This window comes from Myroides sp. LJL119 (genome assembly GCF_054871605.1).
Genome location: NZ_JBTXLO010000011.1, coordinates 1 through 104,087 on the forward strand (window position 1 = coordinate 1; position 104,087 = coordinate 104,087).

Annotated in this window: 80 protein-coding genes, 4 tRNA genes and 2 pseudogenes; 53 read left to right on the forward strand and 33 right to left on the reverse strand. The window is 32.7% G+C overall.

Translation table 11 applies throughout. The features are described 5' to 3' along the window. Positions 1–704, forward strand: a 704-nt coding sequence (locus ACYSNV_RS11105) for an IS3 family transposase (RefSeq protein ID WP_461762624.1), incomplete at its 5' end; no start/stop codon positions are given. A gap of 124 nt (positions 705–828) precedes the next feature. On the opposite strand, the gene ACYSNV_RS11110 is transcribed toward ACYSNV_RS11105, so the two are convergent. Further along, positions 829–1,113, reverse strand: coding sequence for a cupin domain-containing protein (locus tag ACYSNV_RS11110; protein WP_461762625.1), 285 nt, complete (start codon positions 1,111–1,113; stop codon positions 829–831). A 93-nt stretch (positions 1,114–1,206) separates the two neighbouring features. Beyond that, positions 1,207–1,542 (reverse strand): hypothetical protein, encoded by a 336-nt coding sequence (locus ACYSNV_RS11115; protein WP_461762626.1) that lies wholly within the window; start codon positions 1,540–1,542, stop codon positions 1,207–1,209. Positions 1,543–1,747: 205 nt separating this feature from the next. Here ACYSNV_RS11115 and ACYSNV_RS11120 point away from each other — a divergent pair, with 205 nt between their 5' ends. The 12 genes from ACYSNV_RS11120 to ACYSNV_RS11175 all read left to right on the forward strand — a co-directional run bounded on the left by ACYSNV_RS11120 (position 1,748) and on the right by ACYSNV_RS11175 (position 16,721). After that, positions 1,748–2,608 carry a helix-turn-helix domain-containing protein gene (locus ACYSNV_RS11120; protein ID WP_461762627.1) on the forward strand — a complete coding sequence of 287 codons (861 nt, stop codon included), beginning with the start codon at positions 1,748–1,750 and terminating at the stop codon, positions 2,606–2,608. Positions 2,609–2,687: 79 nt separating this feature from the next. Then, positions 2,688–4,034 carry an amidohydrolase gene (locus ACYSNV_RS11125; protein ID WP_461762628.1) on the forward strand — a complete coding sequence of 449 codons (1,347 nt, stop codon included), beginning with the start codon at positions 2,688–2,690 and terminating at the stop codon, positions 4,032–4,034. An 11-nt stretch (positions 4,035–4,045) separates the two neighbouring features. Next, complete coding sequence (locus ACYSNV_RS11130; protein WP_461762629.1) at positions 4,046–4,708, forward strand: ankyrin repeat domain-containing protein; 663 nt, start codon at positions 4,046–4,048, stop codon at positions 4,706–4,708. A gap of 1,245 nt (positions 4,709–5,953) precedes the next feature. Continuing rightward, on the forward strand, positions 5,954–6,298 hold the full coding sequence (locus ACYSNV_RS11135) for a hypothetical protein (protein ID WP_461762630.1): 345 nt from the start codon (positions 5,954–5,956) through the stop codon (positions 6,296–6,298). Then, positions 6,295–7,101, forward strand: coding sequence for a HEAT repeat domain-containing protein (locus tag ACYSNV_RS11140; RefSeq protein WP_461762631.1), 807 nt, complete (start codon positions 6,295–6,297; stop codon positions 7,099–7,101). Before ACYSNV_RS11135 ends, ACYSNV_RS11140 begins: the two co-directional genes overlap by 4 nt. Before the next feature lie 12 nt (positions 7,102–7,113). Continuing rightward, positions 7,114–8,550, forward strand: coding sequence for a glycosyltransferase family 2 protein (locus tag ACYSNV_RS11145; protein ID WP_461762632.1), 1,437 nt, complete (start codon positions 7,114–7,116; stop codon positions 8,548–8,550). A gap of 43 nt (positions 8,551–8,593) precedes the next feature. After that, positions 8,594–11,395, forward strand: a complete 2,802-nt coding sequence (locus ACYSNV_RS11150) for a tetratricopeptide repeat protein (protein ID WP_461762633.1) — start codon at positions 8,594–8,596, stop codon at positions 11,393–11,395. A gap of 37 nt (positions 11,396–11,432) precedes the next feature. Continuing rightward, complete coding sequence (locus tag ACYSNV_RS11155; protein ID WP_461762634.1) at positions 11,433–13,526, forward strand: DUF4838 domain-containing protein; 2,094 nt, start codon at positions 11,433–11,435, stop codon at positions 13,524–13,526. After that, on the forward strand, positions 13,526–14,032 hold the full coding sequence (locus ACYSNV_RS11160) for a DUF1573 domain-containing protein (RefSeq protein WP_461762635.1): 507 nt from the start codon (positions 13,526–13,528) through the stop codon (positions 14,030–14,032). The genes ACYSNV_RS11155 and ACYSNV_RS11160 overlap by 1 nt, the downstream gene beginning before the upstream one ends. Before the next feature lie 11 nt (positions 14,033–14,043). Continuing rightward, the gene (gene galE / locus ACYSNV_RS11165; RefSeq protein WP_461762636.1) at positions 14,044–15,069 is read left to right on the forward strand and encodes a UDP-glucose 4-epimerase GalE; all 1,026 of its coding nucleotides are present in this window, start codon (positions 14,044–14,046) and stop codon (positions 15,067–15,069) included. 204 nt (positions 15,070–15,273) lie between these two features. Then, entirely contained in the window at positions 15,274–15,903 is a 630-nt protein-coding gene (locus tag ACYSNV_RS11170) for a helix-turn-helix domain-containing protein (RefSeq protein WP_461762637.1), read from the forward strand. A 644-nt stretch (positions 15,904–16,547) separates the two neighbouring features. Beyond that, a complete protein-coding gene (locus ACYSNV_RS11175) occupies positions 16,548–16,721 on the forward strand; it encodes an IS3 family transposase (protein ID WP_461762638.1) in 174 nt (57 codons plus the stop codon). A gap of 359 nt (positions 16,722–17,080) precedes the next feature. Here the strand turns inward: ACYSNV_RS11175 and ACYSNV_RS11180 are convergent. Beyond that, positions 17,081–17,165, reverse strand: a tRNA-Ser gene (locus tag ACYSNV_RS11180). A gap of 545 nt (positions 17,166–17,710) precedes the next feature. On the opposite strand from ACYSNV_RS11180, the gene ACYSNV_RS11185 reads away from it, so the two are divergent. Next, positions 17,711–18,625, forward strand: a complete 915-nt coding sequence (locus ACYSNV_RS11185) for a DUF4822 domain-containing protein (protein WP_461762639.1) — start codon at positions 17,711–17,713, stop codon at positions 18,623–18,625. A 205-nt stretch (positions 18,626–18,830) separates the two neighbouring features. On the opposite strand, the gene ACYSNV_RS11190 is transcribed toward ACYSNV_RS11185, so the two are convergent. Then, on the reverse strand, positions 18,831–19,283 hold the full coding sequence (locus ACYSNV_RS11190) for a DUF420 domain-containing protein (protein ID WP_461762640.1): 453 nt from the start codon (positions 19,281–19,283) through the stop codon (positions 18,831–18,833). A gap of 196 nt (positions 19,284–19,479) precedes the next feature. Here ACYSNV_RS11190 and ACYSNV_RS11195 point away from each other — a divergent pair, with 196 nt between their 5' ends. Both ACYSNV_RS11195 and ACYSNV_RS11200 read left to right on the forward strand, forming a co-directional pair. Continuing rightward, entirely contained in the window at positions 19,480–20,526 is a 1,047-nt protein-coding gene (locus ACYSNV_RS11195; RefSeq protein ID WP_461762641.1) for a sensor histidine kinase, read from the forward strand. Beyond that, positions 20,523–21,239 carry a LytR/AlgR family response regulator transcription factor gene (locus ACYSNV_RS11200; protein WP_461762642.1) on the forward strand — a complete coding sequence of 239 codons (717 nt, stop codon included), beginning with the start codon at positions 20,523–20,525 and terminating at the stop codon, positions 21,237–21,239. Before ACYSNV_RS11195 ends, ACYSNV_RS11200 begins: the two co-directional genes overlap by 4 nt. A 454-nt stretch (positions 21,240–21,693) precedes the next feature. Here ACYSNV_RS11200 and ACYSNV_RS11205 read toward each other — a convergent pair whose 3' ends face one another. The 6 genes from ACYSNV_RS11205 to ACYSNV_RS11230 form a co-directional block, all read right to left on the reverse strand. Then, complete coding sequence (locus ACYSNV_RS11205) at positions 21,694–22,164, reverse strand: lipocalin family protein (protein WP_461762643.1); 471 nt, start codon at positions 22,162–22,164, stop codon at positions 21,694–21,696. Positions 22,165–22,665: 501 nt separating this feature from the next. Then, on the reverse strand, positions 22,666–23,325 hold the full coding sequence (locus ACYSNV_RS11210) for a CatA-like O-acetyltransferase (RefSeq protein ID WP_461762644.1): 660 nt from the start codon (positions 23,323–23,325) through the stop codon (positions 22,666–22,668). Positions 23,326–23,543: 218 nt separating this feature from the next. Beyond that, a complete protein-coding gene (locus tag ACYSNV_RS11215) occupies positions 23,544–24,161 on the reverse strand; it encodes an alpha/beta fold hydrolase (RefSeq protein WP_461762645.1) in 618 nt (205 codons plus the stop codon). Between the two features lie 516 nt (positions 24,162–24,677). Continuing rightward, positions 24,678–25,973, reverse strand: coding sequence for a Fic family protein (locus ACYSNV_RS11220; RefSeq protein WP_461762646.1), 1,296 nt, complete (start codon positions 25,971–25,973; stop codon positions 24,678–24,680). An 845-nt stretch (positions 25,974–26,818) separates the two neighbouring features. After that, positions 26,819–26,903 (reverse strand) — tRNA-Ser (locus tag ACYSNV_RS11225). Between the two features lie 419 nt (positions 26,904–27,322). After that, the gene (locus ACYSNV_RS11230) at positions 27,323–29,014 is read right to left on the reverse strand and encodes an alpha/beta hydrolase-fold protein (protein ID WP_461762647.1); all 1,692 of its coding nucleotides are present in this window, start codon (positions 29,012–29,014) and stop codon (positions 27,323–27,325) included. Positions 29,015–29,418: 404 nt separating this feature from the next. Between ACYSNV_RS11230 and ACYSNV_RS11235 the strand changes: the two genes are divergently transcribed. From ACYSNV_RS11235 to ACYSNV_RS11255, 5 genes are all read left to right on the forward strand, one after another. Next, positions 29,419–29,886 (forward strand): Crp/Fnr family transcriptional regulator, encoded by a 468-nt coding sequence (locus tag ACYSNV_RS11235; protein ID WP_461762648.1) that lies wholly within the window; start codon positions 29,419–29,421, stop codon positions 29,884–29,886. A 56-nt stretch (positions 29,887–29,942) separates the two neighbouring features. Then, positions 29,943–30,380, forward strand: coding sequence for a carboxymuconolactone decarboxylase family protein (locus ACYSNV_RS11240; protein WP_461762649.1), 438 nt, complete (start codon positions 29,943–29,945; stop codon positions 30,378–30,380). Positions 30,381–31,288: 908 nt separating this feature from the next. Then, positions 31,289–32,020 (forward strand): outer membrane beta-barrel protein, encoded by a 732-nt coding sequence (locus tag ACYSNV_RS11245; protein ID WP_461762650.1) that lies wholly within the window; start codon positions 31,289–31,291, stop codon positions 32,018–32,020. A gap of 14 nt (positions 32,021–32,034) precedes the next feature. Beyond that, a complete protein-coding gene (locus ACYSNV_RS11250) occupies positions 32,035–33,717 on the forward strand; it encodes a S41 family peptidase (RefSeq protein WP_461762651.1) in 1,683 nt (560 codons plus the stop codon). Positions 33,718–34,003: 286 nt separating this feature from the next. Then, positions 34,004–34,088, forward strand: a tRNA-Ser gene (locus ACYSNV_RS11255). Between the two features lie 678 nt (positions 34,089–34,766). Here the strand turns inward: ACYSNV_RS11255 and ACYSNV_RS11260 are convergent. Then, positions 34,767–34,970: a hypothetical protein gene (locus ACYSNV_RS11260; protein ID WP_461762652.1), complete on the reverse strand. Its 204-nt coding sequence runs from the start codon at positions 34,968–34,970 to the stop codon at positions 34,767–34,769. Positions 34,971–35,360: 390 nt separating this feature from the next. After that, positions 35,361–36,515, reverse strand: a complete 1,155-nt coding sequence (locus ACYSNV_RS11265) for a multidrug effflux MFS transporter (RefSeq protein WP_461762653.1) — start codon at positions 36,513–36,515, stop codon at positions 35,361–35,363. Positions 36,516–36,616: 101 nt separating this feature from the next. Between ACYSNV_RS11265 and ACYSNV_RS11270 the strand changes: the two genes are divergently transcribed. From ACYSNV_RS11270 to ACYSNV_RS11315, 10 genes and pseudogenes are all read left to right on the forward strand, one after another. Continuing rightward, positions 36,617–37,384, forward strand: coding sequence for an AraC family transcriptional regulator (locus ACYSNV_RS11270; protein ID WP_461762654.1), 768 nt, complete (start codon positions 36,617–36,619; stop codon positions 37,382–37,384). A 648-nt stretch (positions 37,385–38,032) separates the two neighbouring features. Further along, positions 38,033–40,486 carry an erythromycin esterase family protein gene (locus ACYSNV_RS11275; protein WP_461762655.1) on the forward strand — a complete coding sequence of 818 codons (2,454 nt, stop codon included), beginning with the start codon at positions 38,033–38,035 and terminating at the stop codon, positions 40,484–40,486. Between the two features lie 114 nt (positions 40,487–40,600). After that, positions 40,601–41,230 (forward strand): annotated as a pseudogene (locus tag ACYSNV_RS11280) (transposase); the annotation flags it as partial. 370 nt (positions 41,231–41,600) lie between these two features. Then, a complete protein-coding gene (locus ACYSNV_RS11285) occupies positions 41,601–41,882 on the forward strand; it encodes a helix-turn-helix transcriptional regulator (RefSeq protein WP_461762656.1) in 282 nt (93 codons plus the stop codon). Position 41,883: 1 nt separating this feature from the next. Next, complete coding sequence (locus tag ACYSNV_RS11290) at positions 41,884–42,216, forward strand: hypothetical protein (protein WP_461762657.1); 333 nt, start codon at positions 41,884–41,886, stop codon at positions 42,214–42,216. A gap of 26 nt (positions 42,217–42,242) precedes the next feature. Next, positions 42,243–42,962, forward strand: coding sequence for a hypothetical protein (locus ACYSNV_RS11295; protein ID WP_461762658.1), 720 nt, complete (start codon positions 42,243–42,245; stop codon positions 42,960–42,962). Positions 42,963–43,004: 42 nt separating this feature from the next. Beyond that, positions 43,005–43,760, forward strand: coding sequence for an RHS repeat-associated core domain-containing protein (locus tag ACYSNV_RS11300; RefSeq protein WP_461762659.1), 756 nt, complete (start codon positions 43,005–43,007; stop codon positions 43,758–43,760). Between the two features lie 19 nt (positions 43,761–43,779). Then, positions 43,780–44,181 carry a hypothetical protein gene (locus tag ACYSNV_RS11305; RefSeq protein WP_461762660.1) on the forward strand — a complete coding sequence of 134 codons (402 nt, stop codon included), beginning with the start codon at positions 43,780–43,782 and terminating at the stop codon, positions 44,179–44,181. Between the two features lie 408 nt (positions 44,182–44,589). Then, positions 44,590–44,805 (forward strand): transposase, encoded by a 216-nt coding sequence (locus ACYSNV_RS11310; RefSeq protein ID WP_461762661.1) that lies wholly within the window; start codon positions 44,590–44,592, stop codon positions 44,803–44,805. Next, a complete protein-coding gene (locus ACYSNV_RS11315) occupies positions 44,802–45,677 on the forward strand; it encodes an IS3 family transposase (RefSeq protein ID WP_461762662.1) in 876 nt (291 codons plus the stop codon). The genes ACYSNV_RS11310 and ACYSNV_RS11315 overlap by 4 nt, the downstream gene beginning before the upstream one ends. A gap of 377 nt (positions 45,678–46,054) precedes the next feature. Here ACYSNV_RS11315 and ACYSNV_RS11320 read toward each other — a convergent pair. Next, a tRNA-Ser gene (locus ACYSNV_RS11320) sits at positions 46,055–46,139 on the reverse strand. 324 nt (positions 46,140–46,463) lie between these two features. Between ACYSNV_RS11320 and ACYSNV_RS11325 the strand changes: the two genes are divergently transcribed. From ACYSNV_RS11325 to ACYSNV_RS11360, 8 genes are all read left to right on the forward strand, one after another. After that, the gene (locus ACYSNV_RS11325) at positions 46,464–46,961 is read left to right on the forward strand and encodes a GNAT family N-acetyltransferase (protein ID WP_461762663.1); all 498 of its coding nucleotides are present in this window, start codon (positions 46,464–46,466) and stop codon (positions 46,959–46,961) included. 45 nt (positions 46,962–47,006) lie between these two features. Continuing rightward, positions 47,007–47,165: a hypothetical protein gene (locus ACYSNV_RS11330; RefSeq protein WP_461762664.1), complete on the forward strand. Its 159-nt coding sequence runs from the start codon at positions 47,007–47,009 to the stop codon at positions 47,163–47,165. Positions 47,166–47,350: 185 nt separating this feature from the next. Further along, the gene (locus ACYSNV_RS11335; RefSeq protein ID WP_461762665.1) at positions 47,351–49,315 is read left to right on the forward strand and encodes an LTA synthase family protein; all 1,965 of its coding nucleotides are present in this window, start codon (positions 47,351–47,353) and stop codon (positions 49,313–49,315) included. Next, complete coding sequence (locus ACYSNV_RS11340; protein ID WP_461762666.1) at positions 49,305–49,631, forward strand: hypothetical protein; 327 nt, start codon at positions 49,305–49,307, stop codon at positions 49,629–49,631. The genes ACYSNV_RS11335 and ACYSNV_RS11340 overlap by 11 nt, the downstream gene beginning before the upstream one ends. Before the next feature lie 34 nt (positions 49,632–49,665). Continuing rightward, positions 49,666–50,349 (forward strand): response regulator transcription factor, encoded by a 684-nt coding sequence (locus ACYSNV_RS11345; protein ID WP_461762667.1) that lies wholly within the window; start codon positions 49,666–49,668, stop codon positions 50,347–50,349. Then, positions 50,342–51,745, forward strand: coding sequence for a sensor histidine kinase (locus ACYSNV_RS11350; protein WP_461762668.1), 1,404 nt, complete (start codon positions 50,342–50,344; stop codon positions 51,743–51,745). Before ACYSNV_RS11345 ends, ACYSNV_RS11350 begins: the two co-directional genes overlap by 8 nt. A gap of 349 nt (positions 51,746–52,094) precedes the next feature. Continuing rightward, positions 52,095–53,552 carry an MBL fold metallo-hydrolase gene (locus ACYSNV_RS11355; RefSeq protein ID WP_461762669.1) on the forward strand — a complete coding sequence of 486 codons (1,458 nt, stop codon included), beginning with the start codon at positions 52,095–52,097 and terminating at the stop codon, positions 53,550–53,552. A 297-nt stretch (positions 53,553–53,849) separates the two neighbouring features. Further along, positions 53,850–54,437 carry an HPP family protein gene (locus ACYSNV_RS11360; protein ID WP_461762703.1) on the forward strand — a complete coding sequence of 196 codons (588 nt, stop codon included), beginning with the start codon at positions 53,850–53,852 and terminating at the stop codon, positions 54,435–54,437. 90 nt (positions 54,438–54,527) lie between these two features. On the opposite strand, the gene ACYSNV_RS11365 is transcribed toward ACYSNV_RS11360, so the two are convergent. After that, positions 54,528–55,817 (reverse strand): chloride channel protein, encoded by a 1,290-nt coding sequence (locus ACYSNV_RS11365; RefSeq protein WP_461762670.1) that lies wholly within the window; start codon positions 55,815–55,817, stop codon positions 54,528–54,530. A gap of 367 nt (positions 55,818–56,184) precedes the next feature. Beyond that, entirely contained in the window at positions 56,185–56,850 is a 666-nt protein-coding gene (locus tag ACYSNV_RS11370) for an O-methyltransferase (protein WP_461762671.1), read from the reverse strand. A 284-nt stretch (positions 56,851–57,134) separates the two neighbouring features. On the opposite strand from ACYSNV_RS11370, the gene ACYSNV_RS11375 reads away from it, so the two are divergent. The 4 genes from ACYSNV_RS11375 to hmpA all read left to right on the forward strand — a co-directional run bounded on the left by ACYSNV_RS11375 (position 57,135) and on the right by hmpA (position 72,021). Further along, positions 57,135–58,088 carry a Dyp-type peroxidase gene (locus tag ACYSNV_RS11375; RefSeq protein WP_461762672.1) on the forward strand — a complete coding sequence of 318 codons (954 nt, stop codon included), beginning with the start codon at positions 57,135–57,137 and terminating at the stop codon, positions 58,086–58,088. A gap of 372 nt (positions 58,089–58,460) precedes the next feature. Continuing rightward, positions 58,461–69,515 carry an MBG domain-containing protein gene (locus ACYSNV_RS11380; protein WP_461762673.1) on the forward strand — a complete coding sequence of 3,685 codons (11,055 nt, stop codon included), beginning with the start codon at positions 58,461–58,463 and terminating at the stop codon, positions 69,513–69,515. 4 nt (positions 69,516–69,519) lie between these two features. Then, positions 69,520–70,560, forward strand: coding sequence for an outer membrane beta-barrel protein (locus ACYSNV_RS11385; RefSeq protein WP_461762674.1), 1,041 nt, complete (start codon positions 69,520–69,522; stop codon positions 70,558–70,560). Between the two features lie 258 nt (positions 70,561–70,818). Continuing rightward, complete coding sequence (hmpA, locus tag ACYSNV_RS11390; protein WP_461762675.1) at positions 70,819–72,021, forward strand: NO-inducible flavohemoprotein; 1,203 nt, start codon at positions 70,819–70,821, stop codon at positions 72,019–72,021. 826 nt (positions 72,022–72,847) lie between these two features. On the opposite strand, the gene ribB is transcribed toward hmpA, so the two are convergent. From ribB to nhaC, 9 genes are all read right to left on the reverse strand, one after another. Next, complete coding sequence (gene ribB / locus ACYSNV_RS11395) at positions 72,848–73,981, reverse strand: 3,4-dihydroxy-2-butanone-4-phosphate synthase (protein ID WP_461762676.1); 1,134 nt, start codon at positions 73,979–73,981, stop codon at positions 72,848–72,850. Between the two features lie 32 nt (positions 73,982–74,013). Further along, on the reverse strand, positions 74,014–75,498 hold the full coding sequence (locus ACYSNV_RS11400) for an LptF/LptG family permease (RefSeq protein WP_461762677.1): 1,485 nt from the start codon (positions 75,496–75,498) through the stop codon (positions 74,014–74,016). Between the two features lie 11 nt (positions 75,499–75,509). Further along, positions 75,510–76,160 (reverse strand): LolA family protein, encoded by a 651-nt coding sequence (locus ACYSNV_RS11405; protein ID WP_461762678.1) that lies wholly within the window; start codon positions 76,158–76,160, stop codon positions 75,510–75,512. A 10-nt stretch (positions 76,161–76,170) separates the two neighbouring features. Next, positions 76,171–78,756, reverse strand: a complete 2,586-nt coding sequence (locus tag ACYSNV_RS11410; protein ID WP_461762679.1) for an FtsK/SpoIIIE family DNA translocase — start codon at positions 78,754–78,756, stop codon at positions 76,171–76,173. A gap of 137 nt (positions 78,757–78,893) precedes the next feature. Next, positions 78,894–79,394 (reverse strand): thiol peroxidase, encoded by a 501-nt coding sequence (gene tpx, locus ACYSNV_RS11415; RefSeq protein ID WP_461762680.1) that lies wholly within the window; start codon positions 79,392–79,394, stop codon positions 78,894–78,896. Positions 79,395–79,593: 199 nt separating this feature from the next. Then, positions 79,594–79,851, reverse strand: coding sequence for a DUF6952 family protein (locus ACYSNV_RS11420; protein WP_461762681.1), 258 nt, complete (start codon positions 79,849–79,851; stop codon positions 79,594–79,596). Between the two features lie 15 nt (positions 79,852–79,866). Beyond that, on the reverse strand, positions 79,867–80,175 hold the full coding sequence (locus ACYSNV_RS11425) for a thioredoxin family protein (protein WP_461762682.1): 309 nt from the start codon (positions 80,173–80,175) through the stop codon (positions 79,867–79,869). A gap of 63 nt (positions 80,176–80,238) precedes the next feature. Continuing rightward, a complete protein-coding gene (locus tag ACYSNV_RS11430; RefSeq protein WP_461762683.1) occupies positions 80,239–80,877 on the reverse strand; it encodes a redoxin domain-containing protein in 639 nt (212 codons plus the stop codon). Between the two features lie 222 nt (positions 80,878–81,099). Then, on the reverse strand, positions 81,100–82,554 hold the full coding sequence (gene nhaC / locus ACYSNV_RS11435; protein ID WP_461762684.1) for a Na+/H+ antiporter NhaC: 1,455 nt from the start codon (positions 82,552–82,554) through the stop codon (positions 81,100–81,102). 394 nt (positions 82,555–82,948) lie between these two features. Here nhaC and ACYSNV_RS11440 point away from each other — a divergent pair, with 394 nt between their 5' ends. Next, positions 82,949–83,875: a bestrophin family protein gene (locus ACYSNV_RS11440; protein ID WP_461762685.1), complete on the forward strand. Its 927-nt coding sequence runs from the start codon at positions 82,949–82,951 to the stop codon at positions 83,873–83,875. Between the two features lie 129 nt (positions 83,876–84,004). On the opposite strand, the gene ACYSNV_RS11445 is transcribed toward ACYSNV_RS11440, so the two are convergent. Next, on the reverse strand, positions 84,005–84,895 hold the full coding sequence (locus ACYSNV_RS11445; protein WP_461762686.1) for a DMT family transporter: 891 nt from the start codon (positions 84,893–84,895) through the stop codon (positions 84,005–84,007). Positions 84,896–85,318: 423 nt separating this feature from the next. On the opposite strand from ACYSNV_RS11445, the gene ACYSNV_RS11450 reads away from it, so the two are divergent. After that, positions 85,319–86,215, forward strand: coding sequence for a LysR substrate-binding domain-containing protein (locus tag ACYSNV_RS11450; RefSeq protein ID WP_461762687.1), 897 nt, complete (start codon positions 85,319–85,321; stop codon positions 86,213–86,215). A gap of 112 nt (positions 86,216–86,327) precedes the next feature. Here the strand turns inward: ACYSNV_RS11450 and ACYSNV_RS11455 are convergent, their stop codons facing one another. Continuing rightward, on the reverse strand, positions 86,328–87,956 hold the full coding sequence (locus ACYSNV_RS11455) for an acyl-CoA carboxylase subunit beta (protein WP_461762688.1): 1,629 nt from the start codon (positions 87,954–87,956) through the stop codon (positions 86,328–86,330). Positions 87,957–88,130: 174 nt separating this feature from the next. Here ACYSNV_RS11455 and ACYSNV_RS11460 point away from each other — a divergent pair, with 174 nt between their 5' ends. Further along, positions 88,131–88,775, forward strand: a complete 645-nt coding sequence (locus ACYSNV_RS11460; protein ID WP_461762689.1) for a DUF47 domain-containing protein — start codon at positions 88,131–88,133, stop codon at positions 88,773–88,775. A 15-nt stretch (positions 88,776–88,790) separates the two neighbouring features. Next, positions 88,791–89,891, forward strand: a complete 1,101-nt coding sequence (locus ACYSNV_RS11465) for an inorganic phosphate transporter (RefSeq protein ID WP_461762690.1) — start codon at positions 88,791–88,793, stop codon at positions 89,889–89,891. Between the two features lie 409 nt (positions 89,892–90,300). On the opposite strand, the gene prfB is transcribed toward ACYSNV_RS11465, so the two are convergent. Next, positions 90,301–91,399 (reverse strand): peptide chain release factor 2 gene (gene prfB / locus ACYSNV_RS11470; protein WP_461762691.1). Its coding sequence is split into 2 segments (ribosomal slippage): positions 90,301–91,335 and positions 91,337–91,399, totalling 1,098 coding nucleotides; the frame shifts between segments, so codons are not numbered across the junction. Between the two features lie 48 nt (positions 91,400–91,447). On the opposite strand from prfB, the gene ACYSNV_RS11475 reads away from it, so the two are divergent. Beyond that, entirely contained in the window at positions 91,448–92,473 is a 1,026-nt protein-coding gene (locus ACYSNV_RS11475) for a threonine aldolase family protein (protein WP_461762692.1), read from the forward strand. A gap of 123 nt (positions 92,474–92,596) precedes the next feature. Further along, positions 92,597–92,941, forward strand: coding sequence for a DUF6787 family protein (locus ACYSNV_RS11480; RefSeq protein ID WP_461762693.1), 345 nt, complete (start codon positions 92,597–92,599; stop codon positions 92,939–92,941). 217 nt (positions 92,942–93,158) lie between these two features. Here ACYSNV_RS11480 and ACYSNV_RS11485 read toward each other — a convergent pair whose 3' ends face one another. From ACYSNV_RS11485 to dnaA, 3 genes are all read right to left on the reverse strand, one after another. After that, complete coding sequence (locus ACYSNV_RS11485) at positions 93,159–93,887, reverse strand: SAM-dependent methyltransferase (RefSeq protein ID WP_461762694.1); 729 nt, start codon at positions 93,885–93,887, stop codon at positions 93,159–93,161. Positions 93,888–93,977: 90 nt separating this feature from the next. Then, the gene (locus ACYSNV_RS11490) at positions 93,978–94,433 is read right to left on the reverse strand and encodes a low molecular weight protein-tyrosine-phosphatase (protein WP_461762695.1); all 456 of its coding nucleotides are present in this window, start codon (positions 94,431–94,433) and stop codon (positions 93,978–93,980) included. Further along, positions 94,433–95,872 (reverse strand): chromosomal replication initiator protein DnaA, encoded by a 1,440-nt coding sequence (dnaA, locus tag ACYSNV_RS11495; protein WP_461762696.1) that lies wholly within the window; start codon positions 95,870–95,872, stop codon positions 94,433–94,435. Before dnaA ends, ACYSNV_RS11490 begins: the two co-directional genes overlap by 1 nt. 186 nt (positions 95,873–96,058) lie before the next feature. Between dnaA and ACYSNV_RS11500 the strand changes: the two genes are divergently transcribed. Further along, positions 96,059–96,463 (forward strand): acyl-CoA thioesterase, encoded by a 405-nt coding sequence (locus ACYSNV_RS11500; RefSeq protein ID WP_461762697.1) that lies wholly within the window; start codon positions 96,059–96,061, stop codon positions 96,461–96,463. A 65-nt stretch (positions 96,464–96,528) separates the two neighbouring features. Beyond that, the gene (locus ACYSNV_RS11505) at positions 96,529–97,281 is read left to right on the forward strand and encodes a hypothetical protein (RefSeq protein WP_461762698.1); all 753 of its coding nucleotides are present in this window, start codon (positions 96,529–96,531) and stop codon (positions 97,279–97,281) included. A gap of 25 nt (positions 97,282–97,306) precedes the next feature. Here ACYSNV_RS11505 and ACYSNV_RS11510 read toward each other — a convergent pair whose 3' ends face one another. Both ACYSNV_RS11510 and ribD read right to left on the reverse strand, forming a co-directional pair. Next, complete coding sequence (locus ACYSNV_RS11510) at positions 97,307–97,948, reverse strand: IMPACT family protein (protein ID WP_461762699.1); 642 nt, start codon at positions 97,946–97,948, stop codon at positions 97,307–97,309. Further along, a complete protein-coding gene (gene ribD / locus ACYSNV_RS11515) occupies positions 97,941–99,017 on the reverse strand; it encodes a bifunctional diaminohydroxyphosphoribosylaminopyrimidine deaminase/5-amino-6-(5-phosphoribosylamino)uracil reductase RibD (RefSeq protein WP_461762700.1) in 1,077 nt (358 codons plus the stop codon). The genes ACYSNV_RS11510 and ribD overlap by 8 nt, the downstream gene beginning before the upstream one ends. 47 nt (positions 99,018–99,064) lie before the next feature. On the opposite strand from ribD, the gene prmC reads away from it, so the two are divergent. After that, on the forward strand, positions 99,065–99,910 hold the full coding sequence (prmC, locus tag ACYSNV_RS11520) for a peptide chain release factor N(5)-glutamine methyltransferase (RefSeq protein WP_461762701.1): 846 nt from the start codon (positions 99,065–99,067) through the stop codon (positions 99,908–99,910). A gap of 44 nt (positions 99,911–99,954) precedes the next feature. On the opposite strand, the gene ACYSNV_RS11525 is transcribed toward prmC, so the two are convergent. After that, on the reverse strand, positions 99,955–101,310 hold the full coding sequence (locus ACYSNV_RS11525; RefSeq protein WP_461762702.1) for a hypothetical protein: 1,356 nt from the start codon (positions 101,308–101,310) through the stop codon (positions 99,955–99,957). Between the two features lie 1,130 nt (positions 101,311–102,440). On the opposite strand from ACYSNV_RS11525, the pseudogene ACYSNV_RS11530 reads away from it, so the two are divergent. Further along, positions 102,441–104,087, forward strand: a pseudogene (locus ACYSNV_RS11530) (hypothetical protein); the annotation flags it as partial.

The following is a 104,087-nucleotide window of genomic DNA, read 5'->3' on the forward strand; positions in this document are numbered from 1 at the left end:
GAGGGTTATATGGATATAGAAGAGTTACTCTGCTTCTTAGAAAAGAACTCAAGACAGCTGTAAACTTTAAAACAGTCGCAAAACTAATGAAACAATTAGGCCATAAAAGCGTAATTAGAGTTAAGAAGTACAAGTCCTTTAAAGGAGATGTAGGTAAAGCAGCAGATAATATACTAAAGCGTGATTTTAAAGCAACTAGGCCTCATCAAAAATGGGCTACAGATGTTACAGAGTTTAATGTTAAGGGCAGTAAATTATACCTATCTCCAATAATAGACTTATTTAATGGAGAGATAATTAGTTATAATTTATCTACTTCTCCAAACTATAAGCAAACTCTAGATATGCTCAGTAAAGCCTTCAAAAGAAGAAGAAAAGACAAGGCTACTAACATAGAAACTATACTTCATTCGGATCAAGGATGGCAATATAGATTACAGAGGTACCAAGATAAATTAAAGAAGAATAATACTAAACAAAGTATGTCTAGAAAAGGAAACTGCCTAGATAATGCTATAATCGAAAATTTCTTTGGAGTATTGAAATCAGAACTATTTTATCTAAAGAAATACAACTCCATACTGGAGTTGACACAGGAAATAAAACAGTACATTAAATATTATAATAACGAGCGAATACGAATTAATTTAAATGGAATGAGCCCGGTAGAATACCGAGCTCATTATATTAAAAAGATTGCATAACTTCGTCCAACTTTTTGGGGTCAGTCCAAACCCACTTTGATCGGTATCATTAAATAAAAAAACCAGTTTAAAAACTGGTTTTTTTATTTAATGATTCATTAGTTATTAGTTTGTTTTTTTCAGATTACTTAATTAAAACGGCTTGTGAGTCCTGTAATGCCGTAACCCAGTGTTTAACTAAAGGTTCAATGTTTACAAAGTCTCCTGGTTTTAAAGTCAGCTTTAGGTCCTCTTGTTGATAAACAATTAAACCCTCTACGCATAATAATAGCGCTTTTACTGGTGTTGTATGTTCTTTTAAAAGAGCATCTTTTTTAAACTCTAAACTTATCGTAGTGGTATCTTGGGACTTGAAAAGTACCACAGCTGACACCCTGGTGTGAGGGGTGTGTAAATCTTTTAAATTCATAATAAAATAGCCTTTGGTTTTGTAAAGCCCATCCATACAATATGGTACTAAAGCTTTGGATTAATCTACATCTTACTTGGCTTAGTGCCATTTTTATTTGGTCCAGTCTACATCTGGATCTATTTCTAAAAGAGGGATTTGATCAATTATAACAGCGTTTTTTGGATCACTTGATACCCCATAACCATTTACAAAAACACCTTTCGAATCGTCCTTCGTGTTTTTAATAGCATAGAGAACCGAATCATCATCCGCATCATCTAAAGGAGCAAAACGATATACTTTTTCAATAACCAGATCTTGGATTCTAACGGGTTGATTATCATCTGTAAAGCTTTGGTTTTGCTTTAATAGATTGTAATCGTTTGTATAGCCTCTTTTTTTTAGAATCTCTAAAACCTGCCATAAACTTTTCTCTGTGGTAATCATAAATTATACTTTTTGGTTAATACTTAAATTTAAGCATTTTATTTGGTATGTGAAAAAAACCATTACATGTTTATTTTTAAGATTTCTTTTAACCAGTTATTATTAGGCGGTCAATAAGTTAAGTAGTCTTTTTTACAAGACAGGGTAAGAGATAATTTATACAAGTTGGCCAAAAAACAGTATCTTTAGCTAAACCCGTTTTCCTATGAACAGTAAAAATCTGCTAAATATTAACCAATCCCTACCAATCGATGGATTTCGAGTAAGGCAAGTTGCTGGAATAAAGGAAGTTGTTTTTCACTTAATTGACCGTGAAAATATTATTGAAACCGCTCATAGTCATGATTTCTTTGTGTTGATTTTATTTGAAAAAGGCAAGGGAACTCATCAAATTGATTCGGTAGATTATCCAATAGGAGATAAAGAGTTACACGTCTTGTTTCCCGAGCAAATGCACGCTTGGCATATAAATCATGGCACGATTGCTTATCAATTAATGATTCAAAGGGATTTTTTTGAACAATTCGCTCCGTATTTTAGATTCTCTTTTACCAACTATCAAAACAACCCTGTTATAAGACTTACTTTACAGAATTATAACCTTTTGCATTATGAATTACAAGCAATAGCTACCGAGCTACAAAAGCAAAATCCATTACCTGACCTTATCCGGGCTAGAGCTGGGGTTATCGCAGCTATTACAAGTTTACAGGCGCAAGAGAATTTTACAGAATTTAAAGTATATCAATCCAATTCTAGATTAGCTAAGTATAATATGCTAATTGATAAATATTACAAAGAACACAAAGCGGTGAGTTTTTTTGCGAAACAATTGGGTGTCTCGGCAAATTATTTAAACGTACTTTGTAAAAAACAGTTAAAAGTATCTGCCGGATGTCTTATTAATCAAAGAGTTATCACCCAGGCCAAACGCATGCTTTTATACTCGGATTTGGATATAAAACAAATTGCTTATGATTTGGGGTTTAGCGATCAAGCTTACTTTACCCGTATATTTAAAAACCAAACTTCAATGAGTCCTAGTGCATTTAGAAAAAATAAATAAATAGTGCAAATTTTGATATTTTTTGTAAAAACAGTTTTAATTATTTTTCCCGTGCTTTGTATTATAAAATTATAACTGTATGGAAAACTCAAATATATCACGTAAGGCTTTTATTCGTAACGCCGCTTTAGGTTTAACTTCTTTGTCTTTGTTGCCCTCGATGGCTGCAGCAAGTGATAGCCAAAAGGTGGTGGAGAATAAAAAGTCTACAAACAATAAAAAGATGGATAGCTATAAAATAAAAAATCTTCGATTAGAAACAGGCTTTCAATGGGAAGATCAACAAGTAGTGTCTACAAAATCGGATTTATTTACCATTGAAATAGATAATGGTGTAATTACTAAAATTATGCAAAACGATCCTTTGGCTAACGCAGTGGATGCAAAAGGGTATTTGGCCCTGCCAATGTTTTGTGATATGCATATTCACCTGGATAAGACTTTTTATGGGGAACCATGGAAAGGGGCTAGACCTAAGAAAGGTGGGGTAAAACAGATGATTGCTTTAGAGCAAGAGATTTTACCAAAAATGCTTGAAAATTCTACCTATAGAGCCCAAAAGCTTATTGAGTTGTTACAAAGTAAGGGAAGTGGTTTTGCAAGATCTCACGTGAATATAGAACCTACCAGTGAATTAAAATCTTTAGAGAATCTTGAAGTTGCCTTAAAACAAAAGCAAGATGGTTTTTTAAGTGAATTAGTAGCCTTTCCTCAACATGGATTGTTTTATACAAGTTCACTGCCTTACATGAAACAGGCTGCTCAAATGGGGGTGGATTACATTGGTGGGTTGGATCCAACTAGTATCGATGGAGCTTTGGAGCCTACCATGGATGCAACCATAGATTTAGCTTTGACCTATAATAAGGGAATAGATATACATTTACACGAGACTGGAGATTCTGGAGCCAAAACTTTTGAATATTTAATAAACAAGGTTAAAGAAAATCCAGAGCTAAAGGGTAAAACTTATGTAAGTCATGGTTTTGCTTTAGCATTTATGGATCCTGGGTATTTAAATGAGATAGCAACCGAGCTTGGTGATAATCAAATCGGGGTCATATCCACAATTCCTTTTACTGGATTTAAAATGCCAATTTTGGAATTAGCTAAAAAGAATGTAAAAGTTTACGCAGGGAATGACAGTATTATAGATCACTGGGATACCACCGGAACAGGTAGTGTGTTACAAAAAGCAAATCTAGCGGCTCAGCTTTATAGAAAAACCAATGAATTTGGTTTATCTCGTAGTTTAGCATTAGCCACCAAAGGAGTTCTTCCTTTAAATGATAATGGTGATATGCAGTGGCCTAAGGTTGGTGACTCAGCTGATTTAGTTTTAATAGACGCACTTTGTTCAAGTGAAGCAGTTAGTAGAATTAGTGATGTGGAGTCTTTGATTGTTCAGGGAAACATCGTTTATTAAAAAATTAGCTTATGAAAAATATCGTTTTAATACTTAGTTTATGCTTTAGCCTAGGCGCCTGTCAGGCTAATAATGAATCTGGAGATAACCCAAAGAATTGGAATATGATAGAATTGGTGCAAAATAATGACTTAGAAAAAGTCAAGCAAGCCTTAGAACAAGGACAAGATGTAAATCAAGTAAACAAACACGCAGAATCCTTATTGCTTTTGGCTACACAAAACAAGTCAAAACAAATGGCAGAATTACTTGTTAGCTTTTCTGCCGATGTAAATCAACAGGCCAAGAATTTAGATAGTCCGTTTTTACTTGCCGGAGCCACAGGTCAAACATCTTTGGTAGAGCTGTATTTGAAAAATGGAGCAGACTTTCAAGTTTTTAATCGTTATAATGGGACTGCATTAATACCTGCTTGTGAGAAAGGACATTTGCAAACTGTTATTGTACTGGCCAATACACCAGATTTCCCTATAAATCATGTAAATCGCCTTGGATGGACTGCTGTGATGGAAGCTGTTATTTTGGGAGATGGAACCAAGGTATACCAAGATATCTTAAAAGTCTTAAAAAAAGCAGGAGCAAATATGCATATTGCTGACTCTAAGGGAATAACCCCATTACAGCACGCTAAAAGACTTGGTTTTACCCAAATTGTACAAATATTAGAATCCTAATTCAAAAAAAATAACTTTCTGGTTTTTTATAATCGATTAAAAGACCTATTTTCTTTCGATAAAACAGATTTTTTACCCCTAAGGTAATTAGTCTGTTTTTTTGTTTTTAGTAGTGGGTTAAAGTAAAATACCCTTTATAATGGTCTTTAATCCCTTGAAAAGAAAATTGGGGAGATTCAAAAAAATAAGAAATGTAGCTTTAACTTTTTAAATACCACTAGATTAAAACAAGTGTTGCTTTTACTAATAAACAATACTTTGTTTTATACCGCGCAGCCATAAAAAAGTAAAAGCTTGTAGGGAAATATTTTTAAAAAAGACTGAAAAATCAAGGGAGTACTCTATTTTACAAAGCCTAAAAGTATGGATAGATCCCCTTTTTTCTAAATGTTTTTATGTATCGGTATGTTAGATAATGTATCAAAACCTTTTTTAAAAGCAAAAAAGGATTTTAAAACTCTAAGCACTTTAATCTTTTTTTTAAAGCCATCTACAAGGTGATTTTATAGGCAAAATGGTATAATTTTTAAGGAAGTATTTTTAAAAAACACCTATTTATTGTTTGGAACATATTGTTTTTTTAAAAAGCTTTTTAAAGGAAAATTGGGTAATTAAAGGTGTGTTTTACAAGTAATAATAAAAAATAATTAGCTGGATTTAATAGATTAAGGTGGTGTTTACTAGTTAATTATTACAATAAAGTGGGCCTAGGATTCATTAAAAAAGTTAAATTAAAATGGGGTCCTAATTTTAACGTAAAAATAAAGTTCTAAAAAAGTGACTTATTGTTAAAAAAAATTCTTATATTTAATAAATATTACCTATCTTTAGATAGTTTCATAAAAATAAATAATATGCTTTAATATATTATTTAATAGTAATATTTATTTCAATTACAAGGCTATTTTATTGAAAACTATGTAATTGGTGTGTTTTTTATCACATTTTTCTTATCCAGAAGCATTTTCTTGCTTACTGTGCTTTTTTAAGATTTTAAGAGGTTTCAAAAAAAATCAAATTCTAATGCTTTTACGACATAATTTGTTGCAAAAAATTAGAAAAAGCACTTTTTTTCATTTTTTCAACTTTTTTGTTTCATTGTAGTTAGTTGATTTTCAATTGTTTATTTTAAGTTTTCCAGTTTTGAAACAGTTTAAACAAAGGTGTTTTACTTAATAGGTAAAATGTTGCATTATTCTGTATCTAAAAACTTTCAATATTTGTGGTCTACTTAATTTTATGACAATGGACACCATCACTTATTATTTCTACTATTTAAGTTCTCACTTTTACGGCTATGCGCCAATTATACGAGTGACTGTAATTCTTATCATGTTAATGGGAATCCTGTATTTTATTTCTTGGTTAAAGATTTTTAGGGTTGCATATAAGTTAAGACAACAAGATGATCGAAGAACCAAGATTGAAAAACGATTTAAGGATCCTTTAAAAAAGATACTTTTTTCAGAAGATTATTTAGATGGAAAACAAATTGAGAAGGATCTAGGGTTGGATTCCAATAAAATGAAAAATTGGGAGAAAGCATATATAACCGAACTGATTGTGAAATTAGTAAATGAGAATAAATGAAATTAAATACACAAAACTATAAACAGGTACTTAAAGCCTTGCGTTTGCCTGAGTATTGGGAGGATCGCTTGTCTAATAAAAATGAGAAATCTAATGCTGAAACCCTACGCATATTAGACACCTTTGGGGAGAATGTTTCAGGAAGTGCAGTTTCACATAAATTAAGTACCAATCAAAAGACAGTTCGAAAGCATGCCAAGAGTGTGTTTATGAATTTTAATTCCAATAATGCCTATAAGTTTTTAGAAAATGATTTTGACTCTGACTTTAATCCTTTGGACGAGGTTAGAATACACACCGCTTTATGTAAAAGACAACAAACCGAGACTCTTCCTGGTTTAATTCGTTGGGTAGCTTTGGCTAAAAACGAAAGTTATAAAGCTTTTTTAATCAAGGAAATCGGCTTTTTTAAACAAACCGATAGTATTCCTCGTTTAATTGAATCTTATATAGAAACCGATAGCGTGGTTATAAAAAAGCAAATAGTCGAAACTCTTGGAGAATTAAAAGCCAGTGAGGCGGTTGATTTGTTAACCTCGGATTACCAATTCAGTGAGATGCAAGTGCAGTTTGCTATTATTAAAGCTCTTGGAGCAATTGGAAATAGTAAATGTTTACCCTTTTTAGAACAAATTTATCATACAACAAGTAATAAGGAAATTCTCATTAGTGTATTAACACAAATATATTTAACCGATCAAGTGGGAACCACTTATTTAAGAATTAAAAGTAAAACTCAAAGTGAGTTTGAAAAATCACTAGTGGCTTATGTTGAAATGAATACCACTAAAAAGATAAGCTAAGCTTACTGAAGTATGGACATTTTATTTACAATATATCAATATCTAATTTACTTTTACGCCTGTAGTGTAACGGTCATATATCTTGGTCTTGCAATAACGGGTTATTTTAATATCCAACGGCACAAGAGTCGATATACCACCAAAGAGGAGGTTAAATTAAAACAACACCCAGAGATTGCGCCAGCAATTTCGGTGGTTGCTCCAGCTTATAATGAAGAAGTAATTATTATTGAAAATGTAAACTCTTTACTGAGTTTAGATTATCCGAATTTTGAGGTAATTATTGTCAATGACGGAAGTAAAGATAAAACTTTGGAGCTTCTAATTGAAAATTTTGAATTAACAAAGATTCCTTTTCCCTATATCGAGAAGGTTAAATGTGAACAGGTTAATGCCGTTTATAGATCCACCAACGAATTATACAAACGATTAACAATAGTAGATAAAGTAAACGGAGGTACCAAAGCCGATGCAATGAATGCCGGTATAAATGTAGCTCAATACGATTACTTTATTAATACCGATGTAGATTGCATCTTAGCCTCGGATACTTTAAGTAAAGTTATTTTGCCTGTTTTAGACTCCAATACTCCTGTAATTGCCGTTGGCGCGGTTATGCGAATGGTAAATGGTTGTCAGGTAGAAAAAGGTAAAATGGTACAGGTGAACCCTCCTAAAAGTAGTATACCATTATTTCAAGAAACAGAATATTTACGATCTTATCTTCTAGCAAAGATGGGGTGGTCTTTCTTTAATTTAATTCCTAATGTTTCTGGTGGGTTTGGTCTTTTTGATCGCCGAATTGTAATTGAGGCGGCAGGATATGATTCGGATTCACATGCCGAGGATATGGATATGACTATTCGTATGATTTCATATATGAGACGACAAGGCAAAAAATATAAAATTGTACAAATACCAGAGACCTGTTGTTGGACCGAAGGACCTCCTAACTTAAAAGTTTTGGCAAGACAGCGTACCCGCTGGGGTAGAGGGTTGTTGCAGATTTTTATCGTACATCGTAGACTTTTATTTAATCAAAAGTATGGTAGGTTGGGAATGGTGGTTCTACCATATGCTTTATTCTTTGAGTTTCTAGCTCCTTTAATTGAGGCTGTGGGTATCGTATTTTTACTGGTTTTACTTTTTACCAATCAATTAAATTCTGACACTTTTTGGTTGATGTTGTTATTTGTTTACATGATTGGAGTTACCATGTCTTTGGTGACCATATCATTGGATTTATCGGTAAAAAAACAATATAAGAGCTACTGGGACTATATAAAGTTGGTACTTTTTTCTTCTTTAGAGGCTATGATTTACCATCCTTTAATTGTTGTATTTAGTATTAAGGGCTATTTCGAGTTTTTATTCAAGCGAAATTTTGCCTGGGGTAATATGACAAGACAAGGCTTCTCAAACGAGGCCAATACCTTAGAGACTAAATAAAATTGCGCTTTAAGGAAAAACGATTAAAAAGTTAGAAACAACAATGAGAAAACTTACAATATCCATAAAAACCCTATTATTAACCCTACCGATTTTTGTTTTCACACCAGAGCTATTGGCTCAAGAAAAACAACAGGTACACATAAACGACCAAGATCCGGTTACAAATGTTAATAGGATGTTTAACAATGGACAATGGGAGCAGGGTAAAGAAATTTTAGATAAACAAGTACAGAGTTCGCCCAATGATACCGATATAAGAATGTTACTTGGGAAATACTATTTTCATCATAAACAATATGATAAAGCTCGTTATGAGTTAGTTAAAGCATTAGATATTAAGAGCGATAATATAGATGCCAAACATATTTTAGTTAACCTAGAGATGCAGACAAAACGCTACTCTAGTGCTATTTGCTATGTGAATGAATTATTAGAAGTGTCTCCATATTTGGAGTCTCTTTGGCAGAAAAAAATAGACCTTTATGCCCTTCAAGGTAATCAAGTAGAGGTTAGAAGATTACAAAAGCGATTAGCCCAGATTTATCCAGAGAACCAGAAAATCCGAGATTCCTACTTATATAGTCTCGAGACTCAAATCATAGCAGATAAGAATGCTGGGAATCTGGATAAAGTCATGGAGCAAAGCTTAGAGTTAGTAAAACAAGATCCAAATCAATTGGATTATCTTCTACAAGCGGTAAATAACTTTATAAAAATTGGCGATTATTATTCGGCAATGAGTTATGTGGATCGCGGGCTTTTACAATTCGGATTGTCAGGGAGTTTAGTGGAGAAAAAAATAGCTCTTTTACAACAGCAAAAGCGCTATGAGGAGTTACTCTCGTTTTTAAAAGAAAACAAGTTAGAAGGACAGTATAGAGTATATCTTTTAGAGGCCGCTAGAAGTGCTAGGGCAAAAGAGCCTTTAGAACTATATGTAAAGGTACTTGAGACTAGTCCTGGCAATGCAGAGGCTTACGGCTTTGTTTTTGCCGAGTTACTCTCCAGGCATGAGTATGAACAGGCCCTTATTTATTTAAATAAGTTTAAAGCCGTTAATGGTAATTCCAAAGATTTATTGATTCAAGAAATGAATCTTTATAAGAAAATGGGGAATTTCTCCAGGGCCAATACTCTGGTAAAAGAACTTTTCTTGGCATATAATCAAGATGAAGAGTTGAAACAGGATTACTTGGAAATTATTCATCAAGAGGCCAAAGAATTTATGGAGCAAGAGCGGTACGTCGAGGCTATTGCTAGTTGGTATGAGTTAAGTCATTATGGGGATATGCAGCAAGATAGATTAGCTCAGCAAGGTATCTTTAAATCCTATTATAATCTAGGGGATTACAATAGTGCTTTAAATACCCTAACTAATTTAATGTTGTTTAACCCCAATGATACCGATTTGTTGTTAAAGCGCGCGGATATTTATCTAAAACAAGGTAATTATCCACGAGCGGTATCTTCTTTTGAATTAATCTTACAAGATACAGATAGTTTTGATCATCCAAGATTTCTGGGAGGTTACCAAGATATGTTAACTCAGATTATCAAGGATTTAAACCAGCAATATGAGTATCAAGAGGCTTTAAGGTATGCGCAAATGTGGTTAAAACAAGACCCGGTAAACAAACAAGCACTTATCTATGCAATAAATTTAGCCAATCAAACAGGGCAGCTAGACTTAGCAGATTCCTACCTAAGTGTAGCTAAGGCGAATTACCCAAATGAAGTGTTTTTTAAAGTTAAGTCAATTAATTTAGATAAAAAACAGGAATTAAATTTAGCCCAAAGTTACCAAGGTTTGATTAAGGATCTGCAAGAAAATCCATACCATAAAGACCTTTTAAATACTTTAGAGCAAATAGGACAGGACTATACATTAGATTTAGTCAAACAAAATCAAAATGATTTGGCTTTGCAAACCATCGACCAGGCCTTGTCTTTTTTTCCAACTAGTAGAACCCTTAATTATACAAAGGGAGTTGTTTTAGAAAAGCGCAAAGAGTATGATAAGGCTTATTACTATTTATCTTTTTATCAACCAGGAATCTTAGAGGCAAAAGATTTTAAGAGTCGCTTGGAAGAATTGGAGTATAAAAGTAAGCGAAATGAAATTGGAATTCAGTATTTAACCAGTCGTTATAACCAGGAGGTGGCTAAAACCACAGTGACAGAGGTTCAATACGTACGTTTTCAAGATAAAAATACCTATAGTGCTAAACTAGGTTACACGGCTCGTGAAACAGGTAAAGGACTTCAGGGTTTTGCACAATGGGATCGAATTTGGACAAAGCGTATCTCAACCAGTGCACATGTAGGGATAGGGGATGAGTTTTTTCCTCGTTTTATAATAGGAGGATCTGTTTATAGAGAATTTGACTTTTGGAATTCAACCCAGATAGAACTTGGGGTAGGATACCGCAAGTTTAATCAAACCCAGAATGTTCAAGCCTTGGATAAAGGAATGTTTAATATAGTAGGAGGAATTACAAAATATGCGGATAAATTTTCTTTGAATTTAAGATTTAATAACTATTTCTTGCAAAGTGATTATTCCTATAACTTGGCATTAAACGCCAATTATTATTTATCATCCTCTAAGCATTTCTTAACAGGGTTAGCCTCAATTGGAACCTCTCCAGATGCGGAGTATATTGACTACAGTATATATGATAGTTTTTCTGTTTTAAATACGAATTTGGGACTTGGTTATGGGTTCTTGATTTACAAGAACGTCTCTGGAAAAGCACTGGGGACTTGGTATAATTATAAAGTCGATGACCAGAATTTTAGAAATTTATTTAATTTTTATTTTAGCTTGAATGTTGCCTTTTAGATGTATTAAAATAATAATTCTTTTTTGGTGTGTTTCCATGATAGGTTGCCAGGCCAATAATACTCCGGGTTTAAAGGCGGATTATTACCTGGTTGATTTTAGTGAGAATCACAACAGCCAGGAGTTTGCTAATTACTTTTATTCTCATCTTACCAAGCGAATCAGTACATCGGGAGTTGTGTATTTTAAAGATCAACAACCCAAAGGGAATTTAAGTAATGTGTTGCGAATTTTTTGGCAGATCGATCCAAATTTACAAACCGATTATTGCGTTGAAAAGAAAAAGGACCAACTTTTTATTAATGTAAAAAATAAATCTATTGCCACTTGGATTACCTATTGCCTTATTGAGGCAATATCCCAAGAGGATAAAAGAATAGATGCATTTGATTTACCTGTTAATCAGGTTAATTTTTTCAAGGAGTGCTTGAAAATGGATTTCTCTTATCGTGAACCCTATTATTTATCTAATTTAATTGAAGATCAATCAGGGGTATTGGCAAACAACAACGTGGAGCTTGATTGGGCCATATGGGGACATAATTTAATAAAAGTATTATCAAGTTATAAACCCTTATCACAGGATAGTTTTGCCTTAGATTCTCAAGAAAGAAATCCCCAACAATTGTGTTTCTCATCCCAAGCACTTTTTCAGGATTTAACCCAGTATATTATCGATAATCATGGTGATGGTGAAAATAAACAAGGGGTTAATTTTATGATTACGCCTTTGGATAATGATATTGTTTGTCAGTGTCAGGTGTGCCTGGAGTTAGGAAATACAAAAAAAAGCGCGACAAGTGCGGTGGTTGACTTGTTAAGTAAATTAAGTAATCGTTTCGAAAATCATGCTTTTTATCTGGTTGCTTATCGCACAACTAAGGATATTGCACAACAGAATCTTCCAAAAAACACGGGTGTGTTTATCAGTACTATAGATTTAGAGAAAGGCATTGATTTAACACAGAACCTTGCAAAGAAAGCTACCAAAGATTTTGTAGACCAGATTCACAACTGGAATAAACGAACTAAAAATATTTACCTATGGGATTATAGTTGCAATTATGATGATTACATGAGTCCACTACCAGCATTAAGTAGTATACAAAAGCAACTGGAGTTCTTTAAGCAAATCGGAGTTACAGGTGTTTTTTTTAACGGCTCAGGATATGATTATTCTTTTTTACAGGACTTACATACCTATGTGATTAGCAACTTATTGAAAGATACTCAAAAAGATATCTATAAGCTAATAGAAGATTACTTGGGTAAATTCTACCCTGCATCTAAGGATGTTTTATTAAGCTATTATGTGGAACTAGAAAAAAACTTTGAGATTAAAAACACACCTTATGATATCTATGGATCTATGACAAGTAATTTAAACACGTATTTAGATACACAAAAGCTACTAAGGTTATACCAAGATTTAAAACAAGTTTACCCTCAAGCTAGTCTAGAGGAACAATCAAAACTTAATAAAGTTATTTCTGCTTTAAGTTTTTCTGCACTACAGATTGCTTATTTACAAAAGACAGATACAAATGGTTTTTTAAAACCTAATGCCTCTGGTTTTGTTATAAATCCACAAGTTTATACTTATTTAAAGGATTTGGAAAAAGCAAAGTCTTTTGACATACATAACTATAAAGAGCACAAGGGAGACTTAGGTGAATACTTAGAATTTTGGCAGGAGCTTTTAACGTGGGTTGAAAAGCCAAATTTACTTTTGGGTAGAAAATGGCTAGAAAATGATAGTGAATTTAATCTATTAAACAATGGTGTTATAGGTTATCAAAATGATTACCATATAGGTTGGGTTATAAATCACCAACCAAATATAGAACTAGGTGTGTTTACCGGGGATTTGCAAGGTATAAAAGATGTAGAATTTCGATTCTTAGTGGATCAAAAACACCATTTTGTGACTCCATCTATTATTGAGATCTGGGGGGATTATCAAATAATAGCGCAAATTTCCCTGGAAAACACCAAATCGGATTCTCAAATTATAACCGTAAGGGAATCCATTGATTTAACAAATATAGAACAATTGCGTTTTAAGATAGTTAATAAACTAGCAGCAAGAACAGCGGTTGTTATGGATGAAATACAATTAACGGATCAATAATGAAGGTATTAAAAAAAATTATACTACTAGTTGGGATTTTTGCCAGTTTATTGGTAGGATGTTCAAAATCAGAATTAAAACAAACCCAGCTTGAAGTAATAGATAACAATAGGCATTACTATCCCATTGAGCAAGGTAGGGAACTAGAACTGGTCTTTACCATTAAGAACCTGGGAGATACGGCCTTTAGACTCAAAGACCTTATTGTCTCTTGTGGGTGTATTATTCCTAGTAAGTCTAATATACAAACCATACCAGCTGGTCGAGAGGGTAAATTAACCCTTAGTTATGATAGTACTAAAAATATAGGATATGTCAAACATATTGTAAGTATTTATGGGAATTTAAAAGATCAAGAATTTGTGGATGTAGTTTTTGATCTAAATGTAGTTCCAGATGCTCATTATACAAAAGACTACGAACAATATTATCAGCAGAGGCTTGAGTCCTCTATGAAACACGCTGTGGATGGACCAGCGCATAGAAGTTATTATTTGGATCAATAAAACATTATAATATGAAAAAAATATTGGTAACAGGTGGACTTGGATTTATTGGTTCACATACGGTTGTTGAGCTTTTAAACAGCGACTTTAAGGTGGTGATAATAGATGATTTATCAAATTCTAGAATTCAAGTATTGGAAAATATCCAAAAGATAACTGGAAAAACAGTAGATTTTTATCCTTATGATCTAAAGGATCAGGAATTAACTTTGCGAGTTTTTCAAAGTCATCATTTTGATGGTGTAATACACTTTGCGGCTTATAAGTCTGTATCAGAGAGCGAAGCTTCTCCGATTGATTATTATGAGAACAATATTGGAAGTCTTGTTAGTGTTTTAAAAGCAATGCAAAAAACACAAGTTACAAATCTTATCTTTAGTTCCTCTTGTACGGTATACGGTCAAGCAGATATAATGCCTATAAATGAGCAAACTGCTTTAAAAAGATCCGAATCGTGTTATGGAAGAACCAAGCAAATGGGAGAGGATATAATAGCAGACTTTGTAAAAGCATATCATAAAAAAGCGACATTATTGCGTTATTTTAATCCAATTGGAGCTCATCCTTCTGGGTTAATCGGAGAGCTGCCAAATGGTATACCAAATAATTTGATTCCTTATGTGATGCAAACAGCTGCTGGGATTAGGGAGTATTTGAATATTTGGGGAGATGATTACCCAACCCAGGATGGAACAGCAATAAGAGACTATATTTATGTGGGAGATTTAGCCAAGGCACATCTTGCAGCTCTACAAAACTTACTTGATTCAAAACAGAACCAGGATTTAAAAATCTTTAATCTAGGAACAGGTAAAGGAACCTCTGTGTTAGAAATTGTAAAGTGTTTTGAAAAAGTAAATCAAATTCAAGTTCCATTTAGTATAGCCCCTAGAAGACAGGGAGACATCACAATTGCGTACGCTAATGTAGATAAAGCCGAGAGAGAACTTAATTGGAAGGCACAAACAAGCGTTGAGGAGTCTTTAAGAACAGCTTGGAAATGGCAATTAAACACCAGTAAGTTAGAGCTGGTTTAATAAATTAAAAAAGCAGAAAATTCTAAGGCGTTACCTATTTGTTTTTCAATAGCAATAGTTTTGAAAAATAATGCCTTAGGGTTTTGTTATGCCTTATAAATGTAATTATATTGGTCATAAAAAAAAATAAACGCCTATATAAGTAGAAATTGTACAGAATAAAAATAATGATTTGATGTAGATTGGAAAAAAGGATAATTAACTATGAGTGGTAAGTGTTTGATTTTTAGTTTAATAAAAGGTGTTAGGACCGGTGACGAGCAGATCTATTTAGCCTTAATTGCGGGAGCTTGTATTATCTTTATTTGTGTTTTTTTGGTATTCCTGTTTTATAAATCTGTGTTTATTTCAAATAGACCTTTGATAAATCAAGAAAACACCTATAAATCCAAAATGGATTCTTCTAAATTTTTAGCCCAAGATATTATTGATTTTGCCCAAAGTGATAAATTCTATATATCTGAGCAAAAGGAGGCTGAAATAAAAAGTAAACTAGAAGAATTTGAAAAGTCTTTAGACTTTTTACAGACCGATTTTTCATTAGCAGAACTTGCAAATAAGATAGGAGAGAATCGGCGGTATTTATCTCATGTAATTAATAAACATCAAGGTATGAGTTTTACTTCGTATATAAATGATTTACGCATAAATTATATTTTAGATTGTTTAAACACCCAGCCAAAATTTCGTGAGTACAAAATTAGTTATCTAGCAAAATGCTCTGGTTTTGCTTCTCATAGTCGTTTTACGATCAATTTTAAAAAAGTATCGGGTGAGTCTCCCTCGGAATATATTAGAAAACTAAAAGGTGATGCATCAAATAGTGCGAGCTAAATTGATCTACTTTTCTTAAGAATTATGTTTATTTATGCCAAGAGACTGTTTAACTATTTGTTTTAATACTTGTTCAAAATTACCATTGTTCCAATTATACCTGAAATACAATATGTATATTGCTTAAACAATAAATTAAGAGTTACTGTATAAGTTAAATGTTTTTGGTACCTCTATTGATTTTATGAAGCAGAGAATTGGAGTTCTTAACTTAGTTCGGAGAGTGAGTTAAACATAAAATATGTCTTTGAATTAGGAGTAGTACAAGTAAATGTTACGCTGCAAAAGTTTAAGCGTTACACAGTGGAGTTAGCTAAAAAAAGAAAAACAAATCAGAATTAGTCCTAAGAATTAGGTATTAGCTAAATGCTAGTATATAAATAGTGCTTTTAAGCAACAAAAGCCCCTTAAACGAGTTTCCCTATAAATGATAATGTCAAATTATCTCCTGGGCAAGAAAGAATTAGGGTATATGAAAACAACTTAGCAGATGGTAAGTTAAATCATGAAATATTTAAAAAAGCTCTACGCATTTTTTCCTATACCCACAAGTGATTTACACTTTTATCTTAAATCATGAAAGCGAATTCCCTACTCTTAAAAATACGCTAAGTATTACAGGAAGGTAGAAGTAGTTATAAGCCTTGAAGCGGTCTTCAAAGAGTAAGCAAAAGCAAGAAAAAGAAGAACTTAAGAAGACAATATCAGAGGTTTACTTTGAGTCTAAACAGCGTTATGGGAGTCCTAGAATAGCTGCAGAATTAAAAGCTAGAGGGGTTAAAGTATCGGATCCAACTGTGACTAAGTATATGAAGTAGTTAGGATTAAAGAGCAATTGGGCGAATAAATTTCGTATTAATATAGATTATAAATACAGTTATTTAGTAGCCAATAATCTCTTGGATCGACAATTTATACAAAATGCTCTAGCTAAAGCATGGGTGTCTGGTATTACCTAGATTGCCATTAAAGGTGGCTTTGTCTATCTAACTACGATCATAGATTTATAGGATAGTAAGGTAATAGGATGGAGTATTAAGGATATGAGCGAAGATAAAACTACTCTTACACAGGTTTTGAGATTAATCTCTAAAAAAGAAAAAACCTATAACTCATTGTAAGTTATAGGTTTTGTGCTTTTTTGATGACTTTTAAAAAGTTATCTTTTATAAATCAGCGGAGAAAGAGGGATTCGAACCCCCGGACCTGTGACAGTCAACGGTTTTCAAGACCGCCGCATTCGACCACTCTGCCATTTCTCCAGTGCATATATCTTTTTGGATATTGCTGTGGCAAAAGTAGTGTATTTTATCGTATTTACAAGGGGTTCAGGGAAAAAATATAAGAAAAAAATCTATCTTTTTTATAAGTCTTTTATTATGTGAGGATTAAAAATTAAAAAAAAACTATAATCTGTTACTTTTAATAATTCTAATGGCGTAGAGGTAGTTATTTAGTTGGATTTGTATTTGTTTTTAACGGCAGGTATTAGCGTAATGATTAGCTTTTTTGGATTATTAGGGTTTGCTAAAAACTACCCTTTTGCTTTAAGGTTTTTCATTCTAAGAGAATTTGATATTTAACAAAATTTATATCCTATTTCATTTTAATATAAGTTGCGTTTTAATTACTTTTTTTAATTGGAATTAATTTCTCTATCCATATAGAATATCCAAAATTTTATGGAATACAATATTTTGTTTTATTAATTTTTAATCATTATTATTGGTTATTTATTAGTGTTAGTGTAATTTATAGGTGATTATAGTTTATTTTTGATATATATACTAATTAAAAATTAAATAAAATGAAAAAGACGTTTTTAAAGCTATTTTTTGTATTAGGCGTTGTACTGACAAGTATGTTAATTACTTCTTGTACAAATGATCCGAATTTCAACGCTCCGGGTATGGATAAAACAGCATCGGAAATATTATCTAGCCATGTATGGATTACCACAAAAATTGTAGACAACAATGGTAATGATATTAGCCTTGATTCCCTTCCTGGGGCTATGTATGCAGGTTATGCTTATTATAAGGCAGACGGAACCTTTAGAATTATTGACTTTAACGATAACTCTAAGATCTTTGGATTATGGGAGATAAAGGATAATCCTATAAAAAGATATTTAGCAGTATATGATTCCAACAATGAGATTATATACAAAGATAGTGTGGATTTGTTGGAGTTAACCAATAATAAATTCACCTTTGAAATAGCCGATACTATAGATCCTTTAATTAAATACAATGTGGAGCACCAGCCTGTAACGGATCATCCTGAGCCTAAAACTGCGTCTGAAGTTCTAGCCGCAGTAGAATGGGAAACCACCAAAGTGTTAGATATAACCAATGGCATTGATTCGGCTAAAGAATTAGATAAGTCTGTGCCACCGGCTCTTAATCTTTCTGGTGATGCTTATTACCTTGATAATAATCCAGGAAAGTACTTTCCTAAAAATGATGAAGGAAAATACGCAAACGGAACCTTTTTAATAACCGAGCATGGCGATAATACCAAGGTTAAATATCAAGGAGATTGGTATGTTTCTTTAGATGGTAAACAAAGGACCTTATTGGGTAGAAATCAAGATGGGGCAATTGATTTTGAAAGTATAGTTTCTATCGTTGAATTGACTCAAGATGTGTTTACTTACGATATAAAAGTAGATGAGCTTTTATTAAGGGTGGAGCACAAACCAATAGAGAAAAAGGATTAATGAATAGTGTAATAAAAAAAAATCTACTTAGTTGTAAGTAGATTTTTTATTTGTAAATGTGATTTTAAGAAACAAAAAAATGCTTTAGTTAATCATTTAATTTGTTAATGGGTAGTAATTTAGTTTGTTTATTGCTATTTATTTTGGTGATTTATTTTTTTAGATAAGCCCTTAGGGGGTCTAGAGTTAGTAATTATAAAATTAACTATACTAAATTTAAGCTCATCGAATATACCATAACAGCGGTAATGGCTGTGTATAGAAGACCAAAGAAAATAAGTATTCCTATTTGCTTATGTGTTTTAGAAAATTTTCCTGGTAAAGTTTTTTTAAACTTTCTATTAGATACTATTATCAAATAGGTCCATAGTATGTAACTACCTACTGCCACAAGGATATGTGATATAAGTATTAAACTAAAAAAAGTCGTTCCGAAATACTTACCTGTAGAGGCTAGGCTACCAGAACCACCAGAGAAGCGTATTAAAATCTCTAAAGATAATACCCCTATAACACAGACAATAAAGATAATATTTTGTAATTTTCGATGTTTTGAATAATCTTTTTTCTTGGCTATTTGTTGCGCGTAATAAAGAGCAAATGGAGAGATTACTGTCAGTATTAAAACAGTGGTCATAATAAATAGGGAAAGGTTCATACGGATGTTTATTTTAAATTGTTATCTAAGGAAAAACTTAAGAAATAAATGTTATTTTTTTGATCAGGCAAATATGTATTAATTTTCGCCTGTTAGATTATCTATTCGATGAGTTTGGGCTAATACTCGATAAGTACTTGTATTAAAAAGATCAAAAAGGGTTTAGTTTGTAGTGTTTTTAAAGTGTAATAAAGAATTGAAAGTTTCTCAGAAAAATATTTGGTTAGAAATTATAGGGTGGTTGATTCTAGCCATCATACTTTTAGGGGTAATACCACTGTTGTATCCTGTTGACTTACCACTGTTTTACCACCTATATCATTTTATTCTTTTCTTTGTTTTACTTGCAGCCTATTACTTAAATACCTTAGTTATCATACCCAAAGTAGTAACAAATAAAATAAATATAACTTACTTGCTATCTTTAATAGGACTTTTTGTAGTAATTGTTATTATAATGAATACTATTGAAAATGTGTTAGAGGTTAGAAAGCTAGTTTATAATAGCATTTATCCTAATAGCCAGTATATAGCTAAGGATCATAAATCCTATATAAATTATTACCTGTTGCTTTTAACTGGTATTATCTTTGGAGTTGGTTATTTAAATCATCTTTATAAAAGATGGGATTTAGAAAAACAAAAAAATCAAAAGTTGCAAGACTCTAAAATCAAAGCAGAATTAGATAGTTTAAAGGCTCAGATACATCCTCATTTTTTCTTCAATTCCCTTAATACCATTTATGCTTTAACCTATATTGATGTTGCTCAATCCCAACAAGCTCTTGTTAGTTTATCAAAAATGATGCGTTATGTACTGAATAAAGAAAACACCCAGTATGTCACTCTTCAGGAGGAAACTTTGTTTATATCCAATTACTTAGAACTCATCAAGCATAGACTTTCCTTTAATGTGTCAACTAATTTTAGTTTAACAAGTGAAAACGGGAAGGTGAAAATTATTCCCATGGTTTTGTTGACCTTTGTAGAGAATTGCTTTAAACATGGTATAAGCAATGACAAGGAATGTTGTGTAAAGATAGCTACTTACTTTCAACAGGATTATTTTGTTTTACACACTCAAAATAACTGGTTTGCTGCCTTGCAAGACAACAAGTCAACAGGTATTGGAATTAACAATACTAAAAAGCGATTAGATATAGCTTACAAGGATGCTTATGAATTGAAAAACTGGACTGAAAACGATCAATATCACTGTGTTTTAAAAATTAAACTACTATGAAAATAAGTTGCATTGCAATTGATGATGAGCCCCTAGCATTACAAATGATTGAAAGAAAAGTCGCTCAAGTAGATTTTTTAGAGTTAAAAGGGACTTTTAATTCTGCAGCTAAGGCTCTAAAGTATTTATCAGAATCATTTGTAGATTGTATTTTTTTGGATATACATATGCCCGATTTCAATGGTGTTGAATTAGCTAAGTTAATTGAACAGTTTGCGGAAAAACCCAAAATCGTTTTTGTAACAGCTTATGCCTCTTTCTTGCAAGAGGAGTTACAAGACCCTAGCGTATTTTATTTATTAAAGCCCTACGGTTTACAGGACTTTAAAATTATCGCCAATAAACTAGCTGATATACATTTAACAAAGATAACCAAGGAGCAAGATTTACAGGATTCCTTTTTATTTGTCAAGATAAACTCTAAACAAATCAAGGTTTATTTTAGTGAAATTTTATTCTTACAAAGTATGGGAGATTATGTGAAGATTTTCACACAAAGGCAAGATGCTCCATTAGTGACTTTAATTACGCTAAAAAAAATAAAGTCTTATTTACCCAAACACACTTTTTTACAAATAAATCGATCTGAAATTATTCATCTACATAAAATAGATTCCTATGAAAAAACTAGTGTCTATATAGGCGATAAAAACTTGCGAATTACCAATACTTATAAAGAGGCTTATATGAAAATAAAAAGCTCTTTAATTTGATTTTAGTATTATGTAAATAGCTTATTTAAGTTGTAACAATAGGTTTATGTATTAGTTATTAGATATAGACTATTAGCCAGAGATTTATTAATACAAAGGTTTATTAAGACAAGAGTTTACTAAGACAAGAGTTTACTAAGCTAGAAATTTATTAAGACACAGGCTATCAGGTAGAAGACTTAAAAACATATTAGCTATTTTTTTAAGATGTAGTTGAGCCTGTTTTTAAGCAGAAAAAAAGGCGGATAAAAAAAGATTACACAAAAGACAGTTTATTACACAGGCTAAGATGTGTTTATATATGTTTTGCTTTTTTAGTATTTCATCTGTTTTTTACCTTAGGCGGATTTTTTAATTGCTTTTTTTAGAAACTAATTTTGCACCAACCAAGTAAAAAAAGGGTTATTTATTTTGTAAGTAGATAATTACTGTTGGATTTATAGTGGGAAAATTCTTATTTAACTCTCTTGCACCAAATTTTGACATATTTGATAAAGTTAGCATCATCATTTTTCTCATTGGGTAATTGGGTTAAAAAGACCAGCTCATCTTTAGATAAATCCGTTATAAGCATTTTTTCCTTTATACCTAGTTCATCTAAGGTTATTATGTTATTGTTTTCAAGGGTATAAGTTAAATCAATTATTTGCTCAAGGCAATTGCCGTTTTGGTCTTTACCTGTGTAATTAATGATTTGTATTTTATCTGAGGTGTAGATCCATGTAATAAAACCACATCCATATTGGTCTTTAGGATCTGTTTGTGTTAGGAATTTTAATTCTCTATCATAAATTTTAGCCGAGGAGAGTTCCCAGGTTCCTATTAAATTTTCTATTTTGTAATTTTTAATCTCTTCTTTTTCTTTACAACCATTTATCATGATGATTAATAAAGTGAATAGTAAAACAGATAATACCTTTTTCATAAATGTAATTTGAGGTAAATATAAAACTTTAACCAGATTCTAAGCCTTGTGGTTACTTATTATCTTTGAATTAATTATAAATACGTAAAAGGAATTTTCTCACCCAGATTCTTAAGATTTAAAACAAGATAGGATAGGGGGGATGGGGTTGGGTGAAAAGGAGTGCTGTTTTTTTGGTAGTAGCGCCTATGGTATTTACTTTAACTAGAAAACTTTTTTAATTGCATATTGTGTAAAAAAACAAAAGGTTGTATAGCAAGAAACCTTTAATTATCAGCTCTAACAAGGTATAAGTTCTACAATAATTAGATAGGGTCAGAACTGGCATTTGGCCATTTGAAGGCAAATAGATTTATTTTAGGAAAGATTTACTGCTTAGATATTGCTTAATTAAGTTACTTGTACAAGTAACTATTGGTTTATAGTGGACAAATATTAAAAACACAAAAACCTATTTTAGTTTATTATAAATCCGTAATTCTCTGGTATAAAAGTCGGCTTTTATTTCTTAATCCACTGATCGACATTTTGGGCTAAATCCTGTACTTCGTTTATCAGTTTACAGGTGTGATAACCATCAGCTACGGCATGATTTACAAACACGCAAAGGGGAAGGAAAACCCGGTCTTTTTTCTTGTAATATTTTCCAAATCTTATAATGGGATATAAAAAGGAATTTTCATGGTAAGTATCTTGACTAAAACTCTCAAAACTTAACCATGGAATTGCAGATATGGGACAGAAATTGTCAGGGCGATTTTCTTTGGCCTTGATTTTTCTAACATTTTTGTATTTTTCAATATCCTTGATTATCTCTTGATAAAATTCATTAAAACTAGGCTTGTATTCACTCCATATATCAGAAAAGGTTTTATCGTCTTGATGAAATATAGTATAGGAAGGATTTACGTAATTCCATGTCCCTAAAACTCCATCTTGATTAAAACTCATTCTAAACTCTTGGTTTTGATTTATAATTTTCATTATAACAAATAAAAAAGAAGGGTAAAACTTCAGGTTATTATTTTTTATCTGTGTATAGAGATCCGTTATATCTATATGGTGGGTTATATTGTATTTTGTTTTGATATTCTTAAAAAAATAATCAAAATAAGGTTTTCTTTTCCACTGATCTGTAACGGGAGTAAAGACTGGTTTCATTTAAAATAAGTCAATTAAGATTTATACAACTGGTATTTTGTTATTTTGATTTTAAAAGTGAAATAGTTCATTTTAAAAAGAGTGTTCACTTTTATACAAATCAGCAATTAGTAAGTTCTACCAGGTAAAGGTTTGTTGTGATTGCTAATTTAATAAAAATACCTATAGCATCTGCTCTGGGTTATTTCTGGAGCTAAAAAAAAAGAAGTATCTAAAAATTAGGCAACTTTAATAGCTGGCTTCATATAAGCGAAATAGGATTCTAATAAAATTAAACTTGGACATTTTATATTTTGTATTTTCTCTCTTAAGTCTGTGTTTGAAAAATCGCAATACATTTCAGCAAAAGTTTTTCTGTCGGATTTTACACTCCAATTTACAACTTTTTCTTGCATTGTAGTATCGGCTAAAATTTGGGGAATTGACAGTTTTTGCATTTGGTAAAATTGTTGGTCAGACATTGCAGTTATTTGATCAACAGCTGCAGAACAGTCATTATTCTGTTTTGATTCAAACGAAGGATTGGCTAATGCGAACAAACAAGGCAGTGCATCAACTACAATTATCTTATCAATCAAATCTGGGTAGTCAGAAGCAATTGCTAATGCCATAGCTCCCCCCATACTGTGTCCTACGATAATTGGTTTTTCAATTTTGTTATCCTTAATAAAGTCTGCAATAGAGATTACCCAATTTTCAAAACTTGAATTGATTTGTGGTTCAAAACCTGCAAAACCTGCCATTGTCAAAGAGTAGCAAGTGTATTTATTTTCAAATTTAGCAATAGTTTCATCCCAAACTTCTGCAGAACAAGCAAAACCAGGGATAAAAATCATTGCTTGTTTTTTTATAATGAAGGGTTTTACTTGAATAATTACCTAGTACAAATTACCCCTTACGTGTCGCAGTTTGAAGAAGTAGCGAAAAAGAAAGAAGTAAACTTTATAATTTACCCTAAATCACTATTTTGCAACTCTGGTGTTACATGCTTTAAAAGCGAACAACAATTAACCCAATTTGACAATTAGAATTTACGTTAAACTTCCAAGTCAACTTTTTTACCCGTTACATTTATTACTTGACAGATAGGTATAAAATCAAGTTATTCCAATCATACTTTAAAAACTTTCCGAATAAGGTGCTCAAGTGAACATCTCTATTTGTAAAGCATACAGAGTAACAGAAGCAACCCCTCTTTTTACGAAATAAGTACTGATATTTAATCAGATAAAGCATAAAAACCCAATTTTACACCAAAAAATGTAAAGTTGGGTATTTTATTCAGATATAACATATTTAAATAAGAAGCATATATTAGCTATGTCTAATAGAGTTTAATACCAAATTAAAATTTATTTGATAAACTCAGATATTGCTTTTCTATTTTGTAAAGTATATTTAAATGGTTTTGTTGATTTATCTTCAACCAATAAACCTAATTTAATAAGCTCACTTAAGTCTTTACTTGCTGTCTGCCTAACAACTTTATGCTTTTCTGCATAAGAACTTAAAGTTATATTATTTTTTTCCTTTAAGTATAAAAAACCTATCAAATCAGCTTGTCTTTTATTTAAACCTTTAGAAAGTAATTCATAAGAAATAAGGTTGGCCTTTTTTCTTTCTTCAAGCTTTTTGTCTCGATATTGAGTTAATTTTTCAAATGCAATACCTATATTTTTAATAGAATAGGTTATAAAATAATTTAAATCGTTTTGGTCATACTCTGTTTTTAAAAATGCTTTGTCATATTGAGATCTTGACTCTAAAATGACTCTTGATATAGAAATGTTTCTTACTAAGGAATAACCTTTTTTTAATAAATACCAATAAAATAAAGCTCTTGCTGTTCTACCATTTCCATCTTTAAATGGGTGTATAAAACCAATCATAAAATGTATTATAGAAGCTTTTATTATAGGATGAATGAAGCTTTTTTCATCATTAATAAATTCACATAATTCACCCATTAATACTTTAATTTCTTTCCAATGAGGAGGAATGTGCGCAATTTCGCCATCTACATGATCTGTGACATAAACTTCTCCATCTCTAAAGTCGCCTGAATATTTCTCTGCATCTGTATTGGCAGTCATGATTTTATGTAAATCAATTATAAGCTTAAAATCAATATTGTTATCTACAAATTCACTTATATATTCAATTGCTCTAAAATTATTGAATATCATTTGTTCTGATTCATTTCTTGGAATTCTTCCTGTCTTAAGCATTTCCCTTGCTACCTCAGTTGTTGTAGCAGCGCCTTCTATTTGAGAAGAAGCAATAGCTTCTTCTAGTAGTGAGTTTTTAAAAAATTCCATTCTATCAGATGCAAGAATAGGATTTTGTTGTAATCCACCCATTAACTTTAAATCAAAATCATATAAGTTTTTAGAAATATATTCTGATTGAAAATATCTGAAACTATAAGAGCCAAAAGTTATTTTTTGATATTTAGAAGTTCTGTAAGTTTTTAATAAAATCCAATTGTCAATCTGGGACTCAAAAGGTACGTCTTTTTTATACTTAATATCGTCCCAATAATAATATTTCTGGTCTGATTTAATGATAAAATCTTTGAATTCACCGCTCCAAATTCTTTGAAGATAGTCAATATTTAATTCATATTTTGGTGGTTTTTCAAGTTTCATTTTTAATCATTGTTAAATTGTCTTTTAAAGTTAACAATAATGTATGTCTGTTCCACAACTTTATTCCAGTTAAATATATAGATTAAACATGATAATTGGATTTTTTAGGGTTATATAATTAAACCGTAATCTTATCAAGTATCAACCATTTAGGCCTGTATGTTAGAAGCTGTCAATGTTATCCCATAGTTTTTTTTGTGAGAATTATTACAAGCTCAGTACTTTGATTACCTTCTAAAAGATTTTCAATAATTGTCTTTTTAAAATCAAGATTATCAATTAAGTGCTTATGTCTTATATCTAATATTTTAAATAAATCATCCCATTTGCATGCATAAATCTCCTCGTTTTTTATCGTTTCGACAAGGAGTTTTTTACTCTTATTTTTTGAGAGTCAAATTTGTCTTGAGTCCAATGGTTAACATTTTACCTACTAAAATTGTTTTGCATTTTCTTTGTTCACTATTGATATCAGGCTCTGAAATAATGAATCTAATAGATTGCTCAACTTGATCATATTGTTTCTTGCCAATTATAACTCAAGGAATTTTTAATTCAACCATACTATTCTCTTCTACACTTAATTTATCATTAAATTTTTTCGTTAGACTCTCTTATGAATTATTAAACAAAAAACAATTGCGAAAAGAAGACAATTGTATAATCAAGAAAAAATACTAATTTATAAAACAAACACTATCTTTTTTCTTCAAGAAGGTGTCCAATTTAGTTTTAAGACGTATACTAATTTACCAAAATAAACTCCATAAAAAAACCCAACTTTACATTTGTGGGTGTAAAATTGGGTGTTTATTCTTTAACTGATTAAGTATCAGTATTTATTGCGGAGAAAGAGGGATTCGAACCCCCGGACCTGTGACAGTCAACGGTTTTCAAGACCGCCGCATTCGACCACTCTGCCATTTCTCCAGTGCATATATCTTTTTGGATATTGCTGCGGCAAAAATAGTATAATTTATCTTAACCACAAGACTTTTAAAGGAGAATTTCTGTTTTTATTATTGCTTTTTATATAAATATCTTATAACCCGAGGGTTGTGATTTGCTTTTTTTTTTCAGGTTGCTATTTCTTTATTAATAATAACTTGTTTACACTTTATTTTTTTAATAAATCGTGATAGTAAATAACGTTTTATAAAAACAGTACAAAGTCTATTTTTAAAAAAGATTGCGTTACTTTTTTTGTATTTAACCTACCTCGTTAGTTTTTTTAAGATTACCTATAAAAATAAGGGAATCTATACTATTTGGTGGTGCCTTGGGTAATTGACAAGGGTAATTAAAGTAAAGTAAATCTACTTTGTTTTGTACAAAGAAATATCCAATACTTATTTTGGTTTACCTTGAATTAAGTTTATTGGAATTTGGTTTATCCAAACTTGTTGTGAGTCGTGGTTTAGTTTATAATTTTCTAGCATAAATTCCCTATTAAAATCTACTTTTTGGTGGTAATATAGCTTATTGTTAACATAGATTTTTAGTTGTTTTTTAAGATTTACCATTTCCGGGGAGATAAGAATAAAGAAGGACTCGATACCACTGGTTGTTATGTGAAATTCATTGTTATGGTATTTAGCTAATATCTTGCCGGATTTTCTTGGGAAGGCAAATGCGTTTATATCTGCATCTTGACTCACTAGGCTATCCTTGTCATTGTAAACCAACCATTTATTTATTTTAAAATTCAGTTGGTTATCCTCGGGTGCCTTTGGGTTTATAGTGTCAATTTTTATATGTGAAATCCAATCTATATTTCCATAGTCTTCCTGATCGAATTCCCAAGAAATATTTTCGGGAAAAGGATTTCTTTGTCGCGTATTTATATCATTAAATACAATTTCATAAGCCTGTTCAGATTCATCAAACTCGGGAAACCAATGCGGAAAACCATTGTAGCGGTATTCTTTGTAATTGGCTTGAATATCGGCCATTTTTTTTGTTAAGCTATCATTGGCATTTGGGGGGTAGTAATAGTCTTGGTCGGTAGAAAAATTAATAAATGAGCGGTTTTTAATATTCTCTAAAAAAGTTCCACCAGTAAAAACCTTTGGGTAGGTATTAAACCCATAGAAACCGGCAAAATCGGTCGGCTTTTTCATTAAATACGAAAATGAACCAGTTGCCCCGTTAGAGTGTCCAGAGATAAAGACTTTGTTATCATCAATATGAATAGCTTGTTTTATTTGTCTTAAGATCTGTGGAACCATAAAAAAGCCATCATCGGGAGACATCCAATTGTATTGTTTGTTTGCTCTTGGAAAGACTAAAATAACCTGATTTAAATCGGCATACTTGGTGTAGAATCTATTCCAGTGCTGCAAATTCCATTCACTGAGTTGATAGTCAGTTAAGGAGTTGCTTTTTACAGCTCCATGTAAAAAGAATAATAAAGGATATTTTTTTCGAGGATTATAATTTTTTGGTAAGTGTATAAAGTAAGAGGTTTTAGTAGAATCATTTATAGTAAATGTAATTGAATAATCTCTATGATTTTTAGCAATATAGGGATTGTGGTTTTTTAACTCAAAATATAATTGCTCTGGATTTTTTGTATTAAACTGATATTGCTTTGTTTGAAAGAATTCTTTTTGATTTTGATTTAGTTGATTATAAAAAGCTGTTTTATCTAATTCTGCTTTGTCTTTAAGTTGTTCCCATCTTGGATCTAATAGTAGATTTTGGTATTCCTTTTGGGAATATTTCCCAAGGATATAGCTCCAAGGTAAGGATTTGTTATTTTGATCCGTGTTTTGGGTTAAGGGTATAAGATAGCTAAAGGCCGTATCGTAATCCTTAAGCTGGGAAGCCAAAACAGAGGCTTTGTATAATCCAAGTTGATCAATACTATCGGGAAATAAACCAAATGCTTGTTGATAAAGTTCTAATGCTTTTTTGGTATCGTTTGAATCTTTTGCATTCCACATCGTTTCTAAAGCTAATTGGGTTAAGGTGGAATAATTTTCTTGCGCTTTATTGGTTATACTTAATAGAAGAAAAACCAAAAGTAAATAATTTTTCATAAGTGTTATTTTTGGCTAATCTATCAATAAGATTTCTCTGAAACTTGTATAAATGGAACATGTGATTTTTTTAAAAGGAGTTTTTAAAGAAAAAAAACAGACACTGTAGTAAGCTTTAAAAAAAGCATGTTTAATCCACAAGCTGTTTGCTCAACGGAATTAGGTACATAATAGGTAATAGGTAAAAAAACAGGTAATTAATAACGATAAATCTTCACAATGATTTATTTTTAATATTCTTATTTTGTATACAGCATTATTCAAGTAAATCTCACTATTAAATAAGCCTTTAAAATGAAAGAAAATCTTATAAATCACATGTTACTCTTTACAGATATAAACAATATGGATCACGATAAAATACTTTGTTATTTTTCACGAAAAGAATTTAAAAAAAAGAAATATTGTTCAGTGAGATTAATAAAAATATTAATCATTATTTTGTTGTCAAAGGCTGCCTGGGGTTATTTTTTATAGATAATAATGCAAGCCAACAAACCCTACAGTTTGCTATAGAGAATTGGTGGATAACTGATTATTCTAGTTTTACCAACCAATCCAATTCTGGTTTTTTCTTACAAGCCATTCAGGACACAGTGGTTTTAGAAATATCGTATAAAAACCAAGAGTTACTCTTAGAGGAGTTTCCAATTTTAGAGCGGTACTTTAGAGTGATTTATCAAAGAGCTTATGCAGCCTCACAGTTTAAGTTTAAATTTCAAAGCGAATTTTCCAAAGCGGAGTATTATCAACATTTTGCCTCGAATTTCCCTGATTTTATCAATAGAATACCCCAGTCTTATCTTGCTTCTTATTTGAATATGACACCGGAGTATTTTAGTAAAATTAAAAAAAGCCTTGACTTAAGATAGATTAAGTTTTTTGCCAATTAGGCTCTTTACTTTTGTGTGAAATTAATATATAAGTCATGCAAAAAAGAATCAATTTACAAGAATTAGAGCCACAAGCTTACAAATTAATGTTCGCTTTGGAAAACTATTTGCAAACCTCAAGTTTGTCAAAAACGCATTTAGAGTTAATTAAAATAAGAGCGTCTCAGATAAACGGCTGTGCCTTTTGTATCGATATGCATACCAAGACGGCTATTAAAAATGGAGAGTCAAATCAACGAATCTTTCTATTAAATGCTTGGAAAGAAACAAGTTTATTTACCCAAGAAGAAAGAGTTATTTTAGCCTTAACAGAGCAAATCACCTTAATCGGAGAAAGCGGTGTTGATGACCAAACCTATTTGCAAGCGGAGTCTTTATTTAATCCAAATTATATCGCTCAGATAATTATGGCCATTACCACCATCAATGCATGGAATAGAATTGCTATAAGCACCAATAAAACGATTTTATAAAAAAGCTCGATTGGTAATAGAATTTATAAAAAAGGAGAAATTATTTTTATTTCTCCTTTTTACATTTTACACATCTATTGAAAATGGATAGTTGTTAATTAAACTTGCATAAATATTTTGGATTTTAAAAAATGCTATTGCCAATTAGTAAACAGAAATATCACCTTTGAGAAATTAAAGAACCAAGGGTTAAAACCTATAGAACTAACAATGTAAGGCCTAGGGATGTTTGCGTGTTAGAGTAAATTTTAAAATCAAAATAGATTAAAAAAAAACTTCTCTATTTCTTGGAAAGTAACTACGGGGACTACAGGATTTTTTCGTAAAGGTTGTTATAAGACATGTGCAGATAATTATTTTAAAAAAAAACAAACGTATTTAGGTTTTGTAGAACTAGGAGTTACAAGAAAACCAAACTTACCATAAATGTAAGGGGGAGCTTGTTTTAATAAAAGTAAACCGCCTATTATCATAGGCTATCTATAACCTTATATACTAGTGTTTTTTTTTTGATGTATTTACTATACAAGCCAGCCAGTGGTAGGCTCGCTTGTTTTCTATTTTTATAGGATATTTTTAAGGGTAGGTCTTAACATAGCTGAATTAATATATTGCTTTTCTACAATTGGTGTTTTTTCTTTAGATGATTTATTTCATAGAAAAATAAGGCTTCGGCTGATCTACTATTAATTTATAAAAATGGTAATTTTTAGTTTAATTCACCTTTTTTTTATTAGTGATAAAAGAAATAAATTGTTTTGAAAAATACTAATAAAACCAAATAAAATACTAGATAATTAAGTTGTTTCAGTATAATATTTCGTATTGTTTTAAAATTGTTTGTTAAATTTATTTTAAAATTATGTTATTTTTTATTACTTTAGAAAAACCTAAATAATTAATATTTTATGATCTCAACAAAATTATATAGCATATCAGCTATTATCCTTTCGATGTTTAGTCTAAGTATCTACGGACAGACACAACAAACAAATAGTCGATTTAAAGTAGGGATCGACGCTGGTTATACCAATACTTCATTAAATGCAAATATTTCCAATCTAGTGGATTCCAAATATGAGTCACGAGGTGGGTTTGGAATTAATGTTGCGGCGGAGATGAACGTATATAGGAGTTTGTTTGTATCCACAGGAGTCTCTTACTTACAAAGAAATTATGAGTTTAAAAGAACGGGCTCCCGTGAGGGTTGGTACTCTAAGTACAATAATGACTTTATTGCAATTCCTTTGTTAGTCGGGGGATATTTAATAAATAATCCCCATACATCAGATGGGATTTGGGTTAAAGCTGCCGGAGGGATTTATGGTGAATACTGGGCTAAATCAAAGGTTAATGGCCAATATCCTGTTTTCCCAGAATTACAACCCGATGGGTCCTTTAATTATACTAAAGTTTCTGAAAAATACGATTTTAAGAAAAATGAAAATCAATACCATAGGGTATCTATGGGCTTACAAGGACAAATACAAGTTGGTTACTCAATTGATAAAATAGACCTTTACTTAGGTTATAATTATTTATATGGTTTGACAGATACTTATAAATATAAAAGTCCTGGAAATAAAAAGATAACCAGAGACACTCATATGGTTTCAATAGGAGCTGCGTATAAATTTTAATTAAATCAGACACGATGAAAAGAGTAAAAAATAAATTAGCTATAGTTAGCTTATCTATATTATCATTATCTTCTTTAACAGTTTTAAATTCTTGTTCACACGATGATGATATTACCATTACAGACCCAAGACGATTCACAGCAAATGATGTACAATCATACGAAGATTTATTTACCGTTTTTTGGAAAACAATGGATCAACAGTATAATTATTTTTATGAGCAAAAATTGCAAGGTGGCTTAGATTGGGATGCTGTATATAAAGAATATCAACCTAAGTTTGCAGCATTGAAAACCTATGGAAGAGCCAATGAACAAGACGGTCAAATTAATGAAGATTATTTAACTGCTGAGAAGTACTTCAAAGAGATTATAAACCCTTTTATTGATCGTCACTTTTACGTACAAATTCAGTTTCCTGCAACAAATAAAAATATTATTCGCACGGTTACTTTTTATGGAGGAATGCTTGATCAGCAAAGGCCAACAACCTATCCATTTGCCCAAAAATATGGGTATATGCAAGGTCGAGTTGACAGTAATGCTTTTAAATTAAATTCTCCAAGTTTAGATATTATTGCGGGAAATTTAACGGATAATCCAGAAATATATTATTTGACCTATAGCCAATTTGCCGTTACAAATAATTTAAAAATAACCCTTGCAGATAATTACTTGAATCCAGGGGCGGGGAACTCGTTTGTTCTAACACCAGAGATTCTAACTAATAACCAGGCATTAAAATCCATTGCGGATGATAATATGCGAAATGTAATTAGGGATATAACAATTAATATATTAAATCAGTATAATGAGTTTAACCAATCTGATGAATTTAAAGTCTTTTTAGAGGAATCTAAAAAATTTAGCGCCACAGAACTTGTCAGTGATAATTTAATGCTGGCAGCACAAAATCTTGCAATTGCATACAATGCATTACCAAGGTACAACACAACTGGTCCATATGGTCCTTATTATAATGAGCTAACCGCAGCTTATGTTAGTTACTTTATTGGACTTATGAATAATCATGTTAATTTTGGATATAATTTCCCACAATTAACAGCAGCTATAAACCAGGTATTAACCCGAGGAGAGTTTTATCAAAAATTCTTGAATCCACTTTCTCAAGGAGAGATTAAGAAAATTGTAATTGATTTGCGTTCCAATGGGGGAGGTGCTGTAGTTGATGCTCGTTTTATTTCAGATCGGTTCATTACCACAGAAACCACCTTTGCCTACCAAAGAACAAGAGAGGGTAACGGTAGATTTAATTACACTCCTTGGGTAGCGGCGCATACCAAACCACATGCTTTTGGAATTCCATCCAATATTCCGATTGCGATTTTAACCGATAAAGGAAGCGCTAGTATGTCAGAGATAACTACCCTGATGCTAAAATCACAAGGAAATCACGTGGTGAGTATTGGTGATTATAGCGCAGGAGCCACCGCTGGACTAGGAACAGTGGATGATTTTAATGGTGGAACTCGAGATGCAATTGCAGGAGGGAAACTTACCTTCTACATGCCTTTATTGGCCATGAAAGATGCAGATGGTGTTGTAGTGGAAGGAGTTGGTATTAAACCCGATATTTACGTAACCCCACCAACCCAAGAAGAACTATCTCAAATGAACTCTGTAGATTTTCAAGACCGAGTGTTAAATGAGGCTATTAATTATTTACAGTCTAAGTAAATAACAAAGAAAAGAGATGAGAAAATTTTTCATCTCTTTTCTTATATAGAGAATCTTTCTTTGGCCTTTTTTAACTTATCTTGAGATATGTAATGGCTAGTTTTTAATTTAAAATAAGCCTGATGCCAGTGGGTTAGTACATATATAATTGGCACATGAATTCTAACTTTCAAGTTTTTAATGACTTATATATAATTTTTATTTTTTTGTAATATTATTTTAAAAAATATTTGGCTTATCGAAAAATTATAATAAATTTGCACTCGCAATACAAAAGTAATGCACTGGAGAAATGGCAGAGTGGTCGAATGCGGCGGTCTTGAAAACCGTTGACTGTCACAGGTCCGGGGGTTCGAATCCCTCTTTCTCCGCTGATTTATAAAAGATAACTTTTTCAAAAGTCATCAAAAAAGCACAAAACCTATGATTCACAACGAGTTATAGGTTTTTTCTTTTTTAGAGATTAATCTCAAAACTTGTGGTTATGCAAATAAAGTATCGCTAAAAGATACCACGCGCCCTACTTTTTTTTCAAAGGAAGTTAAAGTTTCAGCGCCCAGTTGTTGCGTATCTAACTTATCTAGAAAAACATGTATAAACTAGATTTCATTATCTGTGGTAATAGTATCTTTTAAACTAGAAAATGTAATTTACTATCTGTCTAAACCATTGATTATAGATAGAAAAATGCACGTTATAAACGACCTTAAAAGTTAAGAATTATTAACTATATTTGAAACTGGATATCCTACCAAACCCGGAGTATTAGTTAAGCTACTTTTTTATAATGCCTTATTTGGTTATATTCCTCTATTGTATAACATCCAAGGTGAGTGTGTCGTCTTTTTTATTGTATCAAAGCTCAATATCTTCAAAGACCTGACTTTATGATCTATACTCTACTAATTAATAGACTTCCATAAATAATCTGATTTTTTAAGAAATTTAAAAAATCTTTCTGCTACTGCATTATCCCAACAATTTCCTTTTCTGCTTATACTTGTTGTTACACCAAGAGAATCTAAATAGTTAATAAGTTTCTTATTAACCTATTGAAAGCCTTGCTCAGAGTAACAAATTAATCCTTTGTCAAAGGGACTTTTATTAGCCATTTTAAAGGCTGTAAGAGTAATTTTATCTTCGCTCATATCCTTGTTAATACTCCATCCTACTGGTTTAAGATCCTGTAAATCTATGATTGTAGTTAGATAAACAAAGCTACCTTTAATGGCAATGTAGGTAATAGCAGACACCCATGCTTTAGAAGGAGCATTTTGTATAACAAGAGATTATTGGCTACTAAATAACTGTGTTTATAATCTATATTAATACGAAATTTATGCGCCAAATGTCTCTTTAATCCTAATTCTTTTTTATACTTAACCACTGTTGGTTGCGATATTTTAACTCCTTTATTTTTTAATTCTGCAGTTAATTAAGGACTCCCATAATAGTTAGTAAACAGGTGAGTATTGTCTTTTTTAAATAGGAGCATTTCAATGCTAACTTTCACTATTTTATTTTCTATAATAATTAAATTTTGAATTTGCATAAAAATGCGAATTTAGGTAATACTGGTAGCTTTTATTTTGTTGTATAAATTTCAATTTATTACACCCTCTTAAACAGTCAAATATTTTTATTTAAGTATATTTTTGGACTTTGCAGGAGGATGTCTTTTTATAAAATAGGGCAAGAATAATAGAAAGACTAGATAGTATAGTTAGTATTAAACCTAAGTTCTGAATCCATCCAGAAATAGTAAGTCCAATGCTAATTAAGATATAGTAGACTAGACCAAAGAATGCTGCTGCTGTGCCAGCATTATTGTTGTATTTAACCAAAGCCTCACTTAGTATATTAGGAATAGCGATGCTAAAGGCAATGACAACAAAAGCCACAGGTATTAAAAAATACAAACTATCTTGTAGTTGTAATGTTCCTAGAGCGCCAATACTTGCAATAAAGGAAGCTGCTAAGATTAAAAAAGTTGGTGAAATATTATTATGTACCAGTTTTTTGTTGATTATACCACCAATTAAGGAGCTTGCCGCTAATAAAACACCACTATATCCAAATTCAATGGAACTATATCCTAGTTTATCAAAAATAAAAGGAGCTAAGGCATAGTAACTAAACAACATTACATTAAATACAGCGATTAAAAACGCGCTTATCCAGATTAATGGATCACAAAGTAATTCTAGAAATAATTCTTTGAAAGTGGTTTTTATATTTGATTCTTTCTTTGTTTCTGGAAGGAATTTAAAGCAGGTAATTCCAAGGACAAAAGATAAACAGACAAGACAAGAAAAAACGCCAATAACTCCGTAATACTTGACAATAATCCCTCCCGTTACAAGACCAATAACCGGGCTGATTGAAAGAGCAATCCCTATGATAGAAAACATTTTTCCGAGTTGTTTTCTATCGTAGATATCCCTAAAGATAGTTTGGGTAACTACAGACCCCACAGCTATACCAAAGGCTGAGATTATTCTTGCAATGATAATTATATCGAAATTAGTGGCTACCAAAGCTAGTATTGATCCTAGGAAGTAGGTAAGTAAACCGTAAATCATAGCCTTACGTCTACCAATTTTATCGGCTGCAATACCCCAAAAAATTACCCCGAGTGCAAAGGCGGAAAAATAAACCGATATGGTTTGTGAGGCTTTTTGATGGGTTACATCAAAGCTTTGTGATATACTGGGTAATGCAGGGCTGTAAATAGTTTCAATAAACTGTGGGAACATTATCAGTATAATTAATAGCAATAGGTGTGGTTTGTTTTTCATTTCTGTTTATTTATGTGTTCTAATTTTTTTTTGCAAAAATAAATTTTAGCTTAGCTATCTTAATAATGGTATTAAGACATAAAATATCGAAATAAAGACAGATGGCATTTTTATCTAAAGAAAGTTATTTTAATCCCGATGAGATAGGAAAAGCGGTAATTGGTATTGCTTCAAACTTTACAAGTCACGATTCGGGATTACATCAACATGGTATGGCACAACTTTTATTTGCTCCAAGTGGATGTATGACCATTACTAGTGGTAATCAACAAAGCATCTTACCTCCAACAATGGCGGCTTGGATTCCACCTTGCTACCCACATCGAATAACGATGAAAAATGTGGTTGCTTACCGCTCTATTTATTTCCATGAATCAGTGTGTTTGGATGATTTGTCCCAATTTTCAATATTCCATGTAAATGGATTATTAAAGGAATTAATAGAAAGAATTTCTTTTTGGCCCTGGGATATGTCTGTGGATTTACAAAAGAACACATTATCCCTTTTTTGGGAAGAATTCTATAATGCTCCCAAACAAAACCTTACCCTATTGGTTCCTGAAGATCCAAGAATTAAGCATCATGTTGAGCTTTGGAATCAAGGCGAATCTAAGCCTAAGTTTTTAAAAGAATTTGCAAATGAAGTTGGTGCTAGTCAGAAAACCATAACGCGCATTTTTTTAAAACAAACAGGAATGTCTTATCAACAGTGGAGACAACAATGGCGTCTTCAAAAGTCAATAGAGCTGTTAGCACAAGGTAAAAATGTTTGTGAAACAGCGTATGATTTAGAATTTTCAAGTGATAGTGCTTTCATAGAATTTTTCAAAAAATACCAAAGAGAAACCCCACATAAGTATTTCAAATAAATATAGATTGGAGACCAGAGAGGGGGCAGGTATGTTATTTTATTAGTTTTTTGTAGTAGTGGGCTTTAATTTTTAAGAACAATAGGATTCTAGTATATTTTATTATTTGGGTGAAATTAGATCAATGATTCATCTGTTTAATTTACCCCGGAATATTTACCATAGTCTTTTTAAAGCAAATGTTAGATTAAAATAAATTTATCAATGATTTATTCTTTTGAGCATTTTACTTTTTGGAATTCTAACAGATCTTTAGAAGTAGATAGGATTCAGGTGTCTTTTATCACTAGTGCTTGGTGTGGTGCAAATCACTTTTATTCAACCCCAATAATACAAATATTACAATATTCTACTAAGAGAACTTTTCCAAAGATGGATACTTGGAACAAGTGTTTCTTTAAGCTTGAGATTAGTAATTGTAAATAAACAGTAAATTGCTTGTTTATGTGTTTTTTTAAAAACATTGATTTGAGTTATTCTACCTTAGAGATAGATTAACCAAATTTTACTTACCTACTTATATGTTATGTTTTTAAAGATCTGAAATGTATTTAACTCAGTTATTATGATAATGTTTAGTTAATTATTTTAAAATAAGAGAATTAGATTATTATATTGTCTTACTTAAATTATTAAAACAGATTTCATATGCGCGGTTTTTTTGGGATATTGCTTATTTTTTCTTTGTTTGAGTTTAGTGTACATGCCCAGGTAAATCAAGTGATTGCTTTGCAAAATGGAAATAGTACCACTTATGAAGATTTATCGTTTTTAAAACAGGATCTAAAGGATAAACAACTAGTTTTATTAGGTGAGTATACCCATATGTATGGTAGTATTTTTCAAAGTAAAGCGCGTTTGGTGGAATTCTTACATCAAGAATTAGGCTTTACTACCTTTGCCATAGAAGCTCCGATGTATGATATCTATAAATTAGGGCAAGGACCTTTAAATGAACAAGACTTTAAAAACAGTATTTATAGTGTTTGGTCTAGTAGTAAAGATTTTCAAAGGGTGGTGGATTATTTGGTAGATAACAATTTAAAGGTAATCGGATTTGATTCTCAGTTTTTATCTAGCGATCCGTTTTTAGAAGATTTCTTAAATTATTTAGATCAAAATCAAATACAGCTCAAAGTGGACCCAGATGATTTTGCTCTTGTTTTAGAAGGGGTCTTAGAGAATTTTAAGCTCGATCAAGACGATTTGTCTTTTAAAAGAGTAGAGAATCAAGTAAAACAAATAATCAAGTCCCTTGAAAATAAACCTTATAGTGAACAAAATTGGTATTGGATTCGGTTCTCTAAGAGTTTACTTTCCTTAATTCAAGATGCCTATGATTATGAATCCTATGAGGCTACAACGGATTTTGTAAATAGTCATTACAATAACAGAGATAAGCAAATGGCTGATAATTTATTGGAGTATGTTCAGAAAAATCCACAAGAAAAGATCATAGTTTGGGCAGATAATATCCATGTGATGTATGACACTTCTCAAAGTAGCAGACAAAACACCAGGGAGTTTAAATCGATGGGTAGTCATCTAAAAAATGCCTTAAAAGACAAAGTATACAGCATTGCTACTTTGCATGGAAATGATAGTATTTACGATAAGATGGAGAAAAGTTGGTTTGATACTCCTATTCAAGCTGGGTCTTTGGAAGATACACTTCTAAAATATGGTCCAGGTGAGTTTTATGTCTCTTCCCAAGGTGATTTTTTAAGCCAGCCAATGACTACTCGTTTATTAGATTTTGTTGCGTTTACCACGGAAAATTTATCCTCCTTACACGATGGTTATCTTTTTTTGAGTAACGCCAAACAAAGCAATCAAGAATCCTTTATATTATCTAGTAATACTGCGGATTCCTCTTTAAAGGATTCTTTAAAAACAAATAAGGAAAATCCGATGGTACAAAAAGGGCTAGATAAAGCAGCATTTCTAGCTAGTAAAGAACCATATCAAGCAACTATTATTGATAAAGCAACTAATGAACCATTACAATATGCTGTAATATCTGTCATTGGGCAGAATTTATACCAAGTTAGTGATCAGAATGGGAATTTTGAAATTCCATTTGAGGCACTCTCTAAGGAAAACCAAAAAATTCAAGTACAGCTTTTAGGTTATCATAGTTTAATAATGGATAACAATCAGTTAAGCAAGCAACTTTTTTTGGAGCCTAATTTTGACGAATTACCCGAGATAGTGGTTAGTATATCGTTAAGTCCTGCTCAGGTATTGAAAAAAGCCATTGATCAAAGAAAGAATAACAATCCTTTAACTGGACATAATTTCACTTCTTATAACAAGGCAATGAATCAGGTAGATAACTCTATGGTAGTGGATGTGGAGTTTATCAATAATGAATTTGCTTTTGGTTATGATTCTTATAATGGGGAAAGACAACAGGTCCAGGAATTTAAATGGAATTATGTAAGGCCAGAGGAAAAGGATAAATTTAAGGCTGTTTTAGATTTCTATATCCTTAGAATGAATGGACTGCGTTATTCTAATATTTTACATAAAAGAAAATACAAAAAGTTCAAGCTTGCTTTTGTAGAACAACAAGCATTAGAACAACAAGGGCTCTATGCGATTTCTTTTTCGGTGGATCGCAACAAATGGAATTATACCAACAAGGACTATCCTACTAAGTATTCGGGGATTATTTACATTAATAAGCAAGATTTTGCAGTGGTTAAACTCATCGAAAACTGGGAAACTACTCTTTCAAGCCAAGAGTGGGATAAGTATTTTAGATATTCCACTACCCAAAAACAAGTAGAGAAGACAGTAATTAAACAAGAGCAAATAAACACTTATAGTAAAATAGGACCTGATTCTTTGTACTACTGGGACTCTTATGGATTTAGATCTATCCAAAAACAATATATGGAAGATGGTACTTATACGGAAAATGTCTCTAGTATAGAGAGGTCTTTTTATGATTTAATAACAAAAGATGTTGTTGAGCTTCCTTTTGAATGGCCAGGGTTACGCCCTATTAAAAACACTGCGATAGATCGAGTTAACTATAACCCGGAATTTTGGGATGATTATCAAACAAAATCCGTGTTAGAAAATATATATCTATAAAAAGAATGTTTGTAGATAAACTAGCTCTTTAAATCCGGATTCCGCATTAGAAAAAACGTATATTTATTTTATTAGGTGTAATTCCTAACGCGTAGCGTTAGAAAAATTAAGCCTATGTATTTTGAGCTATCCTTTACCGGTAAAGAGATTATACCTTGGGGGAATGGTCTTTTTAAAGCAAATGTTAGATAAAATAGACTTTAAATCACAGATTGATTCTTGTGCGGGTCTTCCATATCAAAACTCAAACCATGTCCATGCCATGATATTGATGTTATTCTAGCGTCTTTTATAGCTAGTATTTGGTGTGGAGCCAATCACTTTTTACACACAAAAGTAACAAGGCATGATAAAGCACTTGGTAAAATATTTAACTAGCGAAACTCCCCTCTGGACAAGATGCTTATAAGAGATGTTTTTCGAAGTTTGATTCTAGCAGTAATATAGAAACAGTAAAACACTTGTTTAGTTGGTTTTTTAAAAACATTCATTTAAATTATTTCATCTTAGATATAGACTTTACTGTTATGACGCGTTACGAAGAACAACAAGGAACTAATAGAGGATATAATCCTTGTAAAAAGGGAACGCAAATCACATCATTCTATAATCGCATTTGTAAATGATATTAACATGATAGCTAACTTTTGGTTACATGGTGGGGATAGGAGTTCAATAAATAACTTTATTAGTTTTTTGGAAGATACTTTTTTTGTTTTTGGTGATATAAAAGTTGATTTAATACCCTATTTATTAAAAGAAAAAGTAATAAAATACCAAGATACATCACAATTAATAATCGTGGGTGATTCTACGGGAGCTAATTTTTCCTATCAATTAACAGCGATGAGAAATAAGAGAAAAGATGTATTAATTCTCATTAGTCCGTTGTTAGATATCGCTAAGGGATTTGCAGATTTTGAATTTCCAATTAAATTAAATTAAATTAAATTAAATTGCACAGAGAGGTATTACAAAAAGCAGGCAAAGTAAGTGCCGAAATAGCAAAAGCTAATGTAGAAACGGAAATTGAAAACAAGAATGTATTAATTATAACCAAAATGTCCGTTAATTCAGTCAAATTCAATACTTTTGTTTGAAATAACATACATTTATGAAAAAGCAAATTATTTTACCCCGATATAAAGATGCCTTATCACAAATGGGTGAACAAATTAAACTCGCTCGTAAACGTCGTAAATTAACGACCATACAAGTCGCAGAAAGAGCAGATATTGCTCGTTCTACTTTAAATTTAATAGAGAAAGGAGAACCAAGCGTGGCTATGGGAGCTTATTTTAATGTACTTCGTGTTTTAGGCTTACAAGATGATTTTTTAAAGTTAGCCGCAGACGACACCTTCGGACGAAAATTACAAGATTTAGAATTGTTATAAAATGGCAGTACAAAAAACAGATATTTACGTGTATGCAGATTGGCAAGGATTAGAAAGTCCAATGCTTATGGGTGTTTTATCAGCCCATCAAGCCAAGGGACGTAAAGCATTCAGCTTTTCGTATGATAAGCTATGGTTAAAATCTGGACATCACTATCAGTTAGATCCCGATTTACATTTATTTAATGGACCACAATTTGTCAACGAAAAAGAAAACTTTGATGTTTTTTTGGACAGTATGCCCGATACTTGGGGGCGTACACTGATTAAAAGGCGTGAGGCTCAGCTTGCTAAACTTGTAAATCTTCAGAACAAATTTGGACAAGCTCTTTAAATAATAAAAAGCAAGGCTATGGTTATGTGTATGATGGAGCAAATAGACTAGTCTTAGGCTCTTTTAAAGATCCTGAACTGAATTCGGCTTCTACAGCTAGTTTGCATGATGAGAGACTATCCTATGGCAAGAATGGGAATATTTTAAAACTAGATAGAAATGGAGTCTCTGTAGCTGGGGTAACAACACTGGTAGATAAACTTACTTATGGTTATGAATCTGGTAGCAATAAATTATCAACGGTAAGAGATGGCTCTGGGAATCAAGAAGGATGTAAACAAGTGAATACCGCAGGTGCAGATTACATCTATGATGACTTTGGTAATTTAACCAGTGATAAACATAAGAAAATAACTAAGATCACGTATAACCATTTAAATTTGCCTGTTGTTATTAATCTAGGAACAGATAAAATTGAATATCCTTACAATGCCTTAGGACAAAAAGTTCAGAAGAAAGTAACTGAAAAAGGTGTAGCTAGTTTAACGGATTACTTAGGAGAGTTTCAATATGTACAAGGTAAGCTTAGTTTTTTACCAACTGTAGTAGGATTTTTTAATGCTAAGAATAATTTATATGTATATCAATTTAAAGATCATCAAGGGAGTGTAAGATTATCTTATAGTGATAAGAATGGGAATAATAAAATTGAAACCAGTGAAATTATAGACGAAATAAACTATTATCCTTTTGGATTAGCTTATAAGGGGTATAATCAAAAGAATGGTGCTTTAATGTCAGATTAGAAGTATCAGTATAATGATAAAGAAAAGCAAGAGGAGTTAGGATTGAATTTCTATGATTACGGTGCTAGGAACTACAACCCTGCAATTGGAAGGTGGATGAGTGTGGATCCGCTAGCGGAACAGTTTCCAAATTGGAATCCATACCATTATGTGCATAACAATCCGATTAATCTGATTGATCCGACGGGGATGGCTGCGGATGGTTGGAGAGAAAATAAAGAAACAGGAGAGAAAACATTTAGTAAAGATTACACTAAAGCAAATACCCCTAAGGAGTTTAATTATGCTGATGAAATATTATCAGGTAGTGAAGGTAAGTATTATGATTCCTCAGGTGGTATAACAGATGTAGGAACCGTTTTGCCAGAAATTGAGATGACCAAAAAGTCATCGTTACATCCTTATTATAATGCTGTGCCTTCGGTGGAATATGGAGCTTATACTCCTGATGGATTTGGTTTTTCTATCGGAGCAAGTATAGTTTGGGATAAGTATCATAATTTTGATGTGTTTCTTTCTTATTCAGGAGCTGCAGGATTTAATGCAGGAGGTGTTACTAGTTATTTACCTTCATTTTCAGCAACTATGGATTTCTATGAAAATAATGATCCGAACATAAGTCTTTTTAAAGGAATACGTGGGACAACTTATGATTTTTCAGGAGGCTATGGAATGAATGTAGGATATTCAAGGCCAGTTGGAGGAATAGGTGTGCATAAGGCGAGTACTGGAATTGGAGGAGGGGTTCGTGCAGGGAAAGGACAAACAGTGTCTTTAAAAGAATTGATTTTTAAATAATTAAAGCTAATGTTTTATTATGAGGAGAGTGTATTTTATATTATTGATGAGTTTCGGGTTTACGGGATGTTTTTTAGAAAAGGAACATTGTGAAGAGATGACGGCTATTACTTTAGCAGAAAAGTATAACTTGATCTTAAATTCAAAACCTGAAAGTAGTTATAGAGATGGTGTGTTTTATTATGAATTACAAGGAAAAGATTTGGAGACCCAGAAAGACACTTTAATTAAAGTATACAATTATCGATGGCATGATATTTTTGAATATTATTGGACTAAAGGAGATACTTTAATAAAGCAACAGGAGTCTTTAATAGTTGAAATACACAAAAAGGATAGAATTTATTATATGGAATGGAATTGTAAACAACCATTAATTAATGGAGTTCCTTCGATAAATGTTACTCCTCCACCTCATTAGTCTGTGCTATAATTATATTTTATAAAAAGGAGTTATAAATATTATTAAAAACTAAATCGCGCGGACTTACTTCGTATGTTCGGCTAAAGCCTCGAGTGCAGTCCGTGAGCATAAAGTAATGAAAATGACAAAGCCCTGCGTTAGCGGGGCTTTGTCATTTTATAGTGTTGCAATATTTTTATTAAAGAAGTCTTTAAATTTCTTTTTAGTGAGCATTGTTTCAATCATGCTAAATATAATTGTTTTGTCTTTTTCGTCAAGTTCAGCATGGACTTGGTAACTTAGCCTGGACATCAAGTTAAGCATAAAGACTTATCTTTGAATTATGAAAAGAATTAGAAAGGCCTACGATGCTGCTTTTAAGCAGCAAGCCGTTGAACTAGCTAAGGAAGAATAAACAAATCAGAATTGGCTCGTGAACTTGGAATCAGACCCACATTATTGTATAAATGGTGTAAAGAAGCTCAAGAGTTAGGCGATGCTAGTTTTCCAGGTAATGGTAAACAAAAGCTGACTCCAGAACAAGAAAGGATAAAAGAGTTAGAAAAGAAGTTAGCGGCTGTTGAATTAGAACATGAAATATTAAAAAAAGCAATCGGCATTTTCTCAAAGACCGGCAAATGATTTACATGTTCCTATTTGATCATGAACATGAATTTCCGATTGGGATTATGTGTAAAGTTTTAGAGGTAAGTAGAAGTGGTTATTATCATTGGAAACGGTCTCCTGTTAATAAAAGAAAACAAGCCAAAGCAGATCTAAAACGTGTTATTACAGAAGTTTATCTAGAATTTAAACAGCGTTATGGCAGTCCTCGTCTTACAATAGAACTCAATGCCCGAGGTTATAAAATATCTAAACCAACTGTTGCTAAGTACATGAAAGAATTAGGATTACGTAGTAAAATAGCTCGACGATATAGAATAACCACAGACTCTGAACACAATTATTTAGTGGTTGATAATATTTTAGATAGACAATTTACACAAACTGAACCAGGGAAAGCCTGGGTGTCTGACATTACTTATATCGCTGTTAAAGAAGGGTTTATTTACCTAACTACAATAATAGATTTATACGATAGAAAGGTTATTGGATGGAGTTTGAGTAAAGATATGTCAACAGAAAATACCACCTTGGCTACCTTTAAAATGGCTAAAAAGAACAGAGTTTTTGAAGAAGGACTAATTTTTCATTCTGACCAAGGAGTACAATATGCAAATTACAAATTTGCAAACTATTTAGAGTCCTTTAATGTTGTTAGAAGCATGAGTAGGAAGGCTAATTGTTGGGATAATGCTGTAGCAGAAAGCTTCTTTAAATCCTTAAAAGTGGAGATGGTTTATGAGAATTTACAATTAAGTACAAAGCAAATGAAATCTAAAGTCTTTGAATATATCGAAATGTGGTATAATAAAAAACGAAGACACTCCTACTTAAACTACAAGACAATCAACGAATTTAATCAAATAATAAATATTAATAAAGCTGCTTAACTAATTGTCCAGATTTAGTTTGGATATCCAAAACACCTCTTAAATCACTTTTCTCTCTATTGGGTTTAAGAAAGAAATTAATTGATAACTGTTTTTCTAACATAATTCAACTGTTTTTAAATATTAATAAATGTCGAATTAAAACGTTCCAAAATCACAGTTTAAAACTCTCTGGCTCCATTTGGCGTAAGGGGGCGCTAAGTTTGAAGGTGCGCATCATTAAAATGTTTTTCTGTGCACCGAATCAAGTGTATTTTTGGGTGCACTTTTTAAAAAAATGAGATACCACTAAAAAAGAAAAAACCTATAACTCGTTGTGAATCATAGGTTTTGTGCTTTTTTACTAACTTTTTAAAAAGTTACTATTTATAATTTTGCGGAGAAAGAGGGATTCGAACCCCCGGACCTGTGACAGTCAACGGTTTTCAAGACCGCCGCATTCGACCACTCTGCCATTTCTCCAGTGCATTACTTTTGTATTGCGAGTGCAAATATACTAGAGGATATCCGGCTTTGCAAGGATTTTTTTAGTTTTTTTAATAGGAATTCTTAGTGCTCTTATTTTGTGTTACTTATAATTTGTAGTGCGTGAATTTATAGGATAGAAATACCATAATTTGCCTGAATTAATGTGTTTTTGCTTCTCAAGTGGTGTTTAAAGCCCCTATGTTTTGATCAAAAACAGTCTAGATTAGATAAAGGATATGATAATAATTAAATTATAGGTCTTAATTTTTTACTTAGAAAAAAAACATGTTACTTTTGTAGAGTTAAACGTTTTATTTGATGACCAACCAGACCCCTGTAAAAGTGTATTTACAGAAATTTACGCAAAAAGATTTTGATTTATTTTATAGTTTAGTTAAAGACCCCATGGTAATGAAATATATTACAGGTCACCCTTTAAGTATTTTTCAAGCCCAGGAAAAATTCAATAACATGCTAGGGCAAAATCAGTCTATGGCTACCACTATTGGGAATTTTAAAGTGTTTAACGGCAATAATGAATTTTTAGGGCATGTTAAATTAGTATGGTCGAATTTTGATTCAACTAAGCTAGAAATTGGATATGTATTAAAACAGGAATTCTGGAACAAGGGGTATGGTACAAGTATTTGTAAAGAGCTTCTAAGAATTGGGCAACAGGAATTTCCAGACACAAAGATTATCGCACTTATTGATCCAAATAACAAGGCATCTTATAATTTACTTAGTAAATTTGGTTTTACTACTTTGCAAACTAAAATAATTGATCAACAACTTACCCAAATATTGCAAAAATAAGTAGTATTGAATTACTTGTCACTTTACTTATAAAACATTTATACTATGTCAAGAAATACGGATGCTAACCGAAAAGCAGCTAGTTTAAAGATTGCTAAAGACAAGCAAAAAAAGCAACAAGAAAAGAAAAATCGCCAACAAGCCCTTAAAGCAATCTTACAAAAGGCCAATCAAACAAAGAGTGAAAACAACCCAGATCAATAGTAAATTATCTAGTCTTGAAAGATAAATAACACTTGGATTTTCTAAATACATACTTACCTTGTTTTTTAATGGTTTATGATTTTAAAAAGGATGCTTTTTTTAAAACTTAAGATTGGCTTAAGATTCATCTAAGGGCTAGAAAAAACAAGATTTAGACCATACTTTTGAAGAAAAAAAAACAAAGTATGTGCAGCTCTTTATTTAAAAGTCGATACAGTGTAATCTTGTTTGTCTATTTAGTCTTTTTAACTCTTAGTTTTTTATTAAGATTGGGATTGGTCCTTGATGTGGGCTCTGAGTTAGATCAAGGGATAATCCAGCTACTATCTGTTTTTTTGTTTGGCTTGTTTTATGACATGGCCATTGTGAGTTGTTTTGTTTTACCAATGGGTATTTTGTTAAGTATAATACCTCAGAGAATTCAAGGATCGGTATTTGACAAAGTAATTGTATACGGATTTACTACCCTGTATTTTATTATATTTTACTTTAGCTTTTTCTCTGAAATAACTTTTTGGCAAGAGTTTAAAAGCAGATTTAACTTCATCGCGGTTGATTATTTGATTTACACCTACGAGGTTATTAAAAATATCCAAGAATCTTACCCATTACAGATATTAATCCCAGGGGTATTATTATTGAGTTTAATAACGGTTTTTGTGGGAATCAAATTCAAATTCTATCACAATACCTTTACTAGTAAAACCACATTTAAACTAAAGGCAATTAGTGTGGGATTAAATATTTTATTGGCATTGGGTTTAATTTATTTTTTAGATAACAATACCAGTAGCCTTTGGCAGAACCGTTATAATAATGAAATTTCTAAATCTGGAATATTTTCTTTTTTTTCGGCCTTTAGAAACAATCATTTATTGTATCAAGATCACTATAAAACCATAGATATTGATTCAGCTTTTTCAATGGTTCAAAAGCAATTAAAAGATTCAAAAACCCTGTACGATATCCAGCATGTAAATCCCATTTTTCGAACAATTAAGTCTGGTAATGCTAATTTACCCGAACAAAAACCAAATGTCATTTTTGTTTTAATGGAAAGTATGAGTGCTAGTTTTTTACAACAAGAATATAAAGGAGAACCTATAACAAAGAATTTAAATCAATTGGCCCAAAACTCAGTATGGTTTAAAAACATGTTTGCCAGTGGCACACGTACTGTAAGGGGGATGGAAGCAGTTGTTTTATCCATTGTACCCACCCCGGGACATAGTATTGTTAAAAGAGTAAACAATCAAGGCCTATATAGTGTATCTAGCGTGTTTAAAGAAAAAGGATATCACAATATGTTTTTCTATGGAGGTGATGGCTATTTTGATAATATGAATTCTTTTTTTGGTGGAAACGGATTTGATATATACGATAGAGGTAGAGGAAGCGTTTTAAGTGATAAGATACCGGCAAATCGCTATAATATACAAGATGATGAGGTAACCTTTGAGAATGCTTGGGGGATATGTGATCAGGATATTTACAATAAAGTAATTTCTGTATTTGATCAAAAAGCAAATCAAAATCAGCCACTATTTGCCTTTGTAATGACTACCTCAAACCACAGACCCTATACTTATCCCGATTCACAAATAGATATTGAGTCAGGTCAAGGAAGACAAGGGGCTGTGAAGTATGCGGATTACGCTATTGGAGAGTTTTTACAAAAAGCAAAACAAAAGCCTTGGTTTGATCAAACCGTGTTTGTATTTATAGCTGATCATTGCGCTAGTAGTGCAGGTGGAAGTGTGATTGATGTGGATAATTATCATATTCCTGCATTTATCTATAATGCCCCTATGGTTGATAAGATGATCGTGGATAAAGAAACAGCACAGATAGATATTTTTCCAACTCTTTTTAGTATTTTTAATTGGAATTATCGCTCTGGGTTTTATGGGAAGGATATTTTAGATCCGCAATATGAATCCCGAAGCTTTTTAGCAACCTATATCCAATTGGGAATGAAAAAGGATAAAGATGTGATGGTTTTGTCGGATCAAAATAAAGTTAATCAATACCTTTGGAAAGACGGTAACTTGATTTTAAAAGATAAACAAGAAGATTTTCAAAAAGAAATAATTTCAAATTATCAAACAGCGGATTATCTATATTTAAACGGATTATTAAATGAAAGATAGTATTGTATTTGTAATAGACGGTAAACAAAGTAAGAATCGTATTCGTAATCTAGAGGCAAAAATATGTTGTTATCTAGGGCAAAGCCAAATTCCTTGGTTTATTTATATAACTAAAACCGATATGGATGTGGTAGGTTTGGCTAATGATTTTTTGCAAAAAGGTCCAAGAACTGTTGTAGTTAGTGGCTCGGAGAATTTAGCCAAGCAAATTCAACAGATTTTGTGTAGATCAGCCATTGGTTTACAGATTTTGCCAATGACCAAAAACACTTTGATTTTACAAAAGCTCTCTCCAGGGTTTTTAAAAAGTATTTAATTAAGCAAGCCAAGTAATATTAAATTCTATTTTCATGGTACAGGTAAATATTTTAATTGTAGAGGATGAGGTTGGTATTGCCAACTTCTTACAACAAGGTCTGCAAGAGGAAGGTTACCAGGTTTATCACTCTATAGAGGCCCAGGGCGCAATGGAATTAATAAAAAGTAAACAATTCCATGTGATACTATTAGATAGAATGTTAATAGGGGCAAGTGGCTTAGAGTTATGTAAATCTATTCGGGGTTCAAATACAAGCAATAAAGATACCCCTATTATATTTCTTACCGCAAAAGATACCCTAGAGGATACCCTAGAGGGTTTATCGGCAGGGGCAAACGATTATATTAAAAAGCCCTTTGCCTTTAGTGAGCTCTTGGCTCGTATCCAAGTTCAGCTAAGAACTTTTCATGGTCAAGAATTTATCGAAAATGGAGATATAAGAATTTATCCAAAAACCTATCAGGTTTATAAAAATAAGCAACTAATAGATTTAACACTAAAAGAATATCATTTACTGTATTATTTGTTTGTCAATAAAAACAAGGTTTGTTCACGAAAGCAAATAATACAAGATATTTGGGATATTCACTTTGATTATGATTCGAGTGTTATAGAGGTGTTTGTCAATGGTTTAAGAAAAAAATTACACTTAGAAAAAAGTGATCCAAGGCTTTGCACTGTCAGAGGTGTTGGTTATATGTCAAAAGATGTTTAAAAAATTATCATTAAAAAATAGAATAGCTTTGCTATATGCTTTGGTATTCTCTGGAGTTTTGTTGTTTATTTTTACCTGTATTTTCTATGTAGTTCAAGCCGGGATTAATCGAACCATGTATAAAATATTGGAAGAAGAGGTAGTGCATATGAGCAACTTTATAGACCAACAAGATAAATTCACTTATTATGTTCACCCCAGGGAATGGGAGGAGATAGAACATACCGACGTGGCTTTAAATCCAGTTTTTATAACCATCTATGATTCCAATTTTAAATTAGTAGAAAACTCACCTAATATGGTGCAAAATCGACTAGTATGGGATAGAAAGCAAAAACCAATGACCCCGTATTTATCACAAATCAATTCCATTGAGATTTTAAATATGCAGAGTGTTTTATATCACAAGGGAAAAGTAGTGGGATATATGGTTGTTGGGGCCTCAACAAAACATAACCAACTGGCTATGGAATACTTGAAAAGTGCTTTAGTGGTATTGTTTCCTTTTTCGGTTATTTTTATTTTTATTGTAGCACGATTAATAGCCTCGACATCTACCAAACCCGTTTCAAGTATTATATCCACAACCAAGCAGATATCTAAAGATAATTTATCCTTGCGTGTACCTTTACCTGAAAATCAAGATGAGTTATACCAGTTGTGTATTAGTATAAATTCTTTAGTAGACCGGTTAGAGGGACAAATCCTGCAAGCCAAGCAATTCTCAAGTGATGCCTCTCATGAACTTCGCACTCCTTTGGCTGTTATTAAAGGTAGTTTGGAAATTTTGATGCGAAAACCCAGAAGTATTCAAGAGTATCAGACTAAAATACAGTATGTACTAAATCAAACCCAGCGTTTGGAGCGTTTAGTGGAGCAGTTTTTATTGATAAGTCGCGTTGAGAATAACTCCTTAGAACTTCAAAGTAGTAGTTTTGAATTAAAACACGAGATATTAAAGGCAAAGGAAAGGTTTCAGGTTTTCTTAGATGAAAAAAATATTCAGGTGGATATAAAGAATATAAGCCAAGAACATATCTGTAATTACCAGGATTTATTTGCTATAATTTTGGATAATCTTTTTTCAAATGCCATTAAATATTCAAAAAACGACTCATTAATTAGTATTGAACTACTATACAAAGGACCTTTGATGTTACTTTGTTTTAGTGATTCTGGAATAGGAATGAGCCCCGAACAACTCAAATGGGCACAACAACGATTTTATAGAGCACATAAAGAGAATTGGGTTGCCGATAGTTCAGGAAGCGGATTGGGACTTCATATTGTAACTCAACTGGCAATCATGTGTGGATTTAAACTAGAAATATACAGTCAAAAACAAGTAGGTACCCAAATTTACCTGCAATTAGAACCTGGAAATAAATCCAGTTAACTATTCTGGTGGCCATTGTAAATCCCTACATTAATTGGAGTGATTCTGTGATTGTAAATTACAATGGGTTAAATAAGATAGTAGATAAAGACAAAAAAGTATTTGTGAAACTTTTTATTTTTTTATTAGTTAGCTTATTAGTTTATAGATAAAAATACAGCAAGGTAACTCTATGAGTAAAATTCTTAGTTTGCCTTTATTTAATTTGAGAATCATCCAAAAATTGTCTTTTTAGATGATTCTTCTTTTTTATTAATCCCTATTTTTTATAATAATACCTTATTGTATCCTATGTTACAATACAGATTTGATTTAATAGTTAGTTTTAGCGAAATTTTAAAATGTAATTATGAGAGTTAAAACCGCATTGCTATGTTTTTTTTTATTATGTAATAGCCTAGGATTTGTATTTGGTCAAAATATGATTTTTCAACGAGTATATGATTCTAGCTTATCTCAGGCTAGTTATATTATAGCAAATGATCAAAATAAAGCAATAGTCATTGACCCAAAACGCGATATAGATACTTATTTAGATTTTGCAAAACAACACCAATTAGATATTGTATATGTGAGTGAAACACATATTCATGCTGATTTTTTAAGTGGATCCAGAGAATTGGCAAAAGCCAGTAATGCCGAGTTGTTGCTCTCTGATGCAGGTCCCTTGCCTTGGAAGTATGATTTTTCACATACCCCTTTAAATCATAACGATGTGATTGACTTTGGGAATCTACAAATTAAAGTAATTCATACCCCGGGACACACACCAGAGAGTATTACCTTTTTAATTAGCGATTTGACAAACCCTCAAGAGCCTATTAAGGCTATAACAGGAGATTTTATATTTGTTTCAGATTTAGGAAGACCAGATTTATTACAAGAAGCAGTAGGTGTTGCCGGGGAGAGTCAAAAAGGTGCTTTGGATTTATTTGAATCTTTGACAGAGTTTAGTAAACTACCTGAGGATACCCAAATATGGCCAGGCCACGGTGCAGGTTCCTTTTGTGGTAAAAGTTTAAGTAATATTGCTCAATCTACTTTAAAGATCGAAAAAAAAACCAGTAAGCCTTTTGCTTTATTAAACGACAAACAGGCCTTTGTTGGGTATATTCTGCAGGATCAACCAGCCATACCGGCGTACTTTAAACACATGAAACAATTAAACAAACAAGAAAGAGCTTTGTTAATCCAAATACCTAAAATACCAAGGCTAAGTATGCAGGAGTTTAAACAAGCAGCCAGTGAAAATCTATTAATTATTGATACAAGGAGTTGGCCAGTGGTTGCTAAGGGATATTTTCCAGGTAGTATTCATGTGGGTAATTCCGATTCCTTTTCCACTTTTATCGGGTCTTTGGTGGATTATGGTCCTCAGATTGTATTAATCACTGATTCAGATCAGATCCAGGATATTACCAGAAAACTAATGCGAATAGGTATGGATAATATTTATGGATACTTTAGTGATATACAAGCATTGCAAGAGCTGGAAAAAATGGAAATTATTCACCCAGAAAAAGTGCAAGATTACCAAGGACTACAAAACGTACAGCTAATAGATGTGCGAAGTAAACAAGAATATGAAAGTGGTCATATTAAAGGTTTTCAAAACATTTCTTTAAACAACCTACAAAAAGAAAAAGATAAAATCGACCCAAATAAAACAATAGTGATTCACTGTCAAAGCGGGACCCGATCAGCTATTGCTTATACTTTGTTAAAGAAAATGGGCTTTAAAGATGTGGTGAATTTCAGCCAGGGGATCCAAGGATATACAAGTAAAGGATTACCTTTAGTAAAGTAATTTATTTAATTGGAATTAAACCAAGTTTAAAAAAAGCATAAGCCCACAAAGAAAACTTAAAATTATAAGATAATCTTACTTTGGACAATAAGTTTATGGTCCATATGTATTTTTAACAAGTAAAAAATCGATTCGACATTATTTGAAACTAAAATTGGTATTTATTAAATGTAAAGCCCACAATAGCAAGGAGTTTTAAACAAAATATTAGTAGATTATTTAATTTTATATGTAGTGGATGTAATATATTTGCAGCCACAAAATATAAACATACAAATGGCAATACGAAAAAATAGAATGTATCGTCGTACCCGCTACTTACTCTATAGAGAAACCCTTGTGGATTTCAATGAACACTTTTGGGCCTTTATAGGTTCTTTTATAGGCTTAGGTATTATAAGTTATCTACATTATCAGGAATTCTCAAAAAATGATCTAACTTTATTAATTGGATCCTTTGGAGCAAGTTGTGTTTTAATCTATGGGGCTATAGGTAGTCCACTGGCTCAGCCTAAAAATTTGTTTTTAGGACATATTATTTCAGCTTTAATAGGAGTAAGTGTTTTTAAATTAATGGGAAGTTATATTTGGCTAGCCGCTCCCTTGGCAGTTTCTTTGTCAATTATTGGGATGCAAATCTTCAAAGCATTACATCCTCCAGGAGGAGCTACTGCTTTAATAGCCGTAACAGGGGGACCGGCCATAACAGAACTTGGCTATCAATATGTTTTTTCCCCTGTGATCTCCGGGGTTTCTATCTTATTTATAGTAGCTTTGGTTTTCAATAACATTCCTCATAAAAGACAATATCCCGTAAAGTCCTTTATTCGGGTGTATAAAGTAAAAAAAAGAACTTTTCGTATCTATAAAAAAACATCCTCATAAGGGATGTTTTTTATTTTATAGCAAGACCTTTTATAGCTAGCCCCTATTTATAAAGACGCATTTATATTATATAGAAAAACTACCTTGGTTTTAATTAAAAGACTTTAAATCAGATAATTTCTTTTTGTCAAGATAAAAATCGTACGTATAAACATTATAAGGTAAAATTAGTTTTGAGAAATAATTAGCAGTAAAGCTACCTATTAAAATAGGGATGAATAAAACATGGCCATTATCAACTAAATTACACACTAGAAATAAAGCCGTTAAAGGTGCGTAAATGGAAGCTGAAAGGGTAGCAGCTGCCCCGACTAAAGCAAAATTTAAAGGAACCAATTGTAGATTAAACCAAGTATTGCAAATATGAGCAAACAAAAGCCCTAGAAAGGCTCCGGCTACAATACTAGGTGCAAACACCCCACCATCGCCTCCAGCTCCAAGGGTTAGAGCTGCCGCTAGGGGTTTTAAAAATATTAGTAGAAATAATCCAAGTAGGGATATAGACTCAGGGTTAGTTAAAAACTCTTTTAAACCATGGTAGCTATCCCCATATAAACTGGGAAACAATAAGATAAATATCCCAACGGAGATCGCCCCAAGATTCACACGAATAAAGTTATTGTTAATATTGCCAAACATTTTTTTCATACGCGTAACCAGTAGTGTAAAATAAACCGATAAGATACCTGCCAATAAACTCATTAATAAAAAAAATGGTAGTGCATAACCATGCCAGGAGTCTACATGCATGGAAAGTAAGGGTTTATAATTAAGTAAAGTAATAAACCCCCATGATAATAAAGCAGAGGTACCACAACTTAAAAATAAGGTTTTACTTTTTTTTCTAGCAATAACTTCTAAAGCAAAAAGAAAACCGGCAATTGGACTTGCAAAAAGTACAGAAACCCCCGCGGTTACCCCCGCGCATATTAATTCTTTTTTAAATGCTTTTGCAGAAAACCCCTTGGTGTGAATAGCATTACCGATAGTGGCTGTAGCCACCACAGAGGAAACCTCTATCCCGGTGGAACCTCCCGTACAAACCGTTAGAAAACCGTTAATTAGGTGAGAGGGTATTTTAAACAAAGGCAAGTGGTCTTTGCGCTGGTCAAGGGTTTTATAAATCTCGGTAATTCCCTTATTTTTACGACCTTTAAACAATAGCTTTCTCAAAAAATAAATAATGGTAATACCTACGGTGGGTAATATTATAAATAACAACTTTTGGTAGGTAGAAACTTTGTGAAAAAGATACTCTTCTAAGTGCTCGGTAAGTTGTTTTGTGATATGGATTAATATTAAACTAACTATACTAACAACTACACAGGCTAGGGTTAATTTAAAAAGATTGTGATAGGTTATTTTTTCTCTTGTATTCATCAAATATATTACTTTAAAACAAGACGGTAGACTTTTTTATAGGATCCATTTTTAAGATTAACTACCGGGAGTTTGAATTTGAATGCAAAAGTAAATAAAAGGTAGGGGCAAAGATAATTTTAGCTTCTTTTTTTTAAAAAAGACAGTAATTAGTTTATTTAAAAGAGTCCTTTATATAGTTGAGTTATATTATTTGGAAGTAAATAGTAAGTGATTTTTAAACTTATTTGTAGAAAAAAATAAAATTTAGCAACTGGGGGCATTTGGAGTAAGAGTAACCAAGGAGTCCAAAAAACAACTCCTTGATTTATTATCAAATAAGGAAATAACTCCTAGTTTTATTTCAATAAAAAACTAATATGCTAAATTACTTCACCACTGCAATGGCCATACCATCGTGCTCTTTTACACCTATGGTTTGGACAATAGTTGCAATAACCCTGTTATCATTGGCCAATAAGTCATTTAACTTTTGTACTCCTATAACCTTGGGGTCAATGGAATCTTTATCTAAAATCTGTGCTTCTCTTATCACATTGTCTAATATGATAACCGTGCCAGGGTTAGATAATTGTAAGGCATATTCGTAATATTGTGTGTATGGCGGTTTATCAGCATCTATAAAGATAAGGTCAAATTTTTTAGCCTCTTCTTGGATTAGTGTAGGTAAGATATCTAATGCCTTTCCTATTTTTAAATCAACTTTATCAAGGATATCTGCTTTTTTAAAATTTTCTTTAGCAACCCTTGCATGAGCAGTATCTACTTCAATGGTTGTTATTTTTCCATCTATTGGCAAGGCTCTTGCCATCCATATTGTACTATATCCACCTAGGGTGCCAAGCTCAAGGACATTTTTGGCTTTGGATAAGGCCATAAATAATTGTAAGAATTTACCTTGGTTTGCAGAAACGCTATGTTGCGGTAAACCATTGTGATCTAAAGACTCTATTGTTTGTTTTAATATAGAATCCTCCGGGGCTAATCGCTGGCTAATATATTGGTCTACTTGCGAAAAAATTACATTATTCATAGTTTTAAAAATTAGTTGTTTTTAAATCTTTTTTGTTTAGTTAATTCTGCAAAAATAAATATTTTATTTTTTTTATAAATGCAAAAGGCAGTACAAAGACAGGCTATAGATATAATTAAATATACTTATGCTTGAGTAAGGTTTTTTATTAATATATTTTAAAATACTTAGATTAATCGAATTAAAATATCTTAAATTAGATTGTTATAATTAAAACAATTTTTGTTTTGGTTGTCTAGAGATAGATTTTTATGTGAATAAAACTGTATTAATAATTTATATGTATGTCAAATAAAATACCTGTTAAAGATTACAACGCACAAAACGTAACGGATTTTCCAAACCACAACACCTATTTTTTGGTATGGAACTTTAAAAAAGATGTGGATCTGGTAAAAATCAAGCAAACTTTTCAGCGCCTATGTGCTTTAGTTATTAATTTAAATAACACGGCATTAGCTAGATTTCCCAATTCCAATGCAAGTTGTGTTATGGCAATAGGTCATGATGCCTGGTTAAAACTCGAACTTCCTAAACCTCTTCCTAAGGAGCTTAAAAACTTTGAGCCTATAAAAGGCGATGTCCATACGGCCGTTAGTACAAAGGGGGATTTACATTTTCATATACGTGCCGATAACCAAAGTTACGCTCATGATATGGCCAGTTTAATTACCCAAGATTTAATAGGTATTGCAAATTGTGAGTTAGAGATACATGGATTTAGGTACTGGGACGGTAGATCCATATTGGGTTTTGTTGACGGGACGGAAAATCCTAAAGGACCAAGTAGAGAATATTTTGCCATAGTAGACAAACAAGATCCATTGTACAAAGGAGGAAGTTATGTTTTTGTTCAAAAGTATATGCATAATCTACAGGCATGGAACTCTTTATCTGTTTGTGATCAAGAACGCGTTATTGGAAGATCTAAACAACAAGATATTGAAATGAGCGATGATGTAAAACCTTCTAATTCCCATAGCGCATTAGCCAATGTTGGAGATGATTTTAAAGTTGTTCGAGATAATATGATTTTCGGAAATACAGCTACAAATCAAATGGGAACTTACTTTATTTGCTATGCAAGTTGTTTTCAGACTGTAAATAAAATGTTAACCAATATGTTTATTGGAAATCCCACTGGAAATTATGATCGTATTTTGGATTTTAGTACCCCAGAAACAGGAACGCTTTTCTTTGCACCTTCCTTGGATATGCTCGCTGATTTTTCAGGGTAAAACTTAACAGCTCAAATAATAGTATACATAAGCTTAATACCGCAAGAATTGAAAATTGTGGTGTTAAGCTTTTTTATTTAAAGTAATTCAAATAATAAGGTGTGATTTATTTATAACAAGGATAGTTTTTAAAGCCTAGTGTATTTTTTTGTATCAAAACATCAAATGACAATAAAGTCGATATACTTTTCAAATATTTTAAAATTAGATAAGTGCTAAGTTGATTTATTTATGTTAAAATTAGTAACTTTAACATATTAGTATGAACTGTACTGCTGTTAAAATATATTTAAATCTATTTTTTTGTATAAATAAAATACAAAAGCATGTTTTTTCATATTGATAATTTAATTTTTTAAAAAAAAGTTATTTATGAGAAGATTGTTTTTTTTCCTGTTTTTATTTTTGTTTTGTTTTAATGCGTTATCCCAGGGTAATTATACGGCTATTTCACCTAGTCAAAACCGTATTTACGTTACCCCTGAAGGTACAGGTAATGGGAGCTCGTGGCAACAAGCCACTACTTTGGCCGACGCGGTGAAGTATGCCTCGGAAAAAAGTTCTTCAAACTTGGAAATATGGGTTGCAAAAGGAACACATAAACCTGCTTACGAGGTAGATTCTGGAAAGCAAGGAAGTAGTCAAAAAGCTGGTTTTTTAGTAATGGGAAACTTAAAAATATACGGGGGATTCAATGGAGATGAGACTCAATTAGATCAGCGTGATTGGTATGTGAATCCCACCATAATCAGTGGCGATTTAAAATCAACCACTCTTGTAAGTGGACGAGGTGAGACCTTGAATATTTCTGGCAATGAATTAAATTCTTACCGAGTTTTTTATCTTTTTGTGGATAAAGAAATTATTATTGATGGGGTTACAATTACAGGTGGACATGCAAAGCTTCAAAATACCATGATTGTAAAGGATAAGCTAATTTCCAATAGTAGAGGAGCGGCAGCTTTTCTAGCATCTATAAGTAGCTCCTCAAAAGGCTCTATTGTATTCTCTAATGTTATTTTTCAAGGTAACCAAGCAAATTTAGGAGGAGGAGCTTTATCTACTTATGAAGGTAGTGGCGCGTCTTTAACATCTGATAATAAAGTAGTTGTTATAAATAGTTTATTCACTCAAAATATGACCAACACAAACGGTGGTGCTATAGAAATTACTCCAAATAGAAATATACAAATTGTAAACTCTACTATTTCTGGGAATTTTGCCCAGAAACAAGGAGGTGCAATTGCATGGAACACTAACCAAGTCGAAAATTCTGAGTTTAATAGCTATATAAGAAATAGTATTATATTTTATAATGCCTCACAAGATGACTTTATGTCTTATTATTATGTAGATGGACTTCTTACTAGAGATCATGTAGATTTTTGTAGCTTTGCTAATAATAAAAATGACAAGGCGGGTGAGTATAGTTTTTCAAGCTCAAATTTAGCTACTGTAATTCCTATTGCGCCAGTTTTTTATCAGAAGGATGATTTGCAATATCCTTATTATTCGGTATCGGTACCCGCAAATTCTAAATTTATTACTAATACAAAGGATGCTTGGTATTTAAATTTAATTAAAGAATATGATTTAGATGGTAGGGATCTAGCTGGTCGTATGCGTTATCCAAAAAATAAGTTTATTCAAGGTAGTTATGAATTATATTGTGATTTTGTCACACCTGCTATTGTGGAGAATGACTTTATTAATTATAAATTAAATCAAAAAGCGGAGCCATTATCCGCACAACCAACTGATCAAGGTACATTAAGATGGTATAATCAATTACCCGACGGTAGTATTGATTGGTCAAGTGGTGTGACCAAGGCACCTACGCCCGGGACAAGTGAGGTAGGACAAATTAATTATTATGTTACCAATAACCTTTCTAATACCTGTGAGAGTGAACCCCAGATAATTACAGTAAATGTGCATGAAATAGTAATCTCTGTACAGCCTGATTTTGCATCCAAATTTTTTGCAGAAGAAGATCCAGAATTACGCTATAGTGTTAATGGCACTTTACCTCAGGGGTATAAACTAATTGGAACCTTGGATAGGGAACCTGGCGAATATATAGGACAATTTATAATTAATAAAGGAACTTTAGCCCTGGAGCCTGAAGATTTGAAAATTGGACTAGAGGTATTACCTGCTTTTTTTACCATTAAACAGGCTACCGTTGAAATTCAGCCACTTGAAGGCCAGTCCAAATTATATGCCCAGGAAGATCCAGTGGAATACCTCTATCAGATAAATAAACCATATAACCAAGAATATAAGGATTATATTACAGGAGGCTTGCAAAGACAACCAGGTGAGCAAGTTGGATATTATCAATTTGAATTAGGGACCCTTAAAAGTGAGGTAGGACCTAATGATATTCCATATTTAAACCTCACCTTAGCCACGGGCAATATCCCAGTGTTTACCATTAATCCTTTAACCATAAAAATCACCCCAGATTCAAATCAGTCTAAAATATATGGCGATCCGGAGCCAAAGATTACCTATACAACCGATCTTGATTCTAGTTCTTTGCCACTTGAAGAAAATCTTTTAATAAGAGCCGATGGGCAAAAAGTGGGACATTATAGTATTTTATTAGATCCGGTTATACAAGAAAAATACCCAAACTATGAATTTATAGTATTAGAGAATTCGGGATTTGAGATAACGAAAAAGAAATTAGAAATCAAGGCTGATAATAAAGAAAAGATTTATGGTAGACCAGATCCTTTGTTAAGTTACACTTTAAATGTCAACTCATTACCTTATCAAGATCAGATGGTTGGAGAATTAACTCGTGATAGTGGACAAAGTGTTGAAAGTTATACTATTACCCAAGGCTCATTAACAATAGAAAATAATGGACAAAATGTCTCAGAAAATTACGATATAGAGTATATTAAAGGTCTTTTAACTATTATTAGCTCTCCACTGACTATTGTGGGTGAGAATGTTACAAAAATATTTGGTGATTCTGATCCAGCGTTTAATTATACCTTGGATGGGGAGTTGTACTATGATGATAAAATAATAGGCAATATTACACGTGAAGAAGGTGAACAGGTTGGAAATTATGAAATTTCTGTAGAGTCTTTACAGCCTATGGATTCTAAAAACTATGCTGTTAACCACACCAATGCAATCTTAGATATTCAACCTGCAATGTTTTCAAATAATATAAAACTACAGGATCCCAAAGTGCTATATGATGGAACACAAAAACAGGTAACTCTAATTGGAGAGTTACCCCAAGGAACCTTAGAGCCAGTTTTTTATTATAGTCAAAATAATGTACCTGTATCCCAGCCAATAAACGCTGGAAGTTATCAGGTTAAGACCTTACTTGAGAATGAAAACTTTGTATCTAAAGAAATTCAAGGTACATTGACTATTGAAAAAGCTGCTATTCAAGGTGTTGAACTTGTGGGTAAATCCTTTGTCTATGATGGTGAGCAAAAGCAATTAACCGCCACAGGAACTACAACCGGTGATCAGGTTAACTACCAAAATAACTCGTTAACCAATGTGGGTAAAAACCAGGTTCAAGCAAACATTATTAGAACCGATAGCAATGGGGATGAAAATTATTGGCCATTGAATTTAGAGGCTTTTTTAGAAATCACACCGGCTACAATACAAGATATAACTTTTGATGATTACTCTGCCGATTATACAGGACAACCAATACAGGTCCCAATAGAAGGAACTAAGGATCGAGATATAATAACCCTAGAATATCGTAAAGTAGGACAAGATAAAATACTTAACCAAGCTATTAGCGCGGGGGAGTACGATGTATATTTAACCCTAGAAAGGGAAAATTACTTTACTTATAAAGATACTGTTAGCTTAACTATTACCCCTGTTGATATTGAAGGATTAGTAGAATTAAACCCGAAGGTTGTGGACTATAACTCCAAAGAGTTTAGTTTGGAATTTACCGGAGATGTTCCTGTTGATGCGACACAGAGTATTTTATATAAAGAGAAAAGTCAATCTCAATATACCTCACAAAAGCCTGTTAATGCTGGAAAGTATGATGTTAAAGGAACTATTAGTGGTGATAATATTAATACCATTGTATTGGAGAGCAGTCTTACCATTAGGCCAATACAAATACCTCAGAGTGATTTAACCCTAGTTGGTTTACAGCAGCAATTCACAGATCAGCCTATTTGTTTAACTCCAACAAGTAAAAATAGTTTAGATCGTCTTGAATTTGAGTCCTATACAAATCAAGATGGGCAAGTCTTTGAACAATGTCCAATGGATGTTGGGACCTATTTTTATGTTGCTGATTTTCAACGCTACAACCTTCAAGAGGTTGACTCGAATTATGTACGAACTGAAATAAGAGATACCTTAATTATTACAAAAGCAGATATTTTAGATGTTGTTCTTCAAAGTAATTACGAGTTTACTTATGATTCAAATGAAAAAAGTATCCAATTTGAAGGAAATATTAAGCCACAGGCTAGTCAAGAGTATACTTATTATGATTCTAATAATAATCCTTTAGATGGGTTTCCAGTTAATGTAGGTGATTATTACCTAGAGGCTAAATTAGATTATGGTGAAAACTACCATGTTTTAAATAAAACTGCTACTATTCAAATTAGCCCTATGGTCTTAGAACTTCAGGCCAATAATGTATCTGTTACTTATGGCCTATCGGATCAAATAGAGTTGAGTTTTACGGTAAAACAAGGTAGTTTAGGTATAAACGATGCGTATTGTAATCACATGGAGCGTGAGGCGGGTAACAATGTGGGGTCTTACACAATATCCCAGGGTGATTTAAGTATTTGTAGACAAGGCCAAGATATGATAGAGCTTGGTAATTACCTTTTGAATTTCTCTGAGGGAGAGTTTGAAATAACCCCAGCAGCATTGCAGATAAAAGCTCAATCTAAGAAAATTGTTTTTTCCCAACCCATTGGAGTATTAGATTATAGCTATAATGGAGAGCTGTTTTACACCGATAAGTTTCAAGGAAATTTGGAGCTTGAAGCCAAGGGTTCTACCGATGTTGGAGAATATGAAATTCAGCAAGGAAGTTTAACCATTATACCCGATGCGAAAAATTATCAAATAGAGTACGAACCTGGAATATTAACCATTGAAAAAGATACTATTAGAAATGTTTTTCTAAGTGATGCCGAATTTGAGTATGACCAGGAAAACAAACGCATTTTTGTGCAAGGGGACTTACCCTCAGATCAAACGAAAGTTAGCTATACTTATTATTTGAATGATAAAATTGTTCAGAGTTGTATCGATGTTGGAAAATATAAGGTTCAAGCAATTGTGAGGGATAAGAATTATGAAGATTTACATCTTGAAGCCTCTTTGGAGATTTTTCCTGCAGAAATTAAAGATGTTTATCTCCCTAGTGAAAGTTTTCAATACGATGGAAATACTAAATCATTGCAGGTGAAAGGTTTGCAGGTGGCCGATAGTGTGTCGTATGTAAATAACGCATTGACAAATGTGGGATCACAAGATGTAACAGCTTATGTAAATCGTGGTGATAATTACCTACAAAAGCAATTACAAGCACAATTAAGTGTTACTCCAGCTCCTATTACAGGTTTAACCTTAAATAATAAAAATGTAGAATATACCGCAGAGCCTATTGAATTAAAAGTAGAAGGGGCTCTTGATACAGATCAGGTAACCTATGTGTATAGTTTAGATGACCAAATTGTTCAGCAGTGTATCTTACCTGGAATATATCAAGTACAGGCAACAGTGAAACGAAATGATAATTATAAAATATGGAAACAAAGTGCAAAATTAACTATAGTACCATCAAATCTTGAAGATGGTCCTGAGTTAAGAGATCAAGAATTCAATTATACCGGGGCAGCCCAAGGTATTTCTTTACAAGGGGATTTACCACCTAATGCTACGGTTAGTTATATTTACAAAGATCAAAATGGTACGCCACTTATGGATTCACAAGGTAGGTATATTAACCCGGTGGATGCCGGAGTTTATTTAGTGCAGGTGAGTATAACGGCCCCTGGATATGAAGATATTGATTTACAGGCTACCTTAACTATTTTACCCATAGAGATTCCAGATTTGGAACTTAATGATTTAACGCAACCCTATACAGGAGAACCAATTTGTTTACAAGTGGAAAATTATCAAAAAGACGATGTTATTTCCTATGTATACCAATCCGATAATCAAGAGTCTGTAGATTGTCCTATTAATGCGGATACCTACAGGGTAACCGCTACGGTGCAAAGACCAGGGAATGGTAATTATTTAACAACAAAACTACAAGGAGAATTAAAAATTACACCAAAAGAAATTCAGGTGACTTTTTCGGATAAACAAGTTGTATACAATGGGGAGAATCAGGAAATAATCTTTAGTGAGATTCAGGATTTGCCTTATGTGATATCGGCTTCTTATACCTATTTTAAAAACGGCAGCTCCCAAGCTCTAGAAGGTACCCCGGTGGATGCAGGTTATTATAAAGTGATCGGAGAATTAGTACTGGATGCCAATTATAAAGATATTACCGAGACTGCTTTTTTAACCATTAAAAAGCGTGAGGTTATGGTAATGGCTGATGATGTACAGACTTTTTATGGAATTGACAAGCAAATTAGTTATAATCTAAGCCCTAATGGGATCGCAAATACCGATACTTATCAAGGTAGTTTATCTTACTCAGGTGATAAAAACGTAGGAATTTATCCAATAACTCAGGGGGATTTTACAATAATTAGAGATAATCAAGATCAAATGGATAATTACTTGGTTTCATATAATCTAGGAAACTATATAATAAATGCCTCTAAGTTAGTTGTTGTGCCTACTGATTCAACCAAGGTTTATAATACCTCTGATCCGAGCTCGTTTTTATACACACTTATCGGGCAGACCTATTATCAGGATAAATTACATGGAGATTTATATAGAGAACAAGGTGAAGATGTAGGTTCTTATGCTATTTTTAGTGATAATATAACGGTGGATAATCCAGGAAATTATGATTTAATAACCCAAGAAGGAAAGTTTACCATAACCAAAGGGACTATGTCGGGATTATCTTTAAATGACCAGGAGTTTACCTATAATCAAAAAACACAAACTATTGAATTAGAAGGTAAATTACCTTCGCAAAACACCAAAGTATTTAATGTATATAGGTTAAATAATCGAGTTTTAAACAACGCAATAAATCAAGGGGAATATACACAAATTACAACCGTTACAGATCCCAATTATAATCAAAAGGTATTTAGTGCAACATTGATAATTTCACCAGCAGAAATACAAGGATTAATTTTTCAAAGTGAAGTATTTGATTACAATGGTAAGCAACATTCCTTACAAGTACAAGGAGCTTTACCAACCGATCAAGTTCTATATAGTGATAACAATGCATTAACCAATGTAGGGATACAACAGGTTACCGCTACCGTTACACGAGACCAGAACTATCAACAAAAGGTGTTACATGCAACTTTGCAAGTTATTGAAGATAATTTAGACCTAACAATTTTAGAGGCATACTCTAGAACTTATACAGGTCAACCAATAGATGATCTACAAGTAATAGGAGTACTTGAGCAAGATACCGTAGAATGGACTTTTAGTCAAAACAATCAACAAGTTAGTCCTATTGAAACCGGAGAATACCAAGCAGAGGTAAGTGTTTTTAGAAATTCAAATTATAATATATGGAAGGGAACCAGTAAATTGACTATTGTAGCTAAACAAGCAGGAGAAATGACTCTAGAGCCAATTCAAGTTGATTACACCGGAAGCTTTATCGGTTTACAGGTTCAGGGAGATATTCCAGATAATGCTTATATTACTTATACTTATACCGATCAAAACAATCTGGTAGTGGAAAGACCTGTGGATGTAGGACAGTATACTTGTGTGGCCGCGATTCACGCACCTAATTTCCAAAGCGAAACCCTTGAAAGTACACTTGTTATCAACCCGGGGGCTATCGTGGGATTAGATATAACCGATAAGTCCACGGTTTATACTGGTGAACCAATTTGTTTACAAGCAATAGTACCACAGATCGATGGGATCTACCTAATTAGTAGTACTTATATGGATTCCCAAGGTAATAGCTCAAGTGATTGCCCAGTAAATGCGGGAGTGTATACCCTTACCCTTGTATATGGGGTTAAAGATAACGGTAATTATAAACCAACCCAGGTGCAAGGTGAGTTGACAATACTTAAGGGGACTGCAAATGAATTTGAGCTAGATGATGCCAGTTATACCTACGATGGTACGGCTAAAACTTTACTAGTTACAGGAATCACTGATCCTAACACTAAAGTCGAATATGCCTATTTTGATGTGAAAAACACCAATACTGCTTTGCAAGATGCTCCTATTAACGTAGGTAGTTATATAGTAAAGGCAACTGTAAATAAAGGAGATAATTATAATCCAATAATACTTGATGGTAACTTGGAAATTTTGGCTCGTGAGTTAGCTATATCTGCAAAAGATACAGGTAAAATCTATGGAGAAAATGACCCAGAATTAGATTATATTATTGAAAATCTTATTGAAAAGGATACCGATCAAATACAGATTACTTTGGAGAGACAGCCACAAGAAAATGTGGGGAAATATGCCATAAATCTAGCCAATATACAAATTAGTGATAATTATAGTTACCATTACCAACCTGGAGTATTTACCATTGGTAAAAAACCAATTACAGTTACAGCTACCAATGCAGTTAAAGAATTTGGCCAAGATGACCCACAATTGCTTTACCAGGCTTCCCAATTAATAATAGGGGATAGCTTTAGTGGTACTTTGGAAAGAGTTTCTGGCCAAGATGTGGGGGTTTATTGCATATTATTAGGTAGTTTAACTGCTGGAGAAAATTACCAAATTCACTACCAGGGTGCTAATTTAACAATTCAGCCTAAAGAACTAATTATTAAGGCTCAACCTGTAACGGTAGTTTATGGACAGTGGTACGAGCAATTGGATTATCAGGTACAAGGATTAGTGGAACCAGACACCCCACAAACGGTTTTAAAGGGAACTTTAGCAACAACCAATAATAAAAATGTGGGGGTTTATGATATAACACAAGGTAGTTTATCATTAGTAGATTCGAATAAAAACTACCAAATTAATTATCAAAAAGCAAACTTTGAAATAACCAAAGCTCCTTTAGAAATTACCGCCTTAAATGCCAAGCAGTCCTATGGTCAGCAAGATTTAAAGTATACCTATAATGTAATGGGTATTCAGTATAAGGAATCCTTAAAGGTTGCTTTAACAGGTGAGTTAGAAAGACAAAGTGGTAATAATGTGGGGTTATATGCAATTAATCAAGGAAGTTTACAGCCAAATAGAAATTATTATATTTCCCGATTTACACCAGCAGAATTAAGTATCGTGGCTGTGGCTGTAAAAGTAAAACCATATAATACGACGGTTTCTTACGCGCAAATGGATCCTGTGATTGATTATCAGCTAGACAAACTATTTTATCAAGATACCAAACAAAGTGTATTTACTGGTGAATTAGCCATTGAACCTACATCGGATGCTTTAATATTTAAAATAGTGCAAGGAACTCTACAGGCAAATGAAAATTACCTAATTGATTTTGATAATTCTTCCAGATTAATGAAAACGCCAGTTGTTTTAACAGTAACGGCTAATAATCAGACAAAAATATACGGAGAGCCAGATCCTGAGCTAAGTTATCAAGTCAAAGGATTGGTACACCAAGATCAGGCCAGCGAGGTATTAAGTGGAAGCTTAAGTGTTAATCATCAAGATTTAGTGGGTAGGTATCCTATTGAACAAGGGTCGCTGGTATCTAGTATTTATTATAGCTTAAATTTTGTGGAGGCAGAATTACAAATCACTCCAGCTAAGTTATCAATAGTGGCCGACTCTCAAACAAAGGTCTATGGAGATAATGACCCAAGTTTTAGTTATCAAATCCAAGGGTTAGTTAATCAAGATCAACCCTGGGATGCACTTTTTGGTGTTCTGCAAAGAGAACCAGGACAAAATGCTAATCATAAATACCAGATCAATTTAGGAGACTTAATATCCAATGGAAATTACATTATTGATTATGTACCTAATTATTTAACTATTAATCAAAGAGAGTTAGTTATTACACCAGAGCTTACACAAAAAACTTATGGCCAACCAGATCCAGTGATACCGTATCAAACTACAGGTCTGCAATATAATCAAACCCCACAACAGGTCTTAAGTGGAGAATTATCACGTGATCAGGGACAAAATAGTGGAACTTATAAGGTAACTATTGGAACTTTAAAATCAGATCCTAATTACTTTATTACCCTAAATCCTGGTGAATTTTTAATTAATAAAGCGGAGCAAAGCATATTGAATTTTGATCAAACCATATTTGTTGATTTTGAACAAAACCAGCAGATTAATTTAAATGCTAGCTCCTCTAGTGGTTTGCCTGTTAGTTATACTTATCAAGACTTGAATCCAGTAGATTTTGTGAAAACCGATCCCCAAGGCCACTTGGAATTTAACTCGGTAGGTAGTATGAGAGTAACTGCACATCAAAGCGGGAATGAGAATTATAATCCAGTTAGTTCTACCCAAAACTTAATTGTTGAATCACAAACCTTGAATATAGATCAATTGATTGTCAATGGACAAGTCTTCAGTAATGTGGATGGTGATTTAACCATTGAACTGGATTGTTTAGAAGATCAACAAGGAGTCCATATCCAGATTAAGGTCAATAAGGGAGTAGAGGTTTGGCCAAGTGATGATATACAAATAGAGGTAGTTAATGGGCAGCCAGTTAACAATCTAGTAGATGTGACTCTTAGCAATGAGAGTGGAAAGACAAAAAAGTACCAGATTAGACTTAACCCTAAGGCGGATACTTCTAAGGTTTTACTGAGTAAATATGATAATTTAATTTTTGTAAATAATAATCCACAAACAAATGGAGGATATCGTTTCTCGGATTTTAAAATTTATAAAAATGATCAGTTAATAGCCTCACAACAAGTTTATAGCCAAGGACAAACCATAGATGATCAAATTGATTTTTCAGCTAATTATTATGCGATTTTAACCACCCAAGATGGTCAGATTCTACAAACTTGTCCAGTTAAATTTGCACCTGAAGATTTGCAAGATGTAAGTATTGCACCAAATCCTGTAAGGCTTAATGAATATTTGGAAATCAACTTTAAATCACAAAACAAAGCTTTTACTAATTCAACTTATCAGTTGTATAATGCAAAAGGACAGTTGTTGGATAAAGGAGTATTAACCCAAAAAGAATCTAAGTTGTATATAAAAAATACTTGGACCCCAGGTAGTTACTTTCTTATTTTGAAGTACGATGGAATTACAAAATCTTTTACACTTTTAATAAAAAATTAAACCTATGAAATTACAAATAAAACCACGTGTTAAAATAACTATTAAAACACAAAGAGTAACACAGATTCTATGTCTTTTTTTATTGCCATTAGTTTTGTTTAGTAGCTATTTTGCTACAGCTTCTGTAAAAGAGAAACAACTAGAATTTTCAAAGCCATGGTTTGGCAATTCTAGTTTAACTTTAGAGAATTTAGAGAACCAATATAAAGTAAATTCAAAGCCGAGTTTGGAGAATTTCGAAAGAGATTTTAGGAGTATTTCCGGTTTTAGTAACTACTACAAAAGTAATTTGGAGGTCTATTTTTTATGGGGACCAAATTTAACCTCCGGTTTATCACATGGTTTTAAAAATAAAGCAGGGAGTAGTTTTGGTATCGGAGCTAATTATAGCTGGGAAATAGATTATGATTGGAAAATTATTAGTGGTTTGGAATTTGGGTTATCTCATAGTAAGTTACAAAGTAAAAACTATGTAGGACAAAATGATTATCAGGATATAGAACAAGAGGAGTTTGTATTTAACTATAGTAGTGATTTGGTTAAAGAAAAATGGACATCGAGTTATTTGGCTATTCCCATTTTAGTAGAATATCAAGTATTTGAACCAGGTGTTCTTTTTATAAGGACTGGTTTTAAGCTAGGGTATAATTTGTCTAATAAAGTAAAAGTAACTGCCTCTAATTTAAATACAAGTGGCTATTTTCCACAATACGATACCACCTTTACCGAGCCTTTATTCGCCGGTTTTGGTGATTTTGGTACCATTTCCCAGACAAAACACGCCGATAAGGATTTTCGGTTTTCTTATGTGTTAGAGGTAGGGAGTACTTTGGTTATTGGGAATTATACTGATTTGGGTATTATGCTTTTTTGGGATTTAGGATTAACCAACCAAGGTTTCTCTAAAGCAGATAAAAAAGATGTTGTTTCTTATCAAGCTCAGGTAAACAATGCAATTGAATTAAATAGTATTTATCAAGTAACCAATAAAAAATTTAAAAACAGTACCATTGGAATTAAAATAGCATACAGCTTTGATTTTTAAAACAAAGTAAAAAAAGGGAGTTGAAAATACCCAAAAATAAAATTCCGAATTACTTTGATAAGTAATATGGAGCCATAAAAACACGTGTAACACCTCGGTTTATTGTTGTAAATCAGTGTGTTGTGCGTGTTTTTTATTTATGAAATACTAGATATATTGTTATTACGGATAAAAGAGTCTTTTATATTTTATTTAAGAGTTTAAATTAGTTTTCTATTTTTTTAGCATTTACTTTTGCTTAAAACCAATTCAGTTATTATGTTAACACAAGATCAAAAACAAATAATTTTGGCTACTGTGCCAGTTTTAAGAGAGTCAGGAGTTGCTCTAACCACTTATTTTTATCAAAGAATGTTTACCCATAACCCAGAGCTTAAAAATATTTTTAATATGGGAAATCAAAAATCAGGTAAACAACAAACCGCACTTGCTATGGCCGTGTTAGCCTACGCAGAGAATATAGCGGATCCTTCTGTTTTAATGCCAGTTGTTAATTCAATAGGTCACAAACATACTAGTTTACAAATAACCCCACAGATGTACGATATAGTAGGGGAGCATTTAATACACTCGATTATGGAGGTATTAGAACTTGAAAAAAACGACCCTATAATCGACGCTTGGACTCAAGCCTATTTACAATTGGCTGGTTTAATGAAAGGGCATGAGAAGGGAATTTACCAAAACAGAGATCAAAAAGCTAATTCTTGGCAAGGTTTCAAGGACTTTAAAGTACAAGCTAAAATTAAAGAATCCGATGAGGTTACTTCTTTTTATTTAGTTCCAAAAGATGGTGGTGAGGTTCCTAGTTTTGAAAGTGGTCAGTATATCAGTGTAAAATTATTTATCGATTCTTTAGATTTATATCAAATTCGTCAATATAGTCTTTCTTGCGCCTCGAACAATAAGCATTTTAGAATTTCCGTAAAAAAAGAAGTAAAACCAAATCCAGATCAAAACGGTATTATTAGTAATTACATCCACGATAAGCTTCACGTGGGAGATACCATTGAGGTAAGTATGCCTTCTGGTGTATTTGTGTTACAAGAAAATAATAAAAACAAAGTATTTATTAGCGGGGGAATAGGACAAACTCCTTTAATGTCTATGTTAGAGGCTTTAGATGGAAACATGCACGATAAAAAGGTTATTTGGATTCATGGTGCCAGAGATACTAATGTGCAGGCTTTTAAAGAAAAAGTGAAGCAATTAACTCTTAATAATTCGAATTTAAAAGTAGTTTCTTTTTACGATAAACACCAAGAGCATCTATCCAAAGATAGTTACCACCAAGGTGTGGTTAATGTAGGGTTATTAAATGATTTACAACTTAATAATGATTTTGAGTATTATTTATGTGGGCCTACTTTATTTTTAGAAAAGCAATTACAAGATTTACAGAAATTGGGAATAAATAAGGAACAAATATTTTTTGAGGAATTTGGACCTGCTACATTATAAGGCAAATTAGAATTAAAGCTTTTGAAAAGGGAAATCAACTGATTTCCCTTTTTTTTGTAAAAATATTTATTTTCTAGTAAATTATATAATTGTTGTAAAATTTATTGAATTATTTTACTTATTAAGAATCTTGTTTTAATGTGTTTGTAATTTTAGTGTTTTTTTATAATTGTTAAAATAGTAGTTCGTTAGATCAATATTCTGTTTTTGTAAAACTAAAGTGTTTTTTACCTATATTAGTGAAGTAATTACATCAAATATGGTAAATCACTTGTTTTAGAATGTGAAATTTTTAGTTAATTTAATAATTAAGGATTGTGTTATAAAGCTAAAACAGTGGTGTTATTTTTTGTAGAGAAAATTGTTTTTCAAGAAAAATCTTAGCGTATTTTAATTCACTAAGTTTTTTTTCAAAGAATTAGATTAATAAAACAATGACCCACAGTATACGCATACTGTAAACAATTTTAAAGGCTATTTGAAATTTGCTTTCTTTTAATGGTATTTGTAGTCTTTATGTGCAGGATTGTTTTTGGTATGTGTTGCTGTGTTTACTTGAGTAAATAAAAGTAATAATTGTTTTAAAAAGTAAGTAATGAAACTTTGTAAAGTTAATTCCACCTTATACATTTAAAGCCCTATAAGGGACTTTTAACGAGATTTTTTTCAATTTGTTTTTTTAAATTTTTTTTGCCCATAATCTTTATGGGCTTTTGTTTTATAATACATGTTATTTTTATCTGCTTTTTATAATTAAAAAAAGGTAGAAATAATAAAGCGCAAAATAGAACTATTTTGCGCTTTATTATTTAAAACTCTATTGTTTTTAGTATTTGGTATACTGACATATTTCAAGGCCATATCCGGTCATACCAACTCGTTTGTTTTGCTCGGAGTTAGTCATCAGATTAATTTTATTTATGCCTAAATCATGTAGTATTTGTGCGCCAATTCCAAAATCCTTATCATCGGTGGCTAACTTGGCCGTATTTAGATCTAATTTTCCTCCTTGTTCTTTTAATAAAGAAAGACGACTAAGTAAACTAGTGCTAGACTCTTCTTGATTGATAAATAGGATAGCTCCTGAACCTTCTTGGTTTATTTTATCAAATGCAGATTCAATTCTTTTGTCCAATTTTCCGCTTAAAGCGTCTAAGATATCATTATTACCAAGCATAGAGTTAATTCTAGTTAGTACCGGTTGGTCACTATCCCACTGTCCTTTACTTAAGGCAATATGAACCTGTTTATTGGTTATTTGTTGGTAAGCTCTTAGTCTAAATTTACCAAAACGTGTATCGATTTCAAAATCCTGTTTCTTTTGGATTAAACTATCGTGTTTCATACGATAGGCAACTAAGTTTTCTATGGAAATAATTTTTAAATCCCACTTTTTAGCAACCTCCATTAATTGTGGTAGTCTGGCCATGGTTCCATCTTGGTTTAAGATCTCAACCAAGATACCAGCTGGTTTAAATCCAGCTAATCTAGCCAGGTCTACTGCAGCCTCTGTATGACCGGTTCTTCTTAAAACACCGCCTTGCTTGGCAATTAAAGGGAATATATGTCCTGGACGACCTAAGTCTTCAGCCTTGGTCTCTGGTTTTACTAGAAATTCAATTGTTTTGGCTCTATCATAGGTAGAAATACCTGTTGTGCAACCATGCCCTTTTAAATCCACAGATACAGTAAAAGCAGTTTGATGCAATACCGTATTGTTGTTTACCATAGGATGTAAATCCAATTCTTTACATCTACTTTGGGTTAAAGGAGCGCAGATTAGTCCTCTACCGTGAGTTGCCATAAAGTTTATCATCTCCGGGGTGACCATTTCTGCAGCGGCGATAAAGTCACCTTCATTTTCACGATCCTCATCATCAACCACGATGATAACTTTTCCTTGGCGAATATCTTCTATTGCCTCCTCGATGGTGTTTAATTTAATGTGATTATGTGACATTATAGTTGTATTTAGTGTTGTTAGTAATACGATTATTGGTTTATTACCTTATCGGTTTGTTTGTCTTTTTTAGTAAAGCGACTCGGTAGGGATTTAAACAAATCAATTAGCCAATCAATTGGAGCCATAAAGTTAACATCTCCATTATCTCTTGTGGCTTGATAGGTTAAATAAATAGCTAAAGGTGTAAGGCTCAATGGGCCCATCCATGCTCCTAAAATAGGATCTATTCCATCCTCTTGCGCTACTTTTGTCCCAAAGGTATTTATAAAGTGATAACTAATGAAGATGATCACCGCGAAAACCATGGGTAGTCCCAATCCTCCTTTACGAATGATGGCTCCTAGTGGAGCGCCGATGTAAAACATTAAAAAACATGAAAAAGCAATAACAAATTTTTGATATAATGCCAAGTAATGGGAATTAATGTGTTTTTTCTGGGCCAAAATAGTAGCATCATTGGTATCGGCATTGAAAATTAAATTACTCGTGTACTCTTGCGAGGTCTGTAAAATTCTTTGTTGTTGGGTTAAAGAGAAGTCTTGTAATATGTCCTTTGGAGCAACTTTGTAATACGTATCTTTATCCTGGGTTTGTATGCTGGGTTGAAAAGGATATAGGTTTTTTATGCGAAGTGTTAAATTATCTACATTAGATTCTTTGTTGTTTTGAAGAGTCGTTTGTAGAGAATCTATGGTATAATTAAGCTGAGATACATTTAACATATGGTGGGTATTACTAATGGCATCTTGGTCATCCTGACTTGGATTTAATGCACTTAGGTCCATGTTTAGCGTGTATCTATCAAACTTGGCTTTAATAAAAGGATGCTTTTTCTTTTCATTATAGCTTTTTGCCTCTATATCTTCATAATAATTTCCATCTATTAAATGTAGTTTAAGTATGTTACTACCTTCATTGGATTCCAATTCACCACTTATGGAACGAATTAACGCTTTATTTTCAAAACCTCCATTGTTTCTTATATGCATAGTCACATTGTCAAGGTACTGCCCCTTGTCACCTGTTTTTTGATCTACTTTAATATTGGCAGATCCAATTTCATTAAACTGACCTGCTGCAATTGCCATAGCTGGTTTAGTTTGCATGATCTCACGGCGAAGATTAATGAATTTATACTCTGCTTTAGGAATTACATCATTGGCAAACCAAAAAGAAATACCAGCTAAGCAAAATATAAATATCGATAAAGGACGCATGGCGCGATTCAAAGAAATCCCAGAGGCTTTCATGGCTGCAAATTCATAGTTTTCTGCCAAAGAACCAAAGGTCATAATAGAGGCTAGTAATACCGATAGGGGTAAGACTAACTGTACCATTTTTGGAGAATAAAAAAGAAGGAATTGAATCACAACTAATACATCCAAGTCCTTACCGGCTAGTTCGGTGATAAATAACCAAACTCCTTGTAAGATGAAAATAAAATATAATATAGCGAACACGGTCAATAAGGTGCTAGCGAAACTTGTTAGAATATAGCGGTCTAGTATTTTCACAAAAAATAAAACTAATCTATTTTATTAATATAATAATCGGGATATGCCGATTGTGTAAAGGTAAAATGATTTTTTGACATAGGTTGATTTGTTTGCAAAGAATTAACCACTAGGCTTGACTTTGTGCCGTTTTTATAAGTAGTGACTTGTGAATAGACTGTTTTACTAGTGTCATCTATTCCCAAGATGATGCTTTTAATATTGCTTTTTTGATCAACAGGGGTTAGGGTTATATATTGAATTTTTTTACCATCTATATTGGCCGAGATATCCCATTTGAAATTATATCCAGTTTCAAAGAATTTTAATAAATCCGAAGGAACTAAGTTATCGGTATTATCCTTTGAGTAGTTACTAATGGTAATCTCTTGGTCTTCTTTGGATATGGTATAAACTTTTTTGCCATCAAATAATTTGGTTACATCCATAAACTCTAGTACATACAAGTCTCCTTGGAGATCTAAGTGACCTGTTGTATGGTAATCCGAGCCAATACTACCAGAGGAATTACTTTGGTAGGTAAAGTCCAAAGAAATATTCTTGTAATTACTTGTCTTTTTACTTACTTCGGAAAGATAATTTTTAGCTCTTTGACTTGATTGAGCCATAATTTGGGTAATCCCTAGAAATGTTATTAGGCTATATAAAATTATTTTTTTCATGATTTGTCTTTTATTCAGATTGATTCAAAAATTGTTCCAAACTCGCTAAATCTGGAATGTTAACGCTTCTGGCTTTACTGCCCTCAAACGGACCAACAATACCAGCTGCTTCTAATTGATCAATTATTCTTCCAGCTCGGTTGTAACCCAGTTTTAATTTTCTTTGCAAAAGAGAAGCCGAGCCTTGTTGAGCTGTTACTATAACCTCTGCAGCTTCTTTAAACAATGCATCCCTTTCACTTATATCTATATCTAAGGAAGAACTAGAATCTTCCCCAACGTATTCAGGTAATAAGTAGGCTTGTGGATAAGCTTTTTGTGCGCCAATATAATCTGTTAATTTCTCTACCTCGGGAGTATCTACAAAGGCACATTGAACACGTACCAAATCATTTCCTTGGGTGTAAAGCATATCTCCACGACCAATTAATTGATCAGCTCCTTGACCATCTAAAATAGTTCGAGAGTCGATTTTGGAAGTTACCCTAAAGGCGATTCTTGCCGGGAAATTGGCTTTTATAATTCCTGTTATAACATTAACAGAGGGTCTTTGGGTGGCAACAATTAAGTGAATACCAATGGCCCTGGCCAATTGCGCTAAACGGGCTATAGGTGTTTCAACATCCTTACCAGCTGTCATTATTAAATCGGCAAACTCATCAATTACAAGTACAATATAGGGTAAAAAGCGATGTCCGTTTTCGGGATTTAATTTACGCTGTTTGAACTTCTCGTTGTATTCTTTAATATTTCTTACCATCGCGTCTTTTAATAAAGTATAACGGTTGTCCATTTCAATACACAAGGAGTTTAAGGTATTTATAACCTTGGTGTTATCTGTTATAATAGCATCCTCACTATCGGGTAGCTTGGCCAAATAATGACGCTCGATTTTATTAAATAAAGTCAGTTCTACTTTCTTGGGGTCTACCAAAACAAACTTAACTTCTGCAGGGTGTTTTTTGTAAAGTAATGAGGTTAAAAGGGCATTTAATCCTACAGATTTACCCTGTCCGGTTGCTCCGGCCATTAGTAAATGGGGCATTTTTGCCAGATCAACAACAAAGGTTTCGTTGGAAATTGTTTTTCCAAGGGCAACCGGAAGTTCCATCTCTGCGTTTTGAAACTTAGGCGAGGCAATAACGCTTTTCATCGATACAATTGATGGTTTGGTGTTGGGAACCTCAATACCTATGGTTCCTTTACCCGGAATAGGGGCAATAATACGAATACCCAAAGCAGCTAAAGAAAGTGCAATGTCGTCTTCTAAGTTTTTAATTTTTGAAATTCTAACACCAGCCTCTGGGATTATTTCATACAGGGTAACAGTAGGACCGACCGTTGCTTTGATTTGTGCAATATCAATTTTATAGTTTTTTAAAGTATCTACAATATTGTTTTTATTAGTCTCTAGCTCTTCTTGATTGATAGTTATACTAGAATTACCATATTCTTGTAGGATTTCAATGGAAGGAAACTTATAATTGGAAAGTTCTAATGTAGGATCAAATTCACCAAAGTCTTGTACTAATCTAGCAGCTAGATTCTCCTCTAGGGTTTGCTCCTCTAGGGTTTGTTCAATAACAAATTCCTCTTTGCTAGATTGATCCTCTGGCAAAGACTGTGGAGTTTTTGTGTTTGAATTATTTGAATCCGATTCAAAAACAGGCACTGTATCTGAGTCTGTTTTTTCTGTTTTTTTAATTAAAAGCTCCTGATTATTTATAAAAGGCGTGCTTTTCGAATTATCAAACTCTGATTTATCTTGTAAATCAGGCTCCAAAGCAGTTTGTAAATCTATTTGATTATCTGTGGATTGCACCGTATTGTTACTGGTGAGACTTTGTTCTACTGTTTGTTGTTGATCTACTACTTGTTGATTTTCTAAATCATCTAAAGGTTGCGATGTGATAATATGGTCTTGAAATTCTTTGTGCTGTTTTTTACTTTTTTCAAGCTGGTTTTTCACATAAAGTTTAAATCTCTCTAAATTGGCTTTTATTTTAGCTCCAGAGGGTTTAAAGCGATATAACACAAAGGTGATGGTAAAGAAAAGAACAACTAAGAAAGTTCCAAAAGTTCCTAGATAATCCGTCAAATAGGCATTTATCTCATAGCCAACACTTCCTGCTAGTATTGGATTTGAATTCCAGAAAAAACCAAAGAAAATACTTAATAGTACCATGGCAGCCACATCCCAAAAGATAACGTTTTTAATGCGTTTTGATTGGATGCCAAAAATGGCATATATTCCAGCATGTATTAGTAAAATAGCCAGTAAAATGGCCGAAATACCAAAACCTTGATAAACTAATAAGTGCCCTATATAGGCCCCAAATTTTCCAAGGGTGTTAACCACAGGTAATTCTCGATCCCCTAAGGCATGTAAATTACTTTGGTCTATAAAACCTGTAGATAAATACGATAAAATCGATATTAAAAGAGCAACTCCTAATAAAACAATTAAAATTTGTAATAAGAATCGTACTTTGAATAGGGAAGTGCTATATTTTTGATTTGCTTTTTCAGTGGGCTTCTTTGTTTTCTCAGAAGCTGTTTTTGTCTTGACAGATGTAGATTTATTTTCTTTATTCATTTTTTCCTATTAGCTTTTTATGGCAAGTACAAAATAGTTATAATTATGGTGGTGTAACTAAATAAACAGTTATTAATGGCTTTGGTTCAAGTTTACTGGAACATGACCATTAATAACTAAGTTTATTTTGTAAGGAATTATGCTAAAACTTCTAATGCTTTGTCATAATCGGGTTGGTCTGCCGTTTCACTAACTTGTTGGGTGTAAATCACCTTTTTTTGTTCATCTAGAATTACTACCGATCTTGATAAAAGACCCTTTAGTGGACCATCTATAAAAGTTACTCCGTAGTTTTTACCAAATTCTCCTTCTCTAAAATCAGAAAGCATTTCTACGTTTTCAATACCTTCCGCTCCGCAAAATCTAGCCCCTGCAAATGGTAAGTCACGAGACACACAAAGTACTACTGTGTTATCTAATGCAGCCGCTTTTTTATTAAACTCTCTTACCGACATAGCACAAGTTGGCGTGTCTACACTCGGGAAAATATTAAGAACAATTCTCTTGCCTTTGTAATTGGCTAAAGTTTTGTCTTGTAGGTCTGTGGAAACTAACGTGAAATCCGTAGCTTGTTGTCCAACACTTGGAAGTTCACCAATGGTGTTAAACGGGGTTTGTTTTAAAGTTACCTTTGCCATAATTTATAGTTTTAATACTAAACAAAAATAGGCAAAATAAAATAAAGTATACCTTTTTCAAAGGCTATAAATCCTAGCAAATTAATAGCACTTTTTTACTGGCCATAAAAGGATGATTTGTTTTGTGTAAAGCAAAAAAGGCAGGGAGTTTACACCCCCTGCCTTTTGTATGGTTTTTTAAAAAACTTTATTTTTTAGACTATTTATCTATAGAGCCTAAAACTCTTTTCATAAAAGTGTTTAAAGCTTCTTTTTGCGTTGCACCTTCTTTAATTAGTTTTTGAACCTCAAGTGCGCCATACATATTTGAGATAAGCTCACCAATTACATCTAGTTCTTCGTCTTTTAAAGAAGGAACCTCTGTAAGGTTTTCTAAAACCTCAATAGTTTCGATTATATAGTCTTGATCATTGTCCTCGATAAACTGAGTTAAATGTTTGATTACAGGTAATTTCATGTGGTAAAATTTAAATTAAGCAATCTGATTAACTAACTCGTTTAAAACCTCTGCTTTGTTAGTTTGAGCTTGGTCGACTAATTTACCGTTGACAAAGGTTGCAAAAGTAGGTAGGTTAGTAACCTCTGCTAATTTTCTTGATTCTGGGAAGTTTTCCGCATCTGCAATTACAAATGTGATGTCTTGCTTCTCGCTTGCCAATTTTTTAAACTTAGGCTTCATAATTCTACAGTTACCACACCAAGATGCAGAATACTGAACAACTACCTTTTCATTTGAGTTTACTAATTCTTGTAAATTGTCTTTATCTAGTTCTAAAAGCATATTTTTTAAATTTAATGGTTACTAAAATACCGGGTTTGCAATGAATTGTTTTTTACTGTTTTATTAGTGTTTGCTTAAGTATTCAGCTACACCAGTTCTATCTGCATTCATCGCATCTTTTCCTTCTTCCCAGTTTGCTGGACAAACCTCTCCAAATTTTTGTACGTGAGAATATGCGTCAATTAATCTTAAGTATTCGTTTACGTTTCTTCCCAATGGCATATCGTTTACAGATTCGTGGAAGATTTTTCCTGATTCGTCAACTAAATATGTCGCTCTGTAAGTAACATTAGATCCTTGGATTTGAACTGAATCTAATTCCTCGTCGTAAAGCTCACTTTCAATATCTAAGATTCCTAATACAGATGATAAATTTCTTTGGGTATCTGCGATAATTGGGTAAGTAACTCCTTCAATTCCTCCATTATCTTTAGCTGTGTTTAACCAAGCGAAGTGTACTTCGTTTGTATCACAAGATGCTCCAATTACAATTGTATTTCTTTTTTCGAATTCTGGTAAAGCTTCTTGAAAAGCGTGTAACTCTGTAGGACATACAAATGTGAAATCTTTAGGGTACCAGAATAATAAAACTTTTTTATTGTTTTTTGTAGCCTCTTCTAATACGTTGATTCTTAAGTTATCACCCATTTCAGAAATTGCATCAACTGTAATGTTTGGGAATTTTTTACCTACTAATGACATAATAATTTTTTTTAAAAGTTAGTATTATATGTTGTTGTTAATTTTCTAATGCAAATCTACCACACAATAATCACCTTGTAAATACATTTTGATTATTGTTTCTTATCTTACTATAAGAAAAACTTATGTAAGGCTTTTCAATACGTAGCTCTACATGAACTTAACACCCTAAAGATACGTAAAATAAATCAAGAAAAAGACTGTGTTTGTGTTAGAGAATTATTAATTGTTTTTTGCTATTCGGCGTATTTTATAATCCAAGGCAGCGTAAAGTAATGTTACAAAGGGACTTAAGTAATTGAAAAATGCATAAGGCAAATAAGTCATTGTGGGAATTCCCAGTACCCCTGCATGATAAGCCCCACAGGTATTCCATGGTATTAGTACCGAGGTAACTGTTCCTGAGTCTTCTAAAGTACGGCTTAGATTCTCTGGAGCAAGACCTTTTTCTTTATAAGCATTGGCAAACATTTTACCTGGAACTACAATAGAAAGGTATTGATCCGAGGTCATTATATTTATTGCCAAACAACTAGCTACTGTACTGGCAAAAACACCAAAGATTGTGTTGGCTATACTTAAAAGGGCCATAGATATTTTTTTCAAAGCACCAATAGCCTCCATAGCTCCACCAAAAAACATTGCACATAGAATCAGCCACACGGTGTTTAACATACTAGCCATACCTCCGGCTTCGAATAAACCATTTAATGATTCTAAAGGAGATAGGATTCGAATATCGGTGGTTAATGCAAGCATTATTCCCTTGTAGATATTATATGGAGTTAAAGAATCTGCTTGAGCTATAGAAAGGATAATTTGTGGTTGAAAAAATATGGCGCTTATTGCTCCTAATAGAGTTCCAATTAATAACGCAGCAATAGGAGGTACCCTTTTTACAATTAAAAACACTACAATACACGGAACCAAGAACAACCAAGGACTAATATAAAAAGTATCCGATATGGCCTTTAGAGTCTCTTGGGTATCCACCTGTCCTTGCCCGGAGTATATTACTCCAAAGGCGATAAATAAAGCCAGGGTAACCACATAGGTTGGTATGGTGGTGTATAGCATGTATTTTATGTGAGTAAATAAATCCGTACCCGCCATGGTAGGAGCCAGGTTAGTTGTATCGGATAAAGGAGAGAGTTTATCTCCAAAGTAAGCCCCTGAGATTACAGCACCCCCTACAACTCCTAAAGGCATACCAAGTGCGTTTCCGATTCCAACAAGGGCAATTCCAACTGTTGCTGAAGTTGTCCAAGAGCTTCCGGTTGCAACCGAGATTATCGATGTTATTATCACACAGGCCGGTAGGTAGATACTAGGGTGTAAAATAGTTAAGCCATAATATATCATATTGGGAATTATCCCACTGATTAACCAAGCCCCGGATAATGCTCCTACTAGAAGTAAAATGAAAATAGCACTAGAGGTGTCCCTTACATTATTGGTAATGTGTATAAGAATTTCATCGTATGGAATCTTATTATATAGACCAATTGCTGTGGCGATAGAGCCTCCAATTAGTAATATAAATTGATTTGTACCACCCAGGGCCTCATCGCGAAACACGTAAACATTAATTGCAAGTAAAGCCACTAGAGCAAAAACAGGAATTAAGGCTTGTAATAAAGAGGTTTGTTTGTAGTTGGACGTATTTTGGTTATTCATTAAATCAAGGTTGTTTTTTATTTAGTTTGCGAATGTAAACAAATATTTTATTTTAAGATAATCGAAGCCTCTAAGGTATAAAAAATTGTATAAAAAGTTTTATTTGTATTTCGTTGATATTTAAAAAGTTGGTTGTTTATGTATGCTTTTTGTGCATTTTATGTATATATAAAATATTATTTACAAACTTTTTTTATTATATTTACTACATTGTATCGGATATTTAAAATCTAAAGTGTTTTAAATTTAACACATTCGTGTTTTGTTATACAGATATAAATTATTGTTGTAAGATGTTAAAAGCATCTATAAGGGCTACTTATTTTCAAAAAAATAAGTAGCTTTTTTTTATAGCTTTGAGCTACATTTGTACTAAAATTAAATTTTATCGATTATGATCGTTCGTCAAAGGATGAATGTCCTTAGAATGCTTTTTGTTGTAAAAGGTTCTGTTATTACAAAAATTGGCCCTGCTTTGTTGGCCGTGTTTTTGTTTTCTTGGCTAGTTTACTTTGCTAGGTATTTTTATCCTGAGTATATTGTCCCATTAAATGTAGGTGCTTTTACTTTAGTTGGGATTTCTTTGGCGATTTTCCTTGGCTTTTGTAACAGTGCTGCTTACGACCGGTTTTGGGAGGGTCGTAAATCCTGGGGAAGTTTAGTTATTCATACCAGATCATTGGCTTTTCAAATTTTAAACTTCATTAAACAAAGTTCGGATTTTACCTTTGAACAAAAGCAACAAGCCATAAAGTTAATTATTGCATTTTGTTATGCATTAAATTACCAATTGCGTGATAAGCAAGATTATAGTAAACTAGAGCAGTTATTACCCGCTTTGACTTATAAACAAATGCTTAAAATGCATTTCAAGCCTGCTTTTATTTTAAATGAATTAACAGCCTTTATAGCCATGGCCTATCAAAAAGGGGCTATAGATAGTATAACCCAAGCGCGAATAGATCAGAATATAGCAGAGTTAAGTATTATTTTAGGTACTTGTGAGCGTATTATTCACACCAAAATACCTTTTGTATATTTTGTGATGTTGCATCGAACTGTTTATATCTACTGCTTTTTGTTGCCTTTCGGGTTATTGGATTTAATTGTATGGACAATGCCATTTTTTGTAACTTTTGTTGCCTATACTTTTTTAGGATTAGACGCGGTGGTGGATGAGATTGCGGAGCCATTTGGAGAGGAGGCCAACGATTTGGCTTTAGATCAAATGTGCGGTAATATAGAATATTCTTTATGTGAATTAGCCAGTTTACCTGTTCCTAAGCTTATTAAACCCGATAGTAATTACATTGTGCGTTAAACTATAAGACTTAAAAAAAGTATTTTATTTTAAAATGCTAGGAGTTAAAAAAAAGATATTAAGAAAATAAATGCCAGGATTTCTCAACCCTGGCATTTATTTTATAGTATGAAAACTTACGTTTAATTTTTAAGCATATTTTTTACTTAAGGCAACACATAAAATAATACCCAAAGTAACACCTATCATAATTGGATCTATCTGCTCATGTAGAAGTATGCCTGCTAGGGCCATACCAAAGAAAGGTTGAAGCAATTGTAACTGTCCAACTTTGGCAATTCCCCCTTGCGAGAGACCTTTATACCAAAAGATAAACCCTACAAACATGCTGATAACCCCAATATAGGCAATACCTAAGTACCCTAAAGGATTTATGGTTTGAATATTTGGTGGAAGCTGTAAAAATATTGCAGGTAGAGAAATGGGTAAACAAATCACCAAAGCCCATGAAATAACCTGCCATCCTCCTAATGTTTTGGATAAAATGGCTCCCTTGGCATAACTCCAACCACATAAAACAATGGCCCCTAGCATTAAGCCCTCACCAACAATAGAGGATTGTAGACCATTTCTGGCTGCATAACCTATAACTAATAATGCACCTATAGTTGAAAAAAACCAAAACAATTTGCTAGGCTTTTCTTTGGCAAGAAAAACAGCGAAAATTGCCGTACACATAGGTAACATACCTAAAAACACCAAAGAGTGAGCCGAAGATATGTATTGCAAGGCCATGGCCGAGAGTAAAGGGAATCCGATTACGGCTCCAAGTGCAACAATAAAGATGGGAAAGATTTGATTGTTCTTAGGTAGGGGCTGTTTAAAATACCAAAGGCAAATAGCAGCGAGTATACCGGCAATGCCAGCTCGAGCGGCAGTTGTGAAAATCGGATCAAAGTAAATCACGGCCATTTTTGTAAAAGGCATCGAGCCACTAAATAGTAAAACACCTATGAATCCGTTAACCCATCCCTTTTGGTTGTTGTCTTGCAGCTGTGATAGGCTACTTGTTTGTTGCATGTTGAAATTTTTTGCAAAGCTACGTTGTTTCTTTGGCTAAGACAAGAGCTAGAGAGAATCTATAAAAATGAAAGGATTTCCAAGTAAATAGTCTGTGTCTTTTTAAAAAAAGTAAGTCGTTAAAGTTAAAAAGCAATAAATAATTTTTTTCTAATTATGGGTTTTAGAAAAGTAGGTGTTGTCTTTTTATTTTATTGTATAAAACAGGGAAGACTTGTTTTATTATACTAGTAACTACTTACTTTGTATAAGGGTAAATTTATAAAGTGCTATTTTTATTTTTTAAAGAATCTTTAGATAGTAAAAAGGAAATTTTCTGGATGTTTAAGTACTTTAATGTTTTGCTTTTTTTATAGGTCGTCATATGCTATTTTTGTATGTTATTGATTAAAAAAAGGGATCTTAAAATTATTAGCAATACATATGTTTGATTTTCGTTTGAAAGTATTTTATTTAGTAGCTCTTCATGGTAGCTTTACCAAGGCGGCTAAAGAATTGGGAATATCCCAACCTGCAGTAACCAAACATATCAAGGAAATTGAAAATCATTTTAATGTCAAATTATTTCACAGGGGTTCTACCCAGATTTATTTAACTCCCCCGGCAGAGGTTTTGTTAGATTATGCAAAGAATGTTTTTCAAGCTTATCAAAAACTAGAGTTTGATTTAAAAGCTTTAAGTTCACCTATCCAAGGTGGTTTACTAGTAGGTGCAAGTAGCCTTATATCTCAGTATATTTTATCTGCCTTGCTAGCTGGTTTTCGCCAAAAATTAGATAAGGTAGATATTGCAGTACAAACCAGTAGTAGCACAATTATAGAACATTTATTGTTAGACAATAAGATTGATATAGGACTTATCGAGGCATCTAGTGAGCATCCAGATATTTTGTATCAAGATTTTTTGCAAGATCAAATCGTTTTGGTCTGTAGAGCAAATAACCCTTATCTTGAAGGTGATTTGATTGATAAATCGGAGTTGTTAAATTTGTCTTATTTGTTTTTGGACTCTGATTTAACCACACAAGAGGTAATAGAAAAGGGGCTTAAACAAGCCGGAATTGATAAAAACAAACTCAAAGTAGAGATGTATCTGGATTCACAGCAAAGTGTGAAAACGTATTTAGCACATTGTAATAGTTTTGCTTTTTTGTCTAAATATGCAATTTTAAAGGAGTTGAAGTATAAAGAACTACAGATTGTAAGGATAGCTAATCTAAATTTAACACGTAGTTTTAAGATAATACAAAAAAAGGGCAAAGATAATAACCTAAGTGATGTTTTCGCTAGATTTGCTTTAACCCACCAGGTGGATTTATAGCCATTAACATGGAATCATTTTGTTTTTTTTCTATGGTTTAAAATAAAACACATGCCCTAAAAATTTTATTTTTTTGGGGCATGTGTCTTAAGTTTTATGATGTGTTTTTATATTATACTTGAATTACTCCAAGATTAAAAGGCTTTTCTATAGGTGCATGATCAGCAGCTTGAATTCCCATAGAAATCCATTTTCTTGTATCTAATGGATCAATAATAGCATCGGTCCAGATTCTAGAAGCAGCGTAATACGGAGATACTTGTTGGTCGTATTTTTGTTTTATTTGTTGATACAGCTCTTTTTCTTGCTCTGGGTTTAATTCTTGATCTTTGGCTTTTCTAGCGGAAGCCTCAATTTGAAGCAATACCTTAGCTGCTTGGGCTCCTCCCATTACAGCTAATTCAGCACTAGGCCAAGCAAAGATCAAACGAGGGTCATAAGCTTTTCCACACATGGCATAGTTCCCCGCGCCATAAGAGTTGCCAACAATTACAGTGAATTTAGGTACCACCGAGTTAGCCACGGCATTAACCATCTTGGCTCCATCTTTAATGATTCCACCATGTTCGCTTTTGCTTCCAACCATAAAGCCAGTAACATCTTGTAAAAATACCAAAGGTATCTTCTTTTGATTACAATTGGCTATAAAGCGGGTTGCTTTATCTGCAGAATCCGAATAAATAACTCCTCCGAATTGCATTTCCCCCTTACTGGTTTTAACAACTTTTCGTTGATTGGCCACAATTCCTACAGCCCAGCCATCTATTCTGGCATAGGCAGTTATTATGCTTTGGCCGTAACCTTTTTTGTATTCATCATATTGAGAGTTATCCACAAGACGTTTAATAATCTCATACATATCGTATTGTTCGGCTCTATTTTTAGGCAATATGCCATAGATATCCTGTGGGTCTAAAGCTGGTTTTTCACTCTGTACACGAGAGAATCCTGCTTTGGTATAATCTCCGATTTTATCTACAATACGCTTGATGGTATCCAAGGCGTCTTTATCATCTTTTGCCTTGTAATCAGTAACTCCGGATATTTCACAATGTGTAGAGGCGCCACCTAAGGTTTCATTATCGATATTCTCTCCAATGGCTGCTTTAACTAAATAACTTCCTGCTAAAAAAATACTACCTGTTTTATCTACAATTAAAGCCTCATCACTCATAATAGGAAGGTAGGCTCCCCCGGCCACGCAACTTCCCATTACCGCAGCAATTTGAGTTATACCCATGCTACTCATAATGGCATTGTTTCTAAATATTCTTCCAAAGTGTTCCTTATCGGGGAATATTTCATCTTGTAGGGGTAGGTATACCCCGGCGCTATCTACTAAATAAATAATAGGAAGTTTGTTTTCTATAGCAATTTCCTGTGCTCGTAGATTTTTCTTACCTGTAATTGGAAACCAAGCTCCTGCTTTTACAGTCGCATCATTGGCAACCACAATACATTGTTTGTTTTTTATAAAGCCAATTTTAACAACCACTCCACCACTTGGGCATCCACCATGTTCTTGGTACATGTCTTGACCTGCAAAGGCACCGATTTCAATACTAGGTGCTTTTGGATCTAATAGATAATCAATTCTTTCTCTGGCTGTTAACTTACCTTGTTGATGTAGTTTATCTATGCGTTTTTGACCACCGCCTAATTTAACTTGGGCCAACTTTCTTTTAAGTTCTGAGAGTAGTAACTTATTGTGGTCCTCATTTTTATTGAAATTTAAATCCATGCTATGTGTGAATATTTGTGTATATTTAATATGGTTTTTGCTAATGTACAAAATAATGTCAAAGTTAAAACCATGTGTTAAAAAATTAATTCTTGGAATATTTTACAATTTCGTAACATAGGATAACAAGAAATAACTAATTTTGCTTGCGTTTCACAAATACCATTAGTTATAATGTCATTAAACAACATTTTTCAATTTTTAGTACCTAAGGATAAAGTGTTTTATCCTTTATTTGAGCAAGCAGCCACAAAACTGCAATTGTTATCCGAGACTTTAAACGAGGCTGTAAACGCTCCGGCTAAAGAAAGAGAGAAAATGCTTAAGCAAGTAGAGGCTTTACAAAACGAGATTGAGATTATAGCTCAAAGGACACGTGTAGAGTTGGTAAAAAACTTTATCACTCCTTTTGATAGAGAAGATATCTATAATTTAATAACCGCTGTGGATGAAGTGGCGGATAATTTAGCCGATGCAGCATCTCGTATGCGTCTTTATCAAATTGATAAAGTAACTAAAGCGCTTCGTAAATTAACAGAAGCAAATCTAGATGCTTGTACCGAGGTTTGTAAGGGATTAAGAGAATTAAAGAATTTAAAGAACCTGAGCCTTTTAGCAGAAGTTTGTAAAAACATCTTACGCTTAGAGCGTAAAGCAGATAAAGTTTTTGACAAAGCGGTATTGGATATCTTTGAGAATGAAAACGATGCTATAGAAATAATTAAATACAAAGAGGTTATGGCTGCCTTAGAAAGTGCAACAGACAGTTGTCGTGATGTTGCAAACGTATTGGAAACCATAACTGTTAAGTATTCATAATTTAGTTTTTATTTCATGGAGTTTTTTACTGAAATGTTAAGTAATCAAAGTGGGATAATGCTAATTGTTATTATTGTATTAGCTCTAGGTTTTGATTACATTAACGGTTTTCACGATGCGGCCAATTCCATTGCTACTATTGTAACCACTCGTGTTTTAACCCCCTTTCAAGCAGTTGTATGGGCCGCGGCCTTTAACTTTGCTGCATATTTTATCTCTTTGTATGTTATTGGTGAATTTAAAATCGGTAATACCATTGCAAAGAGTGTTAATGAGAATTTTATATCCCTTGAGGTTATATTTGCCGGATTAGTAGCGGCTATTATATGGAACTTAATAACTTGGAAATTAGGGATTCCTTCTTCTTCTTCTCACACCCTAATAGGTGGTTTTATTGGTGCAGCTTTAGCCTACGCAGGAGCTTTAGCCCCTGGAGGACAAGATGTTATCGTTTATTCGAAAGTTATTCCAATTTTCCTGTTTATCTTCGGGGCCCCATTACTGGGATTGGTGTTGGCTTATTTTATCACCATTGCTATTTTGTGGATATGTCGAAGAAAAAATCCGCATAGATGTGAGGTTTGGTTTAAACGTTTACAACTGGTATCTTCTGCTTTATTCTCTTTAGGGCACGGAGGAAATGATGCCCAAAAAGTAATGGGTATTATTGGTGCTGCGGTGATTTATTACCATATTAATGTAGATATGGATCCAGCTTATTTGGCCAGTGGAGTAGATACTTTTAAAGTCTTTGTAGAACACTGGTGGTGGGTGCCTTTAGCTTCATTCCTTTTTATTGGACTTGGAACTTTATCCGGAGGGTGGAAGATTGTTAAGACAATGGGGTCTAAAATTACAAAGGTGACTCCTTTAGAGGGAGTTGCGGCTGAAACAGCAGGAGCCTTTGCTCTTTATGTTACCGAGCACTTTGGTATACCTGTGTCCACAACTCATACCATTACAGGATCTATTATTGGAGTAGGGGTAACCAAACGAGTAAGTGCAGTTCGTTGGGGAGTGACCATAAATCTTTTATGGGCCTGGATTTTGACCATTCCAGTATCAGCTGTATTGGCAATGATTGTTTTTTACTTAATACGATTTGTAATGGGGTAATCCTATTAGATATAGCAAAAAAAGCCTTTCACATTTGTGTGAAAGGCTTTTTTTATCGGAGTGGTTTTGTGTCAAATAATGTCTGTTAAGGTGTTTTAAATACCAGGTGTGCTAACAAAATGTAAAGTTTTACGCTTTGTAAAAGCACTTAAATAAAAAATAGTAGGTAAAAATAGTGTTTAACTGTTTTTTTATTAATCAAATACTGTATATTTGTATAGTACTTATAAGTCAAATAATTTCGAATGTTTTTTATTTACTTATTTAGTTAACCTTTGTTGGCAAACAAGGTTTTAAAGATGGGGATCTTTAAATAAGGGGCTGGTAGGAATTTCTATCAGCCTTTTTCTTTGCTAGAAATTATAAAAAAAAGGCATTTCTTATTATGTAAGAAAATGCCTTTTAACTTTTATTGTTCCTCTTTTTGTCCCATCATCATTAAATAGGCCTTTAAAAAGTGATCAATTTCTCCGTTCATAACAGAATCTACATCGGTAGTTTCATAAGATGTACGTACGTCTTTTACTAGCTTGTAAGGATGCATAACGTAGTTTCTTATTTGCGAACCCCATTCGATTTTTTTCTTGTTAGCCTCAATCTCATCTCGCATTGCTTGTTTTTTCTTAAGCTCAATTTCATATAACTGAGATTTTAAAAGTTGCATTGCTTTGAGTTTGTTGTCTAACTGAGAACGGGTTTCGGAATTCTCAATGATAATCCCTGTGGGGTGGTGACGTAATCTAACGGCAGTCTCTACTTTGTTTACATTTTGACCTCCCGCACCACTGGAGCGCATAGTTTCCCATGAGATTTCTGAGGGGTTTACCTCAATCTCAATAGTGTCATCAGCCAAAGGATAAACATACACCGAGGCAAAAGAGGTATGCCTTTTTGCATTGCTATCAAAAGGGGAGATTCTCACTAATCGGTGAACTCCGTTTTCTCCTTTTAAATAACCAAAAGCAAATTCACCCTCAAATTCTAAAGTAACGGTTTTTACCCCTGCTACTTCGCCTTGTTGGTAGTTTAATTCTTTTACTTTCATACCACTGTGTTCTCCCCACATAATGTACATACGCATTAACATGGCAGCCCAGTCACAACTTTCTGTTCCCCCGGCTCCTGCAGTGATTTGTAATACCGCACTCATGTTGTCACCTTCATCGGACAACATGTTTTTGAACTCTAATTGTTCAATAATACCAAGGCTAACTTGATATTGTTGTTCAATATCTTTTACATCAGCCTCACCGCTGGCGTAAAATTCTAATAGGATTTGTAGTTCCTCAACGGCTTGCTCTGCGCTGTTGTATCCCTGGACCCATTTCTTTTTAGATTTTAAGTTTTTTACAAAGATTTCGGCCTCCTTTGAATTCTTCCAAAAGTCTGGGTCAAAGGTCTTTTCCTCATCGTTTGTGATCTCGATTAACTTTTTATCTACGTCAAAGATACCTCCTTAACGCGCCAAGGCGATCAATAATGTCCTTCTGTTGTTCAGTGGTTACCATAATTTATTGTTATATTTATCCACAAAAATACTTATTCCAATTCAATTTATGGAAATTAATTTAATCAGTGATACAATAACAAAGCCAACACCTGAAATGGTAAGCTATATGCTTAAGGCTAGGGTAGGAGATGATGTCTACAAACAAGATGGTAGTACCAATGAATTAGAACTGGCTGTTGCTGAATTATTTGGCATGGAGGCTGCCTTGTTTTTTCCTTCGGGAACTATGGCAAATCAAGTTGCAATTAAACTACATACTCAGCCAGGAGATCAATTAATTTGTGATATATCTTCACATGTTTACCAATTTGAGGGTGGTGGAGCGGCATTTCACAGTGGGGTTAGCGTTGGATTAATACAAGGCGATAGAGGACGAATCACCGCCGATCAAATCGATCAGGTGTATACCGACCCGGATAATATTCATTTGTCAAACTCTACTTTAGTTTGTTTAGAGAACACAACCAACAAAGGTGGGGGAGCGTGTTATGAGTTGGATCAAATCGCGCAAATAAGAGCCTATTGTGAACAAAAAAATATGAAGCTACATTTAGATGGAGCAAGACTTTGGAATGCTTTGGTGGCAAAGAGTCAGCATCCTAGTCAATTTGGAGAATTATTTGATACCATTTCGGTGTGTTTCTCTAAAGGATTAGGGGCGCCAATTGGTTCGGTGTTATTGGGTAGTAAAAAAGACATAGAAAAAGCAATACGTTTAAGAAAGCTTTTTGGTGGAGGAATGAGACAAACTGGCTATTTAGCTAGTGCTGCTTTATTTGCTTTAAAAAATAATGTTAGTCGATTACAAAGAGACCATTTTAGAGCTAAACAATTAGAGATGGTTTTAAGGAAGAAAGACTGGGTTAGTGAGGTTTTACCTGTACAGACCAATATTGTGATCTTTAAGTTACTTAAACCAGCTTACAATGGCTTGTTTTTGGATAAATTAAAACAAAAAAATATTGCCATTAGCCAAATGGGGCAAGGTTGGCTTAGAATTGTCACGCATCTAGATTATAGGGAGGTTATGCATGAATATGTGATGGAAACCCTAAGTAAAATGGAAATATAACGTTTTGTGGAGAGTGTTTTGTGTTCTATAATACTGAATAAAAGAGAAATAGCTATATTTTAAGTTTATTTTAGTACTTCTGTATTTATAAAGTAGTATTTTTGTTTAGATTAAAAATAAATAATGGAAAAGTTAAAAAAGCGTTGGGGCTTGAACTCCAATTTTCAAGCAGTTATTATTTTAATTGTTTTTGCAATTACCGGTTCTACGTCGGCTTTTATTTCAAAACCTATTTTATCATATATAGGAATTGAAAGAGGTCTAATGCACCCGGTGCCTTATTGGATTTTGTATGTGATTTTAATAATGCCAGTATACAAAGTGATGTTAATTAGCATTGGTACTGTTTTTGGACAGCGAACGTTTTTTGTGAATTTTGTAAGAAAGATGCTAACTCGAATGAAACTTGGATTTTTAATGCCACAGGCCAAACAAACTCAAGTTATTAAACAAAGAGTTAAAAATTAAAAGAAATAGATAAAGGTCCTATTATATTTAAAACCATAAGGCTACTGGTTTGTTGATCCAGTAGCCTTTATATTTTTTACAATATAGGGTTCTTTGATTTTTAAAATTTTGAAAACAAGGTAAAAAAAACAGGTTTTTGTTTTTGTGTGAGAAAAACATTTTTTACAAAAGACAAAAAAGTACTGTTTCTTACCTAGTAAAGAAAGTATCTGTATGATTATCTAGGCTTGTGTATAATAAAAATACAGGGTCTTTTATGTAAATCAATATTTTGTTTTTTCCACTCATTAGCCGTTTTTGTCTGGATATATTCGGTTTGTAAAGTGATATCGCAAGCAATACAAATTAGGGTCTGTGGATGCAAAATATGTATCATATCTTCCAGTAGCTGATTATTTCGATAGGGAGTCTCGATAAATAATTGGGATTGATTTATATCAAAGGACAGTTTTTCTAACTGCTTTAATGAAGTTTTCTTTTGAGCCTTATCAATGGGTAGGTATCCATTAAAAGCAAAACTTTGTCCATTCATTCCCGAGGCCATCATGGCCAGTAAAATAGAAGAGGGTCCCACTAATGGACGAACCTTTATATTGTTTTTATGGGCTAAATCAACAATAATTGCACCAGGATCTGCTACCCCCGGGCATCCTGCGTCACTCATTAATCCAACACTTTTCCCTTGTAATAACGGCTGTATATAGGATTTCAAATCTTTGCTATCTGTGTGTTTGTTTAATGGAAAAAGTACTAATTCGGATTGCTTTTTCTCAGGACATATACTTTTAATAAACCTTCTTGCTACTTTTTCATTCTCCACTATAAATATATCAAGTGATTCAATGCAGCGTTGGATAGTTAAGGGTAAGACATCTAGCGGGTTTTGCGTCTCACCAAGGGTAATTGGGATAAGATACAGGCTAGCTGGAGTGGCTGTTGCGCTCATAAAAATGAATTTATTTGAATACTACAAAGGTAGGGATTAAAAGTAAAAAAGGGAAAGAAAACAGATTCCATCCCTTTTTTGTATATAATTTTATTTATTTAATTGTTGGTGAAAGTTATTACAGGCTTGATCTAAAAGATTATAAACCTTTAAAAAACCATCTTCTGCTCCATAGTAAGGATCTGGTACAATTGCGCCAGGGGTTTGTGAGTAATCTAAGATAAGCTTTACTTTATCTTTGCTTTTTTGATCTGGAGCTAAAGATAAGACATCTTTTAAGTTGTCAGTATCCATAACCAGTATATAATCAAATAAGTCAAAGTCTTCAAGGCGTAAGGGTCTTGATTTTTGTTTACTAATATCAATACCATGCTCCCTTGCTATTTTAATAGATCTAGGGTCTGGTTTTTTACCTTGATGCCAAGATGCAGTTCCCGCTGAATCAACAAAAAATTTACTAGCGTCTAATTTAGATTCTAAAATGCCTTGCGCCAAAGGGGATCGGCAAATGTTTCCCAAACAGACCATTAGAATTTTAGTCAGCATTACATATTAAGCTTTAGATTAATATCTTCGTAGTATTTTTTAAATTCTTTATCGGTTTCAACTAAATTATCAATTGTCTTACAGGCGTGTAATACCGTTGCGTGGTCACGTCCACCGATTTGAGAACCAATACTAGCCAACGAATTTTTTGTATACTTCTTGGCAAAAAACATGCAAAGTTGTCTTGCTTGGGCAATATTTCTTTTTCTTGTCTTTGATCGAAGTACATCAGTATCAATATCAAAATAATCCGAAACCACTTTTTGAATATAATCAATAGAGATTTCTCTTTTTACATTTTTGACAAATTTCTCAACCACCTGTCTAGCTAAATCTAGAGTTACCTCTGATTTAATAAATGAAGATTGAGCGATTAAAGAAATAATAGCACCTTCTAATTCACGAATATTAGTTGATACATTTTGAGCAATATAGTCAATTATTTCTTTAGGCATTTGTACTCCATCGCGATATAATATGCTTTGGGCAATTTTTGCTCTGGTTTGAAAATCAGGATGTGTAATCTCTGCAGATAATCCCCATTTGAATCGGGAAAGTAAACGCTGCTCGATATCTTGCATGTCTACCGGAGCTTTATCACTGGTTAAAATAACCTGTTTTCCGTTTTGATGTAAGTGATTAAATATATGGAAAAAAGTTTCTTGTGTTTTTCCCTTTCCTGATAAAAATTGAATATCGTCCACAATTAGTACATCTATTAATTGATAGAAATAGATAAAATCGTGAATTGTATTTTTTCTAATCGAGTCCGTATATTGCTGGGTAAATACCTCTGCGGAAATATAAAGAACCGTTTTCTCAGGATAAATCTCTTTTATTTCAATTCCAATTGCTTGAGCAAGGTGAGTTTTTCCAAGTCCAACACCTCCAAATATTAATAGAGGGTTAAAAGAAGTACCACCAGGTTTATTAGCAACTGCTAATCCTGCAGAACGGGCCAATCTATTGGAATCCCCTTCTAAAAAATTATCAAAAGAATAATTGCTGTTTAATTGAGATTCAATTTTAACATTTCTAATTCCTGGAATTATAAAAGGATTTTTTAATTCTGGATTTTTTTTCTCAATCGGAACATCTAATTCTTGAGGCTTAACAGTGCTTCTGTTTGTGCTTGGTAACTGTTCTGTAAAGGGTTGTTTGCTAGCTTGTTTGCTCTCCATTTGGATCTTGTATAACAATCTAGCATCGGCTCCTAGATATCTTGTTAAAGCACTCTTTAACAGATGAACATAGTGCTCTTCCAACCACTCGTAAAAGAATTTACTAGGTACCTGAATAGCTAATTCATTATTGACTAATTCAATAGCCTTAATAGGCATAAACCAAGTCTTAAAAGCTTGATCTTGAATGTTATCTTTAATGAATTCTAGACAATTGTTCCATACAGATTCAGCTGTCATATTCGGATATTCACGCATTATTGGTTAGAATTAAAAAAACAGTTACTATTTTTGAGTGATTTTAACAGGACGAAATTCCCGTTTGATTTCGGGGACAAATATGTGAACAAATTTCGGGATAAAAAAACTTTTTACCCATTGTAAAAATCAAAAAAAAATAGTAAGTAGTATAAAATTATAAACAAACAAATATAGAAAAATATAATGAACAGTTTTAAGACTAGTGTTAGGGTGCGTTATGCGGAGACAGATAAAATGGGAGTGGTTTATCATGGGAACTATGCGCAATACTTTGAAATAGGGCGAGTTGAATGGCTAAGAAACCTTGGTATATCATATGCACAGATGGAACAGCAGGGTATTATCTTACCAGTTGTTTCCCTAACTATGAATTACAAGAGGTCGGCTTTTTACGATGAAATTTTAACCATAGTTACTATTTTAAAAAAATGTAGTGGAGTGAAAATTGAATTTGATTATGAAATTTATAATGAAAAAAACCAATTACTAACCACTGCAAACTCCTTGTTGGTTTTTATGGATTCAAAGACAAATAGGCCTTGTGGGGTACCGGATTATGTATTGCAAAAATTACAGGTAATAAAATAAAAAAATTAAAGCTTTATATTTTAACAAGTATTAATAATTCTATATATTTACAAAAAGCGTATTTTATGAAAGCATCAATTTGGTTAGTAGCCATAGTTGGATTATCTGGTATTAGTGGTTTTTCGCAAGAAAGAATAACTTTAGATGGAAGGATTCGTCTTTACGATGGAACAACCCAAGAAGTGTTAGTTGTCAATAGGCAAACCAAGCAAGAGGTCCAAAGTGATATAACTGGTTATTACATGATTCCTGTACAAAGTGGAGATACATTACGATTTTCTGGCAAATACACTGCTACTTCTGATTATGTGGTGCTTCCACAAGATATTACTCAAGCAAGGGTAAATGTGGTTTTAAGTAAACCGGGGCAAAATTTAGAAGAAATTGTGATTGTAAAAAAAGATTTTGGCCCAGATTTCTTTGATTTAGGAGACAGACAAAAATTAACCAATGCGGAAATTAACTTTAAAACAAACAATACTCTAACCTCGGCAACACCTACCGGAGGCTTGGGAATCAACATTGGAGCGGTTGTGAATTTATTTAGTGGCAAGCGTAAAGCAGACAAACAAGCTATTGCTTATGAGAAGATGCAACTTAAAGTTACCGAGTTTTTGGAGCAATACCCTAAGTCGGATTTAATTAAAGATCTTAGGATGAATCCGGATTATGTGGATGCTTTTTTAATTTATCTAGTAAATCAGCCTGATTTTATGCAAGTTCCTGTAGCTCAAAACGAAGGTTATCGTTTGTACCTAGCCGGTCATTATGATGGGTTTATAGAGCTTATAAATAGCGAACTAAGTAAACAACAGTAAATATATTGACAAAGGACAAGTTGTTTTACAACTTGTCCTTGTTATATTCTGGCATATCTGGTGTAAGGATTTTAACTTCATAAAAAGGTTCAAAACTAGCAAGAGCTTTCTCATATTCGTTAAGGCGTATTTTCACCTCAATGCAACAACTCATGTGCATTTGTTGCTCAACTATTTCAAGATCTTTTTCCTTTATAATACGCATAACATTGTTCATGTCTTTGTATTGAAATAGTATTTTGAAGTGTTCATCGATGGTTTTATCAACAATTTGTGCTTGTTCCAAAGCTAATTGAGCTGCTGCTCTGTAAGCTGTTATAAGACCTCCAACCCCTAATTTTATACCACCGAAATAGCGTACTACAACAACTAATACATCTGTTAACTCAAAGGACTGTATTTGACCATAAATAGGTGCTCCTGCTGTGTTGCTAGGCTCTCCATCATCATTTACTCTATAGTAAACCTGTTTTGCTCCTAATTGGAAAGCATAACACCAATGTCTTGCGTTGTAGTGTTGCTTTTTAATCTGATCTAAAATAGGTTTTACTTCCTGTTCACTAGTAATTGGAAAAGCATAGGCGAAGAATTTGCTGTTTTTCTCCTTGTAAAGTACCTCTTGGGTTGGTTGATTTATTGTTTTATAGGAATCTATTTGTTTATTCATTTTGTCTTTTTACAATATCTAATTGGTCCTTTAATAAGTAATAACTTTCTATGGACTTAAAATCTGTGATTTTAGGGGCTAAAACCCCCTTGTTTATATTATTTTGGCCTGTAAATATTCTGGCTTCATCCCAGAGTTGTTGTTCTATAAAACTTTCTATGGTTTTACTTCCCCCTTCAATAACTAAAGACATTATATTTAGTTTATAAAGGTGCTCTAAAATTTGCAGGGGTATATTTTTTTGAAAGTCTACTTGTATGTACTTTAAATTGGCTTTGTCAAAAACTTGTTTGTTTTGGGTAAAGCATATAGTAGGAGTAGAGTTATCTAAAAGATTATAGGAGTTGTCTATAATTGCGTTTTTATCTATAAATAAGCGAATAGGGTTGGGTCCATACCAATCTCTTGTGGTTAAACTTGGGTTGTCTTGTAATACCGTATTGGTGCCCACTAAAAATGCACATTCCTCGCTGCGCCATTTATGTACTAGTTGCTTGCTATAGGTATTAGATATCCAAAACGGAGCTTTTTCATTTTTGGATAAAGGAGCAATAAAGCCTTTTGAGGTTTGTGCCCATTTTAAAATAATATATGGTCTTTTGTTTTTAATGAAATTAAAAAAACGTTTATTGATTTGTTGACATTGTTTTTCTAATACACCCACTATGACCTGACATCCCGCTTTTTTTAATTTTTCAATTCCTTTTCCTTTCACACTAGCAAAAGGATCTACAGTTCCAATTACTACTCTTGGAATCTGCATCTGTATTATTAAGTCGCTACAAGGAGGGGTTTTACCAAAATGACTACAAGGTTCTAAAGTTACATATAGGGTACTTTGCTTTAAAATTTGTTTGTCGTTTACTTGCGAAATAGCATTCACCTCGGCATGTGCTCCCCCGTAAGCACTGGTGAACCCTTCTGCGATTATCTTATTTTCATGTACAATTACTGCTCCAACACTTGGGTTAGGCATTGCCCTGTAGATTCCTGCTTTAGCAAGTTCAAGGGCTCTAGAAATGTATATTTGATGTTCTTTCAAAATGGATAAAACTGTATCTTTGAACAAATTTACAATATTTAAAATAAATCTGTTAATCTTCGAAATATAAAACTATGTTGTTAAAAGCTCTAGAACAGCAATTCATCCAAGCCTTAACCCCTTTATATGACCAAAAGGAAGCTCAATCTTTATTTTTAATTGCCTTACAGGAAATAGAAACTAAAACACGTTTAGACTATGTGATGAATCCAGCTTTAGAAACTAACTCTGTAACCCTTTGGATGCAGACTTTGGAAAAGCTTTTAAATGCAGTACCGATTCAGTACGTTTTTCAAAGAGCCTATTTTTACGGTTTGACTTTTAAAGTTACTCCAGATACTTTAATTCCTCGTAGTGAGACTGAGGAGCTTGTGGAGTGGATTTTGAATTCTATTGAAGATAAATCTACCTCTATTCACATATTGGATATAGGTACAGGTAGTGGTTGTATTGGAATTACTCTTGCTAAGTTCTTGCCCAATGCTAAGGTAACTCTAATGGATATTAGCCCCGGTGCTTTGCAGGTTGCTAAACACAACATGGAATTAAATCAAGTTAAAGTAAATCTAGTAAACACAGATGTACTAGCTTTAGATAAACTAGAACAAAAATTTGATATTATTGTTTCCAATCCACCCTATGTTAGAGAACTAGAGAAAAGTGAAATTCATGATAATGTGTTAAAATATGAGCCATCTCTAGCTTTGTTTGTAAGGGATGATGATCCGCTTATTTTTTATCGTAAGATTGCTCGCTTGGCAAACGATAACTTAGGTTCCAATGGCATGTTGTTTTATGAGATAAATCAATATTTACCCCAACAAACAAAGGCTTTATTCGACACATTAGACTTTAAAGAAGTGCAGCTTAGTAAGGACTTAAAGAAAAATTATCGTATGCTTAAGGCGGTGAAACGCTAAGGAAAATAAAAGCAGTAAAAAAATAACAAAAAGACAAAATTGTATCATGATTTTGTCTTTTTGTTGTTTTTGTAGACCATCACTATTTCTTTAAATTCTTTAAATGTTTTCTTTATACCAATAAAATCCTTTTTAAATAGCTCTTTTACCTGATGCTTTTCAAGATCAGTTAAACTTTTTGTATAGTTCACTCGAGAGGGATCTAGTAGAATTTCTGTGATTTTTACTTTATTTACTTTTAATACTAGGTAATTACAGGTGAAATCAACGCTGGTTTGTATCTTGATATCTTTCCACTTTATTTTTTTTACTTTCGAAAAAAATAATTTCTTCGATGATAAGTAAACACAAGTATCGGTAAATAAAGCGGAGTTAAAGGCAAAAAGTACACTTTGGTTGGGTGATAATTTAATTTTGTGTCGCTTAGTAAAGTTTCTTACCCTATTTAAGAAATCTTCCTGTTCTATTTCTAAATTACCTGCCTTATAAAATTCACCATTTTGTAAACTTTCAGCAAAATAAGATTCCACACCGTATTTACAGGAAATAGGCAAGAAAATTTTTTGATAAGCTAAAATGCTATTATTGTATTGTTGTATTGTCAAGTGCTGTTTTTGACTAGCCTGCGGGTAAGAAAAAAAATTATTAGTACCATTGCTATTACAGTGATCTTGTTTTTGTAAGTATTCTAAAGGTTCTAATAATTCAAATAAATCATCTACAGGCCAATTGCTTTGGGATTTTAAAATTCTGTTGGGCGCTAAAATTAGATTTATTACTCTTTGGATAAGCGGGTTGTGGGTTTGGTCTAATAAAATATCATTATAATTATTAGAGTAAATATCCTGTTGATTGTAGGTAATTAAGCTTGCAAAAAAACTAGGATAGCTTTTAAACTCATCAAAGATTATTTCAGTGGTTTGTTGCCATAATTTACAGGCCTGATTTTCATTTAAATATTCTAAGTAAAAACTATAATGTATGACTCTTAGGGCATTTAAAAGATCTAGCGCATTTTGCTTTACATCTGCCATATAAGGCAATATGTTTTGCATATACTGTAAAAGACTAAAGAAATTCCTAACCTGGTTTTGTTTTAAACTAGGCCAGATTTGATTAGTGAGTTTTTCAGTTAATTCATTTTCGTGTTGTTTCGAGTTGGTATAAAAAGTGGTAGTTAAGTCTTTTATTAATATTTCAATGTTAGGGTTTGTATAAATATCTTGTAAAGGTGTATCTATTATCTTAGAGCCAACTTGAAGATATATTTTGATTAACAGGTGATTGGTTAAGTTTTTAGACTTATTTGGATTTTGTAATTCAGCGATAACCTTTAAAGCGCTACTTGTATTTTCTATTTGAAAATTTTGCTGTAAATCTTTAAAAAAAAGGTACCTCATAGAAGTTGAAATATCCTTTTTTTTGCCAAAGAAGTCTGGAGTATTGTGATGCTTATTTTTTAAAATGTGAAACGTGTTTGGGTATAGGTAACAAATAATATCCGGAGTCATGGTTATATAAATAAAATAGCAAAATATATATTTAGTTCAAAAGTAAGAGGTTTTATATTATAAACTAATTATATTTTTTTGAAATCCTTAAGATAAATCTTTGTGTTTTAGTACCTGTTTTTACATTTAAAAGATAGTTTTACTGTTGTTATTCGTTGCTAATATAAAACACGAGTAAAGATAGATTTGTTCTAATATAACCTGGTTTTATTTAACTTGATTTGTTGTCTTTTTTACTTTAATTACAAATTGTGATTTATACTTCCGAGGTATTTACTACCAATTTTTGAATGTCTTTTGTTTTTCACAGGTATAATTTATCATCTTGTAAATAAGACGTTTAGCTATTTTTTATTTTTCTTTTAACTAGCTATATCGTAAAGTCATTTTAATAAGGTCTCGTAATTGTAGTAATTACAAGGGAAGGTTAGATAAAATAGTTATTTCAAAAGTATATATTCTCTTAATGGTATGTTAATTTGAAGTGTGATAAAATAGAGTTATTTAAGATTCTTTTTCAGATTGTATAAAAAAAAAGTTTGTTTTTAACTTGTTGCTATAATGATGTTTAGAGGTTATTTTTTTTCTTTTATTCTCTTTTTGAGAATAACAATTGACTATATAGAGTTAGTTATGGGATGTTTTTTAACAATTTCGTGTTTTTTACGCAGTTTGAAATGGACATTACAATACCTAATTTTGCACCCGATTTATGACAAATATCATTTTTTATTATTGAAAATAATATTAAAACTTGAATTAGTAACCTTACTTGGATATTTACAAATAGCTAAATAATCTTGCTTTTTAAGTTACCTGTTTTCAATTCTTAAAATTTCATATGAGTGATAAAATTATAAGATTTATTGTTTTGGCTAAGCATATAGATTTTATAAAAAAACAAGAGCCTTGTTAATAAGGCAATTTTAAAATATTGGGAATTTCCTGTGTTTAGCGTGTTTGCAAATAAAAGTACCTAAACGCCATTAATGAAAGAAAATTAAAAACAAAACTCGATTATGAAAAAAAGATTACTCTCGGTTGCCTTACTAATGGGTGGTGCTTTTATAGCTAATGCTCAAGTAGGAATTGGAACTGCAACACCTAATAAGTCTGCTGAATTGACTATTGTTGCCGCAAACAGAGGACTGTTAATCCCTAATGTGTCATTAACCGATGCAATAGATAAACAAACCATTACAAACGGAAATATTGAAAGTTTACTTGTATACAACACAAGTGGTGTTCCTTCAAGAACTGGTAAAGACAGTGTTACACCTGGATACTATTACTGGTTTCAAGGAAGATGGCACCGTTTAACAGCGGAAATGGACATTCCTCAGACAGTTGTAGATAATTTTCAAGATATTTTAGATTTAGATGGAGATCGCGTTAAAAATCTGATTAAGAGCTTATTTTCAGAAACTCTGACTGTTTTGTCATACGATGAGAATACAAATAAAATTACCTATAGAGATGAAAACCAACAAGAAAAATCATTTGTTTTAAATTCGTCTGATTTATTTTATGATGCAACTACAAATACTTTTTCTTTTATAGATGCCTCTGGGAAAGAAAAAGAGTTACCATTGAATAACACTAGTCTTTCTTATAATCCAGATAATAGTAAATTAACTTATATCGATTCTAAGAATCAACCCGTTGAGTTTGATTTAAATACTATTGTAAAAGATAATCAATATCGTACAATTGTAAAGCAAGGTGATAATGTAATAGTAAAACAAACAGTTATTGCAAATCAGACCACTTACACCGTTAGCGTAGAACAAGCCTCAGAAGATACTCCAGGAGTTGTTAAACCAGGTAAGGGCTTACAAGTTAGTCAAGGTGGAGTTTTAGATGTTGATTTTCCTTTTGTAGAGGGGGTTTTAGCAGATGGTAATTTGTATTCAAAAAGCATTACAGTTTCTGGTGAGGCAAATCCAATATTTAAAGATGTTACTTTAGAGATAACTCCAGGTGTAGCTGGACAGGTGTTAACTACCAAAGATAATGGGGATGGCACTTTTTCAACAATCTGGGAAAACCAACAAGCTCCTTTAAACGCAGGACAGGGACTTATCGAGAATAAAAAAACAGGTTCTATCGATGTAGATTACCCTGTTGTAAGAGAAGAACTAGCAAAAGGAAACGTAAGCTCTACAAGTATAACGGTTCAAGGAGGAGATTTAGCAACTTTTTCAGATGTTGCTTTAGAGATAACTCCAGGTACAGCTGGACAGGTGTTAACTACCAAAGATAATGGAGATGGCACTTTTTCAACAATCTGGCAAGCTTTACCAGAACAAGAACAGGTTAACGTTTCTAATGGTTTGACTAAAGATAATACAGGTACCATTATAGTAGATTATCCAGAGGTTAAAAAAGAACTAGCAAAAGGAAACGTAAGCTCTACAAGTATTACAGTTCAAGGAGGAGATTTAGCAACTTTTTCAGATGTTGCTTTAGAGATCACTCCAGGTACAGCTGGACAGGTGTTAACTACTAAAGATAATGGGGATGGCACTTTTTCAACAATCTGGGAAAACCAACAAGCTCCTTTAAACGCAGGACAGGGACTTATCGAGAATAAAAAAACAGGTTCTATCGATGTAGATTACCCTGTTGTAAGAGAAGAACTAGCAAAAGGAAACGTAAGCTCTACA

Excerpts from the sequence above, each read along its gene's own strand:
- ribB (WP_461762676.1), bottom strand. The coding sequence starts at position 73,981 with ATGTCACATAATCACATTAAATTAAACACCATCGAGGAGGCAATAGAA.
- hmpA (WP_461762675.1), top strand. The coding sequence starts at position 70,819 with ATGTTAACACAAGATCAAAAACAAATAATTTTGGCTACTGTGCCAGTT.
- ACYSNV_RS11305 (WP_461762660.1), top strand. The coding sequence starts at position 43,780 with ATGAGGAGAGTGTATTTTATATTATTGATGAGTTTCGGGTTTACGGGA.
- ACYSNV_RS11330 (WP_461762664.1), top strand. The coding sequence starts at position 47,007 with ATGTCAAGAAATACGGATGCTAACCGAAAAGCAGCTAGTTTAAAGATT.
- ACYSNV_RS11230 (WP_461762647.1), bottom strand. The coding sequence starts at position 29,014 with ATGAAAAATTATTTACTTTTGGTTTTTCTTCTATTAAGTATAACCAAT.
- dnaA (WP_461762696.1), bottom strand. The coding sequence starts at position 95,872 with ATGCGTGAATATCCGAATATGACAGCTGAATCTGTATGGAACAATTGT.
- ACYSNV_RS11115 (WP_461762626.1), bottom strand. The coding sequence starts at position 1,542 with ATGATTACCACAGAGAAAAGTTTATGGCAGGTTTTAGAGATTCTAAAA.
- ACYSNV_RS11185 (WP_461762639.1), top strand. The coding sequence starts at position 17,711 with ATGAAAAAGACGTTTTTAAAGCTATTTTTTGTATTAGGCGTTGTACTG.
- ACYSNV_RS11150 (WP_461762633.1), top strand. The coding sequence starts at position 8,594 with ATGAGAAAACTTACAATATCCATAAAAACCCTATTATTAACCCTACCG.
- ACYSNV_RS11265 (WP_461762653.1), bottom strand. The coding sequence starts at position 36,515 with ATGAAAAACAAACCACACCTATTGCTATTAATTATACTGATAATGTTC.
- galE (WP_461762636.1), top strand. The coding sequence starts at position 14,044 with ATGAAAAAAATATTGGTAACAGGTGGACTTGGATTTATTGGTTCACAT.
- ACYSNV_RS11365 (WP_461762670.1), bottom strand. The coding sequence starts at position 55,817 with ATGAATACAAGAGAAAAAATAACCTATCACAATCTTTTTAAATTAACC.
- ACYSNV_RS11155 (WP_461762634.1), top strand. The coding sequence starts at position 11,433 with ATGATAGGTTGCCAGGCCAATAATACTCCGGGTTTAAAGGCGGATTAT.
- ACYSNV_RS11205 (WP_461762643.1), bottom strand. The coding sequence starts at position 22,164 with ATGAAAAAGGTATTATCTGTTTTACTATTCACTTTATTAATCATCATG.
- ACYSNV_RS11425 (WP_461762682.1), bottom strand. The coding sequence starts at position 80,175 with ATGCTTTTAGAACTAGATAAAGACAATTTACAAGAATTAGTAAACTCA.
- ACYSNV_RS11405 (WP_461762678.1), bottom strand. The coding sequence starts at position 76,160 with ATGAAAAAAATAATTTTATATAGCCTAATAACATTTCTAGGGATTACC.
- ACYSNV_RS11250 (WP_461762651.1), top strand. The coding sequence starts at position 32,035 with ATGAAAAGAGTAAAAAATAAATTAGCTATAGTTAGCTTATCTATATTA.
- ACYSNV_RS11465 (WP_461762690.1), top strand. The coding sequence starts at position 88,791 with ATGGAGTTTTTTACTGAAATGTTAAGTAATCAAAGTGGGATAATGCTA.
- ACYSNV_RS11285 (WP_461762656.1), top strand. The coding sequence starts at position 41,601 with ATGAAAAAGCAAATTATTTTACCCCGATATAAAGATGCCTTATCACAA.
- ACYSNV_RS11215 (WP_461762645.1), bottom strand. The coding sequence starts at position 24,161 with ATGATTTTTATCCCTGGTTTTGCTTGTTCTGCAGAAGTTTGGGATGAA.
- ACYSNV_RS11480 (WP_461762693.1), top strand. The coding sequence starts at position 92,597 with ATGGAAAAGTTAAAAAAGCGTTGGGGCTTGAACTCCAATTTTCAAGCA.
- ACYSNV_RS11355 (WP_461762669.1), top strand. The coding sequence starts at position 52,095 with ATGAGAGTTAAAACCGCATTGCTATGTTTTTTTTTATTATGTAATAGC.
- ACYSNV_RS11275 (WP_461762655.1), top strand. The coding sequence starts at position 38,033 with ATGCGCGGTTTTTTTGGGATATTGCTTATTTTTTCTTTGTTTGAGTTT.
- ACYSNV_RS11525 (WP_461762702.1), bottom strand. The coding sequence starts at position 101,310 with ATGAGGTACCTTTTTTTTAAAGATTTACAGCAAAATTTTCAAATAGAA.
- ACYSNV_RS11340 (WP_461762666.1), top strand. The coding sequence starts at position 49,305 with ATGAAAGATAGTATTGTATTTGTAATAGACGGTAAACAAAGTAAGAAT.
- ACYSNV_RS11130 (WP_461762629.1), top strand. The coding sequence starts at position 4,046 with ATGAAAAATATCGTTTTAATACTTAGTTTATGCTTTAGCCTAGGCGCC.
- ACYSNV_RS11370 (WP_461762671.1), bottom strand. The coding sequence starts at position 56,850 with ATGAATAATGTAATTTTTTCGCAAGTAGACCAATATATTAGCCAGCGA.
- ACYSNV_RS11240 (WP_461762649.1), top strand. The coding sequence starts at position 29,943 with ATGCAAAAAAGAATCAATTTACAAGAATTAGAGCCACAAGCTTACAAA.
- ACYSNV_RS11245 (WP_461762650.1), top strand. The coding sequence starts at position 31,289 with ATGATCTCAACAAAATTATATAGCATATCAGCTATTATCCTTTCGATG.
- ACYSNV_RS11350 (WP_461762668.1), top strand. The coding sequence starts at position 50,342 with ATGTTTAAAAAATTATCATTAAAAAATAGAATAGCTTTGCTATATGCT.
- ACYSNV_RS11135 (WP_461762630.1), top strand. The coding sequence starts at position 5,954 with ATGGACACCATCACTTATTATTTCTACTATTTAAGTTCTCACTTTTAC.
- ACYSNV_RS11485 (WP_461762694.1), bottom strand. The coding sequence starts at position 93,887 with ATGAGCGCAACAGCCACTCCAGCTAGCCTGTATCTTATCCCAATTACC.
- ACYSNV_RS11220 (WP_461762646.1), bottom strand. The coding sequence starts at position 25,973 with ATGAAACTTGAAAAACCACCAAAATATGAATTAAATATTGACTATCTT.
- ACYSNV_RS11500 (WP_461762697.1), top strand. The coding sequence starts at position 96,059 with ATGAACAGTTTTAAGACTAGTGTTAGGGTGCGTTATGCGGAGACAGAT.
- ACYSNV_RS11450 (WP_461762687.1), top strand. The coding sequence starts at position 85,319 with ATGTTTGATTTTCGTTTGAAAGTATTTTATTTAGTAGCTCTTCATGGT.
- ACYSNV_RS11440 (WP_461762685.1), top strand. The coding sequence starts at position 82,949 with ATGATCGTTCGTCAAAGGATGAATGTCCTTAGAATGCTTTTTGTTGTA.
- ACYSNV_RS11345 (WP_461762667.1), top strand. The coding sequence starts at position 49,666 with ATGGTACAGGTAAATATTTTAATTGTAGAGGATGAGGTTGGTATTGCC.
- ACYSNV_RS11210 (WP_461762644.1), bottom strand. The coding sequence starts at position 23,325 with ATGAAACCAGTCTTTACTCCCGTTACAGATCAGTGGAAAAGAAAACCT.
- tpx (WP_461762680.1), bottom strand. The coding sequence starts at position 79,394 with ATGGCAAAGGTAACTTTAAAACAAACCCCGTTTAACACCATTGGTGAA.
- ACYSNV_RS11270 (WP_461762654.1), top strand. The coding sequence starts at position 36,617 with ATGGCATTTTTATCTAAAGAAAGTTATTTTAATCCCGATGAGATAGGA.
- ACYSNV_RS11325 (WP_461762663.1), top strand. The coding sequence starts at position 46,464 with ATGACCAACCAGACCCCTGTAAAAGTGTATTTACAGAAATTTACGCAA.
- ACYSNV_RS11120 (WP_461762627.1), top strand. The coding sequence starts at position 1,748 with ATGAACAGTAAAAATCTGCTAAATATTAACCAATCCCTACCAATCGAT.
- ACYSNV_RS11445 (WP_461762686.1), bottom strand. The coding sequence starts at position 84,895 with ATGCAACAAACAAGTAGCCTATCACAGCTGCAAGACAACAACCAAAAG.
- ACYSNV_RS11335 (WP_461762665.1), top strand. The coding sequence starts at position 47,351 with ATGTGCAGCTCTTTATTTAAAAGTCGATACAGTGTAATCTTGTTTGTC.
- ACYSNV_RS11190 (WP_461762640.1), bottom strand. The coding sequence starts at position 19,283 with ATGAACCTTTCCCTATTTATTATGACCACTGTTTTAATACTGACAGTA.
- ACYSNV_RS11375 (WP_461762672.1), top strand. The coding sequence starts at position 57,135 with ATGTCAAATAAAATACCTGTTAAAGATTACAACGCACAAAACGTAACG.
- ACYSNV_RS11430 (WP_461762683.1), bottom strand. The coding sequence starts at position 80,877 with ATGTCATTAGTAGGTAAAAAATTCCCAAACATTACAGTTGATGCAATT.
- ACYSNV_RS11125 (WP_461762628.1), top strand. The coding sequence starts at position 2,688 with ATGGAAAACTCAAATATATCACGTAAGGCTTTTATTCGTAACGCCGCT.
- ACYSNV_RS11160 (WP_461762635.1), top strand. The coding sequence starts at position 13,526 with ATGAAGGTATTAAAAAAAATTATACTACTAGTTGGGATTTTTGCCAGT.
- ACYSNV_RS11490 (WP_461762695.1), bottom strand. The coding sequence starts at position 94,433 with ATGCTGACTAAAATTCTAATGGTCTGTTTGGGAAACATTTGCCGATCC.
- ACYSNV_RS11200 (WP_461762642.1), top strand. The coding sequence starts at position 20,523 with ATGAAAATAAGTTGCATTGCAATTGATGATGAGCCCCTAGCATTACAA.
- ACYSNV_RS11360 (WP_461762703.1), top strand. The coding sequence starts at position 53,850 with ATGTATCGTCGTACCCGCTACTTACTCTATAGAGAAACCCTTGTGGAT.
- ACYSNV_RS11110 (WP_461762625.1), bottom strand. The coding sequence starts at position 1,113 with ATGAATTTAAAAGATTTACACACCCCTCACACCAGGGTGTCAGCTGTG.
- ACYSNV_RS11410 (WP_461762679.1), bottom strand. The coding sequence starts at position 78,756 with ATGAATAAAGAAAATAAATCTACATCTGTCAAGACAAAAACAGCTTCT.
- ACYSNV_RS11505 (WP_461762698.1), top strand. The coding sequence starts at position 96,529 with ATGAAAGCATCAATTTGGTTAGTAGCCATAGTTGGATTATCTGGTATT.
- ACYSNV_RS11380 (WP_461762673.1), top strand. The coding sequence starts at position 58,461 with ATGAGAAGATTGTTTTTTTTCCTGTTTTTATTTTTGTTTTGTTTTAAT.
- ACYSNV_RS11420 (WP_461762681.1), bottom strand. The coding sequence starts at position 79,851 with ATGAAATTACCTGTAATCAAACATTTAACTCAGTTTATCGAGGACAAT.
- ACYSNV_RS11140 (WP_461762631.1), top strand. The coding sequence starts at position 6,295 with ATGAAATTAAATACACAAAACTATAAACAGGTACTTAAAGCCTTGCGT.
- ACYSNV_RS11455 (WP_461762688.1), bottom strand. The coding sequence starts at position 87,956 with ATGGATTTAAATTTCAATAAAAATGAGGACCACAATAAGTTACTACTC.
- ACYSNV_RS11170 (WP_461762637.1), top strand. The coding sequence starts at position 15,274 with ATGAGTGGTAAGTGTTTGATTTTTAGTTTAATAAAAGGTGTTAGGACC.
- ACYSNV_RS11290 (WP_461762657.1), top strand. The coding sequence starts at position 41,884 with ATGGCAGTACAAAAAACAGATATTTACGTGTATGCAGATTGGCAAGGA.
- ACYSNV_RS11475 (WP_461762692.1), top strand. The coding sequence starts at position 91,448 with ATGGAAATTAATTTAATCAGTGATACAATAACAAAGCCAACACCTGAA.
- ACYSNV_RS11460 (WP_461762689.1), top strand. The coding sequence starts at position 88,131 with ATGTCATTAAACAACATTTTTCAATTTTTAGTACCTAAGGATAAAGTG.
- ACYSNV_RS11385 (WP_461762674.1), top strand. The coding sequence starts at position 69,520 with ATGAAATTACAAATAAAACCACGTGTTAAAATAACTATTAAAACACAA.
- prmC (WP_461762701.1), top strand. The coding sequence starts at position 99,065 with ATGTTGTTAAAAGCTCTAGAACAGCAATTCATCCAAGCCTTAACCCCT.
- nhaC (WP_461762684.1), bottom strand. The coding sequence starts at position 82,554 with ATGAATAACCAAAATACGTCCAACTACAAACAAACCTCTTTATTACAA.
- ACYSNV_RS11145 (WP_461762632.1), top strand. The coding sequence starts at position 7,114 with ATGGACATTTTATTTACAATATATCAATATCTAATTTACTTTTACGCC.
- ACYSNV_RS11315 (WP_461762662.1), top strand. The coding sequence starts at position 44,802 with ATGATTTACATGTTCCTATTTGATCATGAACATGAATTTCCGATTGGG.
- ACYSNV_RS11510 (WP_461762699.1), bottom strand. The coding sequence starts at position 97,948 with ATGAATAAACAAATAGATTCCTATAAAACAATAAATCAACCAACCCAA.